The sequence below is a fragment of the Abiotrophia sp. genome, from assembly GCF_057275535.1.
In genome coordinates, this window is the sequence record NZ_DBHIRJ010000007.1 from 1 (window position 1) to 115,343 (window position 115,343).

94 protein-coding genes, 3 tRNA genes and 1 other annotated feature (1 of these 98 running past the window's edge) are annotated in these 115,343 nt (G+C 46.1%); of the genes, 21 read left to right on the forward strand and 76 right to left on the reverse strand.

Annotation, left to right across the window (positions count from 1 at the left end):
* Nucleotides 1-390: 390 nt before the first annotated feature.
* The 5 genes from lplA to ACO53F_RS06490 all read right to left on the reverse strand — a co-directional run bounded on the left by lplA (nt 391) and on the right by ACO53F_RS06490 (nt 5,256).
* Nucleotides 391-1,398 (reverse strand): lipoate--protein ligase, encoded by a 1,008-nt coding sequence (gene lplA / locus ACO53F_RS06470; RefSeq protein ID WP_485137790.1) that lies wholly within the window; start codon nt 1,396-1,398, stop codon nt 391-393.
* Nucleotides 1,399-1,413: 15 nt separating this feature from the next.
* Nucleotides 1,414-2,157 carry an MBL fold metallo-hydrolase gene (locus ACO53F_RS06475; protein ID WP_485137791.1) on the reverse strand — a complete coding sequence of 248 codons (744 nt, stop codon included), beginning with the start codon at nt 2,155-2,157 and terminating at the stop codon, nt 1,414-1,416.
* A gap of 12 nt (nt 2,158-2,169) precedes the next feature.
* Nucleotides 2,170-3,252, reverse strand: coding sequence for a M42 family metallopeptidase (locus ACO53F_RS06480; protein WP_485137792.1), 1,083 nt, complete (start codon nt 3,250-3,252; stop codon nt 2,170-2,172).
* Nucleotides 3,253-3,341: 89 nt separating this feature from the next.
* A complete protein-coding gene (locus tag ACO53F_RS06485; RefSeq protein ID WP_485137793.1) occupies nt 3,342-4,586 on the reverse strand; it encodes a sensor histidine kinase in 1,245 nt (414 codons plus the stop codon).
* A complete protein-coding gene (locus ACO53F_RS06490; RefSeq protein ID WP_485137794.1) occupies nt 4,579-5,256 on the reverse strand; it encodes a response regulator transcription factor in 678 nt (225 codons plus the stop codon). Before ACO53F_RS06490 ends, ACO53F_RS06485 begins: the two co-directional genes overlap by 8 nt.
* Nucleotides 5,257-5,416: 160 nt before the next feature.
* Between ACO53F_RS06490 and ACO53F_RS06495 the strand changes: the two genes are divergently transcribed.
* The 5 genes from ACO53F_RS06495 (at nt 5,417) to ACO53F_RS06515 (ending at nt 12,306) form a co-directional block, all read left to right on the forward strand.
* Complete coding sequence (locus ACO53F_RS06495) at nt 5,417-6,556, forward strand: acyl-CoA dehydrogenase family protein (RefSeq protein WP_485137795.1); 1,140 nt, start codon at nt 5,417-5,419, stop codon at nt 6,554-6,556.
* Nucleotides 6,557-6,628: 72 nt separating this feature from the next.
* Complete coding sequence (locus ACO53F_RS06500) at nt 6,629-7,846, forward strand: hypothetical protein (RefSeq protein WP_485137796.1); 1,218 nt, start codon at nt 6,629-6,631, stop codon at nt 7,844-7,846.
* 127 nt (nt 7,847-7,973) lie between these two features.
* A complete protein-coding gene (locus tag ACO53F_RS06505) occupies nt 7,974-9,632 on the forward strand; it encodes a response regulator transcription factor (protein ID WP_485137797.1) in 1,659 nt (552 codons plus the stop codon).
* The gene (locus tag ACO53F_RS06510) at nt 9,629-11,356 is read left to right on the forward strand and encodes a cache domain-containing sensor histidine kinase (RefSeq protein WP_485137798.1); all 1,728 of its coding nucleotides are present in this window, start codon (nt 9,629-9,631) and stop codon (nt 11,354-11,356) included. The genes ACO53F_RS06505 and ACO53F_RS06510 overlap by 4 nt, the downstream gene beginning before the upstream one ends.
* Nucleotides 11,353-12,306, forward strand: a complete 954-nt coding sequence (locus ACO53F_RS06515; RefSeq protein ID WP_485137799.1) for a substrate-binding domain-containing protein — start codon at nt 11,353-11,355, stop codon at nt 12,304-12,306. Before ACO53F_RS06510 ends, ACO53F_RS06515 begins: the two co-directional genes overlap by 4 nt.
* Nucleotides 12,307-12,424: 118 nt before the next feature.
* On the opposite strand, the gene ACO53F_RS06520 is transcribed toward ACO53F_RS06515, so the two are convergent.
* Nucleotides 12,425-13,885: a C40 family peptidase gene (locus ACO53F_RS06520; RefSeq protein ID WP_485137800.1), complete on the reverse strand. Its 1,461-nt coding sequence runs from the start codon at nt 13,883-13,885 to the stop codon at nt 12,425-12,427.
* A gap of 507 nt (nt 13,886-14,392) precedes the next feature.
* Nucleotides 14,393-15,661, reverse strand: coding sequence for a tyrosine--tRNA ligase (gene tyrS, locus ACO53F_RS06525; protein WP_485137801.1), 1,269 nt, complete (start codon nt 15,659-15,661; stop codon nt 14,393-14,395).
* A gap of 166 nt (nt 15,662-15,827) precedes the next feature.
* Between tyrS and ACO53F_RS06530 the strand changes: the two genes are divergently transcribed.
* The 4 genes from ACO53F_RS06530 to ACO53F_RS06545 all read left to right on the forward strand — a co-directional run bounded on the left by ACO53F_RS06530 (nt 15,828) and on the right by ACO53F_RS06545 (nt 19,755).
* Nucleotides 15,828-17,336, forward strand: coding sequence for an ATP-binding cassette domain-containing protein (locus ACO53F_RS06530; RefSeq protein ID WP_023392473.1), 1,509 nt, complete (start codon nt 15,828-15,830; stop codon nt 17,334-17,336).
* A 13-nt stretch (nt 17,337-17,349) separates the two neighbouring features.
* Nucleotides 17,350-18,384: a galactose/methyl galactoside ABC transporter permease MglC gene (gene mglC / locus ACO53F_RS06535; RefSeq protein ID WP_070756632.1), complete on the forward strand. Its 1,035-nt coding sequence runs from the start codon at nt 17,350-17,352 to the stop codon at nt 18,382-18,384.
* Between the two features lie 106 nt (nt 18,385-18,490).
* Nucleotides 18,491-19,510, forward strand: coding sequence for a galactose ABC transporter substrate-binding protein (locus tag ACO53F_RS06540; RefSeq protein ID WP_023392475.1), 1,020 nt, complete (start codon nt 18,491-18,493; stop codon nt 19,508-19,510).
* 77 nt (nt 19,511-19,587) lie between these two features.
* Complete coding sequence (locus ACO53F_RS06545; RefSeq protein WP_485137802.1) at nt 19,588-19,755, forward strand: hypothetical protein; 168 nt, start codon at nt 19,588-19,590, stop codon at nt 19,753-19,755.
* A gap of 60 nt (nt 19,756-19,815) precedes the next feature.
* Here ACO53F_RS06545 and dusB read toward each other — a convergent pair whose 3' ends face one another.
* From dusB to pth, 10 genes are all read right to left on the reverse strand, one after another.
* Nucleotides 19,816-20,847, reverse strand: coding sequence for a tRNA dihydrouridine synthase DusB (gene dusB, locus ACO53F_RS06550; RefSeq protein ID WP_485137803.1), 1,032 nt, complete (start codon nt 20,845-20,847; stop codon nt 19,816-19,818).
* A 1-nt stretch (nt 20,848) separates the two neighbouring features.
* Nucleotides 20,849-21,760 (reverse strand): Hsp33 family molecular chaperone HslO, encoded by a 912-nt coding sequence (gene hslO / locus ACO53F_RS06555; RefSeq protein WP_485137804.1) that lies wholly within the window; start codon nt 21,758-21,760, stop codon nt 20,849-20,851.
* A 134-nt stretch (nt 21,761-21,894) separates the two neighbouring features.
* Nucleotides 21,895-23,946, reverse strand: coding sequence for an ATP-dependent zinc metalloprotease FtsH (gene ftsH / locus ACO53F_RS06560; RefSeq protein ID WP_485137805.1), 2,052 nt, complete (start codon nt 23,944-23,946; stop codon nt 21,895-21,897).
* Nucleotides 23,947-24,114: 168 nt separating this feature from the next.
* On the reverse strand, nt 24,115-24,660 hold the full coding sequence (gene hpt, locus ACO53F_RS06565) for a hypoxanthine phosphoribosyltransferase (protein WP_485136005.1): 546 nt from the start codon (nt 24,658-24,660) through the stop codon (nt 24,115-24,117).
* A gap of 29 nt (nt 24,661-24,689) precedes the next feature.
* Nucleotides 24,690-26,153 carry a tRNA lysidine(34) synthetase TilS gene (tilS, locus tag ACO53F_RS06570; protein ID WP_485137806.1) on the reverse strand — a complete coding sequence of 488 codons (1,464 nt, stop codon included), beginning with the start codon at nt 26,151-26,153 and terminating at the stop codon, nt 24,690-24,692.
* A 99-nt stretch (nt 26,154-26,252) separates the two neighbouring features.
* The gene (locus tag ACO53F_RS06575; protein WP_070756646.1) at nt 26,253-26,753 is read right to left on the reverse strand and encodes a S1 domain-containing RNA-binding protein; all 501 of its coding nucleotides are present in this window, start codon (nt 26,751-26,753) and stop codon (nt 26,253-26,255) included.
* Between the two features lie 62 nt (nt 26,754-26,815).
* Nucleotides 26,816-27,181: an FtsB family cell division protein gene (locus ACO53F_RS06580; protein WP_485137807.1), complete on the reverse strand. Its 366-nt coding sequence runs from the start codon at nt 27,179-27,181 to the stop codon at nt 26,816-26,818.
* Between the two features lie 138 nt (nt 27,182-27,319).
* Nucleotides 27,320-27,610, reverse strand: coding sequence for an RNA-binding S4 domain-containing protein (locus ACO53F_RS06585; protein ID WP_070756651.1), 291 nt, complete (start codon nt 27,608-27,610; stop codon nt 27,320-27,322).
* 1 nt (nt 27,611) lies between these two features.
* Nucleotides 27,612-31,163 (reverse strand): transcription-repair coupling factor, encoded by a 3,552-nt coding sequence (gene mfd / locus ACO53F_RS06590; RefSeq protein WP_485137808.1) that lies wholly within the window; start codon nt 31,161-31,163, stop codon nt 27,612-27,614.
* A gap of 124 nt (nt 31,164-31,287) precedes the next feature.
* Complete coding sequence (gene pth, locus ACO53F_RS06595; RefSeq protein WP_485137809.1) at nt 31,288-31,848, reverse strand: aminoacyl-tRNA hydrolase; 561 nt, start codon at nt 31,846-31,848, stop codon at nt 31,288-31,290.
* A 181-nt stretch (nt 31,849-32,029) separates the two neighbouring features.
* Here pth and ACO53F_RS06600 point away from each other — a divergent pair, with 181 nt between their 5' ends.
* Nucleotides 32,030-32,989, forward strand: a complete 960-nt coding sequence (locus ACO53F_RS06600) for an L-lactate dehydrogenase (RefSeq protein WP_268443400.1) — start codon at nt 32,030-32,032, stop codon at nt 32,987-32,989.
* A 108-nt stretch (nt 32,990-33,097) separates the two neighbouring features.
* Here ACO53F_RS06600 and ACO53F_RS06605 read toward each other — a convergent pair whose 3' ends face one another.
* From ACO53F_RS06605 to ACO53F_RS06615, 3 genes are read right to left on the reverse strand one after another with little or no spacing between them, the layout of a single operon-like run.
* Nucleotides 33,098-35,044, reverse strand: a complete 1,947-nt coding sequence (locus tag ACO53F_RS06605; protein WP_485137810.1) for a PTS fructose transporter subunit IIABC — start codon at nt 35,042-35,044, stop codon at nt 33,098-33,100.
* A 28-nt stretch (nt 35,045-35,072) separates the two neighbouring features.
* Entirely contained in the window at nt 35,073-35,990 is a 918-nt protein-coding gene (gene pfkB, locus ACO53F_RS06610) for a 1-phosphofructokinase (protein ID WP_485137811.1), read from the reverse strand.
* 5 nt (nt 35,991-35,995) lie between these two features.
* Complete coding sequence (locus ACO53F_RS06615) at nt 35,996-36,742, reverse strand: DeoR/GlpR family DNA-binding transcription regulator (RefSeq protein ID WP_485137812.1); 747 nt, start codon at nt 36,740-36,742, stop codon at nt 35,996-35,998.
* 252 nt (nt 36,743-36,994) lie between these two features.
* Between ACO53F_RS06615 and ACO53F_RS06620 the strand changes: the two genes are divergently transcribed.
* Entirely contained in the window at nt 36,995-37,927 is a 933-nt protein-coding gene (locus ACO53F_RS06620; protein WP_485137813.1) for an ABC transporter ATP-binding protein, read from the forward strand.
* Nucleotides 37,920-38,642: a lantibiotic ABC transporter permease gene (locus tag ACO53F_RS06625; RefSeq protein WP_485137814.1), complete on the forward strand. Its 723-nt coding sequence runs from the start codon at nt 37,920-37,922 to the stop codon at nt 38,640-38,642. The genes ACO53F_RS06620 and ACO53F_RS06625 overlap by 8 nt, the downstream gene beginning before the upstream one ends.
* 113 nt (nt 38,643-38,755) lie before the next feature.
* Here the strand turns inward: ACO53F_RS06625 and tuf are convergent, their stop codons facing one another.
* The 24 genes from tuf to manA all read right to left on the reverse strand — a co-directional run bounded on the left by tuf (nt 38,756) and on the right by manA (nt 76,236).
* Nucleotides 38,756-39,943 carry an elongation factor Tu gene (gene tuf, locus ACO53F_RS06630; RefSeq protein ID WP_070756672.1) on the reverse strand — a complete coding sequence of 396 codons (1,188 nt, stop codon included), beginning with the start codon at nt 39,941-39,943 and terminating at the stop codon, nt 38,756-38,758.
* Nucleotides 39,944-40,105: 162 nt separating this feature from the next.
* The gene (gene fusA / locus ACO53F_RS06635; RefSeq protein WP_485137815.1) at nt 40,106-42,196 is read right to left on the reverse strand and encodes an elongation factor G; all 2,091 of its coding nucleotides are present in this window, start codon (nt 42,194-42,196) and stop codon (nt 40,106-40,108) included.
* A 92-nt stretch (nt 42,197-42,288) separates the two neighbouring features.
* Nucleotides 42,289-42,759, reverse strand: coding sequence for a 30S ribosomal protein S7 (gene rpsG / locus ACO53F_RS06640; RefSeq protein WP_023392495.1), 471 nt, complete (start codon nt 42,757-42,759; stop codon nt 42,289-42,291).
* A 38-nt stretch (nt 42,760-42,797) separates the two neighbouring features.
* Entirely contained in the window at nt 42,798-43,211 is a 414-nt protein-coding gene (gene rpsL, locus ACO53F_RS06645; RefSeq protein WP_298078445.1) for a 30S ribosomal protein S12, read from the reverse strand.
* A 262-nt stretch (nt 43,212-43,473) separates the two neighbouring features.
* Nucleotides 43,474-44,112 carry an MmcQ/YjbR family DNA-binding protein gene (locus tag ACO53F_RS06650; protein WP_485137816.1) on the reverse strand — a complete coding sequence of 213 codons (639 nt, stop codon included), beginning with the start codon at nt 44,110-44,112 and terminating at the stop codon, nt 43,474-43,476.
* Nucleotides 44,109-44,633: an NUDIX hydrolase gene (locus tag ACO53F_RS06655; RefSeq protein ID WP_485137817.1), complete on the reverse strand. Its 525-nt coding sequence runs from the start codon at nt 44,631-44,633 to the stop codon at nt 44,109-44,111. Before ACO53F_RS06655 ends, ACO53F_RS06650 begins: the two co-directional genes overlap by 4 nt.
* Before the next feature lie 4 nt (nt 44,634-44,637).
* Complete coding sequence (locus ACO53F_RS06660) at nt 44,638-44,922, reverse strand: GNAT family N-acetyltransferase (protein ID WP_485137818.1); 285 nt, start codon at nt 44,920-44,922, stop codon at nt 44,638-44,640.
* Between the two features lie 81 nt (nt 44,923-45,003).
* Nucleotides 45,004-45,477 (reverse strand): ASCH domain-containing protein, encoded by a 474-nt coding sequence (locus ACO53F_RS06665; protein ID WP_485137819.1) that lies wholly within the window; start codon nt 45,475-45,477, stop codon nt 45,004-45,006.
* 153 nt (nt 45,478-45,630) lie between these two features.
* Entirely contained in the window at nt 45,631-47,139 is a 1,509-nt protein-coding gene (gene lysS, locus ACO53F_RS06670) for a lysine--tRNA ligase (RefSeq protein WP_485137820.1), read from the reverse strand.
* 205 nt (nt 47,140-47,344) lie between these two features.
* Nucleotides 47,345-48,136 carry a hypothetical protein gene (locus tag ACO53F_RS06675; RefSeq protein WP_485137821.1) on the reverse strand — a complete coding sequence of 264 codons (792 nt, stop codon included), beginning with the start codon at nt 48,134-48,136 and terminating at the stop codon, nt 47,345-47,347.
* A 255-nt stretch (nt 48,137-48,391) separates the two neighbouring features.
* Entirely contained in the window at nt 48,392-52,027 is a 3,636-nt protein-coding gene (gene rpoC, locus ACO53F_RS06680) for a DNA-directed RNA polymerase subunit beta' (RefSeq protein ID WP_485137822.1), read from the reverse strand.
* Between the two features lie 87 nt (nt 52,028-52,114).
* Nucleotides 52,115-55,765, reverse strand: coding sequence for a DNA-directed RNA polymerase subunit beta (gene rpoB, locus ACO53F_RS06685; RefSeq protein ID WP_485137823.1), 3,651 nt, complete (start codon nt 55,763-55,765; stop codon nt 52,115-52,117).
* 373 nt (nt 55,766-56,138) lie between these two features.
* Entirely contained in the window at nt 56,139-58,046 is a 1,908-nt protein-coding gene (locus ACO53F_RS06690) for a GbpC/Spa domain-containing protein (RefSeq protein ID WP_485137824.1), read from the reverse strand.
* Between the two features lie 207 nt (nt 58,047-58,253).
* A complete protein-coding gene (locus tag ACO53F_RS06695) occupies nt 58,254-59,186 on the reverse strand; it encodes a dihydroorotate oxidase (protein WP_485137825.1) in 933 nt (310 codons plus the stop codon).
* A gap of 150 nt (nt 59,187-59,336) precedes the next feature.
* Nucleotides 59,337-59,633 carry an ArsR/SmtB family transcription factor gene (locus ACO53F_RS06700; protein ID WP_454919896.1) on the reverse strand — a complete coding sequence of 99 codons (297 nt, stop codon included), beginning with the start codon at nt 59,631-59,633 and terminating at the stop codon, nt 59,337-59,339.
* Nucleotides 59,633-61,546 (reverse strand): heavy metal translocating P-type ATPase, encoded by a 1,914-nt coding sequence (locus tag ACO53F_RS06705; RefSeq protein WP_485137826.1) that lies wholly within the window; start codon nt 61,544-61,546, stop codon nt 59,633-59,635. Before ACO53F_RS06705 ends, ACO53F_RS06700 begins: the two co-directional genes overlap by 1 nt.
* A gap of 198 nt (nt 61,547-61,744) precedes the next feature.
* A complete protein-coding gene (locus ACO53F_RS06710; RefSeq protein WP_485137827.1) occupies nt 61,745-62,656 on the reverse strand; it encodes a pseudouridine-5'-phosphate glycosidase in 912 nt (303 codons plus the stop codon).
* 1 nt (nt 62,657) lies between these two features.
* Nucleotides 62,658-63,758 (reverse strand): PfkB family carbohydrate kinase, encoded by a 1,101-nt coding sequence (locus ACO53F_RS06715; RefSeq protein WP_485137828.1) that lies wholly within the window; start codon nt 63,756-63,758, stop codon nt 62,658-62,660.
* An 81-nt stretch (nt 63,759-63,839) separates the two neighbouring features.
* Entirely contained in the window at nt 63,840-64,316 is a 477-nt protein-coding gene (locus ACO53F_RS06720) for a TetR-like C-terminal domain-containing protein (RefSeq protein WP_454919893.1), read from the reverse strand.
* A gap of 103 nt (nt 64,317-64,419) precedes the next feature.
* Complete coding sequence (locus ACO53F_RS06725; protein WP_485137829.1) at nt 64,420-65,127, reverse strand: MBL fold metallo-hydrolase; 708 nt, start codon at nt 65,125-65,127, stop codon at nt 64,420-64,422.
* Nucleotides 65,128-65,239: 112 nt separating this feature from the next.
* Nucleotides 65,240-72,049 carry a ZmpA/ZmpB/ZmpC family metallo-endopeptidase gene (locus tag ACO53F_RS06730; protein ID WP_485137830.1) on the reverse strand — a complete coding sequence of 2,270 codons (6,810 nt, stop codon included), beginning with the start codon at nt 72,047-72,049 and terminating at the stop codon, nt 65,240-65,242.
* A 329-nt stretch (nt 72,050-72,378) separates the two neighbouring features.
* Nucleotides 72,379-74,340 carry a YSIRK-type signal peptide-containing protein gene (locus ACO53F_RS06735; protein WP_485137831.1) on the reverse strand — a complete coding sequence of 654 codons (1,962 nt, stop codon included), beginning with the start codon at nt 74,338-74,340 and terminating at the stop codon, nt 72,379-72,381.
* A 313-nt stretch (nt 74,341-74,653) separates the two neighbouring features.
* Complete coding sequence (locus tag ACO53F_RS06740) at nt 74,654-75,262, reverse strand: class I SAM-dependent methyltransferase (protein ID WP_485137832.1); 609 nt, start codon at nt 75,260-75,262, stop codon at nt 74,654-74,656.
* A gap of 23 nt (nt 75,263-75,285) precedes the next feature.
* Entirely contained in the window at nt 75,286-76,236 is a 951-nt protein-coding gene (manA, locus tag ACO53F_RS06745) for a mannose-6-phosphate isomerase, class I (RefSeq protein ID WP_485137833.1), read from the reverse strand.
* 109 nt (nt 76,237-76,345) lie between these two features.
* Here manA and ACO53F_RS06750 point away from each other — a divergent pair, with 109 nt between their 5' ends.
* Nucleotides 76,346-77,197 (forward strand): Cof-type HAD-IIB family hydrolase, encoded by an 852-nt coding sequence (locus ACO53F_RS06750; protein WP_485137834.1) that lies wholly within the window; start codon nt 76,346-76,348, stop codon nt 77,195-77,197.
* A 107-nt stretch (nt 77,198-77,304) separates the two neighbouring features.
* Here ACO53F_RS06750 and ACO53F_RS06755 read toward each other — a convergent pair.
* The 3 genes from ACO53F_RS06755 to ACO53F_RS06765 all read right to left on the reverse strand — a co-directional run bounded on the left by ACO53F_RS06755 (nt 77,305) and on the right by ACO53F_RS06765 (nt 77,554).
* A tRNA-Gly gene (locus ACO53F_RS06755) sits at nt 77,305-77,376 on the reverse strand.
* 10 nt (nt 77,377-77,386) lie between these two features.
* Nucleotides 77,387-77,459: transfer RNA gene (locus ACO53F_RS06760), tRNA-Thr, on the reverse strand.
* Nucleotides 77,460-77,481: 22 nt separating this feature from the next.
* A tRNA-Lys gene (locus ACO53F_RS06765) sits at nt 77,482-77,554 on the reverse strand.
* 134 nt (nt 77,555-77,688) lie between these two features.
* On the opposite strand from ACO53F_RS06765, the gene ACO53F_RS06770 reads away from it, so the two are divergent.
* On the forward strand, nt 77,689-78,405 hold the full coding sequence (locus ACO53F_RS06770) for a prepilin peptidase (protein WP_485137835.1): 717 nt from the start codon (nt 77,689-77,691) through the stop codon (nt 78,403-78,405).
* A gap of 40 nt (nt 78,406-78,445) precedes the next feature.
* Here the strand turns inward: ACO53F_RS06770 and ACO53F_RS06775 are convergent, their stop codons facing one another.
* From ACO53F_RS06775 to ACO53F_RS06795, 5 genes are all read right to left on the reverse strand, one after another.
* Nucleotides 78,446-80,425: an acyltransferase family protein gene (locus ACO53F_RS06775; protein WP_485137836.1), complete on the reverse strand. Its 1,980-nt coding sequence runs from the start codon at nt 80,423-80,425 to the stop codon at nt 78,446-78,448.
* 179 nt (nt 80,426-80,604) lie between these two features.
* Nucleotides 80,605-81,462 carry a class II fructose-1,6-bisphosphate aldolase gene (fba, locus tag ACO53F_RS06780; protein WP_070756429.1) on the reverse strand — a complete coding sequence of 286 codons (858 nt, stop codon included), beginning with the start codon at nt 81,460-81,462 and terminating at the stop codon, nt 80,605-80,607.
* Nucleotides 81,463-81,659: 197 nt separating this feature from the next.
* Nucleotides 81,660-83,261, reverse strand: a complete 1,602-nt coding sequence (gene pyrG / locus ACO53F_RS06785) for a CTP synthase (protein ID WP_485137837.1) — start codon at nt 83,259-83,261, stop codon at nt 81,660-81,662.
* Between the two features lie 144 nt (nt 83,262-83,405).
* A complete protein-coding gene (gene rpoE / locus ACO53F_RS06790) occupies nt 83,406-84,083 on the reverse strand; it encodes a DNA-directed RNA polymerase subunit delta (RefSeq protein WP_291427639.1) in 678 nt (225 codons plus the stop codon).
* Nucleotides 84,084-84,126: 43 nt separating this feature from the next.
* On the reverse strand, nt 84,127-84,561 hold the full coding sequence (locus ACO53F_RS06795; protein ID WP_291427638.1) for a DUF1934 family protein: 435 nt from the start codon (nt 84,559-84,561) through the stop codon (nt 84,127-84,129).
* Between the two features lie 161 nt (nt 84,562-84,722).
* On the opposite strand from ACO53F_RS06795, the gene ACO53F_RS06800 reads away from it, so the two are divergent.
* Nucleotides 84,723-85,586: a lipoate--protein ligase family protein gene (locus ACO53F_RS06800; protein WP_485137838.1), complete on the forward strand. Its 864-nt coding sequence runs from the start codon at nt 84,723-84,725 to the stop codon at nt 85,584-85,586.
* Nucleotides 85,587-85,598: 12 nt separating this feature from the next.
* On the forward strand, nt 85,599-86,996 hold the full coding sequence (locus ACO53F_RS06805; RefSeq protein ID WP_291427636.1) for an HD domain-containing protein: 1,398 nt from the start codon (nt 85,599-85,601) through the stop codon (nt 86,994-86,996).
* Between the two features lie 192 nt (nt 86,997-87,188).
* On the opposite strand, the gene rplL is transcribed toward ACO53F_RS06805, so the two are convergent.
* The 19 genes from rplL to ACO53F_RS06900 all read right to left on the reverse strand — a co-directional run bounded on the left by rplL (nt 87,189) and on the right by ACO53F_RS06900 (nt 102,258).
* Nucleotides 87,189-87,554: a 50S ribosomal protein L7/L12 gene (rplL, locus tag ACO53F_RS06810; protein ID WP_023392535.1), complete on the reverse strand. Its 366-nt coding sequence runs from the start codon at nt 87,552-87,554 to the stop codon at nt 87,189-87,191.
* A gap of 35 nt (nt 87,555-87,589) precedes the next feature.
* The gene (gene rplJ, locus ACO53F_RS06815; protein ID WP_291430439.1) at nt 87,590-88,090 is read right to left on the reverse strand and encodes a 50S ribosomal protein L10; all 501 of its coding nucleotides are present in this window, start codon (nt 88,088-88,090) and stop codon (nt 87,590-87,592) included.
* A 36-nt stretch (nt 88,091-88,126) separates the two neighbouring features.
* Nucleotides 88,127-88,248: a sequence feature (ribosomal protein L10 leader region), on the reverse strand.
* A gap of 58 nt (nt 88,249-88,306) precedes the next feature.
* The gene (gene rplA / locus ACO53F_RS06820; protein ID WP_070756436.1) at nt 88,307-88,996 is read right to left on the reverse strand and encodes a 50S ribosomal protein L1; all 690 of its coding nucleotides are present in this window, start codon (nt 88,994-88,996) and stop codon (nt 88,307-88,309) included.
* Nucleotides 88,997-89,076: 80 nt separating this feature from the next.
* Nucleotides 89,077-89,502 carry a 50S ribosomal protein L11 gene (gene rplK / locus ACO53F_RS06825; protein WP_035364969.1) on the reverse strand — a complete coding sequence of 142 codons (426 nt, stop codon included), beginning with the start codon at nt 89,500-89,502 and terminating at the stop codon, nt 89,077-89,079.
* A gap of 222 nt (nt 89,503-89,724) precedes the next feature.
* Nucleotides 89,725-91,047, reverse strand: coding sequence for a uracil-xanthine permease family protein (locus ACO53F_RS06830; RefSeq protein WP_485137839.1), 1,323 nt, complete (start codon nt 91,045-91,047; stop codon nt 89,725-89,727).
* A 246-nt stretch (nt 91,048-91,293) separates the two neighbouring features.
* On the reverse strand, nt 91,294-91,833 hold the full coding sequence (nusG, locus tag ACO53F_RS06835) for a transcription termination/antitermination protein NusG (RefSeq protein ID WP_314063557.1): 540 nt from the start codon (nt 91,831-91,833) through the stop codon (nt 91,294-91,296).
* Between the two features lie 141 nt (nt 91,834-91,974).
* Nucleotides 91,975-92,472 carry a phosphatidylglycerophosphatase A family protein gene (locus ACO53F_RS06840; protein WP_485137840.1) on the reverse strand — a complete coding sequence of 166 codons (498 nt, stop codon included), beginning with the start codon at nt 92,470-92,472 and terminating at the stop codon, nt 91,975-91,977.
* Nucleotides 92,473-92,569: 97 nt separating this feature from the next.
* Nucleotides 92,570-92,743: a preprotein translocase subunit SecE gene (secE, locus tag ACO53F_RS06845; protein WP_023392543.1), complete on the reverse strand. Its 174-nt coding sequence runs from the start codon at nt 92,741-92,743 to the stop codon at nt 92,570-92,572.
* A gap of 14 nt (nt 92,744-92,757) precedes the next feature.
* Nucleotides 92,758-92,910, reverse strand: coding sequence for a 50S ribosomal protein L33 (gene rpmG, locus ACO53F_RS06850; RefSeq protein WP_070756439.1), 153 nt, complete (start codon nt 92,908-92,910; stop codon nt 92,758-92,760).
* Nucleotides 92,911-92,964: 54 nt separating this feature from the next.
* A complete protein-coding gene (locus ACO53F_RS06855; protein ID WP_485137841.1) occupies nt 92,965-93,591 on the reverse strand; it encodes an RNA polymerase sigma factor in 627 nt (208 codons plus the stop codon).
* 60 nt (nt 93,592-93,651) lie between these two features.
* Nucleotides 93,652-94,167 carry a YacP-like NYN domain-containing protein gene (locus ACO53F_RS06860; RefSeq protein WP_485137842.1) on the reverse strand — a complete coding sequence of 172 codons (516 nt, stop codon included), beginning with the start codon at nt 94,165-94,167 and terminating at the stop codon, nt 93,652-93,654.
* Between the two features lie 11 nt (nt 94,168-94,178).
* On the reverse strand, nt 94,179-95,024 hold the full coding sequence (gene rlmB / locus ACO53F_RS06865; protein ID WP_485137843.1) for a 23S rRNA (guanosine(2251)-2'-O)-methyltransferase RlmB: 846 nt from the start codon (nt 95,022-95,024) through the stop codon (nt 94,179-94,181).
* Nucleotide 95,025: 1 nt separating this feature from the next.
* Nucleotides 95,026-95,421, reverse strand: coding sequence for a Mini-ribonuclease 3 (locus ACO53F_RS06870; RefSeq protein WP_298078080.1), 396 nt, complete (start codon nt 95,419-95,421; stop codon nt 95,026-95,028).
* The gene (cysS, locus tag ACO53F_RS06875) at nt 95,418-96,842 is read right to left on the reverse strand and encodes a cysteine--tRNA ligase (RefSeq protein WP_485137844.1); all 1,425 of its coding nucleotides are present in this window, start codon (nt 96,840-96,842) and stop codon (nt 95,418-95,420) included. The genes ACO53F_RS06870 and cysS overlap by 4 nt, the downstream gene beginning before the upstream one ends.
* A 36-nt stretch (nt 96,843-96,878) precedes the next feature.
* Nucleotides 96,879-97,532, reverse strand: a complete 654-nt coding sequence (locus tag ACO53F_RS06880; protein WP_485137845.1) for a uracil-DNA glycosylase — start codon at nt 97,530-97,532, stop codon at nt 96,879-96,881.
* 84 nt (nt 97,533-97,616) lie between these two features.
* On the reverse strand, nt 97,617-99,089 hold the full coding sequence (gltX, locus tag ACO53F_RS06885; RefSeq protein WP_252477792.1) for a glutamate--tRNA ligase: 1,473 nt from the start codon (nt 99,087-99,089) through the stop codon (nt 97,617-97,619).
* A gap of 16 nt (nt 99,090-99,105) precedes the next feature.
* Nucleotides 99,106-100,224 (reverse strand): PIN/TRAM domain-containing protein, encoded by a 1,119-nt coding sequence (locus ACO53F_RS06890; RefSeq protein WP_485137846.1) that lies wholly within the window; start codon nt 100,222-100,224, stop codon nt 99,106-99,108.
* A 42-nt stretch (nt 100,225-100,266) separates the two neighbouring features.
* On the reverse strand, nt 100,267-101,655 hold the full coding sequence (gene radA, locus ACO53F_RS06895; RefSeq protein ID WP_070756448.1) for a DNA repair protein RadA: 1,389 nt from the start codon (nt 101,653-101,655) through the stop codon (nt 100,267-100,269).
* A gap of 36 nt (nt 101,656-101,691) precedes the next feature.
* Complete coding sequence (locus ACO53F_RS06900; protein WP_485137847.1) at nt 101,692-102,258, reverse strand: dCTP deaminase/dUTPase family protein; 567 nt, start codon at nt 102,256-102,258, stop codon at nt 101,692-101,694.
* A 234-nt stretch (nt 102,259-102,492) separates the two neighbouring features.
* On the opposite strand from ACO53F_RS06900, the gene ACO53F_RS06905 reads away from it, so the two are divergent.
* Both ACO53F_RS06905 and ACO53F_RS06910 read left to right on the forward strand, forming a co-directional pair.
* Entirely contained in the window at nt 102,493-103,605 is a 1,113-nt protein-coding gene (locus ACO53F_RS06905) for an ABC transporter ATP-binding protein (RefSeq protein WP_485137848.1), read from the forward strand.
* A 186-nt stretch (nt 103,606-103,791) separates the two neighbouring features.
* Nucleotides 103,792-105,249 carry an alpha-amylase gene (locus ACO53F_RS06910; RefSeq protein WP_485137849.1) on the forward strand — a complete coding sequence of 486 codons (1,458 nt, stop codon included), beginning with the start codon at nt 103,792-103,794 and terminating at the stop codon, nt 105,247-105,249.
* A gap of 88 nt (nt 105,250-105,337) precedes the next feature.
* On the opposite strand, the gene dnaB is transcribed toward ACO53F_RS06910, so the two are convergent.
* Entirely contained in the window at nt 105,338-106,729 is a 1,392-nt protein-coding gene (gene dnaB, locus ACO53F_RS06915; RefSeq protein WP_268443481.1) for a replicative DNA helicase, read from the reverse strand.
* Nucleotides 106,730-106,933: 204 nt separating this feature from the next.
* Here dnaB and mnmE point away from each other — a divergent pair, with 204 nt between their 5' ends.
* From mnmE to mnmG, 3 genes are read left to right on the forward strand one after another with little or no spacing between them, the layout of a single operon-like run.
* Nucleotides 106,934-108,316 carry a tRNA uridine-5-carboxymethylaminomethyl(34) synthesis GTPase MnmE gene (mnmE, locus tag ACO53F_RS06920; RefSeq protein ID WP_485137850.1) on the forward strand — a complete coding sequence of 461 codons (1,383 nt, stop codon included), beginning with the start codon at nt 106,934-106,936 and terminating at the stop codon, nt 108,314-108,316.
* Nucleotides 108,317-108,328: 12 nt separating this feature from the next.
* Nucleotides 108,329-108,805 (forward strand): NUDIX hydrolase, encoded by a 477-nt coding sequence (locus ACO53F_RS06925; protein WP_485137851.1) that lies wholly within the window; start codon nt 108,329-108,331, stop codon nt 108,803-108,805.
* Nucleotides 108,806-108,825: 20 nt separating this feature from the next.
* Nucleotides 108,826-110,742, forward strand: a complete 1,917-nt coding sequence (gene mnmG, locus ACO53F_RS06930; protein WP_485137852.1) for a tRNA uridine-5-carboxymethylaminomethyl(34) synthesis enzyme MnmG — start codon at nt 108,826-108,828, stop codon at nt 110,740-110,742.
* A gap of 79 nt (nt 110,743-110,821) precedes the next feature.
* Here mnmG and treR read toward each other — a convergent pair whose 3' ends face one another.
* The 4 genes from treR to treP form a co-directional block, all read right to left on the reverse strand.
* Entirely contained in the window at nt 110,822-111,541 is a 720-nt protein-coding gene (gene treR / locus ACO53F_RS06935; RefSeq protein ID WP_303823210.1) for a trehalose operon repressor, read from the reverse strand.
* A 75-nt stretch (nt 111,542-111,616) separates the two neighbouring features.
* Nucleotides 111,617-112,711, reverse strand: coding sequence for a GerMN domain-containing protein (locus tag ACO53F_RS06940; RefSeq protein ID WP_485137853.1), 1,095 nt, complete (start codon nt 112,709-112,711; stop codon nt 111,617-111,619).
* A 212-nt stretch (nt 112,712-112,923) separates the two neighbouring features.
* Complete coding sequence (gene treC, locus ACO53F_RS06945; RefSeq protein WP_485137854.1) at nt 112,924-114,585, reverse strand: alpha,alpha-phosphotrehalase; 1,662 nt, start codon at nt 114,583-114,585, stop codon at nt 112,924-112,926.
* A gap of 56 nt (nt 114,586-114,641) precedes the next feature.
* On the reverse strand, nt 114,642-115,343 hold the 3' portion of the coding sequence (gene treP, locus ACO53F_RS06950; RefSeq protein WP_485137855.1) for a PTS system trehalose-specific EIIBC component. It continues 810 nt past the right edge of the window; the window shows 702 of its 1,512 coding nt (coding positions 811-1,512); its start codon lies off the right edge, out of view; its stop codon occupies nt 114,642-114,644.

Sequence of the window (115,343 nt, forward strand, 5' to 3'; positions counted from 1 at the left end):
CCTCGATGACCCTCACATTCTTGGTGTGTCTTTGTTTAGTTTTCAATGTGCTCGTTGTCACCACGTGACAACTTCTATATATTAGCACAAGCCTCACTTCCTGTCAACAACTTTTCAGAAGTTTTTTCGAAGTTTTTGCTTGGGCGTTGTCTCAGCGACAACTTCTATATATTAGCACCATCTACTGACAATGTCAAAGCTTTTTCGTATGCTTTTGACGATTTTTAGAAAATGGTTCGTGTGTTCCTAAGAACATAATGTAATATACCATGACTAAGCCCACTAAGTCAACACTTTCTAGCGACTTTTCAGCCCTTTTTTTGCCCTAAAAGAAAAACACTATATATAGGTTGTATAGCCAAGTGGATTCCCCTATATATAGTGCCAATTCTAGCCGAAGATTAAGGTCAGAATTTCTTCTGCTGTTACTCGACCAAAATATTTATTGAAGTCTAAGTTCTCAAACACCTGGTTGACAGCCTCGCGCTCGAAGCGGACGCCTACTAACGCGTTTTCTACATCGCTAATGTCTCCTAGGCCAAAGAAGTCTCCATAGACTTTAACTTCCTTAATAACCCCTTGCTCCACATTGAAGCGGAAATCGACAAAGCCAAATGGGAACTTCTGACTCATTTGGATAGCAAAAGCTGGCGATTGTCCATAGTTCCATTCCCAATTGCCGAAGCGTTCAGCTTGAATCTCTCGGACTTTAGCCCAATCTGCTTCAGTCAACTTAAATTCTTTGACTTGGTCGCGACTCCCCACGCCAAATATTTCAAGCAAGAGTAAATCACGGAACTCCTCGGTAGTGAGTTTTTGATATTCCGGTGACACATAGGGTTTAATATTAGTCACGCGGCTTCGCACCGATTTAATCCCCTTGGATTCGAACTTTTCCTTGCGAGGTTTAAGAGCTTTTGTGACCTCGTCTAGGTCTGCATCAAACAAGATGGTCCCATGGGCAGTCATACGGCCATTCTTTGCATACATGGCATTACCCGAAAACTTCTTATCATTAATTAGTAGATCGTTCCGTCCTTTGAGTTCAGCGCCTTTGGCTCCCATTTTATGCAAGGCTTCAATTACCGGTTGCGTGAAGCTGGCGAAATCCCGGAAGGAGCCATCATCGTCTTTAATGAAGCAAAATGAAAAATTCCCTCGATCATGGTAGACGGCGCCTCCACCTGACATGCGACGCACGACACGAATTCCTTTTTCTTCTACATAGGCTTGATTCACTTCTTCAATGGTGTTTTGGTTTCTTCCTACTATAATAGAAGGATCATTGATGTAGAAGAGCAAGATTGGCTCATCGACCAATCGGTTTTCCACCAAATAAGTTTCTAAAGCAATATTCAGACTCGCATCATAGTTGTTGCCATTATCAACAAAATACATATTATACGCTCCCTCTTAAAGTGATATAGTCAGACCCGGCTGACAATGAATTAAATTAATATCCGGGTTCAAATCCGCCGCTATCTGTTGGAGTATGAGAGTTTGATCCGCATGTGGCGCCATGTGACTGGCCACCAGTGTTTGTACATGGGCCTGATTGGCCAACTGCGCCACTTCGCCCGCTGTCATATGAATCTCGTTCCGCCCTCGCTCGTTAGTGAAAGCCGAATCGGCAATCAGCACATGGGCGCCCTGGCTGATTTCAATCAATTCTGGACACCAGCCCGTATCAGCTGTAAAGACTAGGACTTGTCCCGTCTCCATCTCTTCCAAACGCATAGCATAGCAAGGTAGTGGATGGACCGTCTGGCAGAAACTTACGCGGAAAGGCCCACATTCTAAGACACTATCTTCCCTATAGCTCAACAATTGGCTAGTCTTGTCCTCAATGGCCAATGGCGGAAATACTGATTGGTCATGCAAATAAATAGGCACTGGCGCGTGTTTAGCTCCTGAAGGTTTCAACATTAATAAATGCTGGATAGTACCTAGGTCCGCCACATGATCGGCATGGTCATGGGAAATAATGACAGCATTAAGCTCTAGTACATCTAGATAATTTTCTAAAGCACGTGCGGCGCCACTCCCTGCATCAAGCAAAATATGATAGGACCGTTCCTGACTCGAAACCACAAAAGCCGTCGTGCCATTGTCTCCCATCGGATAGCCGCCAGCACATCCTAAGCAATGAATATGCATCTACCTTACCTCCTAGACATTGGCCACAATGTTGGCAACGGTCTGACTGTTGAGGCGTTTGAGCAAGGCGGTCATCAGCGCCACCGTATGTCTGAAGTCATCCTCATGAATAATTGACGTATGGGAGTGTAAGTAGCGAACCGGAATGGTAATAGCAATGGATGGCACGCCATCAAGACTTTGGTGCTGTGCCCCAGCATCCGTTCCGCCACCCTTAATGCTGGTGAATTGGAATGGAATCCCTTCTTCTTCCGCCACATCAATCACGAAGTCACGCAAGCCTTTGTGCGGAATCATGGACGCATCATAAATTAAAACTTGAGGCCCTTTGCCTAATTCGCTATCTGCTTCTTTAGGTGTCATACCCGGTGTATCACCCGCAGTTCCTGTATCTAAAGCAAAACTAATAGCAGGATTCAGTTTGTGGGTCGCACCCTTAGCACCACGCAAACCAACTTCCTCCTGAACGTTAGCCCCGATGAAGAGCTGGCTAGCGTGGCCTTGGCTAGCTGCATATTTTAATACTTCAATCGCAACTGCAACGCCGATGCGGTTATCCCACGCTTTCCCCAAGAGAAAAGGCCCGCCATTGAGACGACGATACTCGATATAAGGCGTAATCATGTCCCCTGGGCGAATGCCCCATTCTAGCACTTCTTCCTTAGAAGTCGCCCCTAAATCCACAAAGACATCCGCTATATCTACCGCTACCTTGCGTGCTTCCGTAGGCAGAACATGTGGAGGCATAGAGCCCGTTACACCATGGAAAGTTTTACCATCTCGTGTCGTAACGGTCACTTGCTGGGCCAAAACTACTTGGCTCCACCAACCACCGATCGGCACAAACTTTAGGAAGCCCTTATCCGTAATCTGACTAACCATAAAACCCACTTCATCAAAGTGAGCCGCCATCATAATCCGCGGACCGCTAGCGTCCCCAATATGCTCCGCAAATAAGCCACCAAGACCATCTTGAACGTAGCCTTGCGCATAAGGTGCCGTTTCTTCTTTGAAAAGTTGGCGAACCGCACCTTCATTACCCGCAATCCCATTGACTTCACTCAAGGCACGCAACAAAGTTTCATTGATTTCCATCCTATTCCTTCTTTCTACTATATAATATGTATCGCACTTCCTATTTTAGTACTCTGCCCTAGCGACTTCAAGCAGGATTGCTCGCCAAGCTAGAATCGAATGGTAAATTCTATTTCAGTCTCTGAACGCATGCCGACTTTTAAACGCCAGCCATTACCTTCTGCTACCGCTTGAGCTAAGGACAAGCCCATCCCACTGCCCCCATGGTCACGTTGGCGCCCTTGGTCTGGCCGGTAGAAACGCTCGAATAAGCGCTCTACCTGCTCTTGGCTCATTTTCTGACAATGATTGGCCACATACAAGCTCTTGTCAGCTTGTTGCCAACCAACTTCAATCTCTGTCCCTGCCAGATGATACTGAAGGGCATTTTCGAGTAGAACCTGGCTGACCTGCTGAAAAGAAGCCCTGTCGATAGTTAACGGAATGCTATCAGGCAAATTCAAGGAAACCTGCGCCTGGTTTGCTTCAAGCAATCCCCCAAGGTCATCCAGCGCTTGTTTTAACAAGGCGACTAAATCCAGAGACTCTGGATTTAGCGCGACTCGACCTTCATCATAGCGAGCTAATTGCAGCATCTGCTCCACTAAGGCATTTAAGCGTTGGATTTGCCTGCGATTACTTTGGGTCCATTCATTCTTGCAACCTGTCAATTCTAAGACATCGTTATTGGTAGATAGCACCGCCAAGGGCGTCTTAATCTCGCGACTGGCATTACTAATAAATTCCTGTTGACGTTTAATATTGTTAATCAAAGGCCGAATGGCCCTATTAGAAAAGTATCGAAGCAGACCATAGACGATGAGTAAGGTCAAAACCAAGATACCCAGCGAAATCATGGCCAAGCGAGTTACCGCCTGAAGTTGGCGACCAGCATCTACAAAGAGCCATTCCTTTTCTCCTTGCGAATTCGTCCGCTGATAGTAGCGCAGGACGCCAATCCAGCCCCGATTTTTAGAAGACTTCAAAAGTGGACTGAGCATATTCGCCAAAGTTCCCTGGTCATAATCATCCATGCGGTCTAATTGGCTAGTCACTAACTTACCATCGGCATCGGTTTTAGCGTAGATATAACGAGCCGTGTGATAATTGGGTTCCTGATAGCTCTGCCAGAGTCTAGCCCAATCAAAGCCCTGATTCTGAGGCAGAGGGGGGCTCTCCTGACTACCCTGATGCTGATTCTGACTCTGATCCATTAGATGACTCGCTTCGCCATCCAGCTCTTGAACCGTCTGCCAATAGTTTAATCCATTCAAACCTAGTAGCAGACACAAGAGCACAGCCGTAAAAGATAGCATGGCAATCTGAACAAAACGGCCTTGCATCTCTTTAATCATGCGCCACCTCCAACTGGTAACCTAAGCCACGCGCGGCCTTAATCGTCACTTTAGAACTCAGCTGTTGTAATTTTTTGCGTAAGGACGAAATATTGACCCAGACCACATTAATCTCTGCGTCGGAGTCTAAGCCCCAGATTCTTTCCATAATTAAATCGGAGGACAAAACCTGTTGTTGGTTCAATAAGAGCATCTCCATCAGTTGAAACTCTCGCTTATTTAAGGCGAGTTCAGCCGCCCCTACCGCTAGACTGGCCCGTTGCCGGTAGAGGGTTAAATCACCATAACGCAAATCATTTTCTACCAAGTTGGCCGGACGTCGCAACATCGACCGAATACGGGCTAGAAGTTCCTGCATATCAAAGGGCTTGGTTAAATAATCATCCGCCCCTAAATCAAGCCCTTGCACCTTGTCCTCAATTTGGTTTTTGGCTGTTAAAAGCAAGGTTGGCACTTGAGAACCCTCGCTCCGTAAAGCTGCTAGGACATCGAAGCCTGATTTTTTGGGCATCATGACATCTAATATCAGGCCATCATACTCCATGGAGCGTGCGTACAAGAGGGCTTCTTCTCCATCTGCTACATGATCCACATCATAATGATGATGCTTGAGAATAGCCTGGATCCCCTTGGCTAAATCTAATTCATCTTCTGCTAGTAACAATCTCATCTTTCTTGCCCTCCTTTTGCTAGTCTCATTGTATCACATTCGCCTCGTCAGCCGCTATTTGCAAGCGTTTAGCAAGGCGACACACAGCAATCATGTTATAATAAGGAAGGAAATCAAGCATCCATCTATTTTACTAACTACTTTCCAAGGAGTATCCGCTATGTTTTTATCTGATTCACTACTCGATTCTATCCATCAACGCGCAGACCATTACGACCGAAGCAACGAATTTCCTGAGCTAGACTATCAAGCTCTCAAAGAAGCTGGCTACTACAAGGCCTTTGTACCCAAAGAATTTGGCGGGCACGGCCTCACACTTCAAGAAATCGCGCAGGAACAAACCCGCCTAGCCAAGGCAGCACCTGGTACTGCCTTAGGCATTAATATGCACCAGATCATTGTGGGCTTGGGCCGTCATCTAGTAGCGCATGGCCAAGCTGCAGGCCAGCAAATCCTAAAAGACGCGGCTCAAGGTCACCTCCTAGCCTTCGGCATCTCGGAACCTTCCAATGACCGTGTCCTCTTCGGCTCTATTTGCCAGGCTCAACCCCAATCAGATGGAGGCTATCTTTTCTACGGCGACAAGGTCTTCCTGTCTATGATTAAGGCATGTAGCCGTTTCGTGACCTTTGCGACCGACTCCAGCCAAGAACAAGCCCAGTCTGTCTTTGCCTATGCCCACAAACAAGATAATCAATTAGAGATTCACGAAAACTGGGATACGCTCGGTATGCGTGCTACTCAATCACACAGCGTGACGCTCAAGGGTCTGCAAGTAAGACCTGAACAAATCTTGGCCAAACTGGCTCCTGGCCCAAGTTTAGAGCCCACCGTTTTCGGTATTTTCGCTTATTTCGAGATTCTACTTGCCGCAACCTATTTAGGCATTGGGCAACGAGCCCTCGAACTGGGTCTAGAAACGGTCAAAAAACGTTATTCCGTAAGCAACCAAACGACCTACGACCAGGACAAAAACATTCGTTGGCGTTTGGCCGAAGCCGCGATCCAACTCGATGCCATCCCACCTCAACTTAATCATTTCTGCCAGGCTTTAGATCAAGGGCAACCTTATGATTTGAGCTGGTTACCACGCCTGTCCGCCCTAAAAAACCGTTCCGTTGAAGCCTCTAAAACAGCAGTCGAAGAGGTGATTCGCGCTTGTGGAGGACAAGCCTACTTCAGCCAAAACGAACTTTCTCGCCTCTATCGCGACGTCTTGGCCGGCCTCTTCCAACCTTCCGATCAAGAATCACTCCATGAAGCTTGGGCTAGCATGCTCTTGGGCCCTATCAAGTCATAGCACTAGACAACTTTGCATGCCTATCCATTCTGTATTATAATATTACTAGGATTTACTATTGGAGGTAATGAAATGAAAAAAACTTTACGCATTTTCCTATGCAGCTTATCGTTAACCGCCCTCTTAGCAGGACCATCAATCGCTTTGGCAGAATCTTCAAGCAGCGAGTCAAGCGCTAGCAGCCAAGAAAGTACCGCTAGCTCAGAGTCTAGCACAGATTTCAAGGCGGTAGCTGAGGCCATCAAGGCTGCGGCTTCTGCTAAAGAAGCCAGCGTAACTTACACAAACTCAACCCCTATTACCTTAGGCAAGGCTCCTGTTACGGAAACCATCCATGCCTACAGCTTAATCTCCCTCAAAGATTTCTCCAAAGACTTAGAGATTCCTTTTGGCGGCGACACCAAAACTGGCGCTGTTCTTGTACTTGATGTCTCCCTTAAGAATGACTCAGATAAAGACACTTATATTACCGGCGGTTTCTCTGGCTCCATTGTAGGCTATAACAGAGCAGTGAGCCACAACAACAACCTAGTAGATGAGACTAAGGACCTAACCAAGGCTGTTGTAGACGCCAAGCAAGTACTTAAGGCTAAAACTGAGCTTCGCGGCTTCGTTGTCCTAACAATTGGTGGCGACGCCCTCAAACAATTAAACAAAAATGGCGAGTTATCATTTGATACCCTCGTTGTATTAGCTAATCAAGGGGACAAGATTACGGATGCTATTGTGCCTATGGCATCTACTATTCTGCCAACTTCTAAAGAAGGGGAAGCCAACCGCGCAGCATCTAGCAAATTCTACCCTGACAAACTGACTGCTGAAAACTGGGGAACTAAGACCCTCATTAGCTCAAGTACTGATAAGCAAAACGTTAACTTTGAAGGCTATGATGTGACTTTGAACGGCTACCAATTAGTTGACTTCAAGCCTAATGAAGATCAAGCTAGCCGTTTCGAAAAACTTAAAGGTGGTGTGGTAGTCTTAACTGCTGAAATTACCGTTAAGAACAAGGGTAAAGTTGCCTTAAACGCACGCCAGACCGCTGGTAACTTAGTTTTCAATGACCAACTAAAATTAATGCATGAAGGCATGGTTGAAGTTGAGCCGGCCAAAGATAAGGAAGTAGTAGAACCTGGCCAAGAGTATACTTACCACTTAGCATTCGTCTACAGCAAGGATGACTATGATCTCTACAAAGATCGCTCACTTACTTTGAACGTCAACCTCTATGACAAAGACTTTAAGTCCTTAACTAAATCCGGCGATATTACCTTCCAACTTAAAAAATAAGCTTAAAACTAGAAAGCCACAGGTCTGATGACTTGTGGCTTTTTATATAAGTCCCTATGATATCTTCATGAATTGTGTTAAACTTATAGAAAGCGTTACCTATTTTATGTCCTCAGGAGGGACTTGCATGACCACCCGACGAAAACTTGTATTTGTAGACGACGAGACTTTTGTGCTCCAGTCCATTGTCAACCTAATGGATTGGGCTTCTTTGGGCTACGAACTAGTAGGCACTGCTAGCAATGGGCAAGAGGCCCTAGCCATTATCGAAGAAACTTGTCCCGATGTTGTCATTACCGACATTTGCATGCCACTCATGGACGGCTTTGAATTGAGTCAAGCCATCTACGAATTTGATCCCACTATCAAGATTATCTTTATCAGCGGTCATGACAAATTCGACTATGCTCAGAATGCTATTCGTCTAAATATTCAAGAATATCTACTGAAACCTATCACTCCTACAGATATCCAAGCCGCTCTAACCCGCGTTAGCCAGAACCTAGACGCTCAGCGCCAGCGTGCTCTGGATATGCAGGAAATGACACGGGAGTATATGACAACCATCGAGGCCTCCCGTCGGAGTTTGCTTATTAGCCTTGTAACCGAGCCTTTATCCCTGGAAGATACCTCTTACTGGCAAAACCGTATTAATCTCTATCAATTAGAAATTCCCGGCCCTCATTATACCGTCATTAGCCTCTGTCCACGCCAGTCTTCTAGCCCTATCCACGCCATCAGCCCGGATATGCGAGATATTCTCTTTGCCGAAGAGCTTAGCTGGGTATCCTATCGCAAGACCGTCCTAGAAGTCTGCCATAAATATTTGCCGGCCGAAGCCTTCCCTTTTGCTGGTAAGTTAATCATCATCCTCAGCCATGATAAGCCTGATATCTCAGCAAACCTAGACCTTTTGCTGCAAGATATCCAGCAAACCTTCCTAAAAAATTATCGGCGCACCCTCTACCTGGGTATTAGTCAAGCATCCTCACACTTGATGGACTTAAAACGCCTCTACCATCAGGCCCTTCAGGCTTATGATTACTGCCAATCGGCACCAAATACTGCCCTATGTTACTATGGCGATTTCAGCGTCGAGATGGAATCAAACCTAGACTACGATGCGACCCCTGATCAACGACTCTTGTCTTTGATTAAGATTGCTTCCTACCCTGAGTTTGAGGATTACATTGTGAGCTTAATTAACCAAAGCCATCGCCAATCCTCTACGCCTTCGGCCGACTATCTTTTTTTCCTTGAATTAACTTCACGGGTTATTCGCATCAGTCAAAACCTCACCGGCATCCAAAACTCGCCGCTGATTGAGTCCTTTATGTCTCAAATGGTAGTAGCTAACCAAGCCCCAGTAGCGGATTTAATGCAGACCTTCCTGGCTCACAGCAAAAAGTTACTACTCTTAATCCAAAGCGAACGCCAGACTCTCAAAGAATCTTTAACCCAACAAGGCTTGCGTTTAATGCAACAACATTATCAAGACCCACTTTTTACAGGCAAACGCTTGGCTCAGTTAATGCATGTCAGCCCTAACTATCTCAGCTCTCTATTCACTCGCGAGACAGGACAATCCTTCAAGGAACACTTGATTCAAATTCGCATGAATAAGGCAAAAGAGCTCTTACTTACTAGCTCAGCCAAGGTTCAAGAAGTAGCCTTAGCAGTCGGCTATACCGACACTCACTACTTCTCCTATAGTACTAAGCGCTACTTCGGCCTATCTCCGCGCCAAATTCGTGAGGCCACCCAAGAAGGGAGCCCCTCACTATGACCCCTACCAAGCGCCAACCCTTGCACCGAGTGATTTATTTGACTTGCTTCCTCTTGTCGACTTCTATTCTGGGCATTAGTCTCTGGGGCCATTATCAGATTGCACGCGATCTCCTAATTAAGCAGACCATGACCCTAACCGAACAGCATGTAGCTCGCTCGACAGAAGCCTTAGAAACTATGATTGCGACAATGGATGTTGCCAACGAGGCAATCATCCGCCGCATCACACTCGAAAGCCTAACACCTCAAGCTTTGCATGATTTGCTTGATTCTAGCGTCACCCTTAACCGAGATATCCAATCTATCGCGGTGCTGGATGAACAGGGCCAAGTACTAGACTTTGCGCCTAGCCGTTTTCAACTTAAAACAAATAGCCAACATCCGGTTTTATCTTCCGATTGGTATCAAAAAGAAGCACAACACGATCAGACGCTCTATTCTAAACCTCATATTCAACACCTTTTCCAAGGAGAGTTTCCTTGGGTTATCTCTAATACTATCCCCTTCAACCATCAAGGCAAGCGATGCCTTCTACTTATCGACTATAAAATCAAAACCTTCCAGCGTTTCTTTGAGACCGGAGGGATTGGCAAGCAAGGCTACACTTACTTGATAGATGACCAACAAGAACTCATCTACCATCCCCACCAAGCCCTGATGACCGCTGAACTCAAGCGGGAAACTATTCCAGATTTAGGAACTGAGCCCACAAAGGTCCAATTAGATAAGGATAACCATGTCGTATTAGCCAGTCAGGTTATGGCCGGTACCCATTGGCGCGTTGTCGGAAAGACCTACCTACAAGAAGTGTTAGCTAGTGGTCTGTCACGAATTCTACAGACCTCGCTTATTCTCTTCTTAGCCTTGACCTTCTTAATTAATGTTCTGGCCTACTTACTAGCTCGTTTTATTGCCCGTCCTATTCGTCGCCTGGCGCGCCATATGCAAGACTTTCAGGATCTTCCGACTGGTCACTATGAGACTTCTGGTTACGATGAAGCCAATGAGCTCTATCACGCCTACCACCAACTGCTCAACCAAGTGGACCAACTCATGGAGCAAATTAAACTTGAAGAAGCCGCTTTACGCAAAAGTGAGCGAAATGTCTTAGAAGCCCAAATCCAACCTCATTTTCTTTATAATACTTTGGAGTCTATCCTATGGATGATAGAAAGTCAAAATACCAGAGATGCTTCGCATATGGTGACTGCCTTAGGTCGGCTACTCCGTATTACCTTAAGTAAGGGCAAAGAGTACATCCCCTTGGAACGTGAATTTGAGCATGTCACGAACTATCTAGAAATTCAGCAAATTCGCTATAATCAGCAATTCACTTATCAGCTCAAGCTGCCAGAGCAAGTTCGCTCATACCCTACTATCAAACTAATCCTACAACCTATTGTAGAGAATGCCATTATACATGGCTTGGCCAACCTCTATGAACCTGGCCTGCTGATAATTGAAGCTAGCCAGTCAGAAAAAGGAATTCTAATCCAAATCAAGGACAACGGCCAAGGCATGAGTGTGGAGCGTTTAGAAGAACTCCGCCAAGAACTAAAACAACCATCTGATGTAGCGGGGATTGGCTTACGCAACGTCCATGAGCGCTTGCAAATCTATTTTGGGCCAGAATATGGGCTAACAATTGATAGCCAAGAAGACCAAGGAACCTGCGTCAGCCTCTTGATTCCTTGCTTAGATTGGGAGGACTTGCCAGTATGAGAAAACTTTCTACTATATTATTAGGACTTATCCTAGTCAGTTTAGCTAGCCTTTTAGCATTGAGCCTTTGGATTGGTCAACCTGCTCAGACCATTACACATCGCATCTTGTTTGCTAGCAGTAAAGCCTTGAGCCAGCCCTACAACCAACAACTTTTGGCAGGACTCAAAGCCTCAATCAATCCATCTGACGACATAGAGATTCAGACCCTAGCTTTACCAGAAAATGTTGATGAACAAGCGGCCCTCTTAAGTCAGCAAAAACTCCTAACAGGCGATCAGGTGATACTTCACTCTACCTATAGCCTTGAGTTAACATCTCAATTGGAAAACTGGCTTAAGCAAGGAGTTAAAGTGTCCTTAATCGATAGCCCAAAAGTCCAACTATCCCAAGCAAGCCAACTTGGTTGGACGCCACTGGAGCAAGGACAGGCCTTAGCACAAGCATTGAAAGCTAACAGCGGGACAGATACCCCTCTCATTTTAGCCTATCAGGCACACAACCAAGAAAGCATTGAGCGCCTAAAAGGAACTCAGGACGTCCTAGATCAGTCTGACCAAGCCTACCAGACACTTGCTTTAGAAGGCGACAAACTCGAAAATCAACAGGCTATGCTTCGTGCCGTTAAAGCATTAGCTTCCAAACCGGCTGTCGTCTTACTCGATCAAGTCTCTATACAAGAGCTGGCCCGTTACTTGCATCAAAGTTTAGCTATTCCTGACATCTACAGCATCGGCTATCAACCTCAGGTATTTAGCGCTATCGAAGCAGGAGACATCCGCCGTAATCTCACGCCCAACCCCTATGCTTTAGGCTATGCAGCAGGGCAAACTGGTCAAAATCAACCTGATAAGGCTAGTGATGTAACCACTAAGCTTACCTATCAATGGATTGAGGCACAGGACCTCTTCAATCCCCAATTTGCCAGTTGGCTCTTTCCTTTGGAATAAAATACTGCTTGCAGTAAGCAACATATACAAAAGAGAGTTGGTCCTTGCCAACTCTCTTCTATTATATATAGTAACAAAAAAGCTGGGGTACAAATCCCAGCTTTTAATATACTTCTTATTAACGTACACGCACTGCAAATTGTGGTGTGAAGTTTTGGATATTGTTGTAGCCTAATGGAGTACCTGGTTGAGAAGCATGAATGAAGTTCCCGCCACCAGTTGCAATCGCTACGTGGTAAGTTGAACCTGCGTCACCCCAGAAGTAGAGGTCACCCGCTTGTGCTTCTGATACAGAGATACGAGTCCCTGCAGATTCTTGTGGTACTGTCCAGCTACCTACATCGATACCATATGCTTCTTTGAAGACATATTGTACGAAACCTGAGCAGTCAAAACCACTTGGGCTCTTACCGCCCCATACATAAGGAGTCCCTACGTATTTAGCAGCTGTTGATAAAACATCGCCGTAAGTTGAAGCTGCTGGAGCTTCTGCGGCTGGTTCTTCTTCAGTAGTAGCTGCTGGAGCTTCTGGTTCTTCCTCAGCTGCTGGTGCTTCTTGAGCAGGTTGTGGAGCTGGTGTTGTTGACTCTTCTTCTTGAGCTGAAGGAGTTTCTGTAGCAGTTGATTCTTCAGCTACTGGAGCTTCAGATGCTTGACTTTCAGTTCCTTCTGCTTGGCTAGTTGCTTCAGCTCCTGTAGTTGGTGCAGCTGGTGTTGCTTCTTCTGCAGCTGGAGCTGGTTGCTCAGCTAATTGAGATTCACGCGCTACCTGCTCTTGAGCCGCTTGTTCTTGGGCTGCTGCTTCTGCTTGTGCTTGTTGTTGCGCTAAAGCCTGTGCTTGAGCTTCTGCGGCAGCTTGTTCAGCCGCTGCTTGTTGTGCTGCTGCAATCTCTGCTTGACGTTGTTGGTAAGCAGCTTTCTCAGCAATCAAAGCTTCACGAGCATTTTGTGCTAATGATAAATCAGAAGTCAATTGGTTGTATACTGCTTCGTTGTTAGCTTGTTCTTCGGACAAAGCACCTTTGAGGGCTTCTAATTGAACATGCTTAGCAACGTTATCTGCCTTAGTGGTTTCTACTGCAGATTTTTTAGTTTCAACAGCTTCTTTATCAGCCTTTTGTTGACCTAAAAGAGTTTTGTTAGCTGAAACCATCTTCTTCACAACGTCTACACGACCAACGAAGTCGCTAACAGATTTAGAAGAAGCTACAACGTTAACGTAGTTTTCTGCCCCACCTGTTGCTTGAACAGCACGAGCTTGATCTGCCAAGAGGCTTTCGCGTTTGCCAATTGCTACTTCTAAGTCTTTGATTTCTGCTTGTAAGCTTGCAATTGCTGCGTCATTTTCTTGGATGTTACCTTGAAGGGTAGTTGCTTGCGCTTGAACTTCTTGCAACTTAGCGTAAGAGCTAGCTAATTGTGCGTAAAGCTGTGCTTGCGCAGCAGATAAGTTTTCGATTTGGCTTTCACTTTGCCCGATTAATGAATCGTAGTCTTGTGCGAAAGCAGCCACAGGTGCAGCTACGCTCCCTAATACGACGGCTGAAGTTAATAACGTTTTGAATAATCTCTTGTTCATAAGCGATTTGACTCCTTTTAGTCTCGTAATTTGTATATCACGCTTGTGTTGGACACAGGCTTTGGTTTATCTTTTTATGACATGCTTACATGATACCACAAGTTTTGGCTAAGGTGCGTTTTTTCGACGATTCGTATAGCATCTGTAACACAGCTGTAATTTTACATGAGTTTTCACTGTTTTTTGACTCTTTTTTGCCACAATAGACTGACGAATAGGCCAAGTCTTCTGTATTCTACAGATGACGAAAATGTCTTGCCAGGCCTATTTTCGCTTTTGTCTAGACCTTTGAACCGGATTAACTATCCCAAAAGATAGTCTTGCAGATGGTGCCATAAAGATTATTCCCATATAAGTTACTATGTTGATTCAATATTTGCACTATACCTTGAGGCCCCTAGCGCCGTTTTCGACCTCTAAAAAATCATGAGGAGAACCCAACTACATAGCCCACAAACCACACTCACTCACACAAAAAAAGCAGGCCAAAGGCCTGCTTCTCACATCTTAATCTTGATAGGTAACAAGTGTGTAATTTTTCTTGCCCCGGCGTACGACTACGTACTTACCACCAATGGCATCTTGAGGCGTAATCACAGCTTCCACATCGGTTACCTTAGTGCCATTCAAGGTTATCGCACCATTCGAAATAAATTCTCTGGCTTCACGACGTGATTTAACAATACCGGTATCTACTAACCAAATAGCTAGGTTAGCTTCCTCTCTTACGGCGCTAGCTTGCGGCATATTTCTAAAGCCTTGCTCGATTTCATGAACCGTGAGCGAACCCACTTCGCCCGTAAATAACGCTTCTGTAATCCGAATCGCTTCATCCAAAGCCTCTTGTCCATGAACAAAACGCGTCACTTCTTCAGCCAAACGCTTGTGGGCAACCCGCAAGTGAGGTTGGGTCTCAATTTCTACGGCTAGAGCATCAATCTCTTCATGAGATAGGAAGGTAAAGTACTTAAGGAATTTAACCACATCACCATCTTGTTGATTGAGCCAGAATTGGTAGAACTCAAATGGCGTTGTTTTTTCTGGATCCAACCAAACTGCCCCACCTGCTGATTTACCAAACTTAGTTCCGTCAGACTTGAGCATAAGCGGAATAGTCAGCCCATAGACCTCACTTTCATGCCCCTCAGTCCGACGAATATAATCCAACCCTGCCGTGATGTTGCCCCATTGATCGGCGCCCCCAATTTGTAATTGGACATCGTATTCTTTATATAGATAGGCAAAGTCAATGGATTGCAGAATTTGATAGCTGAACTCAGTAAAGGAAATCCCTACTTCTAGACGAGACGCGACAACATCCTTAGACAACATATTATTAATGTTGAAGTGTTTGCCGTAATCACGTAAGAAATCTAAGAGCGAAATCTGGTTAAGCCAGTCGTAGTTATTTACAATGCGGAAACCACTTGCTTGGACATCTCCTTTTAAGAAGAGACGGTTCATTTGGTCTGCTAGCTTACGCGCGTTTTCCTTTACCACATCCATGGTTTGCAAGGTCCGCTCGCTATTACGCCCACTCGGATCCCCAATTGAGCCCGTGCCGCCCCCGATCAGCACTACTGGTTTATGCCCAGCCAGCTGGAATCGTTTAAGAATCATAAAGGGAATTAAATGTCCAATGTGCATGGAATCCCCTGTTGGGTCGACGCCACAATATAAGCCAATCGCCTTCTTATTTACTAGTTCTTCTAAGCCTAGAGCGTTAGTCTGTTGATTGATGGCACCACGCCATGTTAAATCATCTAAAATTGACATCTTCTTTCCTCCTTATGTATTTTCTATCTTCCTATTATAACGCGATTACAAGTCTGAATCAATCTAGCAATAGCGTAAATTTTCGAACCTTATGCGTAAATTATTCTATGTAAGCGTTTCGCTGTTAGAGGTAGAATAGACTCAAATCCTATAAGGTGGTGACATTATGACACAAATCGCAGAGTACCTATTGGATATTGAAGATATCGTCAAGGAGTTTCCAGGGGTCAAAGCCTTGGACGGTGCACGACTTAAAGTTCGCCCTGGTACCATTCACGCCCTCATGGGTGAGAACGGTGCTGGTAAATCAACTATGATGAAATGTCTCTTCGGTATCTATATCGAGGACTCCGGTAGTATCAAACTCAATGGCCAACCCGTACGCTTTAACAACCCAAAACAAGCATTGGAACAAGGCGTCTCCATGGTCCATCAGGAACTGAATCAGGTTCTTAAACGTAGCGTCATGGAAAATATCTGGTTGGGCCGCTTCCCCAAAACCAAACTTGGCCTGATTGACGAGCACAAGATGTACCAAGATACCAAGGCCATCTTCCAGCAACTCAACTTGGATATTGATCCACGGACTATCATTGGTAAACTCTCCGTCTCCCAACGTCAGATGATTGAGATTGCTAAGGCAGTCAGCTACGATGCTAAGGTAATTATCCTAGACGAGCCAACTTCCTCTCTAACGGAGCAAGAAGTTCAGCATCTCTTCCGCATTATGAACCAACTCAAGGATCAAGGTTGTGGCTTGGTTTATATCTCCCATAAGATGGAAGAAATTTTAGCCATTTCGGATGAAGTAACTATTATGCGAGACGGCCAATGGATTGCGACAGAAGCAGCTAAAGACTTAACCATGGAACGCATCATTCAACTCATGGTAGGGCGGGATATCGGCCATCGCTTCCCACCTCGCAACAATCATCCTGGCCAGGTAACCTTAGAGGTGCGCAATTTGACCGCTAAATATCAACCAAGCATTCAAGACGTATCCTTAACTGTTCACGAAGGCGAAGTTTTGGGGATTGCCGGTTTAGTGGGTTCTCGTCGGACTGAACTAATTGAATGTATCTTCGGGATTGCAACCCTAGCCAGTGGCGAGATTTACAAGAATGGTAAGTTAATTCATAATAACAACTCCCGCGACGCTATCAAAAATGGCTTTGCCTTAGTGACAGAAGAACGCCGGGCAACTGGGATTTTCCCAATCGCGGACATTCGTTTTAATACGGTTATCTCTAACATGCGCCACTATCGCGGTAAGTTAGGTCTGATTCGCAATGCTTCCATGGGTAGCGATACCCAACGCATGATTGATGCCATGGCCATCAAGACACCAAGTCAACGAACACAAATCCGATCCTTATCAGGTGGTAACCAGCAGAAGGTAATTATTGGCCGTTGGCTACTAACCGATGCGGATATCTATCTCTTCGACGAACCAACGCGGGGGATTGACGTCGGAGCCAAGTACGAAATCTACCAAATCATTTTAGACTTGGCTAAGAAGGGCAAGACCGTTATCGTTGTCTCCAGTGAAATGACCGAATTGCTCGGTATCACTGACCGCATTGCAGTCATGTCTAATGGTCGCTTGGCTGGCGTCGAAAAGACCGAATCACTCACCCAAGAAGAAATTCTTCGCTTGAGTGCACTCTATCTCTAAGGAGGATGTCTCTATGGAACTAAGTAAAAAACTACGCTTCACCAATAAAACACCACGCGAGCTATTATTAGACTTTTCTCTTTATATTGTGCTTGCTGCTTTAATCGCCATCATTATTTCGATGGATACTTCTTTCGTTTCACCAAAAAACTTCATTAACATCTTGGCTCAAGCTTCCACGCGGATTATTATGGCCTGCGGGGCTGCCGGGCTTATCATCTTAGGCGGGACAGACTTGTCTGCCGGCCGCGTCTTGGGTTTAACTTCCTTGATCGCTGCCTCCCTCCTTCAATCAACTACCTACGCTTCGCGTATGTATCCCGATTTACCTCAATTACCACTCTGGTTGCCACTCATTATCGTTATTGTAGTCGGCGGGATCTTCGGTTTGATTAACGGTTTTGGGGTAGCCGTTCTTAAAGTCCACGCCTTCATTATTACCTTAGGGACTCAATTAGTAGCTTACGGGATTGCCTTGATTTATCAACAACAACAAGCAGGGGGCGCACAACCGATTGCTAACTTTGACGACCGCTACCGTAATTTAGTTAACGGCACTGTCAACTTTACCAAAGATATTCAAATCCCTTATGTAGTCTTCTACGCTATTGTCGTCTGCGTCATTATGTGGATTATTTGGAATAAGACCCAACTTGGTAAGAACATGTATGCTATCGGGGGCAACATCGAAGCGGCCGAAGTTTCCGGGGTTAATATCGTTAAGAACATCCTCATCATTTTCCTGATTTCAGGGATTCTCTATGGCTTAGCTGGCTATCTGGAAGCTGCTCGGGTAGGGTCTACTACCTCTAACACTGGTCTTAACTACGACCTCGATGCCATCTCTGCTTCCGTTATCGGGGGTGTTTCCTTCTCTGGTGGGATTGGGACTATTCCTGGGGTTATTATTGGGGCCATCATTCTCCAATTTATTAACTATGGTTTGGCTTATGTAGGTGTCAACCCTAACTACCAATACATCATCAAGGGCTTGATCATTATCTTGGCGGTAGCAATCGACGTACGTAAATACATCAAGCGCAAATAAGACCGTAAATTTTCTAACCTGGAGTGTAAAAAAATCAATGTAATCGTTTTACATGCCGTGTTATACTCAATTCAACAAAATAAAATCCTTAAAGGAGTCGATCTTTATGAAAAAAGTCATTACATGGTGCGCCATCTTCTGCCTATTCTGCTTAGCGCTAGTTCCTAGTCTCAGCCCTAAAGTTCAAGCCGAAGATAAGAACATCAAAATTGGGGTAGCTTTCTACAAATACGATGACGCTTATATGTCTTCCGTACGTGTAGCGCTTGAAAAAATTGCCAAAGAGCATTCTAACGTTGAACTCATCGTCAATGACTCTCAAAACGACCAAGCTAAACAAAACGACCAAATCGATGTCATGATTCAAAAGGGCGTTGATGTCCTCTTGATTAACGTGGTGGACACCGGGGCAGCAGAAGCAGTCGTTCAAAAAGCTAAAGACGCGAATATTCCGCTTGTGCTCTTCAACCGTGAACCAGCGACTGACGTTGTTAAAGCTTACGACAAGGCTCGTTTCGTTGGGACAACCGCTAAAGAAGCTGGGATTATCCAAGGTAAGATGATTGCGGAACTCTGGAAATCTGACAAGAAATATGACCGCAATGGCAACGGCAAATTAGATTACGTTATGTTAATCGGTGACCCAGAAAACCCAGAAGCAATCGCTCGTACAAAATACGCTGTTGATACTTTAACCGAAGCTAAGATTGAAGTGAACAAATTAGGTGACCAAGTTGCTAACTGGGACCCAGACAAAGCAAAAACTGCAACTGACGCTTGGTTAGCTAAAGACGCTGACAATATCGACGTCATCATCTCTAATAACGACTCAATGGCTTCTGGTGCTATTGCTGCTCTCCAAGGCGCCGGCTTCAACACCGATGCTAAAGCTGACAAGAAGATTCCTGTATTTGGGGTAGATGCGACAGAGGAAGCAGTAGACCTCATTGCTCGTGGCATTATGACTGGTACTGTAAAACAAGATGCTGAAGGGATGGCAAAAGCTGTCTTCGCACTCTCTTACAATGCAGGTCAAGGCAAAGACTTCTTAGATGGCACTGACTACAAGTACGACGACACTCAAGTTGCTGTACGTATTCCTTACCAAGCCTTCAACGGCCAATAGGCTATTATCGAAGGGTATCTCCTTTAGGCAAGTTCCTTTGGAACTTGCCTTGCTTTATCAAAACTAGGAGGCACATGATGACCACCCAAGAATCCACCGAAAACAAATCTGAGGTAAGTAAAACTTCACCTAGACGAAGCAATCTATACGAGGGCATTCATCTATCAGAGCGCACCCTCAACATCATCATCGGCATGATTATCGGGTTGTTGGCTCTAACCCTCTACTTCGCCTTACCGCGTTAAGGCAGACAAAAATAGGCTGAGACAAAAGTCTCAGCCTATTTTTTTATCTGCTTACAAGAACTAAGCTTCCACTACAGACTCTTGGCTAGCCTTGCGCGCTAATTCCTTAGCTTCACGTTCTTCCACCTGATCTACAAAATCACGCAGAAGCTGCTTCACAACAGTTGGATCTTCAGTCTCATTGGCCGCCACCTTAACCTTAGAAGAACGCGGAATACCTTTAAGATAGTAATGGGCTTGGGTCCGAAATTCTCGCGTTGCAGTCCGATCACCCTTGAGGTCTACCAAGCGTTCTAGATGGTCGATGGCTGTGTCAATTTTCTGTCTCGCCGTCATTGCCGGCAAGAGTTCACCGGTCTCAACATAGTGGACCATCTGCTGAATAACCCATGGATTGCCCAGGGCTGCACGCCCCACCATGACACCATCTACGCCCGTCGTATCAAGCAAGTATTTGAGTTCTTCAGGCGTTCTAACATCCCCATTGCCAACAAAAGGAATGGTTTTGAGTTCTTTCTTAACTTGCGCCAAAATATCCCAGTTGGCCTTGCCTTCATACATCTGTACCCGGGTCCGGCCGTGCATGGCCACCATTGAAGCACCTGCGCGTTCAGCTGCTAAGGCATTTTCGATGGCGTAAAGATGTTCATCATCCCAACCAGTCCGCATTTTTACTGTGACCGGCTTCTGAACGGCATCAACTACTGCGGCCACCATTTCATAAACCTTGTTCGGATCTAAGAGCCAACGTGCCCCTGCTTCTGCCTTAATGACCTTGTTAACAGGACAACCCATATTAATATCAATAATGGCACATTCAGTGTTTTCAGCAACATATTTAGCCGCCTCTACCAAAGTTTCTTTGTTGCCTCCCATAATTTGAATGCTGAGAGGATACTCATTTGGTTCAATGTGTAGCATGCTTAGGGTCTTGTCATTACGGAACTGAATCCCCTTGTCACTAATCATCTCACAAACAACTAGGCCCGCACCAAATTGTTTTACAATAGTCCGAAAGGCCGCATTTGATACTCCCGCCATGGGTGCTACCACGACCGGGTTTGGAATCTCAATTTCTCTAATTTTGAACAAGCTATACCTCCTCTGCGTCTGCTTCTTGACCTGCCGCTTCACCTGCTGCGATGATGGCTTCTAAATCTTGAACACTATAGTCATAGTGGTTCTCACAATAATGGCAGACTACTTCAGCGCCCCCATCTTCATCAATCATGGCTTGGATTTCCTTACGACCTAAGGACTGAATACCGTGTCCATAGGCTTCCTTAGAGCAACCGCAATAGAAAGAAACATCTTTTTTAGACAGGACTTCAGAATTACCATGCCCAACCAAGAGATCCAATAGAGCCTCTAAGCTTGGTTGTGTCTCCAAGAGATCGGAGAAACGGCCTAAATCCGCAATGCGTTTTTCAATGAAGTCAATGGTTTCATCGGTGGCTCCAGGCATGACTTGAATCATAAAACCACCAGATTTAGCCACTGACTCATCCGGATTAACCAAAACAGAGAGCCCGATGCAAGAAGCCGTTTGTTCAGACACAGCCATATAATAGGTGAAATCTTCTGCCAATTCCCCACTCACCAATGGCACTTGGCCAGAGAAGAGTTCCTTATTGCCTAAGAGTTTACGTACAGCCATATTGCCCGGCATGCCCACTGCCCCAGCAACGTCTAACTTGCCAATTGCATTGAGTTCTAAGGCCACCTGCGGATTAGATACAAAGCCACGTACATGACCGTAGGCATCTCCTTCCGCAATAATCCGGCCTACCGGTCCGGTTCCGAGAATTTCTACTCGCACACGTTCGTCTCCCTTAGAATTAGCTGCTAATAAAAGGGTCCCTACCAGGGTCCGCCCCAAGACAGCCGTTGCGGTATGCCAGGTTTTGTGGCGATTGACTGCTTCCTGGACAACACCAGTAGCATCCAAAACCAAAACTCGTAATTGTCCATCGAATGCCAAGGCTGTTAATAATTGATCTGACATGATTGCTTCCTCCATCTCCCAATGGGAGTCATTATATTCCGTTTCTAAGTATAGCAGACCCCACCAGTTTAGCAAGTCTTTGGCCTAGCACTAGTAGGCAAAAAAATCAGACCTCAAGGGTCTGATTTCTCTTTTTAGGCTTGATGATGGTCAGACGACACTTGGTCATCTGCAATGACACGGTCGCCAGCTTCTAACGCTTCTTCCACACGTGAAGGAGCCACTTCTTGGTCTTGGCTTTCTGCCGGAGCAGGAGCATCTGTTTCTTCAGGTTTCGCTACTTGCTCAGGCATCTTCCCTGTCTTGAAGAGAGACTCGATTTGCGCTGCTTCTAAGGTCTCAACTTCAAGCAGTTTCTCTGCAATCAGGTTGAGTTGCTCACGGTGCTCATTGATAATGCGGTGTGCCTCTTCGTGAGCTTGGTTCAATAATTGACGCACTTCGTTGTCAATCTCATAAGCTACCTGATCAGAATAAGCAGGTTTCTGGCCATAGTCACGGCCTACGAAGACGGTATGGTTGCCTTCGTATTGAACTGGCCCTAAGCGGTCTGACATCCCATATTCAGTGACCATGCTACGCGCAATCTTAGTCGCTTGCTGGAAGTCATTGCTGGCCCCAGTAGATTGCGTGTTGAAGACAATCTCTTCGGCAGCACGACCACCCAGGAGCCCTACCATTTGATCATAGAGTTCCTTACGGGTCACAATATAAGCATCTTCACGAGGTAACATGACCGCATAACCACCTGCGCGTCCGCGTGGCACGATGGTCACCTTATGAACGACACGTGCGTCACTTAAGACCATACCAATGATGGTATGCCCCGCCTCGTGGTAAGCCACGGTACGGCGTTGTTGTTCAGAAATCACACGATCCTTCTTAGCTGGCCCCGCAATCACCCGGTCATGGGCTTCTGCGATGTCCGCTTGAGTAATAGCCTTATGATTAAAACGTGCTGCTACTAAAGCCGCTTCGTTCAGTAAGTTTTCCAACTCAGCACCTGAGAAGCCAGGCGTTTGTTGTGCCACAACCTTGAGGTCAACTTCTGTTTCTAATTTCTTGTTACGGGCATGGACTTGAAGGATCTGTTCCCGCCCCTTAACATCTGGGTTACCCACTAGAATCTGACGGTCAAAACGACCTGGACGCAAGAGGGCTGGGTCTAGGACATCCGAGCGGTTAGTCGCCGCAATGACGATGACCCCTTCGTTCCCTTCGAAACCATCCATCTCAACCAGCAATTGGTTAAGGGTTTGTTCACGTTCATCATGCCCGCCCCCGAGGCCTGCACCCCGTTGACGACCTACGGCATCAATTTCGTCGATAAAGATAATAGCTGGGGCATTCTTCTTGGCATTCTCGAAGAGATCCCGTACCCGGCTAGCCCCGACCCCGACGAACATCTCGACGAATTCAGAACCTGACATGGTGAAGAATGGCACACCCGCTTCGCCGGCCACTGCCTTGGCTAAGAGGGTTTTACCCGTCCCTGGAGGCCCCTCCAGTAAGACACCAGCTGGGATACGCGCCCCCAACTTGGTGAAACGTTTAGGATCCTTAAGGAATTCCACTACTTCTACCAGTTCTTGCTTTTCTTCTTCAGCACCCGCTACATCACTGAAGCGGACTTTGACTTTCTGCTTGGAAATATCCTTGGAGCGTGACTTACCAAAGTTCATGGCCCCTCGCATACCGCCACCACCAGCGCCACTTTGGAACATGTTGTAGAGGAAGAAGCCCATCATACCCATTAAGAGTAGCATTGGCAGGATATTGGCCCACAGCACCATATTGGATTCGGCCAAGGTCTTCATCTTGACCCCTTGTTGGGTCGCTGTTTCCGTCAATAACTTTAGCGTGCTGTCGTTGCCTAGCACTCGGCTGGTGAATTGAGTGGCAGTCTCACTTCCGCCTTGGAAGAGGGCCACAAAGTTGGTTTGTTCTGAGCGTGTTGTCCCAGTCTTGTATTTACCTTTGACATTATAAACACCGGAACCAATCTGGACATCCATCTCGGCAATCTTGCCGTCAGCAATCTCTGTCATCAACTCACTCTGGGTGAGTTCCTTGACTTGGCCACCCCCTAGAGCCCCTGATAGGGCATGGAAGAGCATAAAGAGCATGGCTAATGCCATCATAGATGTCAGAATGTTCCGCGTCGAATTACGATTTGGGTTTTGCATAGATGCTGTTCGACTCCTTTGTCTTGATCATTCTGTTCATTCTTGTATTTTATCATATTTTGCCATTAGGTCCTAATGGAAGGCCCCTGTAAGGCTGGGCTTTACCAATATTTAAGGTTTATTTTCGACAAAAGACCCTAGATCACAGTCTAGGGTCTGGCACATGGCCTATTTGCTTTCGTAAACAGCAGGTGATAAGACACCGATATAAGGAAGGTTACGGTACTCTTGTTTATAGTCTAAACCATATCCCACCACAAACTCATTGGGGATATCTAAGCCCACATAGTCTGCCTCCATATTGTTTACACGGCGCTCTTTCTTATCCAAGAGGGTACATACTTTAACGGAATTAGCCTTACGGTAGTGGAGTAAGTCTACAAGATACTTAAGGGTTTGGCCGGTATCGATAATATCTTCCACAATCAGGATATCCTTACCTTCAACGCGAGTGTCTAAGTCCTTGACAATCTTGACTTCACCCGATGATTGGAAGGCTTCGCCATAACTCGATACATCCATGAAATCAATCGTTAAGTAGCAGTCCATAGCACGAATAATGTCGGCCATAAAGATTGCTGCCCCTCGCAGAATCCCAACGACAACTACTTCTTTATCTTTGTAGTCCTCCGTTAAGGTTTTGCCCAGACGTGCCACTGCTTCTGCAATTTCTTCTTGCGTTACCAATACTTTTAAAATATCTTTCTCTAACATTGCACTTTTTCTCCTTTTTGACTAGTGTCTTACTGCCGTGTCTTCCGATAAAGGAATATATGAGTTATTTTATCAGTTTGTGGCCCGCGAGACAATGGGGAATTACCAACTGGTCCCAACCAAACAATCTCGCCTGTATCGTCTACTAGAACTTTGATTTGATCCCGCTCATCGCTAGGCAACTTCAAATCCATCAAAATCCGCCCCACCTTCTTGTGGTAGACTTGCCCTAATTCATCGGTCAGAGCTACTTGATCGCCGTCTTGACGCTGCCTTAGCTGGAAATTCAGGGGCGTCGTCTCTTGGGCTTGGCTCAGGTGCAGACCTGTCCAACCAGCAGCCGCTTCACGCATTTCCGGCGATACCTGATGAGCTGCAAAAATCCCAGCTTCTGCGCCACCATCTAGAGCATACCAGTGATTAAGTCGACTTAAAACTAAACGTTGGCCAAAATAGGCTTTAGGGTCCGCCTCTTCTGGTAGTATTTGGACATAATCATAACGTTTGACCGCCACCCAACCATGTCCTAACTGCAAACGTTGATTGGGGTCACGACGGTTACGCATCATCTGCTGCAATTGACCTACTAAATCACGATTATAAGCGGGTACATCTTCGATTAGGCGTTCCTCAAAGAAAATTCGCAGGTACATATTGAATTTTGCCTCGGGCAAAGCCAGAAAGGCTGGAATATAGAGCAACCAGTAATGATTAGTTGAATACATGAGCAGCTGAGGCTCAAGATTCAGATAATCCGCATATTGAACGGTGTAGGAATCTTGAATCTGTTGCTGAATGGTCAAGAGATTTTGTAGTAACTGAGGATTCTCCTGCATCAGTTGTGGGATATAGGTATGACGGAATCGATTGCGTACAAAGTGATCCATGTAGTTAGAAGCATCTTCAAAATAAGTCACATTAAACTTCTCAGCATAAGCCTCTAGTTCCGCCTTGGTCACCCCAATAAAGGGCCTCATTATGGTTGGCATGACAGTATGACCACTTGGGTCACTCATCAGGCGCTGATAACATCCCCGAATCCCTTGTAAGCCCCGAATGGAAGTGCCTCGTGTCATCCGCATCAAGAAGGTCTCGGCCACATCATTAAGATGGTGTGCGGTCATCAAAATATCCGCTTCAGTTGTTCGAATGACCTCTGCGAAAAACTGATAACGGGCCTCGCGCGCCTGAGCTTCCACATTAGTGGTAGCCGGTTGGCCCCACTCTGTCGCAAAATAAACACAGCCATACTCTGCCACAATTTCCTTGATAGCGACAGCCTCATTGTCTGATTCTGGTCGTAGTTTGTGATTAAAGTGGGCAACTACCAACTGCAGATGAGCATATTGACGTAACTGATTCAATTCATGCATCAATCTAAGCATGACCATGGAATCAACCCCGCCGGATACAGCTAAGACCACTGTCTTAGCCTCTAGCCAAGCTGGCCATGACTCTAGTTGAGCCTTGACTTCCCGCATTAATTTTTCCATCTAGATTCTCCTTTAGATACAAAAAGCAGCCTAAAAGGCTGCTCTTATATCCTGTATTAGCGCACTACAAGAAAGCCATCGCGCGTAAGCAAGACATCCCTAGCTACGTCGGCCGCCACGACCGCCGCGTTTGCCTTCGGTGTTACGTCTTAATGAGGACAGACGATCTTCACTGTCCTTTAGGAAGTTACTCATTAATTGGTCAAAATCATCCAACTTACGGCTGTTATTATTTCCCGCATTGTTGAAGTTAGGGCGATTCCCACCCTCATCTTGACGACTCTTGAAGCGTGGGGCACGTTGATTATGTGGTGCAGCGCCTTCTTGACGTTCACGTTTAGGTCGTGCAGGTGCCTCTGCAGGTCGATCACTGGCTTGACGAATAGACAGGCTAATCTTACCGTCGTCAGCGATGGACAAGACCTTCACTGCAACTTCTTGGCCGACTGTTAAGACGGAGCTAATCTCCTTGACATAACCGTCTGAAACCTCACTAATGTGAACTAAACCTGTTTTATTATCTGGCAAGCTAATAAAAGCCCCAAAGTGTGTAATCCCTGTGACTTTCCCTGTGATTTTTTGCCCTACTTCGATTGACATATGATGTCTTATCCTCCCTTAAGTTCTTTCATCCTTATATTCTATTCAGTAACTCTCATCCCTTAAGGATGCTTGGTGTCTTCCTGATGCGAAGATCCTAACTCGAAAATAATCTCACCTGGCTTGGTGTAGTAATAATCACGTCGCGCCACATCCTCTAGATAGGCTGGATCCTTCATTTGCTGAGTTGCTTGGAAAACTTCACGGTTCTCTTTAACGGCTTGCTCCTGGTCCGCCTTGGCCTCTTGATGGGCTTGCTCGGCTGCCACTTGGTCTTGATAGGCCCGCCATAATGGAATCCCTGCGAAAGCAAGGGCTCCAATCAGAATGACATGAAATATCAGGCGTCGTCCGTGAGAGTGCGGTTGCTTTGTCTGTCGGGGTGAGGAAGTCTGAACAGATTCCTGTGGATCTAATCTATAATTCATTCTTTTCACCTCCATGATAAACCTAGTTTGAGTATATCAATATTCGCGCCTAATTTCCATTCAAACTTGTCGTTTTTCCAAGTTTTTTTGCGAGCTTGGCTTGAGTCAGCATAGCTGAGGCCCTAGCCAAGCCCTATTTTAAGCTAGAAACTCGTCTACTTGACGAACTTCATTATTAAGACGTTCTTCGCCCAAAATTTCGTAGAGATTACTTGCTTCTTCTTTCTTGGTGTTTTCTTTGAGGTCGGTCACTCGTACAGTTAATAGTCGGTTACCAAAGCGAATCACCAACTCATCGCCTACCTTCACAGCAGAGCTAGATTTAGCTACTTGGCCATTGAGCGTAATACGACCTTGGTCCGCCACTTCTTTGGCAATGGTCCGACGCTTAATCAAACGGGAAACCTTTAAATACTTATCTAATCTCATCTTACTTCTCCTTATTCTTACTAGTGTCGTCTGACAAGAGGCTGGCTACCTGACGAGCTAATTGCTTAAGGGCTCCTAACCAAACATAGGATGGCTGTTCTAGGATATCCAAGCTAATCACCTGCCGCGAACCCTCTTGAGACACGGTGGATTTCTGGGAAATACCAGCCAAGGCTTCAAAAAGCTTAGCGCCTCGTAATTGTTCTGAGGCCACCTGATTGAAGCTGATCTTGACATGACGTGGAGTCTGCTGAATTTTAACAATGCCAGCTTCGAGCCCATAATGTTTAATCAAGGCAATTTCCAATAAATCCGCCACTTCATCCGGAAATTCACCATAGCGGTCAATCAACTGATCTTGCAGATTGCGATAGGCCTCTTCTGAATCAATTTGTTGAATTTGCTTATAGACCGAAATTTTTTGCCGTTCATCGGCAATATAGCTGGCTGGAATATAGGCGTCGATTAAGAGATGCCATTCAATCTGGTTGCTAGCTTGACTTGCTATCTGTCCAACCTTCTTGCCCCGCTTAATGTCAACAGCTTCTTTGAGCATTTGGGAATAAAGGTCGAAACCGACAGAATCAATAAAGCCAGATTGTTGCTTACCTAGCAGATTACCTGCTCCTCGAATCGATAGGTCGCGCATGGCAATCTTAAAGCCTGATCCCAACTCTGTAAATTCACGGACGGCCTGCAATCGTTTCTCACTGACCTCACTGAGTGACTTAAATGGCTCATACATCAAATAAGCATAGGCCACGCGATTGGTTCGCCCTACCCGACCACGTAATTGGTAGAGCGTGGATAAGCCCATATGGTCGGCATCTTCGACAAAAAGGGTATTAACATTAGGAATGTCGACCCCCGTCTCAATAATGGTGGTAGTCACCAAGACATCATAAGCCCCTTGGATAAAGTCCACCAGCACCGTCTCTAGTTCCACCTCCGACATCTGACCGTGGGCATAAGCTACCCTAGCCTCTGGTACCAAAGCCTGGATCTCCATGGCCCGGCGCTCAATAGTCGCCACCCGATTATAGAGATAGAAGACCTGACCTTCTCGCGCTAGTTCGCGCTCAATACCTGACTTAATCGCTCCATCATTGCGCTCCATGACATAGGTCTGAACAGGGAACCGGTTGTTGGGTGGCGTCTCAATCAAGGACAAGTCGCGAACACCAATCATCGACATATGCAAGGTACGGGGAATTGGAGTCGCCGTCAAAGTCAAGACATCAACCTGTGACTTGAGTTGCTTGAGCCGCTCCTTGTGTTTGACCCCAAAACGTTGCTCCTCATCGACAATCAATAGGCCTAGGTCTTGGAACTGGACATCTTTTGAGACTAAGCGATGAGTTCCTACCACAATATTCACGGCCCCCGTAAGCAAGTCATCAATGGTCTGGTCTTGTTGCTTTTTAGATACAAAGCGACTCATCAGCCGAATTTCAAAAGGATAATCAGCAAAACGCTGAACCAAAGAATTATAGTGTTGCTGAGCTAAAATCGTAGTAGGGACCAGGAAGGCCACTTGCTTGCCGTCCATGACTGCCTTGAAAATGGCCCGCATGGCTACTTCGGTCTTGCCGTAACCTACGTCACCGACTAGCAAGCGGTCCATTGGCTTGCTTTTTTCCATATCTGCCTTGATTTCCATTGCGGACCGGAGTTGGTCTTCTGTTTCTACATAAGCAAAAGCCGACTCGAACTCACTCTGCTCTGGTGTATCAGGCCCAAAAGCATACCCAACTTCTCGCTCTCGCTTAGCGTAGAGGGCGATTAATTCATCCGCAATGTCTTCTATTTTAGCCGCTACCTTGCGCTTAGTCTTAGCCCACTCAGTGCCCCCTAGCTTGTTAAGCTTAGGGGTCTTGGCTTCTGAGGCGACGTACTTTTGTAACAGATGAATTTGGTCGACTGGAATCAGAATGCGTGAGTCATCTTGATATACAACCGACAAGAGATCCTTGTGGATGCCATTCATTTCGATGGTGTCCATACCACGGAATTGCCCTATCCCATGGTGAACATGAACCACATAGTCACCGACTTCTAATTCTGAGTAACTCTTAATCCGTTCAGCATTGGTTAGCTTAGTGCGAGATTGGCGTGCCTGACGCTTTTTCAATTTATTGAAGAGTTCTTTTTCAGTTACCACTACCCACTTTAAGACAGGTAGTTCAAAACCATTTGATAGAGCTCCTACTCCGATATTGATAACCTTGGCTTGGGCTTGGTCTTCTGTCACTACGCTAGGACCGATTTGAAATTCCTCGAAAAGCGCTTCAACCTTCCGCGCTTGTTCCAAACTCCCTACAGCTACTTGAATGGTATAGCCTTGTTTCAGCCAGTGATCCATCTCCGTTTTGACGAGAGGCATTTGGTTAAAGAAAGGGTTGAGGGTGCGATACTGGAAGGAATGCACAGCTCCTAAAGACTGATGTCCCAACCCTCGATGCATGACCGACAGATAGAGCAAGGCACCTGAGTAAGCTCGCACACAGGATTGAAAATCTGCTTTAACTGCCAATCCAGGTAGCAGCAGACCTTTCTGAGTCTCCTGTTCAATCCAAAACTGATCTTCCTCAACTAGGTGGAGGGCCTGTTGTTGTAGCTTATCAAATTCAGTCAGAACTAAAAGCCCTTGCTCTCCTAAATAATCAAGGAGCGTCACCACTTGGTCATCCTGAGCCAAGCTCAGATAGGCATGCGGATACTTGAGAGGCTCGCCATGGCGCAACTGATCAAACTGATTGCTGAGACCCGCTTCCATGGCCTCTCTTAATTCTTGATCCTTCACTTTCTTCAGGGCGCGCGCCTTCATATCCTCTAAACGTGGCAAGAGAGCTTGTTGTGCTTCTAGACCAAATAAGACATCTTGAGCTGGCAGGATTTGGACAGAGTCTAGATTTTCAATCGAGGACTGGGTCTCAGCATTAAAGGCCCGAATAGAATCCAGCTCGGTATCAAAGAAATCCAAACGAATCGGATATTCGGCAGATACTGGGAAGAAGTCAATGATACTCCCGCGTACGCTAAACTCACCCGGTTGTTCTACCAAGCTAGCCCGATGATAACCCCAAGCGGTCAAGACACTTTCTAGCTGGCGTCGTTCCCAGTTATCTCCAAGTTCAAGAGTATGTTGAGCTTGACGCCATTGATTAGGGTGAGTCAATTGTTTTCGTAAACCGGCTACATTAGTAACTACAATACAGGGCTCGCCGTGAGCTAGTTGGTTAAGGATCTGAATCCGGTCCCGCATCTGATCCTCCGAAGCAAAGGCAAATTCAATGGCCAGAGCCTCCTCCACTACAAAAGCCTGTACGGACACCTGGGGCAGAAGCTGTGTTAAATCATCTACTAACTGTCCCAACTTGCTAGCAATGGGCTCCACAATCAAGAGTGGCCGAGGGCGAGCTTGGAAAAGCTGAGCCAGCATGACGGCACGAGCACTATCATCAATTCCAGTTACCAACTGGGGTAAGCTACCCGGCCCTGTCTGATTAATGGCCTTTATTGCCGACTGAAAAGCTTCTTGCGCAAATTCCATATTTTTCCTACTTTCTCTCTAGTAAAACTGGCTCAGAGATTTGAGTCAGCTAACGCCACAAGAGGCTGCAACGTCTACCCACCCCTGGGAGAGTCGCAACCTATCTTAAGGTTTATCGTGTCTTTTAGTTATATTGGTTCATTAATTGAACGAAAGTTTCGCCCTTAGCCCAGGCCCTCAACAAGTCGGTTGTCTGGTCAATTTTCTGTTCTATTAAGGGACGGTCATCTGTATCGAAACGTTGTAGAACATGGTCCACAACCTTGCGTCCATATTGAGGGCGGCCAATGCCAATCTTGACCCGCTTAAAATCTTGGGTCCCTAGCATTTCGATAATGCTCTTCACCCCATTGTGGCCACCCGCACTACCTGACTGGCGTAGACGCAACTTGCCAGGCTCCAAATCCAAGTCATCATAAACCACCACAAGCTCGTCAGGGCTAATATTATAATAGGACATAAGAGGCAAGACAGCTTCACCCGATAGGTTCATAAAGGTATAGGGCTTGACCAAGAGCACCTTTTCGTCTCCCACTCGCCAAATAGTATAATCGGCACGAAATTTTTGGTCGGTCAATTTCAAACCTTCTTGACGCGCCAAAGCATCAATGACATCAAAACCCACATTATGGCGCGTCCCTTGATACTTATCGCCAGGGTTCCCTAATCCAACGATTAACTTCATCCTGCTCCCTCCTCTGCATTTTCTATTATAACACATGTTTGGAGCATGTCACTAACAGAAAGATTCACGAAGCAGTCTGTATTACTTTTAACAATAAACTGTACTACTCAAAAAATTTCCTCTTCACATTTTTAAAAAGAGTGGTATAATATAGCCAAGTGATAGAAAGGAGATATTCACTATGAAACAACCAAAGAACAAGATTATTTTAGTCGGTGATGGCGCAGTCGGATCTAGCTTTGCTTTCTCTCTCGTTAACCAAAACATCGGCCGTGAACTCGGCATCATTGATATCAACAAGGACAAAACAGTCGGGGACGCCTTAGACCTCTCTCACGCCTTGGCCTTCACTTCACCTAAGAAGATTTACTCTGCTGAATACAGCGACTGCGGTGACGCAGATATCGTCGTATTAACAGCTGGCGCAGCACAAAAACCAGGTGAAACCCGCTTGGATCTCGTTCACAAAAACTTAAGCATCTACAAATCAGTTATTAAACAAATCGTAGACTCTGGTTTTAACGGTATTTTCTTGGTTGCTGCCAACCCAGTGGATATCTTAACTTATGCAACTTGGAAGTTCTCTGGCTTCCCTAAAGAACGCGTTATTGGTTCTGGGACTACCTTAGACACCGCTCGTTTCCGTCAAGAAATCGCACAACTTATTGGTGTCGATGCGCGTAACGTTCACGGTTATATCTTAGGTGAACACGGGGATACTGAGTTCCCTGTTTGGTCTCACGCTAACGTGGGTGGCTTGACTATCTATGAATGGGTCAAAAATCACCCAGACACTGACGAACAAGCCTTAGTTGAAATGTTCTTCAAAGTTCGTGACGCAGCTTACGAAATCATCTCTAAAAAAGGCGCAACCTACTACGGGATTGCAGTTACCTTAGCTCGTATCTGTCGTGCTATCTTAGACGATGAAAAGGCAATCTTCCCTCTCTCTGTTTACTTAGACGGTGAGTATGGTCAATCAGACCTCTACATCGGGGCTCCAGCTATCTTGGGTCGCGAAGGGGTTGTTTCTGTCATTGAAATCCCACTTAACGACTCTGAGTTGGACAAGATGAATGCTTCTGCAAGCACCCTTAAAGCAGTTACTGCCGATGGTTTTGCTCGCTTAGAAGAAAACTAATCTCCTTATCAAATCGATTATCCGCACCTGGCTCCTTGCCAGGTGCTTTTTTAGGCTTAATGAAACCATAAAAAAGAAGCCAAGACCGCAGTCTTGGCTTCTTTTGGTTTATTTTTTATTATTGTTGCGTAAGGTCAAGCTTAAGAGGAAGGCCCCTAAGAAGCTGGCACCCACCCAAATCGCTAAATAGAGCAATGGATTCGTTACACCACCCGCTAACATAGCGAAGACCCCGCCGTGTGGCACCTTGCTGACGATACCAAAGAGCATGCTTAAGGCACCCGCTACACCGGCAGAAACTGCCAATGGTGGAATAACCTTCAATGGGTTGGCTGCAGCAAATGGAATAGCCCCTTCCGTGATGAAGGCTGCACCCATGACATAGTTAACTAGGGCTGAGTTACGTTCTTCTTCTGGCCAGAGGTTTTTGTTGAGGGTTGCTGCCAAGGCAATCGCCAATGGCGGCACCATCCCACCAACCATAACGGCTGCCATAACGTTTGAACCTGCGCCTGCTGATTGTGTCACTAAGGCAGTCCCTGTAACGTAAGCGGCCTTGTTAATTGGACCACCCATATCAATTGACATCATGGCACCGACTAAGAAACCTAAGACTAAGGCTGAACCTGTGCTCATACCGTTGAGGTAGTCTTTCAAGCCTTGCATGACAGCCCCCATTGGGCCATTCACAACGAAGAGCATGAGGAAGGACATAATCAGAACCCCAAAAACTGGGAAGAGGAAGATTGGTTTCAACCCTTCAAGTGATTTTGGTAACCAAGCAAAGGCTAGGCGGAGGACATAGATAATCCCACCAGCCAAGAAGCCGGCTACTAAGGCGCCTAAGAAACCTGACGGAATGCTTTTCTCAAAGAGACCTACCGCTCCAAAGTCAGACAAGACAGATGGATTAGCTAAAATCCCACCCATAAAACCAACAACTAAACCAGGACGGTCAGCAATAGAATGACCAATAAAACCAGCCAACATTGGTAACATCATGGCGAAGGCTAATTTACCTGTTACAAAAAGGAATTGTGCTACTTGGTTATAGCTAGCATCTTCAGGGTTGAAGGAATTAATCCCCCAGAAGAAGGACAAGGCGATTAAAATCCCACCAGATACCACAAACGGTAACATATGAGAAACCCCGTTCATTAAGTGCTTGTAGAATTGACGACCAATGGATTCTTTACCGACTTCAAGATCTGCTGCACCAGCGCCTTCTGCTGCGTGGTAGATTGGCGCCTCTGCTTTTGCCGCTTTAGCTACTAATTCATCAGCCTTGTGGATACCATCTGCTACTTTAGTGACAATTACTGGTTTGCCATCAAAGCGGGCCATCTCCACTTGCTTATCCGCTGCCACGATAATGGCTGTCGCCTTTTTGATGTCGTCAGCAGTCAAACGGTTGCCAACACCGGCCTGCCCGTTAGTTTCGACTTTAATCTTGATACCTGCGGCTTTCCCAGCTTGTTTGAGCTTTTCTTCTGCCATAAAAGTATGGGCAATCCCAGTTGGGCAAGCTGTTACGGCCAAGACATAGACATCTTCTTGGACAGGACTTGCTGGCTCAGTCGCAGTAGCTTGGGCTGTTTCTTCTGCTTCAGCTGCGGTAAAAACTGCCACTACTTCTTCAGGGGTTTTTGCTGCTGCTAAAGCTGCTTTAGTTGCTGGTTGCATGAGGACAGAAGATAATTTAGCTAAGGCTTGCAAGTGCTCGCCACCACCACCTGCAGGGGCTGCAATCATGAAGACAAATTTGGCAGCTTGGCCATCAAAGCTCTCCCAGTCAATCCCTGCGTCACTACGCCCAAAGACGATAGCTGCTGATTTGATTGATTCATGTTGGGCATGAGGAATGGCAATCTCATCGCCGACACCTGTTGTTGATTGGGCTTCGCGGGCTTCTAAAGCAGCTACGTAAGCCTCAACGTCGGAGACACCGCCTGCTTGGTGGAAGCGCTCTGCCAAATACTTAAGCGTTGACGGCTTATCTGTTGTACTCAATTGGAGGTCCATAGCCTCTTTAACAAATAATTCTGATAATTTCACTTTCTATTTCTCCTTTGAATTTCCTAGGCTAATGCGCAACAACGTGAATCTGGTCTACTAGCTCATCAATTAACTGACGTTCAGCTATCCAGACAGAATAGGCCGTCGCACTCCCGGTTGCAGCACCGCGTTTTAAGGACCATGCAAAATCGCCTGTCTCCAAGTAAGTGGCCACAAAACCTGCCAACATAGAATCGCCTGCCCCGACTGAGTTAACCACTGTCCCCTTAGGGATATCTGAGCTAAAGACTTGGCCATCCTCCGTTAGAAGTATGGCTCCCTCACCACCGCGAGATACAATAATATGACGTGCTCCTAATTCCTGAAGTTTCTTGGCATAATGGATTATTTCTGCCTCATCCTTCAAGCTAACCCCAAAAATCTCACCTAATTCATGATGATTAGGCTTGATAACAAAAGGCCGATAAGGCAAACACTCAGTTAAGAGTTGCTTGTTGGTATCCAGCACAAATTTTGCGCCCCGCTCTTGGCAGAGTTTGGCGATCGCAATATAGGCCTTGACGTCAAGCCCAGGGGCCGCATTCCCTGCTAAGAAGACCACATCCTCTGCGCTTAAGTCTCGCTCAAAAATTGCCAATAATTCTGCAAATTTTTCTGGACTCACTTGGGGGCCTGCAGCATTGATTTCTGTCTCTTCTTGAGACTTGACTTTGACATTAACCCGCGTAATGCCATCCACTTCAACAAAAAGTGGTTTGACACCTTCTTGAATGAGGGTGTCTTTGATATATTGACCGGTAAATCCACCTACGAATCCGGCCGCGTAGTTGACATGCCCTAAGCGCTGTAAGACAAGGGACACGTTGATTCCCTTACCTCCGGCAACATAGGCCTCTCCCTTGGATCGATTCAACTCTCCTAGCTGACATTGGTCAACCTGAATGACGAGATCGACGGCAGGGTTAAAGGTAATCGTATAAATCACGAAATTTAACACTCCTTCACTGTCGTGACTTGCACAAGAGGTGCCCGTTGCCCCTCTGTTAAGGCATGAGTGATAAGAACCGCCTCTTCCATATTGGCCACGTGACAGAAACTAACCCGTCCCATCTTGGAAGTATCCGCCAAAACATAGACTTGGTTAGCCTGCTGCATGGCTTGTTGCTTAAGGGCCGCCTCCTCCTGGTCTGGCGTCGTATAGCCCCATTCAGCATCCACCCCGTTCATACCCATAAAAACATGGTCAAAACGATAACGTGCTAATTGAGCCTGAGCTTGCGCTCCAATAATGGCCCGCGTCTTGGGCTTAACTTGGCCACCTAACAAGATGACGGACTCGCCATAGTCACACAGCAAGTCGGCTTGACTTAGACCATTGGTAACCACCGTCACGCCCTGGCCCACCAAATGCGGTATCATAGCCAAGGTCGTGGTTCCTGCATCCAGATAAATCACCTGTCCTGCCGACACCTGTGTGGCTGCCGCCTCAGCAATAAGGGCCTTGTCACCACTGTTCCGCCCCAGCTTTTCCTTGTAGCTAGATTCGCGATCCAAATGATAGACGCGTTTGGCACCGCCGCGAACTCGCACTAGGCGACCTGCTTCTTCTAGCTGAGATAAATCCCGCCGTATAGTGGACTCTGACACTGACAGCTTGGCCATCAAATCTTGTAGGCTGACAACATGCGCTTGCTCTAGTTCTGATAAAATTAGTTGATGTCGCGTTTGAGTTAACACTCTTATCACCTCACACCCAGATTATACACCGCTTTCGGTCATCTTTCAATCGTTTTCGGTCATTTTCATTCATAAATCGGTCATTTTCATTCAAACTTTAATTTGTCGGGACTTTAATAATGTATAAATTTACGCTTTCAGAAAACGAGCTCGTTCCCAACAAAAACTTTAGAAAGATTTGAGATTTGCTTGAGAGATATTTGAAATTCACTTGATAAGCTATAGATAAGAAATAAGCAAAGGAGTAAGACCATGGAAGATATCTTAGTCATTCAAAATCTTAGTAAGCATTATGGCGACCAAGTTGCTTTAGACTCGCTCAGCCTCAAGCTAAAGAAAGGAGAAATCTATGGCCTAATCGGTCAAAACGGAGCGGGTAAAAGCACCTTAATCAAGTTGATTACCCAAATAATCGCACCAAGTCAAGGCACCATCTCCATTTTGGGCTCCCGCACCCCTAAAGAGTGGACCAGTTCCCTCCACCACGTGGGTTCTGTCATTGAAACACCTGTGGCCCACCAACATCTATCAGCCTACGACAATCTCCGTTTTTACTGCCTGGATCGTGGTATCAAAAAACCAGATAATCTGATTAGGGAAACCTTGGACTATGTCGGCTTAAGCCAAACTGGCGCCAAAAAATTTCGGGACTTCTCTCTGGGAATGAAACAACGTCTGGGTATTGCCATCGCTATCCTGTCTCGTCCTGATTTACTCATCTTAGACGAACCAATAAATGGTCTGGACCCTGTCGGTATTCAAGAATTTCGTGACATGGTCCTCCGACTGAACCGTGAACTAGGCATGACCCTGATTATTTCTAGCCATATCTTGTCAGAATTATATTTGGTGGCTAGCCGCTTTGGCTTCATTCATCAAGGTCGGCTAATCCAAGAGCTTTCCAAGGAGGACTTCGACCGCGAAAGTGGCGATTATATTATCCTCCAGTCCCAAAAGGCTCAAATAGCTAAGGACTTTGTCCAAAAACGACTAGGTTTTAGACTTAAACCGAGCCATCAGACCGACCAATTACAGTTAATCGGCAAAGCTGAGGAGATACCAGAACTTGCTAAGGCCTTGGTTTTAGCAGACATTCCAATCAGTGCAATTTACTACGCTCATAAAGATTTGGAGCGATACTTTACCGATTTAATTCAAGTTCAAGGAGGAAATCCCCGTGTTTAACAGTATCAAAGCCGATTATTACCGTCTAGTCCGCTCCGTCGGATTTTGGGGCATTCAAGCCTTCTGTGTCCTGGGCATTCTGCTAGCCATTTTTACTTCGCGAGTTACTACTTCTAATTCCGGCTTCTTCTTCGCCATGGATGCCGTGTCTTATAACATAGGCCTACTTTTTATCGCCTGTAATGTGGTGACAACTCTACTCTTAGGAGTCGACCTTAACAACAAACTCTATCATAATAATCTGACTACCGGCAAAACCCGTGGCCAGTATTACCTAGCTAAATCCCTGACGATCGCTAGTCTTATTCTCTTACAATTTTTCCTTCTCTACGCAGCAGGTTACGTCATTGAATTCTTACGGTCAGGGGGCCAGATGGGGACTCTACCAGCAGATTTTTGGCCTAAGTTTCTGATTACCTTCTTTATTCAGTGTCTTTGTACCTATGCTTGGTTCTGCATTACCAGCTTTGTCCTCTTCCTGACCCGCAACTACAGTATGGTCTTTATTATCTACTTTACCGTTTTTATCTTCTTGAAAATTCCTGGCGAATTGATTGACCCAAACAATGACTGGTTTAAGGCCATTGTCATGGAATTTGTCTATGAGAGTACAGCCAACTTTAGTATGACTAGCAAGACTGCTATTTTCGCTTTGGCTCTAAGTCTCATCTTTACTGTCGCCGGAATCTATACCTTCAAGCGTCGCGACCTCTAAATCTTATCTCCATATAAAAATCCCCCTATGTCATCAGACATAGGGGGATTATTTTGGATATAAAAAAAGGGCCTCCGAAGAGACCCTTTTGGAAAGGCATATTAAGCTTAGAATTAAGCTAAGACTTTAGATACCACACCGGCACCTACAGTACGGCCACCTTCACGAATAGAGAACTTAGTCCCTTCTTCGATCGCGATTGGGTGGATCAATTCAACAACCATTTGTACGTTGTCGCCTGGCATAACCATTTCAGTACCTTCTGGTAAAGTAACAACACCAGTTACGTCAGTTGTACGGAAGTAGAATTGTGGACGGTAGTTAGAGAAGAATGGAGTGTGACGACCACCTTCTTCTTTAGACAATACGTACACTTCAGCTTCGAACTTAGTGTGTGGAGTGATTGAACCTGGTTTAGATAATACTTGACCACGTTGGATTTGGTCACGAGTTACACCACGTAACAAGGTACCAACGTTGTCCCCAGCTTCAGCGTAATCCAATAACTTACGGAACATTTCAACACCGGTAACGGTAGTCTTAGAAGTTTCTTCTTCGATACCAACGATTTCAACTTCGTCACCAACGCGAACTTGACCACGTTCAACACGACCAGTTGCAACGGTACCACGACCAGTGATAGAGAATACGTCTTCGACTGGCATCATGAATGGTTTGTCAGTGTCACGTTCTGGTTCTGGAATGTAAGCATCAACTTGTTCCATCAATTCTAAAACTTTAGCTTCGTAGTTAGCGTCGCCTTCTAAAGCTTTCAAAGCTGAACCAGCGATAACTGGAGTGTCATCACCTGGGAAGTCATATTCAGACAAGAGGTCACGAACTTCCATTTCAACTAATTCGAGCAATTCTTCGTCGTCAACCATGTCAACTTTGTTCAAGAATACTACGATGTAAGGAACACCAACTTGACGAGACAAGAGGATGTGTTCACGAGTTTGTGGCATTGGGCCGTCAGCAGCAGATACAACGAGGATCGCGCCGTCCATTTGAGCAGCACCAGTGATCATGTTTTTAACGTAGTCCGCGTGACCTGGGCAGTCAACGTGAGCGTAGTGACGGTTAGCTGTTTCGTACTCGATGTGAGAAGTGTTGATTGTGATCCCACGTTCTTTTTCTTCTGGAGCGTTATCGATTTGGTCGTATGAACGAGCTTCACCGAAACCTTGTTTAGCTAATACAGTTGCGATTGCAGCTGATAAGGTAGTTTTACCATGGTCAACGTGACCAATTGTACCAATGTTTACGTGTGGTTTAGAACGGTCAAATTTTTGTTTTGCCATTTTAATTTCTGCCTCCTAAAAATAGTTGAGTTTGTTTTATAGATTTCAATTAAATCTATCAGTAGTATTATACCTAGAAATGGGGCAAAATTCAAGATTTTGCACCATTTTCTAGGCTTTGGGAATAACGCTTATTCGTTACTCCAAGCAAGTCCTGTCAGATTACTCTTCTGACTTGCCGCCGTATTTCTTGATGATTTCTTCTGCGATTGACTTCGGCACATCTTCATAGTGGTCGAAGGTCATAGAGAAGGTACCACGCCCTTGAGTTGCAGAACGCAAGGTAGTTGCGTAACCGAACATTTCAGACAATGGAATCATACCTTTAACGATTTGAGCGTTACCGCGCACTTCAGAACCTTCAACGCGACCGCGACGAGAGTTCACGTGACCCATAACGTCCCCGAAGTATTCTTCAGGTACAGTAATTTCAACTGCCATCATAGGTTCCAAGATGCTTGGGTTAGCTTTCTTAGCAGCTGCACGGAGTGCTAAGGACGCCGCTACCTTAAAGGCAGTTTCAGAAGAGTCGACATCGTGGTAAGAACCATCGTAAAGCTTAGCTTTGATGTCTACCATTGGGAAGCCTGCGAGAACACCATTTTCCATAGCGTCTTTCAAACCAGCTTCAACCGCTGGGATGTATTCACGAGGAACCACACCACCGACGATTGCGTTTTCGAATTCGAAACCAGCACCTTCTTCGTTTGGTGTGAATTCGATCCATACGTGACCGTATTGACCTTTACCACCAGACTGACGAACGAACTTACCTTCTGCTTGAGTTGCAGAACGGAAGGTTTCGCGGTAAGAAACTTGTGGTGCACCCACGTTAGCTTCTACCTTGAATTCACGACGCATACGGTCAACGATGATATCCAAGTGTAACTCACCCATACCTGCGATAACTGTTTCGCCAGTTTCTTGGTTAGTGTAAGCACGGAAGGTTGGGTCTTCTTCAGCCAATTTTTGTAAGGCTACACCCATCTTATCTTGGTCAGCTTTTGATTTAGGCTCAATCGCTACTTCGATAACTGGTTCTGGGAATTCCATTGACTCGAGGATTACTTCGTGCTTCTCGTCACAGAGAGTGTCCCCAGTAGTAGTGTCTTTCAAACCAACAGCTGCAGCGATATCCCCAGAGAATACTTCAGGAATTTCTTGACGGTGGTTGGCGTGCATTTGTAAGATACGACCGACACGTTCACGTTTGCCTTTAGTAGCGTTTTGAACGTAAGAACCGGATTGTAAAGTACCAGAGTAGACACGGAAGAAGGTCAAACGACCTACGAATGGGTCAGTCATAACTTTGAAGGCCAAAGCAGAGAATGGCTCTTCATCGCTTGCGTGACGTTCTACTTCAGCTTCAGTATCAGGGTCAATCCCTTTAATAGCTGGGACATCTAATGGAGATGGAAGGTAGTCGATAACCCCATCCAACATTAATTGAACCCCTTTGTTCTTGAAGGCAGAACCACAGAATACTGGGTAGAAGTCCGCTGCAACTGTAGCTTTACGGATTGCTGCTTTCAAGGTAGGTACGTCGATTTCTTCGCCTTCCAAGTAAGCCATCATGAGTTCTTCGTCAGTTTCAGCAACTGCTTCAACTAACTTAGTACGCCATTCTTCAGCTAAATCTTGTAAGTCACCTGGGATTTCGATTTCTTCAATGTCAGTCCCTAAGTCGTTAGTGTAGTTGTAGGCTTTCATTTCCACTAAGTCAATGATACCTGAGAACTCATCTTCAGCACCAATTGGTAATTGAACTGGATGAGCGTTTGCTTGTAAGCGTTCGTGCAAGGTTCTTACAGAGTATAAGAAGTCCGCACCGATTTTGTCCATCTTGTTGATGAAGACCAAACGAGGAACACCGTAAGTGGTAGCTTGACGCCATACGGTTTCAGTTTGAGGTTCTACCCCAGACTGAGCATCCAATAAGGCAACGGCACCATCAAGAACCCGGAGAGAACGTTCTACTTCGACAGTGAAGTCCACGTGTCCTGGTGTGTCGATGATGTTGATCCGGTGGTTAGCCCATTGCGCAGTAGTTGCGGCAGAGGTGATGGTAATCCCACGTTCTTGTTCTTGCTCCATCCAGTCCATTTGGGAAGCCCCTTCGTGGGTTTCACCAATTTTGTGGATACGGCCGGTATAGTACAAGACACGTTCAGTCGTGGTGGTTTTACCAGCATCGATGTGGGCCATGATACCAATATTACGAGTTTTCTCTAGCGAAAATTCTCTTTTTGCCATCTTTTTGTTTTACCCCTTTTCAGTTGTTTTGAGAGTGTGCATAGTAGTCAAAAACCACTAGCTTATAACAGCTAGTGATATGACTGGAAATCTTACCAACGGTAATGAGCGAATGCTTTGTTGGCTTCTGCCATTTTATGCATGTCTTCGCGTTTCTTAACTGATGCACCAGTGTTGTTAGCTGCATCCATGATTTCACGCGCTAAACGTAATTCCATGGTCTTTTCACCACGTAAGCGAGAGTAGCTTACTAACCAACGGATGGCTAAGGTGTAACGACGTTCTGGACGTACTTCAACTGGTACTTGGTAGTTAGAACCCCCCACACGGCGAGCTTTAACTTCTAATAATGGCATGATGTTTTCGATTGCTTGTTCGAAAACTTCCATTGGGTCTTGACCGGTTTGTTCGCGCACGATATCGAAAGCAGCATATAAGATAGTAGCAGCTTTACCGCGTTTACCATCGAGCATTAAACGGTTAATTGTGCGAGTAACTAATTTTGAATTGTAGAGTGGATCTGGCAAAACTTCGCGTTTTGCGATTGCACCTTTACGAGGCATTCAAAATCCTCCTTTCTGAATGTTTAATGATGAGGCTCTTAGCCTTTAGGACGTTTGGTACCGTATTTAGAACGGCCTTGTTTACGATTGTTAACACCAGCAGTGTCAAGCGCACCACGAACGATGTGGTAACGTACCCCTGGTAAGTCTTTTACACGACCACCACGGATTAAAACAACGCTGTGTTCTTGTAAGTTGTGACCAATCCCTGGGATGTAAGCTGTCACTTCCATCAGGTTAGACAAACGTACACGGGCATATTTACGTAAAGCTGAGTTAGGTTTCTTCGGTGTCATGGTACCCACACGAGTACATACCCCACGTTTTTGTGGAGAGTTGTTGTCCGTTTGGGTCTTCTTGAAACTGTTGTACCCTTTGTTTAATGCAGGTGAGTTTGACTTAACGACTTTGGTTTTACGAGGTTTATTAACTAATTGGTTAATAGTTGGCATCCAAGCTCCTCCTCCCTTTGCTTTAATCTAGTCCACACATCCAAGTGTGCCATTTTTATGGAAAAATAATAATGTTGCTTCTATACCAGTCAGCACGACTGAATTTCAGGAATCTCGTATAAAAACACCTCTACTAATGTACCAATAAAATCCTCTTTCGTCAAGGGGTTATGGCGACTTTTTTTTGCGTCTTGCTCGATTTTTTTGAGTAGTCCTGTTAAAAGCAAAAGGCCCTACTAGCATGCAGGGCCTTCTTATGTCCTTATTTCTTAACTAAGCGATAGCTTTCTGCTAGCAAACTGGTCAGTTGATCCCAATCAGTCTGTGCATCCAGAAGTAGGCTAAACCAGTGTTTCTTGTTCATATGATAGGCAGGGAAAAAACGGTCATTATCGATGCGCTCTACAATATGCTCGGGCTTGCCCTTGAGATTGAGAACCAGCACCTGGTCAGTTCGCGAACTCGACTTATCTATTTGGCAATAGTCGACCGGCAAAATGATACCGAATAGCTTATCGACCTCCGGCACCTTAAAGCCTATTATCTCCGGGTGGCGCTTAAAGGGATGAGCTGGTGCCACCTCATAAGTCGTCGCCACATACTCCACCAAAGCTTCTACCAGAGGATTGTCTTGAATCTGCTGGCCTAAAATCCGATTGAGAATATCATCCACCTGCTGGCGTAGGGCTGTTACCAGCGCACCACTGGCACTAGCTACCTCAAACAAGGTGTAGGGTTCCTCCATGGCCAAATCATAGACCACCAGTTCTAGCTCCTGGTCTGACATAGTCATTCGAAGCTCAAATTCCCCTTCGGCCAAGACATGGCGTGCCTGGCCATTTTCAAAACCCCATTCTGCTAGCGTAGCCTGGCTCAAAGGCTGACCTAGTTTAATCTTCATTTGTCAGTCTCCTCTCTTAGTTCTAGCAGTTTGCTAGCAACCGCCTGCCAACGTTCCCAGTCGCCCGGCACAAGTTTGGCCTGCCATTGATCCAATTGGTCCGGCGCTAGCCAAAGCCAGTCCTGATTTTCCTCTGGGTCCAAAACAAGAGCGGGCGCCAAATCCGCTAAAACAATTCCGTAGATATCTAGCCACCAATTGTCATAGCGATAGTCCTCCAACCAGACTAAGTCGTGAGGTGACACCTTAATCCCTGTCTCCTCCCACAACTCGCGACAAGCAGCAAGTTCCGAGCTTTCGCCTGCCAAAACTGAGCCATTGGCACCAAATTCCCAATCATTAGGATAATGGGTCTTACCATGACTACGCTGGGTCAGTAGGATCTGGCCCTTTGCATCCATTACCAAAACGCGCGCCACCAGGTGATAATGACCTGGTGGGATGAGGGCTTCTTGCCCCCTCAAATGTCTGATGCCAGTCAATTGCTTATTGACATCGACTAGTTCCCATACTTCTGGCATCCGACTAGTCCTTATCAGCATTGACCGCATCATACTGCGAGTCACGTTGGAACTTAGCTACTACATAAGAGCATTCTGCCTTAATCTTCTTGCCTTCAGCCTTCATAGCTGCAACTAAGGTGTCCAAGAGTTCTTGGGCAACACCCTGGCCACGCAAACTATCGTCCACAAATGTATGGTCGGCAATGACCACCTTGGGATCCTCTGTCGGCCGATAAGTAATCTCAGCTACGACTTCTCCTGCTGCATTATAGCCTTCAAAGCCTCTTTCTGTTCTTGTAAATTCCATTCTGACATCCTCCTTATTTTTCCCAATATATCATATATGATATATTGGTCTTTTTTTGTCTTGATTTTTGAGCCAACAAAATTAGCCTAAAATCTCCTCTGGCAAGCGATAGACTACCTGGAACTCTTCGAAAACCAATTCCTGTTCAGGGGTAAAAACTTGACCGACCAAGCGAAACTCTGCTTCAAAGAAAGACCAGTGAGCCTGGCGCCAATATTCTAGACTAAGGTCGCCCTCTCCTTCTTTTCTAGCCCAGGCTTCGGTCACTTCTTCATAGGGCATGGTGACCACCCCCGTGGTCTGAATGACACATTGAGCCTGGTTACGGCTATCCAGAATGACGCTATAGCTTCCAACTTCCGGCAGAGGCTCATCCTCTACCTCATAGAGCAATTTGGCTGAGCAGGTGGCCGTCTTCTTGCCCGCCAAGACCAGCTGAGCCAAAGGGTCCGCAATGGCACTGCCCGGTCCACCGAAACTAAAAGCCTCATAGGAAGTACCCTTCGCCAGCCCCTGACGCCTACAAAAATCCTGCCACATGACTTCACTGCGCATCTCGCTCGCCTCCTGATTCTTTTCTCTTATTATAGCATGTTTTACCTGATTCGCCTCTCACAAAAACTGAAGTCTCTCCATTTAGTGCTGATTTCTACACTCTTTGCCCTCACATAAAAAAGACTGGAAGGTCAATTCCAGTCTCCTTGATTCTTATGAATGGTGGCGCATAGTTGGGAAGAGGAGGACGTCACGGATAGCAGTAGCGCCCGTGAAGAGCATTACCAGACGGTCAATCCCTAAGCCCCAACCACCGGTTGGTGGCATCCCATATTCCAGAGCTTCAATGAACTCATCATCCATTGGTTGAGCTTCATCGTTCCCTTTGTTCTTTTCTTCCATTTGCGCTTCAAAACGCTGACGTTGATCAATTGGATCGCTGAGCTCGGTGAAGGCATTGGCGTATTCCTTACCTACAATGAAGAGCTCAAAACGATCAGTGAAGCGTGGGTCTTCTTCGTTCTTACGTGCCAATGGCGATACTTCCACTGGGTGACCGTAAACAAAGGTAGGTTGGATACACTTGTCTTCACAGTGCTCTTCGAAGAAGGCGTTGATGACGTGACCCACAGTGGTATCGTGGTCGTTGAGTTCCACGCCATGTTCTTTGGCCAAAGCCTTAGCTTGGTCGAAGTCCATAGCCTGCCAGAAGTCCACACCCGTAACTTCTTTAATCAAGTCTACCATGTGGCGACGAGCCCAAGGTTGACCTAACTCAATGGTGTGGCCGTGATACTCCAAGCTAGTCTTGTTGAGGACACGCTCAGCCACTTTCTTCAACATGTCTTCAATTAAGTCCATGACATCCGTGTAAACTTGGTAAGCCGTATAACATTCGATGGTAGTAAATTCTGGGTTGTGGGTAGTGTCAATCCCTTCATTACGGAAGATTCGGCCTAACTCATAAACCTTCTCAATCCCACCGACTACCAAGCGTTTGAGGTGCAACTCAGTCGCAATGCGGAGATAGAGCTCCATATCCAAGGCATTGTGGTGGGTTACGAATGGACGAGCGGTTGCCCCACCCGCGATGGTGTGCAGAACTGGCGTTTCAACTTCCAAGTAACCTTGGTCGTCTAAGAAACGGCGGATTTCGCGCACAATCTTAGAACGCAAGATAAAGCGTTCGCGGCTTTCTTCGTTACTAATAAGGTCCAAGTAGCGTTGGCGGTAACGTTGCTCTACATTGGTTAAGCCATGATATTTGTCTGGTAGGGGGCGTAAAGCCTTGGTTAGGGGATGGAATTCTTGGGCGAAGACCGAAAGCTCACCTGTATTGGTCTTGAAGACATAGCCGACAACGCCGACAATGTCGCCCAAGTCTGCTGCCTTAAACCATTGGTAGCTATCTTCACCTACTGAATCTTGGCGGACGTAGATTTGAATCTTGCCATCCATGTCTAAGAGATGGGCAAAACCAGCCTTACCCTTACCACGTTTGGAGACCATACGGCCTGCCACACGAACAGGGATTTTCTTTTCTTCTAAGGCTTCTTTATCAATCTCACTGTAGTCGTGCAAGATTTGGGCAGATAAATGGTCCCGGCTAAAGCCCGCCGCAAAAGGGTTTACGCCCGCTTCTGCCATTTGGGCCATTTTCTCACGACGAACCAAAAGCTGGTCGTTAAGTTCAGCCTGGACATCTTGATGTTGTTCAGTCATTTAATTTCCTCCTAATGCTGTCTTGACGGCTCTTATCAAAAAAGCCCATACGTCTTTATTGTACCTGAAAAAAGCCTAAATGTCATGACTTTTTCACCTAAGCAGACAAAAATAGCGGGAGACAAGTAAACCACCTAGCTGGCGGACCAATACGGGGGCATCCGATTGGCCTAGCAAGCTAGGTGGGCGTAAGAGAATAAGCCAATTAGTGAGTCTCTTCCAAGACATGGAGGGTCAGCCGGTCAAACTGGTGGGTATCATAACCAAATCGTACCAAGACCTGCTTGATTTGTTGATTAGCATCCAGGCAGAAATGACGGACCGACTGCTTGTCTAGCGAAATCACCTTCTGCATCCATTGCTGTTGGGATTGGCTGAGAACTGAGCGGGCGCCTTCATAGCGAGACCAGTCGCCAATATCGTTGGGCAAGTGGCCTTTTTCTAGGCACCAGAGGGCCGACAAAATATTGCGCATCATCAAGATGCATTGCATGCAGTAGTTAATCTCGCCTCGCATCATACCTCTGCATAAGGTATGGAGGTGGGCGTAGTACTTGGTCAAATAGTGGTCAATCATGGCCTGATTGACGGACAACTCTAGTGCTAAGGAAGATTGTCGCATAGGTTCAATCATGCCTTCCGGGTCCCAAATGACTTGAATTTGTTTGAACCAGATACTTGGCTCAAGTTCTGAAGCATAATAAGCCAGCACTTCCAACTTGATAAAATGTTCAAAGTAAAAGGAGGCATTGACATCATTTAGCTCTTCAATAAAGAGCAAATCAGGTGACCAGGTCGCCAACCATTCATAGACCTGGCGCTTTGCTTTTTTGTCGATGACAATTAAGCGAAGATCAATATCCGAGTAGGGATCATCCTGACCTTGAAGCGCATGGCCAGCCAGAAAAACACCTCTCACCCAGGACTCCTGCTCCAAATCTCGACAAAGGGCACTTAGGAAAACGGCGCGTTGTTGAATCAGCTCTTTTGTTACCATATGAGCACCTCCCTTTGCCTCTATTATAGCATATCACCAGCAAAATATCACTGACACAATCGAAAATTAGGCGGTTTTTACGTCAGATTATTCGCATTATATTGGGTATTTTTGGAACTTTTAGAGAATCGGTTCCACTATCTTTCGGACAATATCCTGTCTCTAAAACTCGATCTCCTAGGGAAAATTCATGCCCTTTCCAATACAAAAATAGGCTGGGAATCTTCCCAGCCTATTGGCTTAGCGCTTGAAGGTCTAGGCCTTAGCAGGTGCTTGATTTTCTAATTCAATGTCTTCGTCTTCCGCTTCGACAACAGGTGGTTGAATGTTGGTTTCCAACTTACGGTAACGGGTCATCCCGGTCCCGGCTGGAATCAACTTACCAATTGTAACGTTCTCCTTAAGACCAAGGAGCGCATCTTTCTTACCGCGGATAGCAGCATCCGTCAAGACACGAGTTGTCTCTTGGAAGGATGCGGCAGAGATGAAGGACTTAGTTTCCAAGGCAGCCTTGGTAATTCCCATGAGGACTGGACGAGCTGTCGCTGGCACTTCACCGGCTTGAATAGCGTTGGTGTTGGCCTTGGCGAAGTCTGAGATATCCAGTAAGGCACCTGGCAAGATGTCAGTTGAAGCAGGGTCCATAACGCGAACCTTACGCAACATTTGACGAACCATTACTTCGACGTGTTTGTCGCCGATTTCTACCCCTTGACCACGGTAAACTGCTTGAACCTCGCGGAGCAAGTAGTTTTCTACGGTCAAGACATCGGTTACGCGGAGTAATTCCTTAGGGTCGATTGAACCTTCAGTTAAGGCTTGACCACGTTCTACGCTGTCGCCTTCCGCAACCTTGAGACGGGAAGTGTAAGGTACATTGTAAGTACGGGTATCCGTCACGCCCTTAACCGTGATGTCACGGCTACGGTCGGATTCTTTCTCAACAATTGATTCAATAATCCCGGCCACTTCAGTAATCGTTGCTTGCCCTTTTGGATGACGAGCTTCGAAGATTTCTTGGATACGTGGCAAACCTTGGGTGATATCGCCACCACCCGCAACCCCACCGGTGTGGAAGGTACGCATGGTCAGCTGGGTACCAGGTTCCCCGATGGATTGAGCGGCAATGGTACCCACTGCTTCGCCGACTTCCACTTCAGAACCAGTCGCTAAGTTGCGACCATAACACTTCTTACATACCCCGTGGTTGGTATCACAGGTGAAGACTGAACGAATGGTTACTTCTTCAATCCCTGCTGCCACGATGGCATCTGCCATGTCTTCCGTAATAATGTGGTTAGCTTCTACTAATACTTGGCCTGTCTCTGGGTGACGAACTGTTTTACGTGCGTAACGCCCAATCAAACGTTCCTCCAGAGATTCAATGACGGAGTTACCATCCATAATGGCACGAACGGTCATACCACGGTCAGTCCCACAGTCATCTTCACGGATAATGACATCTTGCGCCACGTCAACCAAACGACGAGTTAAGTAACCAGAGTCGGCGGTCTTCAAGGCCGTATCGGTCATCCCTTTACGGGCCCCGTGGGTCGAGATAAACATTTCCAAGACAGACAAACCTTCACGGAAGTTAGAAGTGATAGGCAATTCAATGATTCGACCTGATGGCGCCGCCATGTTACCCCGCATCCCAGCCAACTGGGTAAAGTTAGAGATGTTACCACGGGCCCCGGAGTCCGACATCATCGCGATTGGGTTCAAGCGTGGCAAGGACTTACGCAATTCTTCTTGAATTTGGTCCTTAGCTTGTTCCCAAGTCCGAATAACGGATTCGTAACGTTCGTCGTCTGTAATCAAACCACGACGGTATTGCTTGGTGATGTTATCAACACGGCTGTGGGCTTTTTCTAAGATCTCACCCTTAGATTCCAGACGTAATACGTCGGCCGCCCCTACAGTAATCCCGGCACGAGTTGAGAACTTGTAACCCAAGTTCTTCATGCGGTCCAACATAACAGAGGTTTCGGTAATCTTGAAACGTTTGAAGACTTGCGCGATAATGCGACCTAAGTCTTTCTTCTTAAATGGTGGAACTAAGTCCATGGCCGCAATCGCTTCTGGTACATTTACCCCAGCTTCTAAGAAGTACTTATCTGGTGTCTTCTCAGTTAAGTTCTCGTGTGAAGGCTCATTGAGGTAAGGGAACTCTGGTGGCATGATTTCGTTGAAGAGCAATTTCCCAACGGTCGTTACCATAAGACGTTCCTTTTGCCAATCAGTGAATGGCTTACCAACTAAAGCCTTAGCAGGAATCGCAATCCGGGTGTGAAGGTGAACGTAGCCGTTCTGGTAAGCAATCTCTGCTTCAGAGACATCACTTACAACCATTCCTTCACCAATACGACCAGCCTCTTCCAAGGTCAAGTAGTAGTTCCCCAAGACCATGTCCTGAGATGGGGTAACAACTGGCTTACCATCTTTAGGGTTCAAGATGTTTTGTGCCGCTAACATGAGCAAGCGCGCTTCAGCTTGAGCTTCTTCAGACAATGGGACGTGAACGGCCATTTGGTCACCGTCAAAGTCGGCGTTGTAGGCTTCACAGACCAGTGGGTGCAAGCGAATTGCCCGACCTTCAACCAAAGTTGGTTCGAAGGCCTGGATCCCCAAACGGTGGAGCGTAGGTGCCCGGTTGAGGAGAACTGGGTGTTCCTTGATGACTTCTTCAATTACTGGCCAGATGGCAGTGTCTTGAGTTTCAATCATGCGCTTAGCATTCTTAATGTTGCCAGCAATGCCACGTTCCACCAATTCTTTCATCACGAAAGGCTTGAAGAGTTCGATGGCCATTTCTTTTGGCAAACCACATTGGTACATCTTAAGGTTTGGCCCCACGACAATTACCGAACGACCAGAGTAGTCGACACGTTTCCCTAAGAGGTTTTGACGGAAACGACCTTGCTTCCCTTTCAACATGTGAGAGAGGGACTTGAGGGCGCGGTTACCTGGACCTGTTACGGCACGGCCACGACGACCGTTATCGATTAAGGCATCGACCGCTTCTTGCAACATACGTTTTTCGTTTTGAACGATAATGTTTGGTGCGCCCAAGTCCAAGAGACGTTTGAGACGGTTGTTACGGTTGATTACTCGACGATAGAGATCGTTCAAGTCACTTGTCGCAAACCGGCCACCTTCTAATTGGACCATAGGGCGAATATCTGGTGGAATAACTGGTAGGACATCCAAGACCATCCAAGATGGCTTGTTACCTGATAAACGGAAGGCATCTAAGATGTCCAAGCGACGAATCGCCCGCATCCGTTTTTGACCTGTAGCGGTCTTGAGCACTTCCTTCAATTCCGCACATTCTGCTTCTAAATCAACGGCATCCAACAATTCCTTGATGGCTTCTGCCCCCATTTTGGCATAGAAACGATCACCGTATTCACGTTTTTTCTCACGGTATTCCATTTCAGTCAGGAGAGACTTGCGTTCTAATGGGGTGTCGCCGCTGTCGATTACAACATATGAAGCGAAGTAGATAACTTCTTCCAAGAGTCGTGGACTCATGTCCAAGACCAAGCCCATCCGGCTTGGGATTCCTTTGAAGTACCATACGTGAGTGACAGGCGCTGCCAACTCAATATGCCCCATCCGTTCACGACGGACTTTGGCACGCGTTACTTCGACGCCACAACGGTCGCAGACCCGACCCTTATAGCGAATTCGTTTGAGCTTCCCACAGCTACATTCCCAGTCCTTAGTTGGACCAAAGATGCGCTCGCAGAATAAGCCGTCTTTTTCTGGTTTTAGCGTCCGGTAGTTGATAGTTTCTGGTTTTTTAACCTCACCATAGGACCAACTCCGAATTTTTTCTGGAGACGCTAGGCCAATTTGCATCGCTTCAAAATTATTTACATCGATCAAAGGGCTGACCTCCTCTTTCTTTTGTATTGTTCTGTTAGGATTGCCTGCCTAGCCTACCTAAAGAGCTAGGCTAGGGGCTCCTAAAACTTAGTCTAATGAATCGAGTTCGTCTTCAACCGCTGAATCGATGAAGTCTTCCGCGATTGCCTGTTCGTCAAGGTTAATCTCAGTCTTTGGTTCTTCACCTTCATCTTCGGCTTCTGCTGCATGATGGTGGGCCATTTGATCAGCCTTATAGCGGTCGAGGGCATTGAAGTTGATTACTTCATCCTCATCATCGTCATCGCGTAATTCGATTTCTTGATCATGTTCATCTAAAACTTTTAGATCTAAACCTAAGGCTTGCAATTCCTTAACAAGGACGCGGAAGGATTCCGGTACACCAGGACGTGGAATTGGTTGACCTTTGACGATGGCTTCGTAGGTTTTCACCCGACCGACTACGTCGTCAGACTTGTAGGTTAAGATTTCTTGCAGGGTATAAGCGGCACCATAAGCTTCCAAGGCCCAAACTTCCATCTCCCCGAAACGTTGCCCACCAAATTGAGCTTTACCACCCAATGGTTGTTGGGTAACCAGAGAGTATGGACCTGTTGAACGAGCATGCAACTTGTCGTCGACCATGTGGGCCAACTTAATCATGTACATAACCCCAACAGAGACTTTACGGTCAAATGGTTCACCGGTTCGACCATCATATAAGATAGTCTTAGCGTCAGCTTCTAAACCAGCTTCCTTAACAGTTTCCCAGACATCTTCTTCGCTAGCACCATCAAAGACAGGTGTTGCAATCTTGATGCCCATTTCGCGAGCAGCCATCCCCAAGTGTAACTCTAGGACTTGCCCGATGTTCATACGGGATGGAACCCCTAATGGGTTCAACATGATATCAACCGGGGTACCATCTGGTAAGAATGGCATATCTTCTTCCGGCATGATAAGGGAGACAACCCCTTTGTTACCGTGACGACCGGCCATCTTATCCCCTTCATTGATTTTACGTTTTTGTACGATGTAGACGCGGACTAGCTTGTTGACACCTGGTGCCAATTCGTCGCCAGCTTCGCGGGTAAAGATTTTAACGTCATGGACAATCCCGCCCCCGCCGTGTGGCACACGCAAGGAAGTATCACGTACTTCACGCGCCTTCTCACCGAAGATAGCGTGGAGCAAGCGTTCTTCTGCAGACAACTCGGTCACACCTTTTGGTGTTACCTTACCAACTAAGATATCGCCGTCTTTTACTTCCGCACCGATACAGATAATCCCATCTTTGTCTAAGTACTTGAGGGCATCTTCGGACACGTTTGGAATTTCGCGAGTAATTTCTTCAGGCCCTAACTTGGTGTCACGGGACTCTGATTCGTATTCTTCAATGTGGATAGAGGTATATACATCGTCTTTGACTAGACGCTCAGACATGATAACCGCGTCCTCATAGTTATACCCTTCCCAAGTCATGAAGGCTACCAATGGGTTCTGACCGAGGGCCATTTCCCCATTTTGCATTGATGGACCATCTGCTAAGATTTCCAAAGCATCAACTTGGTCGCCTAATTCTACGATTGGACGTTGGTTGTAACAGGTCCCAGCGTTAGAACGTGCAAACTTGGTTAAACGGTATTCGTCAACTTCACCTTCTGGAGTGCGTACGCGCACCTTATTAGCATCGACATAAACCACTTCACCGGCGCGTTTACATAAGAGCGCAGCCCCTGAGTCGTGCGCTGCCTTATATTCCATCCCAGTCCCAATCAGTGGGGATTGCGGATTAATAAGTGGCACAGCTTGACGTTGCATGTTGGCACCCATCAAGGCCCGGTTGGAGTCGTCGTTTTCCAAGAACGGAATGCTAGCAGTCGCGACAGCGACAACTTGTTTTGGTGATACGTCCATGTAGTCTACTTGGTCAACGTTAACCTCAATGTTTTGAGAACGGAAACGCGCCATAACTAGGTCATTGGCAAAGGTCCCGTCTTCGTTGAGTTTAGAGTTGGCTTGGGCTACTACGTACAAGTCTTCCTCGTCCGCTGCTAGGTAGTCAATTTCAGTCGTGACACGGTGCGGCGTAACTGATTTGTCCACTTTACGGTAAGGCGTCTCAATAAAACCATACTTGTTAATCTTAGCATAAGAAGACAAGCTGTTAATCAACCCAATGTTAGGACCTTCTGGCGTCTCGATTGGACACATACGGCCGTAGTGAGAGTAGTGAACGTCCCGCACTTCATAGCCGGCACGGTCCCGCGTCAAACCACCAGGCCCTAAGGCTGACAGACGACGTTTGTGGGTCAATTCCCCGAGTGGGTTAACTTGGTCCATGAATTGTGACAACTGGGAGGAACCGAAGAATTCCTTAATAGCCGCTACTACTGGACGAATGTTAATCAATTGTTGTGGCGTGATGGTCGCAACGTCTTGGAGCGACATACGCTCACGCACTACCCGTTCCATCCGGGATAGCCCGATACGGAATTGGTTTTGCAATAATTCACCGACTGAACGGATACGACGGTTAGCCAAGTGGTCGATATCGTCTGTAACACCAATTCCTTGGTCTAAGTAGAGATAGTAGTTCATTGACGCAATAATGTCAGCTGGCGTCAAGCACTTAATCTTCTCAATATTCCCGTTGCCGATTAAGTTAATCACTTGCTCTGGGTTCTTAGGTGAATAAACTTTGATGATTTGTAAATCGATTGGTTGAGCGACCACACTATCTTCAGAAGGATAGAGAGTTACCTTATTCAAACCAGCCTCTAAATGAGGAATCAAAGCTTGAACGCGTTCTTGATCCAAGAGCGTTCCTTCTTCAAAGAGCACTTCGCCTGTTTCTGGGTTAACCAAGGTTTCAGCCAAGGTCAAACCAACCAAACGGTTCTTGAGGTGGAGCTTTTTATTGATTTTGTAGCGACCTACAGGTGCTAAATCATAGCGACGTGGGTCGAAGAAGCGCGCAACCAAGAGGTTACGTGAGCTTTCCGCGGTCTTAGGTTCACCTGGACGGAGACGCTCGTAAATGTCCTTCAAGGCTTCTTCAGTACGAGAGTCTTGAATATTTTTGTGAACATCCTTCTCGATAGTTAAGTCTAAGAGCTCAGATTGGCCGAAGATATCATAAATCTCGTCATCTGAACCAAAACCTAAGGCACGCATCAAGACAGTCAATGGAATCTTCCGGGTCCGGTCAATGCGGACGTAGGCAATCCCCTTAGCATCTGATTCAAATTCCAACCAAGCCCCACGGTTAGGAATAACCGTAGAAGTATAGCTGTGGCGGCCTTTCTTGTCCATACGGTCGTGGAAATAGACACCTGGAGAACGTACCAACTGAGAAACGATAACCCGTTCCGCCCCGTTGATAATGAAGGTCCCCATTTCGGTCATGATTGGGAAGTCCCCGAAGAAGACTTCTTGTTCTTTGACTTCACCTGTCTCTTTGTTGAACAGACGCAAGGTTACATAGATTGGTTTTGAGTAGTTAGCGTCATGGCTACGAGCTTCTTCTAAGCTATACTTAGCTTCCTTGAACTCATAGTCTACAAAATGAAGTTCCAAGTTCTCCGAATGATCGACAATCGGCGAAATGTCCTCGAACATCACTTTTAGCCCTTCATCCAAGAACCATTTGTAGGAATCCGTTTGGATTTCAATCAAGTTCGGCAACTCTAAGACTTCGTCGATACGCGCATAGCTTCGACGCTCAGCTTTTTTACCGTATTTCACGATATGACTCAAGCGATTCACCCCTATAATATAATCTAAGAACACCACTTTACATTAAGGTTACAATTATTAATAATTGTTAACAAATGACATTTTTCGGTCTTTAAAGCGCAAAAAAAAGACAACAGAACCAACTCATCGGAGTGACGTTACATGTTGTTTAGGCCTCAAACACCGGCTTGGACAAGATTTCAAGCCGCATTTACTTTCTAAAGTGCATACTCTTGCATCTGAATATTATACGGATTTCAGAGGGTTTTGTCAAGCTCTTCTCCCCCCTCTACCCACATAACTTAAGGATCAAAGATGAACTTCACTCTAAATCATTACCTGCTAAATACTAAAAAACCCTTTACGAGCTACTTAAACTCGTAAAGGGTAAATTTTAGCAATCAGTTTTTGGACGTTTTCTAATTAACCAAGCAGCCAAAGCCAAGCTACCCGTCCCTAACAAGGTCAGAGGAAAGGCAGATTCACCCGTTTCTGGCAATTTGCTTTGCGGATCCTCAGGAGTCTTAGGTGGCAACTCCGATGACGGAGGTGTAACCGGCTGACTCACAGGCTGTGGTGCAATTGGTGGTTCTGGTTTTTCAGGTGCCAGAGGCGCGTTTGGAGCAAGAGGCTCAGTTGGCGCTACTGGTGCAGTTGGCGCTTGTGGCGCTACCGGCGCAACTGGAGCAGTTGGTTGAGTAGGCGCAATCGGTTGAGTAGGTGCAACTGGCGCTACTGGTTTAGTAGGGACCCCTTTGGCTGCAATCTTAGAATTGAATGCGAACCAAATCGAGCCCGAATTGTAAGCACCGATATCAAAAGTGATGTCACTCGCCTGCGCTTGTCCTACAATGGCCCCGTACCAAGACAATGGGCCATCGGCCTTATCCCAAACACCGTAATCCCAACGTGACCCTTCACTCGCAAAATTGATAGAACGATCTGCTTTAGCCGTTGTATCAGCGTGAGGGACAATTGCTGATCCAGTAATCGGGATATAACGTCCGTTAAATCCACGTACATATTCAGCGGAATTATTAGAAGCATTCAGAGAGGAGAAACTAACAAGAGCCCCATTCATATCGAGTTTTTGATCATCTTCTCCGTAAAAATCAACTTGAACTCCAATTCGAGTTTCTCCATGGAAATCCAAATACCAGACTGTTTCAGTTGGATCTTTAATAAGGAAGAGCGGCATCAAATTACCTGACTTAGTCGATTCCTTCAAAGTATAGGTGTAAACAACTTTCTTAATTGCTTTTCCATTGATGCTCGAATTTTGAAGATTGCTATAAGTTGCTGTCACAGGCTTGCCTTTTTCCAGAACAATCTTTGTTAGATTGCTCTTCCAGTACATTAAATTGGCCCAGTCAGACATCGCTGTACCATCTAAATTCCAAGAGGCAACTAAAGCATTAATCTCATCCTTGTCATAGACCTTCACACCATCTTGAACGGTCAGTACCGCATTAGGTTCTGATTGAAAATTTAGACTTTGACTCATTGGTTGAGAGAGATAACCCTCTTCATTTTTTTTAGCTTCTGCTTCAGCTAGCCCAGCTTCATACGCAGCCTGATCCTTATCAAACTGCGCTTTAGCTTGATCATAGGCTGCTTTATCGGTGACATACTTGCTTTGAGCTTGGTCATAGTTAGCCTTGGCTTCTTGATAGGCCTTCAAGTCCTTCTGGTATTGAGCCTCTTGCTCGCGATACTTACTTAAATCTTGGTCATATTGTGTCTTGGCCTTAAGATAAGCCGCTTGATCCATGTCATACTGTGCTTTAGCTTGCCGATAGCGTACTGAGTCCTGCTTGTACTGCTCTAAGGCTTGATCATAGGCTGCTTTGGCCACTTGATAAGCCGCCATGGCTTCCTCATAAACAGAAACTTTACTGTCGTATTCCGACTTAGCCAACTCATAGGCGGCCTGAACACTTTGGAAGGCACGCTCTACTGACTGAAAATCACTAGGATTTTGATCGTATGCCTCCTTTTGTACATCATAGTTTGCTTTGAGGGCTTTATAGTCTGCTAGGGCATCAACTGACTGAGCTGAGTTAGTCGATTCTGCCGTCTTTTCCTCAACGCTCTCAGTTTCTGCTTCCCCGCTAGCTTGGCTAGTGCTTGACTCACTACTTACTGGCTCAGCCGGCATTGCCTGTGATGATGCTACCTCATTGGAAGCTGCTTCACTCGCAACTACCGGTGCTTCCTCCGCAGTCACTACCTGACTAGTCCACGCAGTTAAGGCAAAAGCGCTCCCCATAAGCCCCAGTGCCATTACTTTGGATTTATTCATTTCTTTCTCTCCTTTTCCCCTCTGAGGATAAAATTACCTCTGATATAATATAAAAAATACCGCTGACTGTCAATATGTTTTTTGGCCAGGCAACGATATTTTTTCTGCTCAATAACTCTTGTTAATAAGTGATAATATTATATCCTGAACAAAAATATAACATCTCATAATCTCTATCGAATTATAAAATCGTTTTTTAATATATCCTTAATCGATTTCACGCAATTTGCCTTGGAAATCCTCTAAACAAGTATAGCCTTTAGCTTCCATAATAGCTTCCAATTCAGCGACTAGGCGCTCAAAGATGCCTACCCCTTCCTGGTGGAGGGCCGTCCCCACTTGAACTAAGCTAGCACCACAAAGAATATGTTCGAAGACATCCTGTCCGGTCCTAACACCCCCTGTGCCAATAATCTTAATAGATGGCTTGAGCCGTTGATGGAAGGCCCGCACGTTAGCCAAGGCGGTTGGTTTGATATAGTCTCCACCTAGACCGCCAAATCCTCCCTTAGGTTTGATGACCACTTGCTCCTTGTCTACATCAATATAGAGACCATTCCCAATTGAGTTGACGCAGTTAACATAGGTCAGCGGGAAACGATTAAGAATCGCTGCCATCTGGTCAAAATGGGCAATGTCGAAGTAAGGCGGCAACTTAAGCCCTAGCGGTTTAGTGAAGAAAGAAAAGACTTCTGTTAAGAGTCGCTCTGTCAATTCAAAGTCATAGGCGATTTGAGGCTTACCCGGGACATTAGGACATGACAAGTTGAATTCTGTCACCCCTTGATAAGCACTAGCCTCTATGGTACGCAGATTCTCAACAATTTCGCCGTAACTTAGGCCCACCACTGACAAGAATTGTAGAGGTTGTTGATCTTGTCGCGCCAAGCAATAGTCTAGGTAATAAGCTAACCCTTCATTAGGCAAACCCATGGAGTTGATACTACCTAGTGGCACATCCACATATCGAGGTTGGGGATTGCCCGCTCGATAATCCCGAGTGGCTGTCTTGGTTACGAAGGCTCCAGCCGCACTCTGAGCTAACTCGTCCATCTCTTCTACCGTCATACAGTGGACCCCTGATGCATTCATGAGGGGATTTGCTAATGTTTTCCCTAAGAAGCTTGTCTTGACAGTCATTTGGTCACCATCTCTTTCTAAAATTTTACCTATTATAGCATAAGTCCAAGGCTAACAGAATGCCTAAGACGAAAATTGTTTACTTTTCTCAACAGAACGTTCGCATCTCTTGTCGCTACGAAAAAACAGGCAGTCAAAGCCGCCTGTTCGCTATTCAGAACGCTCCTCAGACAAATGCATCAGAGAATCGTTAATAATGTGTTTAACATGATGGTCATCTAGACTATAGTAGACATACTTGCCCTGTTTACTGGACTTAACCAGCTTCATTAACTTCAATAGTTTAAGCTGGTGAGAGACTCCCGAAAGAGTTAAGCCAGTCGCTTCGGCCAATTCATTCACATTGGCTTCTTGCTTCATTAAATGTAGCAAGAGTTTAAGCCTAGAAGCATCTGCTACCGCCTTAAAAAATTGTGCTAGCTCTTCTATTACTTGTTCGTCATACATTATGATTCACCTCGTGATGATAAGGGGACTAGAAGTCGTAACCCATTCAATATCACTAGAAGGGTTGATCCTTCGTGTCCCACTACACTCAGGGCGATATTGGAAATTTGGCTGACATTCATTATTACTAAGGCTAACACAACTAACATGGAAAAGCCAATATTCTGCCAGATAATCCGGTCATGCTTTTTGGCCAGGCGATGTAAATAAGACAGAGACTGAAGTTGATCTCGAACGAGAATCACATCCGCCGTTTCCATGGCTACATCCGTCCCTTGCCCCATCGCAATCCCCAGACTAGCACTAGCTAAGGCAGGCGCATCATTGACGCCATCCCCCACCATAGCTACCATCTCGTGTTTATCCATTAACTTACGGATTTCTTCTGCCTTCTGGTCAGGCATAACTTGGGCCTGAACAGATTGGATCCCTAGTTGCTGGCCAATAGCCTGCCCCGTTAACTCGGAGTCCCCTGTTAACATGACGGTTTTAACACCGACTTGCTTGAAGTAGTCCAAGGTTTGGCGGGCGTCATCTTTGGCAGTGTCCATTAGGGCCATCGCCCCTATGACTTCTTTGTTTTGAGCCAAATAGACCACCGTCTTGCCCTGTCCTTCCCATTCACGTCTTTGCTTGTCATAGGAATCCTCTACTCTTCCAAAGACTGAAGGCTTAGCCACCTGGTAGCTATTACCTTGATAGTCGGCATAGAGGCCCTGACCCATCTTATTGATAACCTCTAAATCCAGAAGAGGCTGGCTAGCAAAATGGGCTACAATCGCCTGCGCCAGAGGATGATTAGCTTGACGCTCCATGGACACCCAGACAGCCAATAGTTTCTCAGCTTCAGCCGATAAGATGGTGTCCGTCACCTGAGGCCGCCCCTGAGTTAATGTCCCCGTCTTATCAAAAGCAATAGTACTAAGGCCTGACACTTGATGTAGATGGCTCCCGCCCTTGACTAGTACCCCTTGCTTAGCCAGATTCGATAAAGCTGATAAGGTAGCCGGAATGGCACTGGCTGCTAAGGCACAAGGCGAAAGGGCAATGAGCATAATCAATGTTCGATAGGCTACTTCATGTAATGAAAGCGAAGTCTCTAACGCCATCACAAGCGCATATAAAGCCGTGAAGAGGAGTGCCCCCTTAACATAGAGCGGCTCCAAACGCTGAATTCGGGTCGCAACCGGACTTTGTTTGGCCTGCGCCTCCCTGACTAAACCAAGGATTTTGGCAAAAGTAGTTTGATCTGCCGACCTTGTTACTTGCATGACAAAGCTACTGTTACCATTGAGGGTAGCCGCATAGACTGCGTCCCCTACGCTTTTTTCTTGCGGCATACTCTCACCATTAATCATGGCTTCATTAACGACCGCCTGACCACTCACAATTTTGCCATCAATGGGGATTTGGTCGCCATTCAATACTTGCACTCGATTACCAACCATTAAGTCTTGCACTGCCACAATCGTCACGCTTCCATCTTGCGCCAAAAGGCGCGCTTCTTGCGGCTGCATAGCCAAGAGACTGGTCATTTCCTTCTTAGATTTAGCTTCTGCATAGTCCTCCAGAAAATGAGCACCAGCAAATATCAAAATTAGCAAGGCTGCTTCTTGGAATTGCCCAATTAGCATAGCACCTATAGCCGCCAGCCCCATTAGCAAGTGAGTATTAGGACTGAAACGGTGATGCTTGTAGCTAGCCTGCCAAGTCTCTAACAAGCCTTCACTTAGGACATGATAGCCAGACAGGATTACCGTCAAGCTATAGAGCACATTCACTAGTAAAGATGCTTGCCCTGGAATAAGCCCTAGAAGAAAAGCAAGAAGCCCAATTACATAAGCAAAGATAGCTGATGTAACTGTATGTCCGTGGTCGTGGTGCTGATGAGAATTGTGGTTATGAGAACACATCTCATCCACCCTCCTTTCTTTCGATTGAACAATTATTCAAGCGTATATACTTTTATTATATGATGTCTAGTAGAAAAGTCAAGCCCTTCTGGCTAACCGTCGACCCATCAACATAAAATAATGCAGACTGTCACCAGCTTCCCACTAACGAGACATACAAAAAGCCGGGACATTTAGTCCCGGCCACTATAAACAAACTTAACGTTCTTGATAGGCTTTAGCGATTTTTGCCCCTAACTTGGCGTTATTATAAACCAATTGAATATTAGTATTTAAGCTAGCCCCATCTGTTAATTCGACAATCTTAGCTAATAGGAATGGCGTGCTATCTTTGCCTCGAATCCCCTTTTCATCTGCTTCTTTAACCGCCGCATCGATAATAGCATCAATTTTTTCATGTGGAATTTCATGTTCAGCAGGAATTGGATTCGTCACCAAAATCCCACCCTTAAGGCCAAGCGCTTCAGAGTAGTCCATCATGGCTGCAATCTCCTCTGGCTTGTCTGCACGACTATTGAGCTTGTATTCTGAAGTTCGTGTGTAAAAAGCAGGTAGGTAATCCGTTTGGTAGCCAACAACAGGCACCCCTTTGGTTTCCAAATATTCCAAAGTTCTTGGCAAATCCAAAATAGCTTTGGCGCCCGCGCAAACAACCGTCACTGGTGTTTGACCTAATTCGTCTAAGTCCGCAGAAATATCCATAGTTTCTTCTACGCCACGGTGTACACCACCAATTCCGCCAGTAACGAAGACCTTGATACCCGCTAAATGTGCTCCAATCATGGTCGTTGCCACTGTCGTCGCCCCTAAGATACCTTCGGCGAAGACTTCTGCCAAGTCACGACGAGATACCTTAGCAACTGGCTTCTCGCTAGCCAAACGTTCTAAATCAGCTTCTTCTAAACCAATCTTAAACTGACCATCCATGATGGCGATTGTTGCTGGTACAGCCCCATTATCACGGATAATCTGCTCTACTGTTTTAGCCATTTCAACGTTTTGTGGATAGGGCATCCCGTGAGAAATGATGGTAGATTCTAAAGCGACAACAGGTAAGTTATGATCTAAAGCGTGTTGTACTTCTTTACTAATAGATAATAAGTTTTTCATCTTAGGCTAAACCTCTTTCTTTTAATGTCTGATAGTCACTCTCCAACTGGCTAGCAGAGAGATTGAGTCGAACGGTTTGCTTGACTTGAACCGTATGATAGGAATTGGCCATCCCATAATAAATAGATGTCTTAGCATCATGCCCTGTCAACTGTCCATAGAGAAGGCCAGCAGAGAAGGCATCACCTGCCCCTGTTACATCTACTACATTTTGCGCTAGGAGAGGCTGGACTTCCTGGCGGCTGCCATCCTGATGCCCATAAAAACTACTTCGAGTCCCTCTGGTCATGACCACTTGCAAGACACCAGTCGACAACCAGGCATCTACTAAGTCTGAAGCAAGCAAATTGCCAAAGCGGCTGATGGATTCATCCTCATTGACAACAATCCAACTAACACCACTCAAATCTTCTGGCAAATGGCTCATCTTGGGCCCACTGACCGGGATAATGGCAAGCGGAATTGATTCGGCTTTTGCAAGTTGAATCAAATAAGTCACGGTTTCTAATGGCAAGTTCAAATCCAGAATCAGGTAATCTGCTAGTTTAAGCCGTGGAGCAAATTGACTAATCCAATCTAAATCCATCTGGTCGGCAATCGCCATATCGGCTAGCGCCAATTGCATATCCCCGGACTCATCCAAAATAGCACTGTAGGTTGACGTTGCTGCCTCTGGAATCTGAGTTATTTGGCTCATATCCACATAGGCCTGAGTTTGCTGCTTAATCCAGTCGTAATCCTGATCCACTCCCGCCACTGACAGCAATTGAACTGATTGACCTAATCGTCCTAAATTCTCAGCTACGTTGCGGACTACGCCGCCCACACTGAGAGTTGAGGTGACAGGGTTACTAGTACCGAGCTGCATTGCGCCGGTTAGACGAAATTTACGGTCGATATTCATCCCACCGATGCAATAAATTCGCCGCGCCTCATTCAAAATATAAGCTCGTCCGCGTAGCTGATGTTTCTGCATCAGAGAGGAAATTAAACTAGCCACCGTTGACCGACTAATTCCCATCAATGTCGCCAATTCTTGCTGGGTGCGGAAAGGGTCTTCCTCAATCAAGGCAAGCACCTTGGCTTCATTAGGCGTTAACATAGGAACCGCCTTTCTAGACTATTGTCCTTGAAATAACTTTTGTCTATATGATACTCCTTTTATTCTATCGATGCAAGGATATTAGCGACTGATACTATCCTGTTTCGCCAAATAATCCTGCCATCCCGCTAAGAGTAGGTCCAAACCAAACTGAGCACTCGATTCCAAGGCTTGAGGTCGCCGAAAGCCCTGTTGTCGTCCTATATCGGCATAACCATGCAAATAACTGCGTAGACTCCGATAAAAATGCGTCTCAACTTCCGGAGCTAATCTCCAATCCCCAGTAAGTTGACGCACTAACTCGAAGATTGACTCAAAGACTGGTTCTGCCGAACTCTTGCACCAAAAGATAGGCGCCTGCATCAATTCATACTCTCCCGGGTAGTCCCAAGCAAAGTTCAAATATGCCTCGGCTACCTGACGTATCTTTTCGGTGCCATCTCCTTCTTGGGATGCTGTTGACAATAGCTGATAAAAACGCTTTGCCGTATCTTCTGCGATAAGCATCAGCAAGTGTTCCCGACTCTCGATATAGTTATACAGAGAAGGCAGACGCATTCCTACCTCGTGTGCAACGTCTTTGAGGGCAAATTCCGTAAGTCCCTTTCGATTTAGTAAAGAAGAACCTATTTTGACGAGCTGTTCTAGGCTTATAGAGGGTCTACGCATGCTCCAAACGCTCCTTCATTCGCTTAATTACGGGTGGCAACTCTAAGGCCGGATTTAAAACTAGCGGCCCGTGACCTAAAGCCAGACAGCTTGGGTTTGATTTTAAGACTGCCTCAGCACTAGCCAAAGCCTGTTTGCGGCTCCACGTTGCCCAGGCAGGAAATGGAAAGGCAACACGCAGATCGCCTGCTACCGCCAAGCCCCCGCGTGTTTGGAAGGCATCGCCCGCAATCATAGTCCCATCAGGAGCTAAGTAGGCAACCGAACCTGGTGTATGTCCTGGAACCCCCACTACTTGAAAACCAGCCACTTGATCCCCAGGGATTACTTCTCGATGAATGTCAAAATCTAGCTCTGGCCATCCCCCCGAGATAGGACTTTGATCTTCTGTATCATCTAAGCTTAGGTCCCCGCGCAAGATTCTAGCTTCTCGAGCAGATACTACAATCTCCGCATCGGGATAAGCCTTTGCAAAGACCGAGATTCCGCTAACATGGTCACTATGTCCGTGAGTTATTAACAAATGGGTCACTGGCTTAGCCGTCTTAGCTTCAAGGGCCTTAACGCCTTTAACAAAGTTCCTCTGTCCCATATCCAGAACGATTAGAGCATCAGCCGTCTCATACACATAAGTATTAATGGGGAAAAGCCAAGGCAAAAAGGTTAATTGATAAAGATTTCCGTGATGCTTGATTCTCATCGAGATCATCCTTTCTTTTTAAACTAATCGGATTAGTTTATATTCTACTCCATCTACTCCCTACTTGCAAGTACGACCAAAAACAGCAGCCTTAGCTGCTGTTTTCTGCTTTCTATTCGTTGGCAAAAATAGATTGACGGAAATCATCAGAGGCCTTGAAGAGTTGAAGGTAAATTTCACGCTTCAAGTTATAGACATCATTCCGCATATTACCTGTTTGACGAGCTGATAGCACTCTGTCAACTGCTTCCTTCATCAGCGCTTCAATATCCGCTAAGGTGCTTACTTGGCGGTCACGGACTGTAATTGGACGCAATGTGGCCCCATTGGCAACCTTATCCAGACGTTCCTTGAACATAGCCTTCTTAAAGGCATTAAGATCTTGGAATTCACCGTTAGAAATCTTCTGGATAATATAGTTATCATTTAGGGTCTGTCCATCCGTTCTAGCTTGACGTTCTAATTGGTTGGAAGCATAAGGGATGAAGCCATCTTTATAACCCTTATAACCCATCAATTCCCAAGCCATTCGTTTGAACCACCAACCGCCTGGTGAGCCCTTATCATTTTGACCTGTCCCGTACATAGGATGGAACATATTGATTCGCTCATAAGAGTTACGATCCGTCTCAAAACCATTACGGAAGTAGCGTTTTGGCGCTAAGCTACGATCAATGAAGTCATCAATCGACTGGATATTAAAGTTTGTCCACTCTTCATCACTAATCTCCACTACCTTATTATTGACATGGTTAGGCCCATTCGGCACATTAATGAAGCGGTTGAACCATTGCTTCATAGCATCTGGCCCCTTTTCTAGGACTGCTTTGGCTTCAGCATAGTCTAGCAAGTAGAGAATATCGAAGAGTCGGTGGACATATTGACCCCAGTCATCTGCAGACTGGAAGCGTGATGGTGTCGCGTTATAGAGACGGTTTGCCTTATCACTCCAGTCAAAGGAGGTATTAAGCCCAATATGATCAAACTCAGGTCCCTCAGGTGACTGCAAGAGCCCTTGCGCATACTCTTCCCAGACTTCTTCCGGACGCCAGCCGTTCCCACCAAGATAGACTGAACGTTCCATATTGTGGACCACTTCATGAGTATAGTGAGAGGTCCCAATATAGTCTTCCAGAATGTCCGTGAAGACAAAGTAAATACCATTGTTAGTATCGGCATAAGCACCGGCTCCGTTATTGCCGTAAACTCGGCCGATTCGCCCAAAGAATTCCTTAATCCCCATTGAAGGGTATTTAACCGGCTTATTGGATGTATCGTTACCTAGTCCATCATACCAACCGCCATTCTTGCCGTTAGCATAGCCATCCCAAATCAGCATAGCATTCTTGCGGGCCATGCGGTCTTTAACTGCCGGCAAGGCTACACGATACCAGGTATCGACGTGCATTTGTTGGCGATCTGCTAAGGCCTTAACGCGTCTATCGAACTCTTCTGGCGTTAGGTTAGGACGGCGGTCAGTAGACCCCAAGGTTAGCGATAGAACGTTGGATACAAGGAAAATCCGACTCTTCTTCAGGTTGAGTAAAGGCAAGATGTAATCACGATAATCCGGCACAGATAGACGATCGTAGACCTTATAAGGAGATTTGTTAAGTCCTTCTTCAAGAGATGGACGCTCCTCCATGGTGACATTAGCCTTAGTCGCATCACGGAACCATTCGTATTGATCAAACTTGGTCCACAGCTCACGGAAATAAGAGAGGTAATCGAGGACTGTCGGCAGTTTAGAGTCCGCACTTAATACTCGATTGTAAGTTTTAGCGCTATTGACTGAGCGAAGAGGTTGAATCCCCTGACTCCCAATGTGGATCAATTTATCAATAATACTCTTCTGATTACCGAAGAAGTCTGTCTGATAGGTCGCGATTTCTCCTAAATTAAGGTCCCCAAAGTTTACACGGTAGTGGTCTTGGAGATAAGCCAGACCTAAAAGCAGGGCACCACGATTATCCTTGAGTTTCTGGATCAAAGCAGCACGCGCCTGTTTATTATCTCCTAGGTAGTTGGCCTCCTGGCGAATAATCTTCACCAAGTCATTGGCTAACGTATCTTGGAAGGCACCAAAGGTCGCATTGAAGAAGAGCGTCTCAATCTGATATGCACGTTGTTCACGACGATAGACTTCTAAATCTTCTGCAATTTCGTCCTCAGTCGCTTGTCGGCCAAGTTTGTTCTCTAAGGCCGTGCGACGATCATTCTTGACTCTGTCACTTACATCTGTGTAGAGATTATTGACACCTGCGGCTTGCCAAACAGCATCAGATGATAAACCTGTCTCTTTCATGATATCTAGAACTGCATTCATGACATCATCCACTGATTTCAGCACTTGGTTAGGTGTATAGATAAGACCGGAATCCTCTAATTGATACTCAACTACGCCTGTTTGTTTGAACTCAGATTTAGCACCTAAGGCCAAGTATTGCACTGATTTATCAGCAAAGTGCAACATAATCCGGTCCATTGCTTGGTTGTAGTCCGTCACAAAAGTATTTCCTTGCATTGGCGTAACAGCCAAGAGCACTTGGGTCGCCAACTTGCTGTCTGGCGCAACCAAATTCCCATACTTAACGATTTGCTCCTTATTGTAAAATGGAAGGAGTTTCTCCATGTTGGCATAGGCCTGAGCACGACTAGCTTGATAATTAGCCAAACGACTATAATCGCTTGCTTGTTGGTTGATCAGATCGACATAGGAGCTCGCAGGAGTATCTGTCAGGACTCCACCGGACGCTTCTAGTTGACTAGCTAATTTGTCCACATCGGCTGGACTAGCCTTAGCAGGTTTAAAGCTTGGTTCTTCCACACCCGTTACGCGTTCGGTCATCTTCCAGGCCACTTGATCATTACGGATATAGCCCTCTGAAATAGCGCCATTATCCCCATAGACACGGTAGCCGTTCGTGACTGCCACGTCTGAGATGATGTTTTCTAAACGTCCATTCATCCAGGTAGAGCCAACAACCCCACCTACTTGGCCACCACTTCGACCTTGAACGGTAGAACCTGTATTATTAAGACTTCCTTTGACAAGAACATTCTTGACTACTGCCTTACCTTGGCTGGACACAACTCGACCAAAGGCTACACCTGCGCGAGCACTTTGAGCGTTTAGATTCACGTTCAGTTTGGCATCGACGTAAGCGTTGGTAACGCTGGATTGTTCGAGCAAACCTACTAACCCGCCCACTTCTTGGGCCTGGTTGGGCTGGCCACTCTGGCTAATCTCACCTTGGAATCGAACATTCTCAAGCCTGCTGCCACCCACTACGGTATGAACGATACCTGCTACATTGGTCGTCCCTGACACGCGCCCAGAAACTGCCACATCACTGATTGTCGAATTAGTCGCCCGCTTGGCTAGCGCAGCCATAGAATTACCTGATTCAATGGCTACTTGTTTGAGGTCTAAATGCTTGATGGTCGCGTTGTTTAACTGATCAAAGAGTGGTGCCACCAAATTATAGATGGCATGTTGCGTGCCGTCTGCAGTCTGGCCGGACAAGGTCCCGGTGAAGGTTCCCACAAAATAGGCGGTCGCGTTGGCTGCTAAGCTGACCTCGGACGCTGATAGGTTGGCACCCAGGATGTAGTCTCCAGCTGGGTTTTGGCGAATTGCCTCTAACAAGCTCTTAAAGCTATAATGCACGTTCCCATCCGCTGGACGTTCTTGACCAACTAGGAATTGATAGCCTTGGTGATAGTCACTTGAGCCACCTTGATTTTGTACTAGCTCAGGCGCCTGGGTAGTCACTTGATAATAAGACTGACCCTCGTGACTAACTGTCTCAATAGAAGCAACTGGCAGATAGACATCCTTGAAGCGGTCAGACTGTACTTTAACATAATAATTATTTAAATCAGATGGAACCTGACTCAAACTAGCCACCAACTGATGACTACCGTCAGCTTGTCGATGGAAGAGCTGCACACCCTTGATTTGTTTGAGCTCAATCTTCTTCAAATCTAACTCTATTGCTTGGTCCTCTAACTGATCTTTCGACTGAGCACCTTGCTGGTTCTCATAATCCATAACTGTATGGAGACGATAAGGCACATGATAATCCAACCCATCAATATTTGCGGTCAAATCTTGGATTGGGACTGTCTTAACTAGGCGATCCCCCTGGAAAACTTGCACCTTACCTCCTCGGTAAAGTTGGTTAGGGTCTTCTAATTGATATCGCAGGGTGACGCCCCGAGATAAATCAGATGTAGGTGCTTCAACGTTAACAACTGTATATTCAGGTTCTACCTGCTCCAATTGTGCTAAGGCCTCTCGAAGGGCTTGAGTCGCTTGGTCAACCGCCTCTTGGTTGCTATCGCCATCTTCTAAAACGGCCTGAGCAGCTTTGAGCTGGTCAGCAACTTTCTGGAAGCTAGCTGGCGTATAACGATTCGCGACAACTTCTTGTGCCGCCTCAACCTGTTGGCCAAGTGCCTCTTTATTTGCACGATCCATCAAGAGAGCTTGCGCTTGATCTTTCAGCACTTGAGCGGCTTTCACCGCCTCGATTGCGGAGGCCACTTCTTCAGGTGTGGCATCTTGATTAGCTATCAAAGCTTGTGCATTAGCTTTTGCTTCATCAATAGTAGCTTGATGCCCTGCAAGCGCCTGGCTAAAATCATTCATACTGCGCGGTGTTTTACCTGTCGTGTCAACTGGTAGATTCAACTGAGTCAGAGCTCGTTGTAAGTCTGCCTTGTCCACAATATCCAAAATACCCGCTTCCGCTAATTCTAACTGTTGGAAAGCCTTGTTGAGTTTTTCCGTACTTGCCAAAACCGCTTCCGGACTCGCGTTAAGATCTTTTAATAGTTGAGCGGCTTCTTGGCTCAATTGCAAGGCTAGGTCTTTCGCTGCTTGGTATGTTTGAACGGTCTTTGGTCGTTTCTGATCTGTCGCAACTGGTTTTTGAATCGCTTGGTCCAGATTATTTTTGGCTTTCTCTAAGGCGGACTTATCCGCTTGTTGTCGTAGCAAAGCTTTAGCTTGATCAAGTTTAGCCTGCACTTCATTTACTGCTACCAAAGCCTTATCCACTTGTTCCTGCTTAGCCTCTGGATCAGCTAAGATAGCTTGCGCTTGAGCACGAGCAGCTTCTAGACTGTCTCTCAATAAATCTAGTGCTTGTTGGTAATCCGCAATACTTTGCGGTGTCTTCTGGTCTGTATCAACAGGCGCATCTAGTAAAGCCAAAGCTGCTGCTAGCGCCTGTGTATCCGCCTTAGCTTGGAGAGCTTTGACGACAGCTTCCAAGGATTTGGCTTGGTTCTCTACTGACCGAGTCATCGCTTCTACATCAGCATCTGTTGCTTCAGGATCCTTCACTACTGACTGAGCATTCTGGAGTGTTGCTTGTATTTTGCGAATTTCATCAGCCAAGGCCTGCTGGCTACTTGGCGTCTTATCACTTAAGTCAAGAGCTTTGGCTGTTTTTACTTGCTCTGCTAAAGCTGCCATAGCAGTTTCTAATGGCGACTTGTCTGCTTGGTCTACTAAGATATCGACCAAATTAGTCGAAAGATTGACTAAGTCTTGCACTTGCTGAGCCAAAGCATCGATTGTTGCTTGTTCTGTCGTATCAGGTTGCTCTTTTAGTTCTTGCGCCTGACTATTTAGAGTTTTTAGATTTTCCTTGGCTTGAGCAACTCTCTCTTCAAATAATTTGATTGTGCTAGGTTTCTTGCCTACCAAGGCCATCCCTGATAAAGCACCCAATTGATTATTCGCCGTCTTTAGAGCCATCTCAAGCTTTGTATAATCTAATTTTTTAGGGGGCTCTGGAGTCGGTTCAGGTTGCGGGCTTGGAGTTGGCCCTGCGTTCGAACTCGATTCTTCCGGTTGGGGGGTCGGAGTCGGCGCTGCACTTGAGCTTGTCTCTTCTGGTTGTGGGCTTGGAGTTGGCCCTGCGCTCGAACTCGATTCCTCTGGTTGTGGAGTCGGGGTCGGCGCTACACTTGAACTTGTCTCTTCTGGTTGTGGGCTTGGAGTTGACCCTGCGCCCGAACTCGATTCCTCTGGTTGCGGAGCCGGAGTCGGCGCTGCGTTCGAACTCGATTCTTCTGATTGTGGGGCTGGAGTCACCACTGTACTTGATTCCGATGGTTGCTGGCTTGATTCTGCTGAATTTCTTGACTCAGATTCTTGAGATTGCACTGATGACAAAGCTGAACTGCTTTCACTCGACTCTTCAACAGATGAGCTCACTTCTGAGGAAACTGAAGATTCACTGCTTCCCGACTCACTCGACATGCTAGCTACTGAACTACTAGCCACTGATTGATTCAACTCATGCGTGGTCAGATAACCAAGATATTCATAACCTTCTATCTCTATCTTCGGATTTGGAAGTGTCTGTCCTACTGGTAGCTGAAAGCTCTGGTTGAATTCTTGCAGTAAACGAGCCTCAATTGCCTGTATACTTGGAGAGAGTAGAACTTGCCCTGCCATGGTCACTACCATGAGGCTAGTCATCGCCTTCTTCTTGTCGCGAACTAAGCCAACAGCAAAGATAATTAGTGTTGCACTTGCTGCTAGGCCTAACAAGGCTGATGATTCACCTGTAACCGGCAACTGACGCGTGCCTGGACTTGGTTGATAAACAAAATAGTAAACTTGATCTGCTTGTGCGATTTGACTAGGAGTGCCTGACTTAATGGCCTGACGTTGCGCCCAAGTTAATTCTTCGATGGACACATATCGATATTCTGTTGTAACAGATTTTGGGGTTGATGGAGCATTCGTGACAGGCGTGGGGGCCTGGGCATTAACGGTAGGACCGGTCAATGCCGATACAAAAAAACTCCCAATGACAACAGAAGCAATCCCAACAGAAAATTTCCGGACAGAAAAACGTTGGACTGTATTAAGGCTACTAGAGCTCTTAGATTTCTTCATTGAGTTTTTCCCTTTCTTGGTAAATTATTATTCGCTAGTGTATTTTACCACAAAAAAATTAATAAATATATGGTTAAACTAGATTTTCTCATATTTTATTGATAAATCAATGTATTCCATCGTTTCCAAGAATAACTAAACAGTTTAATTAAAGCCCCACATGGCATAATCAACTAATAACATCGAGGTTTCATCATTTTATAATTTCTTAATATCTCGATTCATAGCTTCATCAAACAACCTGATTGCGCAAAAAGAGTGTTGATAGCCAGAACTATCAACACTCTTTTTTATGCTACTATCTCAAACAATTAGCTTATCTATCGAGATTATGGCTGTGCTTCTTTAGACTCTAAGTTATCCAAAATATACTGTAAGCCTTGAGAACGGGTTTCAACTGACTGAGTCATTGCTTCAACATCTTTCTCGGTTGCTTCCGAGTCCTGAATCACTGATTGCGCATTTTGTAAAGTTGCTTGAGTCTTAATCACTTCATCTATTAAGCCCAAATTTCTCGCTATGTTAAGTTTTGCGGTTAAGGACGACATCGCTGCTTGTAAAGCCGATTTGTCCACTTGAGCTACTAAAAGACTAGCCAGATTCTCAGAATTGTTGATTAATTCCTGAACTTGTTGGTTGAGAGCATCAATATCTGCTTGCTCTGCCGCATCAGCTTTCCCCTTGAGGACTTGAGCTTTATTAGTGAGTGCTGTCAAACTTTCCTTAGTTTTAGCAAGTTCACTCTCAAAAGTTGCAATAGAACTAGAGGTCTTACCATTCTTAGGTGTTGCTTCTATGTTAGCAACCTTAGCCTGAGCAGCCTGCAATGAGGCATCTAAAGCTTTATAATCTAGCGTTTTTGATGGAGCTGGGGCTGGTTGCTGAGCCTTTAACTTATACGTTAAATCTTCTATTAGGGCTTCAACTGATTTCACCATTGCCGCTACATCTTTCTCGGTAGCATCTTGATCTTTAACCACTGAACGCGCATTTTGCAAAGCCGCTTGGGACTTGATTACTTCATCAATTAAACCTACGTTTTTAGCTTCTTTAACCAATTCTGCTAAAGCCGTCATCACCGTTTGTAATGGCGTCTTGTCTGCTTGAACAATTAGGTTTTCGGATAATTTATATGCCTTATCAGCTAAGTTCTGAACTTGCTTAGTTAAATCGTTAATCGCCACTTGCTCAGTATTTTTAGGATTACCTTTGAGCTCTTGCGCTCTGCTAACCAGTGTGTCTAAATCCTTCTTAGCATTTGCTAATTCTTCCTCAAAAACTTTCACGGACTTCGGAGTCTTATCGCTAAGTTTAACAGCCTCTAGATTAGCCACTTGCTTATTCACTGCCTGTAAAGCAGCGTCTAAGTCTTTGAAATCTAACGTTTTAGGTGGCTCTGGTGTTGGTGTTACACTTGAATTAGATTCTTCAGTAGATGCTTTTGATTCAGAGGTTTCGCTTGCACTTGATTCTTTTGAAGACTCTTTTGATTCAGAGGTTTCGCTTGCGCTTGATTCCTTTGAAGACTCTTTTGATTCAGAGGTTTCGCTTGCGCTTGATTCCTTTGAAGACTCTTTTGATTCAGAGGTTTCGCTTGCGCTTGATTCCTCTGAAGAGGACTTGGATTCAACCAATCCGCTAATCGCACCATCTACAGAAGGATTAGCTGCTACTTGCGCCAGTTCCTGACTGGCAAAGTACCCTACATATTCATACCCTTCTATCTGAACTTGAGGGTTTGGTAATGTTTGTCCCACTGGCGTTTGGAAACTTTGATTGAACTGTTCTAGCAATCGCGCTTGAGCTGCTTGCGAATTTGGCACCAATACTACCTGTCCTGCTAAGGTCACAAGCATTAAACTGGTTAGTGCTTTCTTCTTATCACGAACCAAGCCAACTGCAAATACAATCAATGTCGCACCTGCTGCAAGTCCTGACAAGGCGGATCCTTCGCCAGTAACTGGTAATTGACGAGCACCTTGTTTTGCTTGATAGACAAAATAATAAACTTGATCCGTTTGGGCAATTTGACTAGGAGTGCCTGCTTTAATAGCTTGTCGTTGCGCCCAAGTTAACTCTTCAATCGCAAGGTATTGATATTGTGTTGTTACTTGTTTTGTCTGTGAATGAGTGTTAGATGCTGGTGTAGTGGCCTGTGCATTCACAGCGGGACTAATCAATGCTGATGCAAAGAAACTCCCCACTACAACAGATGCAATACCCGCCGAAAATTTCCGGATGGAAAAGCGTTGAATTTGTTTAAGGCTGCTGGAATCCTTAAGTTTTTTCATTGTGTATTCCCTCTCTTTGATTATAATTTGTCGGTCATTTATGTATTTTACCACACTATTTAGCAGAAAGATATACTAAAATTTGTTTTCCCTATTATTCTCAAATCAGAAAGTAAAAGACTAGTTATAAAGAGCGTTCGACTAATCTTTAAGGCTCTAACTATAGTGTCATGCTCCATTAAGAATTAACACTATACCTATGTCATTATTTTGTAATAATAGTGGTTTTGATGCTCGATTTTTATTCATAGATACAAATCACAAAAAAGCCATTTTGATGAATTTATCAAAATGACTTCTGTATAATTTACTACTATGCTTTTTGACTTTTCAAAATCCAATAACCCTTATCTCGGGTCACTAACTCAACATTCCCAAAGACTTCTTCCATAAAAGTTTCCATAGAAGGAGCGCCTTGTTTTTTCTGAATTACGAGCCATAATTCACCGCTAGGTCTTAAATTAGCCTGAGCTGAGCGTACAAATTGTTGGATGACCTGCTTACCGGCCCGAATAGGTGGGTTGGTCACCACAAAATCCGGTGCTTGACTAGCTTGCCATTGGCCTGCGTCAGCCAGTTGGTAGGCTGTATTCTCTACTCGATTGAGCTGGCTGTTGGCCTGCGCCAACTGGTAGGCACGTTCATTAATCTCGACACCTGTCACTTGAGCTTGAGGATATAATTTTGCTAAAGCAATTGTGACCGGACCGTAGCCACTCCCCAGTTCTACTATTTGATAAGTCCCTGCAGGAACTGAATCTGCGAAAGCTTCCACTAACACCTTGGAACCATAGTCCATGCGCTGTTTAGAAAAGACGCCATTATCGGTCTGAAAGCTCAAAGTTAGACCTGCCACACCATCTTGAATCTGGTGCAAAGAATGCTGACTGGTGGGACTAGATTTAAAGTATTGTTCACTCATTATCTGCTGACACACTCCCCTATTTAAGCTGGATGGGAACTAATTAAGGTCAGGTTCCCTTCCAGACGAATTTCAGAAACGCCATGAGGTAAAATAAAGGAACTTGCTAAATCCAAGTCGTAAGATACACCATCCAGCCATAGTCGGCCTTGCCCTGCAATAACGGTTGCCAAGGTATAAGCATTATCCAGACTTAAAGTAAGGCTATCCACGACTTCCCACTTGGTCACCGTGAAGAATTCATTTTCTAGGTACTGGATAACTTGGCTATGACCAACTTGCTGGGTCTGAACCTGCAACTGACGCTCTGGATCGGGATAGAAAGTGACATCCGCAGCCTGCTTAAGATGTAAATCTCGTGGATTGCCTTGGGCATCACGACGATCATAGTCGTAGACACGATAAGTGGTATCTGAGCTCTGTTGTGTTTCCAGAATGACTACCCCGGCACCAATCGCATGGATAGTCCCCGCCGGCACATCAAAGAAGTCGCCCGCCTTAACCGGCACCTCCACCAAGAGATCTGACCAACGGCCGGCCGCTACCAATTCTTCGAATTCTTGCCGTGATTGAGCCTTATGCCCATAAACAATCTTAGCCCCTGGCTCTGCAGAAATCACATACCAACACTCAGTCTTTCCTAGTTCTCCTTCGTGTTCAAGACCATAGGCATCATCAGGGTGGACCTGGACAGAGAGTTCGGCCGCTGCATCTAGGATTTTAATCAAGAGAGGAAACACTTCTTGATCAGGATTGCCAAATAACTCTGGATGTTCTTGATAGAGCTGATCTAGGCCCAGGCCTGCATATTCAGCAGGACTAGTGACGGTCGACACCCCATTAGGGTGGGCACTAATACACCAAGCTTCCCCTACCGTGTCGCTAGGACCTTTGAGGCCAAATTCTAGTTCAAGTTTACGGCCACCCCATATCTTATCTTGTAACACAGGCTTTAAGAAAATCGGTTGTGTCATCTCTATCATCCTTTCTAAGCTAAATTTTCTCACTTCTATCATACCATTTTTTAACGATTTCGTGGTACACTATTTATACGAGAATTATGACGAATTATGGAGGTTGCCGATGATTAAACTTTTTGCATCCGATATGGATGGGACTCTATTAAACCCAAACCATGTCATTAGCGACACCACTGCCCAAGCCATTCGAGACTTACAATCGCAATCTGATATCGAGTTTATGATTGCTACTGGACGAGATTATCGATCTGCTAAGTGGCTTTTAGATCAACACCAACTAACCGCTCGCATTATTGCCGTCAATGGCGCTGCAACTTATGACGTTAAAGGAAATTTGGAGGATGTCTTTGCCCTGGATTTAGCTGATACCCAGACCATTATCGAACGGTTTGCGGTGCCCGGAACTCAGACTTTGGTGTCACTCAAGTCTCTGAACGGTTATTATGTTAATGACCTTGCCCTCTATCGGCAGCGCATGGAAGCTTTTATAGATCATGCCAAACAAGCTACTAGTGATGATAGTCTAGCCCAGCTTGAGCTCCACTTCAAAGAGCTTCTACCGCTTAAGGACTATCAACCGGATTTAGATCCTCCACTTAAGATTATGCTGATTGACCGTCGCCCTGAAATCTTAGAGTCTGCCCGCCATTTCCTCAAGGATTTTGCCATTGACCTGACTTCTTCTGGCCCAGATAATTTAGAAATTACCAGTCTCAAGGCCCAAAAAGGCTTAGCGATTGAAGCCTACTGCCAGCACCATGGGTTCACTAAGCATCAAGTCCTAACCATTGGCGATTCGGCCAATGATCGTTCCATGCTAGCCATGTTCCCTAATAGCTATGCCATGGCTAATGCCAGTCAAGCCATTAAAGACTTAGCAAGCTATGAGGCTCCAAGCAACGCAGAAGATGGGGTAGCCCATATCATCTATCAGCTTTTGAAGCAAATGAAGTAAATTCTTTGAAGACGGGATGGCGCCCCGTCTTTTTTTGTTGATCCAATCGCTAGCTACGCATAAAAAAGAGGCCAGGAAATCCTAGCCTCTTCTATATAATAATAATAAGCGGAAAACGGGATTCGAACCCGCGACCCCCACCTTGGCAAGGTGATGTTCTACCTCTGAACTATTTCCGCAAGTTGGCGATGCCGGCTAAAGGATTTGAACCCTCGACCCTCTGATTACGATTCAGATGCTCTACCAACTGAGCTAAGCCGGCTACAGCTTGCTAAAAGCAAGAATGAGTCATACAGGGCTCGAACCTGTGACCCTCTGATTAAAAGTCAGATGCTCTACCAACTGAGCTAATGACTCTTGTAACGACTCATATATCATAGCTTAGATTTACTTTTTAGTCAAGTCATAGCCTAAATTTTTTCAGAATTTTTGCTGAGTTTTAGTGTTTCATTCCATTTTCAGTCTATATAGTATATAAGGAGGTGCTCTATATGCGCTTTATCTTAGCCTTTTGTTTGGGGGCTTGCCTAGGTTCTTTTGTGCCTTGTTTGGCCCACCAACTGGTTTTTGACCATTTTAATTGGCGGGCTCGTTCCTCTTGCGATTATTGCCATCATCCTCTCTCCTGGAAAGAGCTCATTCCCCTGTTTTCCCAAGCCCGCCTCCATTCCCGTTGCCCTTACTGTCACCAAGTCATCTCATCGATTTACTGGCAAAGCGAGCTGGTGGGGGGCAGCTTAGCTATCGGCGTGTCCTTGATGGCATCTTATCAGGTCTGGTCTCCCACTCGAATCTGCTTATATAGTATCTTACTCGTCTTGCTTGCTGTGATGGCTGCTTGCGACCTCTGGGCTTACTGGGTGCCGGATATCTTACAACTTACTTGCCTGCCTTTTAGTTTCTTTCTTGCCTTTCATCAAAATTGGGATGTTTGGAAGATGCTAGTGATTGCTCTTGCCCTAAGCTTTCTCATCTTACTCCAAATTTTTCATCCCCATTGGCTTGGCGGAGCTGATATCAAATTACTGGGTCTGCTCTGGCTATCTCTTCCACTCAGGGCGCTGGCTTGGCTCTTGGGACTGGCAGCCGGGCTTGGTCTTTTGATGGTTGGCAGTCGGCCTAGGTGCTGGCACCAACCTATTCCCTTTGTGCCAGCCATTGCTCTCGCCTACTATCTAGTCTTAGCCCTCTTACCCTGGCTCACATAAAAAACCAAGCTGTACTGAAGACAGCTTGGTTAGATGAGTCTTAACGTTGTTGATAGAGACTACGAGCGATAAAGGCCACATAGTGCAGGGTGCCTACTTCGTTGTGGTGGACACCATCCGACACATACCATTCCGGATGTCCCACTTGATAGGCTTGCCAATCAATTACATGGGCATTTGGATAGCGACGGGCAGTGTCTTTAATATAGCTATTCACTTCCGTGTCCTCACCATCCGCATTATGGACGGTTACAAAGTAGACTTCTCTACCTTGTAAAATTGCCATAAGCTGATCCATGGAATCAGTATCTAAGCCACCATTGACACCCAGTTGGATGACCACTTTAGGTTTAACTAGACCCGACCAGACACGGTCCTGTAGAATTTCTTGCGCTCCGTTATAGACTGACAGGCTGACCTTACCGTAGGTATTGCCTTGCCAGAAGATATCAGAGAAAGTCGATGAGTTAAGCAAGGCCACCGAGTCACCAAATAGCGATACTTCTTGAGTGGTCGCATAGATGACTTCAACTGGTGACAGCATAGCCACAAGTTCTGGGTTAAGGGCAGCAGCTTGCTCTAAGACTTCCTTGTTCTCTTCGAAAAAGGCTTGCATTTCGGCATTGACCTGACTGGCTTTAATGGCCTTATCAAGGATGGTTTGGTGAGACTGTGGCGTTACATAGTCGGTTTTAAAGGTCGTGTCCACTGCCTTGAGATCGGTCTGTAGGGCATCCATAGCTTCAGTCCCAGGATAAATGGCTTTTTGAACATGGGTCTTGTTAGTAAAGGCCAAGTACTCCAATTCAAACAAGGCAAAGCGTTGATAGTCAGCTGCTAGCAAGAGGCCGACTACTAAAACAATGGCTCCCACTAGCCCTAGGCTAGCCTTACGCCAGTCTGGCCAACGCCACGCCCCTTGTCTTAAGCGCGTCCAGGCGGTCTTAAAACGATGACCCCAAGTCCAGACAGGATGAGGCGCGCGGCCTTCAACTAGCCAGTAAAAGATTTCGCTAGCCAGTAGGATGACCAATAAGACCAGGATAGCTGTCCAGGCGGTATGAGGTAGCGCCTTGAGCAGGCCGGTCAAGAGCGGATAGTACCAGAGGTAGAAGGAATAGGAGCGACGACCAAAATGGGTCAAAAAGCCCCAATCAAAGACTAAACGGCCTAGGGTTGCCCCTCCTACTAAGGCCAGCACTAGTAACATGGTCAGGATGTTGAAGGCTGGTAACCAGAGATAGTAGGTAATACCTGCCTGGTCTGATGCAGTAAAACTTAGGACTAGCATGAGCGCGACTGACACCAGGGCCAGAATGTTAAGCATGGCTTGCTTGTGCTGATAGCGATAGCAGGCGTTAAGGAAAATTGGCAATAAGTAAGCCAGGGCAATCCCGCCCGCTACACTAGCAAAGCGGGTCACCAAACCATAATAAACTAGAGAGGGGTCCCCTGATGGTTGGTAGAGATAGAAGGTCAATGTGTGACTGAGACTCATCAGAGCCAGCCAAAAGGCCGCCTTATAGTAGGCCGAAAAGTAGGCTTTCTGGGTCACCCAGATACCAGCCACTCCGACTAGGAAAGACTGGACATAAAGCGAATTATACCATAGGTGGGTAAATGGCGAGGTCCCAGCCATCTGAATAAAGTAGGACCGACCAGCGCTAATCTGGAAGTAATTATTGAAGAAGAAGAGACTAGATAGTATGTCGCTTCGGTCATAACTCAGCTCCCGCCGATCAAAGGCTAGGAGATAGGCCAACATAATTAAGATAAAGACTAAAAGTGGCCACCAAAGCCGTTGGACCGTTTTTAAGACATAGTTTCTTAAGGCATGTGGCCGATTGCCTTCTTGGATTTTCTCCATGCTTCGCGCAAGGAAGAAGCCCCCTAGGACAAAGAAACTATTGACCCAGAGAAAGCCACCGCTGGTCACGCTCGGAAAGAGGTGATAGCTAATGACCATCAGAATAGCCAAACCCTTTATGCCATTCAGGCCTCGTATATGTTGTCCTTTCATCTTGCCACCTACTTGTACTTGTTATTTTATTATTATAAGGGAAATCTTAGCCCTATACCGTAACAATCAGATTACGTTCTCAGGGCTTTCCGGCAACAAACGAACTCTTGTCTCCATGCCCTATCAGCAAAAAAGAGACTGGAATCGAAATCCCAGTCCCTGCATGATACTTACTGGTCTTAGGCTTTGCCTGTTGAACCAAACATGTCCATGATTTCTTTAGTTGTCTTCACAATGGCTTCTTTACCAGGTGCGATGACTTTACGTGGGTCATAGACTTCTGAGTCAGCTGCTAATTTAGCACGAACAGCTGCTGTCCATTGTTGTTGCAATTCAGTGTTCACGTTGATTTTAGCATGACCACGTTCGATTGCTTTCTTGATTTGGAATTCTGGAATCCCTGAACCACCATGAAGTACAAGTGGAGCACCAGTTGCTTCAGAGATTGCAAGCATTTCGTCAAAACCTAATACAGGTTCGCCAGCGTAAGTCCCGTGAACTGAACCTAAAGCAGCAGCTAAAGCGTCGATTTGACCTTCAGAAACCATGCGTTTGCATTCTTCTAAATCAGCGTATTTAATCCCGCCGGTTACGCCATCTTCAGTACCACCAACTGTACCAACTTCTGCTTCTACAGAAACATTCTTAGGATGAGCATAAGCTACTACTTCTTTGGTTAAAGCGATGTTTTCATCGATTGGGTAGTGAGAGTGGTCGAACATTACGGAAGAGAAACCTGCATCGATGTATTGTTTACATACATCAACAGATGAACCGTGGTCTAAGTGCAAAGCAACTGGTACTTTTACATCCATTGCTTCCAACAAACCATTTACCATGCCGACAACAGCAACAGGGCCACCCATGTACTTACCAGCACCTTCAGAAACCCCTAAGATAATTGGTGAATTGTTTTCTACAGCAGCTTGTAATACCGCTTGGGTCCATTCTAAGTTGTTGATGTTGAATTGACCAACAGCGTAATGACCTTCTTTTGCTTTCTTCAACATTTCCGTCATACTTACTAAACGACTCATGTTTATGCCTCCTTGAATTGGATTATTTTATGTTTTTATTATACTCCATTTTCACTGCCTTGGCTAGTCTTTCCCACTCGCCCTGACCAGAAACTGCGCCATAGCGTTTTATTCACAAGCTCGCCTCTTGTCTAGTCAGGCACCGCGCATCTTCAGACAAAAACCGCACAAGCTCTGAAAACTTATGCGGTCCTTGACTATGCTTGTTGCGCTTGGCAGGCTGCCACGAAACCATCAAAAATAGCTTGTGGCCGGTTAGGACGAGAAATAAATTCCGGATGGAATTGCGCCGCAATAAAGAATGGATGGTCTTTAATTTCGACAATTTCCACCAAACGACCATCTGGGCTCAGGCCTGAGAAGGTCAAGCCCGCTGCTGCTAAACGCTCACGGTAGGCATTATTAAACTCATAACGGTGACGGTGGCGTTCTTGAACCACCTCTTGGCCATAAAGTTGATGAGCCAAGGTCCCTTCTACTAAGCGGCAAGGGTAGAGTCCTAGACGCAAGGTGCCACCCAAGTCACCCTCTGCCTCTTGGTCAGGCAGGAGATCGATAATTTTGTGTGGGCAAGCTGGATTTTCTTCACCTGTATCCGCATCATGGATGCCTACCACATTACGGGCAAACTCGATGCAGGCCAATTGCATACCCAAGCAAATCCCAAAGAATGGCAATTTGTGTTCGCGAGCATAGCGAATGGCTGCGATTTTTCCGATTAGGCCTCGGCTACCGAAGCCACCTGGTACTAAGACACCATCGACATCAGCCAAGTAGTTAGCGACATTCTGATCATCCACTTCTTCGGCATCAATCCAACGAATGTCAATCTCAGTATCGTGTGCATAACCTGCATGCTTGAGTGCTTCAACAATGGATAGGTAAGCATCTGGCAAGGACACGTATTTACCGACTAAACCGACCCTTACCTTGCCCTTAAGATTAAGCACCTTGTTTTCTAGCGCCCGCCACTCGGTCATATCTGCTTCCGGACGTTGGATACCAAAGTGGTCCAGCACCAAATCATCCATGCCTTGAGCTTGGAGGTTGAGCGGAATCGTATAGAGGGTCTCGACGTCGCGAGACTCAATCACAGCATTAGGTTTAACGTCACAGAAGAGGGCTAGCTTGTCCTTAATACCACTTGGCAACTCTTCTTCGGTACGGACTACCAAGATATTAGGCTGAATCCCCAAGCTCCGCAGTTCCTTGACGCTGTGTTGAGTTGGCTTGGTCTTGAGCTCGCCCGCTGCCTTGAGGTAAGGAATGAGGGTGGTGTGAATATAGAGCACATTGTTGGTACCCATGTCGGCCTTCATTTGACGTAAGGCTTCAAGGAATGGGAGGGACTCAATATCCCCTACTGTCCCCCCTACTTCAGTGATGACAATATCGGCATCGGTTAATTCACCTGCACGACGGATTTTATCTTTGATTTCGTTGGTGATGTGCGGAATCACCTGAACCGTTGCCCCGAGATAGTCACCCCGACGTTCTTTCTTGAGCACTTCGGAATAGACCTTACCGGTAGTGACATTGGAATATTGGTTCAAGTTAATGTCGATGAAACGCTCATAGTGACCTAAGTCCAAGTCTGTCTCAGTCCCGTCATCGGTGACAAAGACTTCCCCGTGTTGGTAAGGACTCATGGTGCCGGGGTCCACATTGATATAAGGATCGAATTTTTGGATGGCTACTTTGAGGCCACGATTCTTGAGCAGACGCCCTAAGGAAGCTGCTACAATCCCTTTACCAATAGAGGAAACTACCCCGCCTGTTACAAAAATATACTTTGTCATGTCACTACTCCTTTTCCTTGTCTATTTACTAAATGAAAATCGCTCCCCGTTCTAGGAACAGGGAGCGCTCACTCGGTCAGTTGCCCTAAAAAGCTTTAGGGGGCCCACATAAAATATTACGCTAAAGCTCTGACCGCGTCAAGTTTATTCTTCTTCGTCTTGTAACTCTTCTTCGTATTCTTCGTCTTCTGATTCGAAGTCATCGGCTTCATCATCTTCAGCCTCGAAGGAAGCATCACCGTCTAAATCTAAGTCATCGTCGCCGAAATCAGAGAGGTCAGAAGCGTATTCGCCCAACTCTTGACTTTCGTCGTCGTCTAAGTCAACGGCATCGTCTTCAATGAGGGTTAGACCACGAGTATCGTCGTCATCTTCATCTTCCTCATCTACATCGCCGTAATCGTCTAAATCGGTGTCGTAGATATCATCTGCATCTTCTGGATCATCATCGTTGTAGTCGATCATGTCGTCTCCTTCAGAGAAGGCATTGTATTTACGTTTCTTACGACGGCTAACTGGACGATCATCTTCAGCTTCAGCGCTAGAGATAATTTCTTCATCGATTGCATCGATTGGGTACCAGCCACGCAAGCCCCAACGATTCTCCCCTAAGGAGATAAAACGACCGTCGATATTCAAATCTGTATAGAAGCGGACCATACGGCTTTCCAACTCTAACTCTGATAACTCCAAGTAGTTTTGGATTTCAATCAGTAATTCCGTAAAGTCTACCACATCACCTTTTTGTTCTAAAATTGCGTGAGCAACTTCAATCATGGATAAATCTTTGCGGTCTTGTCCTTCAAATTGTTTCAAAATCATGGTTTGACACACCCTCCCTAGTATACTCTTATATATTACCTATTTAAGCGACATAAATCAATCGAAAACGATAGTTTCCTAGCAATTCTTGGTCATTTTTTAATTGATAGTCGACGGTCAAGGCATAGCGGATTTTTCCTGCTTGATCCGCCGGCTCAAAATGCCAGTGCAAGTGCTGGGTATGGACACTCAAAGGCCAGCTGCCCTGAGGAGTCTGGTAGCTGGTCATGGTTTCTTGGTCTGGCACAAAGAGCAGTACCCCCTGGGCCTGACTGACTTGAATCTGGGTGCTCCCATCAGCTTGGGGTAGCCATTTGACTTCAACAGGTTCTTGATTGAGATTTTGATAGGTCAGCTTAGTAAAAGATTCTAGCTCTAAGAGGACCGCCTGGGTCTTGTGGTCATAACGTTCTACCTGCTGGCTATCTGGATAAATAATTTGTTGTTCGACCTGAAGGTCAATGCTTACACGTCTCATGAAGTTCCTTTCTGGCCACTTGTTCACTTTCTGTCACAAGTTGGGCCTCTCGAATGGTTCTATATAGTTATTATACCGCAAATCGTGCTATAATAACACCATAGCAATCGCTCTCATCTGCATTTAGGAGGGCAACTTTGACGAGAAAGGGGGAGGTCAGAATGGCATTGCCGCAATTTCCGTATTTATCAAAGCATGAATGGCGTTACTTCGACGATGCTAGCCATGTTCCGGCGCTAGCGGCAAGCGATAGTTTGGCCTATCAAGACAGCTTCATTCGTTGGCTCCCTCATTTACAAGGGGACCAGCCTCAGGGCCTCGTTCACTTCTATTCCATTGATCGTCCCACTGTCCTCTTGGGCGCCAAAGATAGCCGTCTGCCTAACTTAGCAGCTGGCTTGGCTTACCTAGAAGACCAGGGTTTCGACTATGCCCTCCGGCCCCATGGTGGTTTGGGCGTGGTCTGTGATCCAGGCATCCTGAATATTGGTCTGGCCAGTGATCTGACCCACTTCCCTCTATCCATTGATGCCGCCTATGAACAGATGGTGGCCCTGATTGGACTGTCCCTGATGTCTTATGGCCTTGAGCTTGAAGCCTATGAAATCGCCCAATCCTACTGCCCTGGTACCTATGACTTGGTCGTGGGGGGCCAGAAAATCGGGGGCATTGCCCAACGTCGCTTTAAGACCGGTCTGACAACTGCAGCTTATATCAGCGTAGCGGGCGACCAAGCTGCTCGCGCCCAACTCATGGCGGACTTTTACCAGGCAGCTGGAGCGGACGACAGCTATCCCAAGGTAGACCCAGCGGTCATGACGACCCTGGCTCATGCTTGTGGCCGACCACTTGACCGCCAGACCTACCAAGAAGAGCTGATCCAGCTGATTAGCCACTATCAAAAACTAGTCCCAGGCGACTATCAAGACCCTGACCTAGTTCCTATCTTTACCAAAATGCGCCAAGTATCCTTGGCCCGCACCCAATCACTAAAACCAGAAGTCAATAGCAAGCGAGATAGCTAAGGAGGTTATGCCATGTTTAACTTTGATGGGGCCGTTGCGGCCCAAAAACTCAGCCGTGAGAAGGTCTTCCGCGACCCGGTACATGGCTATATCCATATCCAAGATCAGATTATCTTAGATCTGATCAACACGCGAGAGTTTCAACGCCTGCGCCGTATTAAGCAATTGGGCGGTTCTGTCTACACCTTCCATGGGGCAGAACATTCGCGCTTCGGTCATTCTCTAGGTGTCTATGAAATCACACGTCTCATTGTCGACAAATTCGAACGTCAATATCTGTCCCAAATGCCGGGGGACGGCCTCTGGCAGGCCTCTGAGCGCCTGGTCGCCCTCTGCGCCGCCTTACTCCATGACATCGGGCATGGTCCCTTCTCCCATGCCTTTGAAGGGATCTTCCATACCAACCACGAAGAAATTACTCAACGCATTATCACCTCGCCTGAAACTGAAATCCATCAGGTCCTGCTACAACTTGGCCCAGAATTTCCGGCTAAGGTTGCCAGTGTCATCAATAAGACCTACCCTAACCAACAGGTGGTCCAACTGATTAGTAGTCAGATTGATGCCGACCGCATGGATTATCTGCTTCGCGATGCCTATTATGCTGGCGTCTCCTACGGCACTTTCGATTTGACACGGATTTTGCGGGTGATTCGCCCCTTCAAAAACGGCATTGTTTTCGACTTTTCGGGTATGCACGCCATTGAAGACTATATCGTCAGTCGCTATCAAATGTATATGCAGGTCTACTTCCACTCCGTCTCCCGTGGCATGGAAATGGTCCTCCACAGCCTACTGACCCGCGCTAAGACCTGTTATCTGGAAAAAGCGGACCAGATGAAGACCCAAATCAGCTTCCTAGAGCCCTTCCTGCGAGGGGATTGGCTCCTATCTGATTACTTACGCTTGGACGACCACATCCTCAGTAGCTACTTCAACCACTGGCTAGACGAAGAGGATGTCTTGCTGGCAGACCTAGCTAATCGCTTCCTGACCCGCAAACCATTCAAATCCGTTCTGACCAGTCCTGAAGAGAAGACCGAGCTGACTATTGCCATCGACCAAGAACTGGTCCGACTGGGCTATGACCCTTACTATTATTTCGCGGAGAATTCTAGTTTTGACCTGCCTTATGACTATTATCGTGTAGGTCAGATTAGCAAACGCACCCAGATTGAGCTGATTACTAAGATGGGACAGATTGTTGAGCTATCTCAAGTTAGTCCCCTAGTCAATTCCCTAGCCGGCAAACAGCGCGGCGATTTGCGTCTCTACTTCCCTAAAGAAATTTTGACCACTGCTGAGGATACGGCGGCCGACCAGGTCAATGAGAATCAAACCACCTTGCTGGCGGCTTATTACAATGAGCGCAACGACGTTACCCAGAATATTCAACAACGACTGTTCTAAGGATTAGAAACAGATACTAGCACTTCAAATGGTGAATAACTTCAAGGATAAAAGCTATCCTCTCACCGTACAAAAAATAATCCATACACAAAAATCCCATTATATCATATATGATATAATGGGATTTTTCTTTTAAGTAAGAAAAAGGCGGAGACAAAGTCTCCGCCTTTGGCATTCGATAACCGAAATCAATTACTTCAAGGTTACAGTTGCGCCAACTTCTTCCAAGGCAGCTTTCAAAGCTTCTGCGTCTTCTTTAGAAGCGCCTTCCTTGACTACAGATGGTGCGCCGTCAACTAATTCTTTAGCTTCTTTCAAGCCTAAGCCAGTTGCTTCACGGACAACCTTAATAACTTTGATCTTACCTGCACCTGCGTTAGTTAATTCAACGTCAAATTCAGTTTTCTCTTCAGCTGCTGCTGCTGGACCTGCTGCTACTGCTACAGGAGCTGCTGCAGTTACGCCAAATTCTTCTTCGATTGCTTTTACTAAATCGTTTAATTCGATGATTGTTGCTTCTTTGATTTCAGCAATAATGTTTTCAATGTTTAATGCCATGATTAATTTCCTCCATTAAGTTTAGTATTGTGTAATTAAGCTGCACTTTCTTTTGCTTCTGCAACAGCTTTAATAGCCAATGCAGTGTTGCGTACTGGGGCTTGCAGTACAGAAAGGAGCATAGAGAGCATGCCGTCGCGGTCTGGAAGAGCTGCGAGAGCCTTCACGTCTTCTGCTGAAGCTGCTTTCCCTTCGATTAAGCCACCTTTGATTTCAAGCTTTTCAGCTTTTTTCGCGAATTCTGCGATAACTTTCGCTGGCGCTACAACTTCTGATTCGCTGAACACGATAGCAGTTGGGCCTACAAAGTGGGCATCCAAACCTTCGATTTCAGCTTGAGCAGCAGCACGACGTAAGATGGTGTTTTTCACAACCTTCATTTGCACGCCGTTATCACGTAACTCTTTACGTAAGTTAGTCACTTCTTCAACGGTTAAGCCTAAGTAGTCAACAACGACTACAGATGCTGCAGATTTGAGTTCTTCAGCAACTTTTGAAACTTCTTCTTGCTTTTTCAAGAGAATTGCTTTTGTCATAATTTCACCTCCGCTAGTTTGATATAGAGATTTTTATGTTGCCATAAAAAATCTCTATGTCACCTTAGACATAGAGATAGCTTCCATTCGTGGAACTTCCTCGGTAAGAAATTAAGGCCTGCGCCACTTACTGTCTTCGGTCGTTATATTAACGTATGTTATTGTAGCGAAGAAGGGCCATCATGTCAAGCCTCTTCGCGGATTTCTCGCTAAAAATTAGAGAGAAGTAACATCCAACTTGATCCCAGGACCAAAAGTAGTGCTCAAAGTCAAGTTGTTGATGTAAGTACCTTTAGCAGCGGCTGGTTTCACACGCAAGATTTGCTCGTGAAGCGCCTTGAGGTTTTCAACCAATTTGTTGTCTTCAAAAGATACTTTACCGATTGGCACGTTCACGATACCCGCTTTGTCAGCACGGTAAGTTACTTGACCAGCTTTGATGTCGTTAACTGCTTTGGTTACATCCATAGTAACAGTCCCGGTTTTAGGGTTTGGCATCAAGCCTTTTGGCCCTAAGACACGACCAAGGCGACCCACTTGACCCATCATGTCAGGGGTAGCGACCATCACGTCGAATTCTAACCAACCGTCAGAAATCTTTTGGATTAAGTCTGCTTCACCAACGAAATCAGCACCTGCTGCTTCCGCTTCTTTAGCTTTTTCGCCACGCGCGATAACAACTACACGGCTGGTTTTACCAGTCCCGTGTGGCAATACCATTGCGCCACGGATTTGTTGGTCAGCTTTCTTAACGTCGATGTTTAAGTTGTAAGAAACTTCAACGGTAGCGTCGAACTTAGCGAAGTCGATTTCTTTTGCTAAGGTAACAGCTTCGTTAGCTTCATATTTTTTGTTGCGGTCTACTTTTGCAAGAGCCGCTTGTAAGTTTTTGCTCTTTTTAGCCATTTTTCTTCCTCCTATGTTGTGGTTATAACGGTTTGACCTCCCACACCCGATAGAATTCGGGTTGAGAAGCTACATTGTGCTTAGTCTTGGACTGTAATCCCCATTGAGCGAGCAGTACCTTCAACCATGCGCATTGCAGCTTCAACATTGGCTGCATTTAAGTCTGGCATTTTAGTTTCTGCGATTTCTCGTACTTGATCTTTGGTTACAGTGGCAACCTTAGTTTTGTTAGGTACACCTGAACCTTTGTCAACTTTAGCAGCTTTCAGTAACAATACTGGAGCTGGTGGAGTTTTGGTGATGAAAGTAAATGAACGGTCTTCGTATACAGAGATAACAACAGGAATAATCAAGCCTGCTTGATCTTGTGTACGAGCGTTGAACTCTTTACAGAACCCCATGATGTTTACTTGTGCTTGACCGAGCGCTGGACCTACTGGTGGAGCAGGGCTTGCTTTGCCGGCTGGGATTTGTAATTTAACTTGTTTTACGACTTTTTTAGCCACGAAACATTCCTCCTTAATTTTTGGTTCGTGATGTGGTTCATGGAAGCCTAAGCCTCCTCCCACTCAGTGTGCGTACTTTGCGCACCGTACTATTATAGCATACTCCAGCAAATATGCAATGCCTTAAGGCCTGATTTTCAGAGATTTTTTTGCTCTGCAAGATTCTGCCCATGCTTGACTTTTTCCATACAAGAAAAGCCCCCTGGAAAGGGCGCTCCTTATTTACGCTTCACCAAGTAATTCTTCAACCTTCTGGTCTTGGAATTTTTCTTCGTGTGGCAAGATTAAGTTGAGCAGGACGCCAGCCAAGGCGCAGAGGGCAGTCCCAGATAAGGTCACCGGCCCCAATTTGAGAACCGCGCCGCCCAAGCCTAGCACCAACATAGAACTGGCGATAATCAAGTTGCGGACTTGGTGGAAGTCGACTTGCTTCTCAATCAGAACCTTCAAACCGTTAGAAGCAATGACCCCGTAGAGTAGGATGGCCATACCGCCTAAGACGGGTTTCGGAATGGTGGAGATGATAGCAGTGAATTTGCCCATAAAGCTAAGCCCGATAGCAAAGAGAGCGGCATTGCGAATGACAGAAACGGAAGCGATACGGGTCATCCCTACCACCCCAGTATTCTCGCCATAAGTAGTATTGGCCGGGCCACCGATAAAGGCTGACACAGCAGTCGCCACCCCATCCCCAATCAAGGTCCGATGGAGGCCTGGTTTTTCCAAGAACTTACGGCCACAGATTTGCCCCAACACTGTATGGTCCCCAATATGTTCTGCAATGGTCACGACCGCTACCGGCAAAATCGCCCAAGTCTCTGGCCCGAAGTAGAGTTGATAGTGACTAAAGAAGCCACCGGTTTCGAATGGCAGATAGAGATGTGGCACTTCAAACCAAGCTGCCTCTAGGACTGGCTGAAAGTCTACCAAACCAAAGACAACGGCCACCAAGTAGCCCCCAATAATCCCGAAGAGGAAGGGAATGATTTTGAGAAAACCCTTGGCTTTGGTATTAATAAAGGCCGTAATTAAGAAGGTAACAATGGCGACCAGAATGTGCTTGATGTCGCCCCCCTCAATAAAACCGGCATTCTTAACCGCCGAGTTGGCTAAGCCCAAACCAATCACCATAATCATGGGCCCAATCACAATAGGCGGCAGCAAGCGATCAATCCAGGTGGTTCCAATTGCCCGAATCAAGAGTGCTATTCCAACATAGACCAGCCCAACTAGCACCACCCCGGTTTGGGCAGCAGAGACATCGCCATTCATCTGACTATTAGCGAAGGCCATGGCCTGGATAAAGGCGAAGGACGACCCTAGGTAGACCGGCACCTTGAACTGGGTCGAGACCATGTAGATGAGGGTCCCAATCCCCGAGGCAAAGAGCGCCACCGAAACCGGCATCCCCAGAATCAGGGGCACCAGAATGGTCGCCCCAAACATGGCAAAGACGTGCTGGGCACTCAACAAGAGCCCTTGTAGGAAAGGCGGCTTCTGCTCGACATCAAGCAGCATGCGGACTTTGGACGTTTGTAGTTCCATCATAACCTCTTTTCCGGGCTCCAAGACATGACAAAGAGCCCTCTGAATTTATTCCAAGGGCTCGGTAAAGTGATTTAGCCTTCTCCACCTCACGGGATGGAATTAAAAGCCCTTATTGGGAGATAGTATAGCACAAGTGAAGCCCTTTGACGAGTCTAAGCTGGACATGAGCCAATTTTGTTAAGACTTCATCACTCGCCCCACAAAAAAGAGACTAGGGAGCCTATGCCCTAGTCTCTATCTAGATTAAATATCTTCTTTTTTAACTTGCGTGAAGTCTAATTCCGCCACTGTCTCACGGCCAAACATCTCAATCACTACTTTGAGTTTGTCATGATCACGGTCGATTTCCTCGATTTGACCAGATAGGCCAGAGAAGGCCCCATCGATAATGGACACATAGTCGCCTTCTTCTACATTGAGTTCTACACGTTGACTTGGCATTGGCGCATCACCCAAGATAGCCGCAATTTCTTCTGGCAAGAGTGGGGATGGTTTTGAGCCGGCCCCATGAGAGCCAACAAAACCAGTCACACCTGGCGTATTCCGGACGATAAACCAAGCCTCATCAGACATTTCCATCTCTACTAGGACATAGCCAGGGAAGGTCTTTTCGACTTTTTTCTTCTCTACGCCATCTGTTTTCTCAACCACTTCTTCTTCAGGCACCGCAATGCGGAAGATGTGGTCTTGCATATTCATGCTTTCCGTCCGCATCTCGATATTTTCTTTGACCTTGTTTTCGTACCCTGAGTACGTGTGTAATACATACCATTCTTTACTCATCTGTCTACTCCTTTTATTTGAACCGGCAAAATAAAAAACCTACATTGGGTAGGTCGCTATCGTTAGCCTTAGTATAACATAAGGGCGGCCACTGAGACAAGACCCGGCCCAAGGAATTTCCCTGGGCATTTGGCCTAGTGGCTAGTCTTGATTTCTCTCTAAACCTGCATGGGCAATCCGGGCAGCTGCTGCCGCGGCAATGGCACCTACCAAGTCATCAATGAAAGTATTGACACGGCCAGGTGTCTTGGAATCCAACTCTTTGACGATGCCGGTCTTCATTTTGTCTACATAGCCAAAGTTGGTCAGGCCAATCGATCCGTAGACGTTGACAATGGACAGGGCAAGAATCTCATCAATGCCATAAAGCCCCGCATCGCGGGCAATAATGTCTCGCAAAATAGGCGAGAAGTGGCCCGCTTCAACTGCCATATCCAACTCAATGCCGGTGACCACCGCGTGTTGAACCTCACGTTTCTTGAGGACTTCTTGAACGTGAGACTGACACTGCTCAATCGTAATATGGGGCACATAATCCACTTGTAAGTCGTAGACAATGTGGGCAATATCCTTAACGGCCACGCCTCGTTGGCTTAAGAGATTATACATATGCTGTTCTAAGTGTTCATCGTGTGTCATGAAGCCACCATCCTTTTCCCTAAAGTAAATCAATCCGCCTAGAGAGATTCTCCAAGCGGATTGAGGTTTTCTATCTAAGTGCCTACCTCTCGCTCGCTTAGAGGGCGTAGAAGTAGTTGAGTAAGTTGGACAAGCCAAAGTCGATGCCACCGAAGTAGAGGCCTAATAAAACGACCATAATGATGACTGTCCATGTGTATTTGTTGACTTCGCCTAAGCTTGGCCAAGTCACGCGTTTCATTTCTTTTCCGACGTTCTTAATGTATCCCATGCTCTAATACCCTTCTATTTAGTTTCTTTATGCAAGGTATGCTTGTTGCAATACTTGCAGAATTTCTTGATTTCTAAGCGTTGCGACTGTCCCATCTGCGTGGGTGTCATGTGGTAATTACGTTGACCACATTCACTACAGGCTAAGGCACCTTTCTTTTGAGCCAAGGCAACTACCTCCTTTTGATGCTATATCATCTTTTAATGATAGGCAGTTCCCGGCTATTTGTCAAGCCTCTTGCAGAAATCTTCTAGTTTTTTACGACAGCGGCTTAGGGCACTTTGACAAGAACGTTGGGACTTGCCCTTGACTTGAGACATCTCCTCGACACTCATGCCATCTAGGCAAGCTAAGAGAACCTCTTTTTCCCAATCAGACAAACTTGAAAAATAACCATCGGAGGCTTCACGTGCCAGACACCAGTCTTCTGGTGCCATATCGTGACCTTGAGCTAGGGGACTCAGAGGATCGAAATGTGCCTCTAGTTGTTCTCTCACATAGTCATCCACATCCAGAGAAATACAATCGGATGCCTGAACGCGTTTATGCGCAGATTCATAACGATATAAATGGCTAAAATGTCGGATAAGGACAATTTTAAAGTAACTCTTGAAAGGAATTCCACCATTATAAGTGAAGATGGCCTTCCACAAAGTAACTCTAGCTTCTTGTTGGAAGTCTGCATAATCAAGATAGGCAGACTTACTCATCAAATAACAACTTCTAATCAAAGGACTGAACTGGCGCAACAATTGTTCAAATTGTTGACCATCAAAATCTGCCTTGAGTGCTGCAACTGCTTGATCGAGTGCTGGCATCTCTGTGTCTTCGTACTGATGAAAATCCATGGGGTTTCCTCCTCTATAAAGGTTAATATAGGGGAGAAGGAAAAGGTTTATCCCATATGTTTAAAGTGTTTTGCGCAATTGATCGAGTTTCGCCAATTGTCTTGCGCTCCACGGGCTGTGCCGGCGGAGCCGTCTACTATAGTAACGTTCGACATCTGCAGTCATTTCTTCCTTGGCTAACTTCAAATCATGCCATAATTCTTGAGCCGACATACGAAGGGCTCCCTGTTGAAAAATAGTCCATTGCTCAGCCATATCACTCGTTGCCACCGTCACGCGGTTCAACGGATGAATATAGGCTCCTACTCCCCTCTCAATATACGAGTCTGCCGTTTCGTTCTCCTCGGTAAAAACCACTTGCACTCCAGACTGCTCAAGCCTTGTCGCTCGTCCAGGCACTAATTGGGCATCAAAGACCACAATCACCTGAACCTGTCTCACCCTGGCATAACTGGCCAGTTCAGCTATTAGTCGATCCCGCGCTTCTTGGATATTAACCACTTGAAGACGCGACAGGTGTGGCCACGCACCAATCATATTGTAGCCATCCACCAAAAGGTAGGCCTGTCTTTTCATCAGTGATTCCCCTAATTCATCCGATGCCGGGCAACTTCATAAACCAATACGCCTGCTGCCACGCTAGCATTAAGACTTTGTACATGTCCCACCATTGGAATGGTAACAATGCCGTCTGCTTTTTGCTTCACAAGAGGAGAGACCCCTTGACCTTCATTCCCAATGACAATCGCTAAAGGCCCTTGACTATTCCACTGGCGCACATCTTCTCCCGCCATATCCGTGGCGAAGACCCAGATCCCTTGATTTTGTAGCAGTTCAATGGTCTGAGCGATATTCGCAACACGAACAACGGGCACATGTTCGATAGCCCCTGTGGATGTCTTGGCAACAATGCCTGTTAAACCGACTGCGCGACGCTTAGGAATGATGATTCCGTGGACACCAAAAGCATCCGCCGTGCGTAGAATGGACCCCAAATTATGAGGATCTTCAATCCCATCAAGAATCAGTAGGAAAGGAGGCTGACCTTTGCTTTCGGCCAAGGCAAGACAGTCTTCTATGGTCTGATAATCAAAAGGAGGCACGGTGAGAACCAACCCTTGGTGATTAGCACCTTGGGTCAATTCATCCAGTTTACTTTTCGGAACTTCTTGAAAAATTCCGCCGTGGTTTTTTACTAATTCTATTATACTACTTATTTTAGAATCTGCCAGCCCTTTTTGATAAAAAAGTTTGTTTATCCCCTTATTTTTTTTAAGGGTTTCCATTACCGCGTGTTTACCAAAGATAATTTCCTCTTGGGCAGATACTTCTGGGTTATTTTCTATTTTCTTGTCTGTTGTTTCATCATATTTCTTTTTATGAGTTTGTCGCTTGCTAGTTGATTTACGCGACCTACTTGTATCATATTTCATTCTATTGTCCTCTCTGATCGATTAGGGCGAGAGACTGGGCAATCAACTCCTCCAAACGCTGACTTTGTCCGGAGAGATGAAGCCAGCCAAGTAGGGCTTCAAAGCCTGTTGCCTGGCGGTAATCGCCAATGCTAGCATTCTTAGCCTTAGTATTAGCCTTATGATTACGCCCCCGTTTATAGATGGTTAATTCCTCTTCATTTAAGGTCTCTTGGTCCCGCAGACACTGCATGGCATAGGCCTGGCCCTTGGCCTCTACATAGCGGGTCGCTGCCCGATGCAGACGATTAGGCTGGGTCAAGCCAGAGGCAATGACATGCTGTCTGACATAAAGCTCATAGATTGCATCCCCAATATAGGCCAGGGCAGCCCCATTTAATTGATCTACTTGATTCATTGATTCACTCGCTTCCAAACCGTACCTTGAGGCGTGTCATCTAAGAGGATGCCTTGCTCTTTGAGTTGATCACGAATCGCGTCGCTACGGGCAAAATCCTTGTTGGCCCGAGCTTGACGCCGTTCTTCAATCAGCGCCTCAATTTCCTGATCAATACTATTGCTTTTATCTTCTAAATCCAAGCCAAATACTGCTAATAAATCATGTAGGACTTTGTCATAAAGTGACAGAACAGCTTGGCTGACTAATTCTAGGTCCAAGTAACGATTCAGGGACTTGACCAAATCAAAGAGAGCCGTAATCCCATTAGAAGCATTGAAGTCATCATCCATTGCAGTCACAAATTGCTCTTGAATGCCATTAATCTCTGTTAACCAAGTCTCATGATCTTCAAGGTCTGCGCTAGCCTGCTCCTGACGGTGCTTGAGTCGACGGAGCGCCTCCCGTAATTTGCTGACATTGGCTTGTGCTTCGGTAATCACTGCCTCATCATAGCGCAAAGGACGACGGTAGTGGGTTGTCGCCAACATGTAGCGAATGACCATAGGGTCGTAGGCTTCTAACAAGTCGCGCAGGAGGACGAAGTTCCCCAAGGACTTACTCATTTTCTCATCTTGCTTACCGATGGTCACAAACCCATTGTGGAGCCAGTAATGGGCAAAAGTATGACCAGTGCAGGCTTCAGACTGGGCAATCTCATTCTCATGGTGAGGGAAAGTAAGGTCTTGTCCGCCCCCATGAATATCAATCGTATCACCTAGGTACTTAGTGGCCATAACTGAACATTCAATATGCCAGCCAGGACGGCCCGCCCCCCACGGCGAATCCCAGGCGATCTCCCCAGGCTTGGCAGTCTTCCAGAGGGCAAAGTCCAGAGGATTGGCCTTGCGCTCTGCAACTACCTGATCCAAACGGTCGCTAGCACCTACCAATAGATCTTCTAGCGATTGGTCAGATAAATGGCCATAGTCCTTGAAGGATTCCGTCTTGAAGTAAACATCGCCTTCTGATTCATAGGCATGGCCCTTTTCAATCAAAGTCTGGACGAAAGCAATAATTTCCTCAATATTTTCCATAACTCGTGGATGAACGGTCGCCGGTTGAATATTGAGTTGCCCGGTATCTTCCTTGAAAGCCGCGATATATTTATCAGCAATGGCTTCGGGAGTTGAACCTTCGGCAATCGCTGCCTTGATAATTTTGTCATCGACGTCAGTAAAGTTGCTGACATAATTAACTTGATAACCTCGGTACTGGAAGTAACGCCGAATAGTGTCAAAGGCTACCGCGCTACGGGCGTTACCGATATGGATATAGTTATAGACGGTCGGACCGCAGACATAGAAAGCTACTTGCCCCTCTTTAATAGGACGGAAGACTTCCTTCTGCCGTGTCAAGGTATTATAGACTTGTATTACCATAGTATTGCTCCTTTGCATTAAAATAAGTAAATAGCTCTAAGCAAGCCAATCAATTGGGGTCTGCCCCTGAGCCTTTAAAAAGGCATTAGCTCGTGAAAAAGGCCGACTGCCAAAGAACCCACGATAGGCAGATAGGGGACTAGGGTGCGCCGATTCAATTACCAAGTGCTGGCTAGCGGTAATCAAAGCCTTCTTCTTGCGAGCATAGGCGCCCCACAGGATGAAGACAACCGGCTGCTCCTGTTGATTGACGACCCGAATAACCGCGTCCGTAAATGGCTCCCAAATCTGTCCCGCATGACCGTTAGCCATACCTGCTGGTACGGTCAGACAGGCATTGAGCAATAAGACGCCTTGCTGGGCCCAAGCTGTTAGGTCATGGTTGGGTTTGATACCAATGTCATCCGCTAATTCTTTGAGAATATTCTGGAGGGAAGGGGGGGCAGGCAAATCATTGGGCACAGAAAAACTGAGGCCTTGTGCCTGGCCTGGTCCGTGGTAGGGATCTTGCCCCAGAATAACCACCTTGACATCCTCTAAGGCGGTCGTTTGGATAGCATTAAAGACCCGATCACGCGGCGGATAGATTCTTCCTTGGCCGTAAACTTGGTCCATGAAATGATTAATTTGGCTGAAATAACCTAGGGGTAGTTCTTCCTTAATGGCTTGATGCCAGGCAGAATGTGACATATAGGGAGCCTCCTTAGATAGCAGATGCCTAAAAACAAAAGAGGTTGAGGCAAGTGCCCCAGCCTCTTATAGTCATCTTGAATTTTATGCCAAGAGCGCTGCTACTTGGTCAATGTGGGCTAAGGCTTTTTCTTTGCCTAAGACTTCGATTAATGCTGGTAATTCTGGTCCATGCATTTGGCCACTCACCGCAATCCGGATTGGCATGAAGAGGCCACGCCCTTTGGCGCCTGTTTCCTTCTGCACTTCCTTGATGCAAGCTTTAATATTTGCAGCCTCAAAGTCCTCTAAGTTCGCTAACTTCTCGCGAACCGCCGCCAAGACAGCCGGCACTTGCTCGCCTGCTAAAACCTCACGACTTTCTTCGTCAATCGTCAAACTATCGTTGAAGAAGAGGCTAGACAGAGAGACGATTTCTGCCCCGTAAGACATTTGCTCGTGGAAGAGTGAGACGACCTTAGTCACCCAAGCTAACTCTTCTTCCGATGGATTAGCTGATACACGGCCTGCCTCAATCAGATGTGGCAAGGCTAGCGCCGTCACTTCTTCAAGACTCGCTTGCTTCATATAGGTATTGTTAATCCATTCCAATTTCTTGGTGTCGAAGGAAGCAGGTGAAGTAGACAAACGTTCATAGTCGAAGAGTTCAATCAACTGGTCACGACCAAAAATTTCCTCTTCCCCGACTGGAGACCAACCCAAAAGGGCGATAAAGTTGAAGATAGCTTCTGGTAAATAGCCCAGGTTGCGGTATTGTTCGATAAATTGCAAGATAGCACCGTCACGCTTGCTGAGTTTCTTATGAGTCTCAGCATTAACGATTAAGGTCATATGACCAAAACGTGGGTAGTCCCAACCGAAAGCATCATAAATCATCATTTGCTTAGGTGTATTAGCGATGTGGTCATCCCCCCGCAGTACGTGGGTAATGCCCATAAGGTGGTCGTCGACCGTTACCGCAAAGTTATAAGTTGGCATGCCGTCACGTTTGCGAATAACCCAGTCACCAGAGACACTGCGTGATTCGAAGGTAATCGGACCCTTGACCAAATCTTCAAATTCATAGGTCACATCTTCTGGCACGCGGAAACGAATAACCGGTACACGACCTTCTGCTTCAAAGGCAGCTTCTTCTTCAGGCGTTAGATGAGCGTGTTGGCCACCATAGTGTGGCATTTCGCCACGGGCTTGTTGGGCTTCACGTTCTGCCTCTAATTCTTCTTCCGTCATGTAGCACTTGTAGGCCTTGCCTTCTGCCAATAGTTGGTCAATCAGTGGGTTGTAAATATGCAGACGCTCTGACTGACGGTATGGACCCACTTGGCCTGGTTTATTAGGCGCTTCATCCCAGTCCATCCCCAACCAAGTTAAGTTATCTAGCTGGCTCTTCTCGCCATGCTCAAGATTACGTTTTAAGTCGGTATCTTCAATCCGAATGACGAAGTCCCCGCCATAGTGGCGCGCGAAAAGATAGTTGAAGAGCGCTGTCCGCGCATTCCCGATGTGTAATTCTCCTGTTGGGCTTGGTGCATAACGCACACGTACTTTTGAAGTCATGTAGTTTCCTCTTTCCTTAGTAATGTGACTGCTTGGTTTCGATTTTATCTTGCGAGTGAGCGGGCTTAGCGAAAATCATACGTCCAGCGCTAGTTTGCAGGGCACTGGTGACAATGACTTTCAGTCGCTCATTCATATAATGTTGCCCGTCTTCGACCACAATCATGGTCCCGTCATCTAAATAGGCAACCCCTTGTTTGCGCTCGGTCCCGGACTTAACTACCGTGACTTCCATGATTTCGCCAGGAATCACGACCGGTTTGACCGCTAGGGCCAAGGCATTAATGTTAAAGACGGTGACATTTTGAAATTCACAGACCTTATTTAAATTATAATCGTTTGTGACGACGGCTGCATCAATTAATTTTGCCAAACGAATCAACTTGCTGTCAACCTCTGGCACATCGTCAAAATCCCCATCATAAAATTCGATTGGGATGAGCGATTCTTTTTGTAAACTGTTGAGAATGTCCAGCCCTCGCCGACCACGAGCACGCTTGAGCGAATCCGCTGAATCCGCGATGAATTGCAATTCCTTAAGCACAAAATTAGGAATCACGAGTACCCCTTCTAAGAAGTGAGTCTTGGCAATGTCGGCAATCCGACCATCAATGATAACGCTAGTATCTAAGAGTTTGTAGCGGTGGAAATTCTCGCCAGCCTTGCGCTCCAAGATACGGCTTTCCTGCTTTTCCCGCTTGCTAGCAGAGCGACTAAAAATCGTTCGCCATTCATCCTGCCGACTGGTTGCAGTTTGGTAGCCAACAATGGATAGGATGACCGACAAAACCAAGGGCAGGGCGTTAGAGATAAAGGGAATTTGCAAATTAGAGAAGGGAAGTGAGATGAGATAGCCGATAATCAAACCGACAACCCCACCAATAGTCCCGAAGAAGATGGTTGAGGTGGTTTGTTTGTTTAAGATTTCTTGTGTCTTGCGAATCCAACGAGCCAACAAAGGTGAGGCGAGATTTCCCAAGAGGGCGAAAATAATTGCGAATAATAAACCGTTAAAGTAGGTGTTCTGCAAGAAAACTTGCGTTAAATGTAACCACGGCCAAATAGAAACCCCAAAGGACACGCCAAAACTCAGTCCGATAATGGCTGAAACCATTAAGACAATACGTTTAAACATAAACCTTCCTCCTTTCCTGTTTTTTATAATGATGGCCTCCCCCTATTGGCGGGGGAAGACCTTATGAATGGCTTCCTGGATGGTGGCCACTGGCACAATTTCAATCGCTAGTGTCTGATCCAGGCCTGCTAGATTATTCTTTGGAATATAGGCTCGCTTAAAGCCCAGTTTGGCGGCTTCCTTGAGGCGCTCCTTGATTTGGCTAACCCGTCGGATTTCCCCCGTCAGACCAATTTCGCCGATGAAGCAATCTTCGATCTTAGTGGCCTGATTCCAATAACTAGACGCGATGCTGACTGCAATGGCCAAATCAATTGCCGGCTCGTCTAATTTAACGCCGCCTGTAATCTTGAAGAAGGCATCCTGATTTTGTACCAGCAGACCGCAGTGCTTTTCCATAACTGCCAAGAGCAGTGACACGCGTTGATAGTCAATCCCTGACGAGGTACGTTTGGCTGTCCCATAGACCGTTGGCGTCATCAGGGACTGGATTTCCGCCAAAATCGGTCGCGTCCCTTCAATGGAGGCCACGACAGTCGAACCCGTCGCGCCAGCCAAACGCTCTTCCAAGAAGAGCTCCGAAGGGTTGGTTACTTCTTCCAAGCCTGCTTCCAGCATTTCAAAGACCCCTAACTCATGCGTGGAGCCAAAGCGGTTTTTTACGGCTCGCAAGACCCGGAAACGATTATGGCGCTCGCCCTCAAAGTAGAGCACCGTATCCACCATGTGCTCCAACATCCGAGGCCCCGCAATATTACCCTCCTTGGTCACGTGACCGACAATAAAGGTCGCAATATTATTATCCTTGGCAATCCGCATTAAGATAGCGGTGGCTTCCCGCAATTGGGAAACACTTCCCGCCACCCCAGTATGATCTGCCAGTTGCATGGTCTGGATAGAGTCAATAATCAAAATGTCTGGAGCAATACGCTGAACTTCGCCAGCAATAACTGCTAGGTCCGTCTCCGATAAGAGATAGAAATGACTGTCCTTAAGCGATAGGCGTTCCGCCCGCATTTTAATTTGGGAGAGACTCTCTTCCCCAGAAACATAGAGGACGGTCTGACCTAGATTAGCCAGTTGAATCGAGACCTGGAGCAAGAGGGTAGACTTACCAATCCCAGGGTCGCCCCCAATCAGAACCAAGCTGCCAGCTACCACCCCGCCACCCAATACCCGGTCGAACTCTTGGAAATTGGTATGGGTCCGCGTTTCAGCCTTGTAGGTGATTTCTTCTAGACGTTGAGCCCGGTTGGCGCCTTCGCCACGCTGGGTCAAAACCTTAAACTGGCTTTTCTCGGTCTTAATAGTCGATTGGACAATTTGCTCTTCCATCTGATTCCAAGCGCCACAGTTAGGGCACTTTCCCAGATACTTGGCCGATTCGTAGCCGCAGGCCATACATTCGTAGCTTACTTTTTTCTTGGCCATAGCTTTCCTTCTTTCTTTGGCTCTAGTCCTTAGAGCCTATTGTTGGTGATGACCAGAGGAGCCGAAGCCTCCTTCGCGGGCAGCCTGCCCACCATGGTCGCCATCTGCCTTCAAGAAAGGCAAGAAGATGGCTTGGGCAATGCGCTCACCTTTTTGGATGGTTTGGTCAAAGAGCCCAAAGTTGCTAAGTTGAACGAAGACATGCCCTTCATTGCTAGGATTATTATAGTAGTCTGCATCAATGACGCCCACCCCGTTAGGCACTTGTAAGAAACGCTTGAGCGGGTTACTAGAGCGGTTAACGATTTGTAAGTATTCGTCTTCCTGCATATAAACCTTAAGCCCAGTAGGCACAAGGGTTGGTTTCAACAAACGCTGAGGATCCTCTGCTGGCTCCTTTTGGGTTGGTTTGGCATGAATCCATTGTTTCATTTCCATCGCTAAATAGCGGAAGACTTGTCGCCAGTAGGACGGAACTACAATGGTTTCTGCTGCTTCCAAATCATAACCAGCGGCATGATGGGTCGCTCGCTGCGGCAGTTGGATGGCTTTATCTCGGTAGCTAGTGATGACTTCGAAGCCACGTTTTCTTTCCTGGGTCATAGGACACCCCTTTTCTACTGAATCATCTCTATTTTACCAAATTTCCCGGCCAATAGGGTAATAAAAGCAATAAAAGTGCTTGAAAAATCACACTTTCTTACAGATTGAAAGAAACCCCTTACTTTTTGTACAATCTGCCGAAGAAATTTGTGCAGTTTGTCAATGGAATTGTAAACCGTTTTCATTTACACTATAGATGTCAATAAAATCAATCAATAAGGAGCGAATTTTCCTATGGTAGAAATGAAATTAAAAGGCATCCACAAAAAATACGATAATGCCGACTTCTATTCCGTTACTGACTTTAACTTAGACATCGCAGACCGCGAATTTATCGTCTTCGTTGGTCCTTCTGGTTGTGGTAAGTCCACTACATTACGTATGATTGCCGGTTTGGAAGATATTTCTGAAGGGGAATTATGGATTGGCGACCGCCTCATGAACGACGTAGCGCCTAAAGACCGCGACATCGCCATGGTATTCCAAAACTACGCCCTCTACCCACACATGACTGTCTTCGACAACATGGCTTTCGGGTTGAAACTCCGTAAATATCCAAAAGAAGAAATCAAACAACGTGTAGAGAACGCAGCTGAAATCTTAGGCTTGTCTCAATACTTAGACCGCAAACCAGCTGCTTTGTCTGGTGGTCAACGTCAACGTGTTGCCTTGGGTCGTGCCATCGTCCGCGATGCTAAAGTCTTCCTCATGGACGAACCGCTCTCTAACTTGGATGCTAAACTCCGTGTACAAATGCGTGCTGAAATTGCAAAATTACACCAACGCTTGAACACTACTACCATTTACGTAACCCACGACCAAACCGAAGCTATGACCATGGCTAGCCGGATTGTCATCATGAAAGATGGGATTATCCAACAAATCGGTAGCCCACAAGAAGTTTACGATACTCCAAACAACGTCTTCGTTGCTGGCTTTATCGGCTCTCCTGCCATGAACTTCTTCAAAGTTAAATTCGAAAATGGCATGATTAGCAATGGCCGCGACTTAACCTTAGAAGTAACAGATCCACAACGTCGCTACTTAGTAGAACGTGGTTACGAAGGCAAGGAAGTCATCTTCGGTATTCGTCCAGAAGACATTCAATCTGAACAAATCTTCTTAGACTCCTATCCAAAATCAGTAGTTCGTTCAGAAGTTGTCGTATCTGAATTATTAGGGGCAGAAACTATGCTTTACTCTAAAGTTGGGGATACTGAATTCATCGCGCGTGTCGATGCACGTGACTACCACAACCCAGGTGAAACCGTAGAACTCGGCTTCAACATGAACAAAGCTCACTTCTTCGACCCAGAAACTGAATTAGTCATTCGCGACCAAGCTTAAGCTTAACTCGTCTACCACTCCGGCCCTCCTCATCTGAGGAGGGTTTTTGGCGTCTATCTGACGACAATTTCACCTCAAATCTGTGACAAGTCCCTAACATCCGTCATTTAGGGACCGGTATCAGTTGCTTTTTGCCTGCCATCGTCCTAGAATAGAGCCATAGAATTGTAAAAGGAGGCTCGCACCATGCAAAACCAGACTTTAATGCAAGCTTTTGAATGGTATCTGCCGAGTGACCACCAGCACTGGAATCGACTTGCCCAACTTGCTCCAGAATTGGCTGCTAAGGGCATTCGCAAAATCTGGCTCCCGCCTGCTTTCAAAGGCACCAACAAAGACGACGTCGGCTATGGCGTCTATGACTTATTTGACTTGGGAGAATTCGACCAGAAGGGGACCATTCCTACTAAATACGGAACAAAAGACGACTATCTCAATCTGATTGAAACCTTGAAAGCCAACGGGATTGCTCCCATCGCTGATATCGTCCTCAACCACAAGGCCGGCGCCGACCACAAGGAACGCTTTACGGTCATTGAGATGAATCCTAACAATCGTCAAGAAGCAATCTCTGAACCCTTCGAAATTGAAGGTTGGACTTGCTTCACCTTTGATGGTCGCCAGAAAGCCTACAATGATTTCACCTGGCACTGGTATCACTTTACAGGGACCGACTATGACGCTGGCCGTAACCGATCCGGTATTTACCTGATTCAAGGGGATAATAAGGGTTGGGCTGACGACACGCTCGTTGACGACGAGAACGGTAACTATGACTATCTTATGTATGATGACATCGACTTCAAGCATCCGGAAGTGGTCCAACATCTCTATGAATGGGCCCATTGGTTTATTGAAACAACCGGAGTTCGCGGCTTCCGCCTAGATGCCGTTAAACACATCGACTCCTTCTTCATGAAAAACTTTATCCGGGACTTAACCGAACACTATGGCGATGATTTCTATGTCTTCGGTGAATTCTGGAATGGCGACGAAGAAGCCAATAGCCAATATTTGGAGAAAACCGACTTCCACTATGACTTGGTAGACGTCAAGCTCCACCAGAACTTCTTTGATGCCGGTCAAGCCGGGGCAGATTACGACTTGAGTAAGATCTTCGACCAAACTCTCATGCAAAACTACCCAGAATCGGCGGTTACCTTCGTTGATAATCACGATACCCAACGGGGTCAAGCCCTTGAATCGACCGTAGCAGAATGGTTCAAACCTCTGGCTTATGCCATGATTCTCTTGCGCCAATCCGGTTTACCTTGTGTCTTCTATGGCGACTACATGGGTATCCAAGGGGACTTTGCCCAAGAATCCTTCCAGGAAGTCATCGATAAATTGCTCAACCTACGGCTTTACCATGCCTATGGTCAAGAAACTGACTATCTCGATGATCCTAACTGTATTGCTTGGACTCGAGCTGGTAATGAAGAAAATGATGGTCGCCCATTGGCAGTCATTCTTTCCAACAAAGACGATGCTAGCAAGCGTCTCTTCTTAGGCCCTGAATGGGCTGGCCGTACTTTCCGTGATGGCTTAGAACACCATGAAGCCAGCATCACCATCGAAGAAGACGGTTGGGCTGATTTTCCTGTTCACGGGGGATCTGTCTCTGCTTGGATTTTAGCAGATTAAGCAATGAATAGTAGATAAATTTCCCATTATATCATATATGATATAATGGGAAAGCAAAAGGCTGAGACTTGAGTCTCAGCCTTATTTTTTATTGATAATTTACTTGATCTTCCGGGCGATAGGACAAGTTAGAAAACTTGTTATACTCTTTCTTAAAGAGTAAGTTGACGGTGTCCCGGGCCCCTGACCGGTTCTTGGCCAGAATCACTTCAATCGTGTTATCTGGCAAGGAATCGTCATGGTCTGGCTCGTCGCCCGGCTCGTCATGGCGGTGATAATCGTGACGATAGAGGAAGGCCACGATATCCGCATCTTGCTCGATAGACCCGGATTCCCGGATGTCACTTAAAATTGGTCGCTTGTTTTGGCGCTGTTCCAAGCCCCGTGAGAGCTGAGACAAGGCAATAACTGGCACATGCAATTCCTTGGCTAATTTTTTGAGTTGGCGTGAAATCTCAGAAACTTCTTGTTGGCGGTTTTCACGACCATTGCCTTCAATCAATTGCAGGTAGTCGATGACAATCAAGCCCAAGTCAGGATTTTCCTGCTTGAGTCGGCGACATTTGGCCCGAATTTCGGAGACCTTAATCCCCGCTGAATCATCGATGAAAATCTTGGCATTTTTAAGGGTATCGGTCGCAATAGTGAAGCTAGACCACTCATCTTCGGTTAGTTGACCCGTCTTCATGTTGGATGCAAAGATATTTCCCTCTGCGCAGACCATCCGATAGACTAAGTCAATCGCCCCCATTTCTAGGGAGAAGATGGCAACCGGCACCTTGGATTTAGTGGCCACGTTCTGGGCAATATTGAGGGCAAAGGCCGTCTTACCTACGGAAGGACGGGCGGCAATAATTATTAACTGATCTCCTTGAAAGCCTGAGGTCATCTTATCCAAATCATGATAGCCTGTAGCTAGTCCCGTAATGTCGCGTTTTTCCTCAGAAAGCTTAACCACACGGTCATAGGCTTCCACTACTAGGTGGCGCATTTCTTTTGGCTTATTGACTTGGCTACCTTCCCCGATTGAGAGAATCAGCTTTTCACTACGGTCTACGATATTTTCTACACTATCGGACTCATCATAGGCTTCTGAACTAATGGTTGTAGTGGCCGCAATCAGACGTCGCAAGGTCGATTTTTGTTTGACGATATTGGCATAATACTCCACGTGTTCTGCCGTTGGCGTCGCTTCGATTAATTCTGCCAGATAGCTAGCGCCTCCCGCATTTTCTAAGGCATCATAGGCTTCTAGTTGATTGACCACCATAACGAAGTCCAAAGCTCCGTTGCGGTCAAAGACCACATCAATGGCATTAAAAATCAATTGGTGGGATCGTTTATAGAAGTCATCTTCACTGATAATGGCCTGGACGGTCCCGATTTTACGTGGATCTAGGAATAAAGCACCTAGCACCGCACGTTCAGCTTCAATATTATGAGGCATTATTCGTTGCTCATTAAGATTTAATTCTGTCACTAGGTTCCCTTCTTTCTACTCATATGTAGTTTACTAAATGTCTTAGCCCTTTTCAAGTAGGGTGATATGCCCTTGCCAAATCCCCTTAAATTCTATATAATACAGATGAATTGATAGTAGCAGTCAAAGTGCTTACTACCCAACTGGCCATATCCAAGGGGGTAGTCTAGGCACTTTTTTTGTGACAAGAGAAAGGAGCCCGCCATGTACACCCAAGATACCATTGTTGCCATCTCAACTGCCCTAGGCGAGGGTGCTATCGGCCTAGTCCGCCTGTCTGGACCAGAAGCCATCGCCATCGCCAACCGGCTCTTTCCAGAAAAGGACCTCAGCCAAGTGGCTAGTCATACCATTCACTATGGACATATCCAAGATCCCCAGTCAGGCCAAATCTTGGATGAAGTCATGACCAGCGTCATGAAAGCCCCACGTTCTTATACGACAGAAGATGTCGTCGAAATCAACGGCCACGGCGGGATTGTTGCTATCCAATCCATTCTCAATGCTTGCTTAGCCCAAGGAGCTCGCCTGGCTGAAGCTGGGGAATTTACCCAGCGCGCCTTCCTCAATGGCCGGATTGACCTGTCTCAAGCTGAAGCCATCATGGATTTAATCAGCGCCAAGACTAGTCGTGCCAAAGATGCGGCTATGAGCCAGCTTCAAGGTAGCCTCAAACACAAAATTCGTCAGCTACGCGACACCATGCTTAACACCCTGGCACAGGTCGAAGTCACCATCGATTATCCAGAATACGATGATGTTGAGGAACTGTCTCTCCAACAACTGGCCTCCACAGCAGAATTGGTGCAAAGCGAAGTCCGCGCCATTTTACGTCAGGCCACCCAAGGCAAGCTTTTCCGTGAAGGGATTAAAACGGCTATTATTGGCCGCCCTAATGTTGGTAAATCCAGTCTTCTTAATTACTTAATTGGCGAAGACAAGGCCATTGTCACCGATATTGCAGGCACCACTCGGGATACCATTGAAGAATACATTTCCATCAAAGGGGTCCCCCTCCATATTATCGATACGGCCGGCATTCGCCATACGGATGAAGTAGTCGAGCAAATCGGGGTAGAAAAGAGCCGTGCCATGATTGAATCGGCAGATCTGATTCTCCTTATCTTGAATCAAGCCCAAGCCCTGGATCCTATGGATTTGGAACTTTTAGAACTGACACAAAATAAGGCCCGCATCATCCTCTTAAATAAGCAAGATTTACCTAACCAATGGTCCATTGAAGACTTAGCAAGTTATCTGCAAGATGATTCGGACATTATTAAAACTTCTGTCCTAACTGAGGACGGCTTAACTGCCCTTGAAGATGCTATTTCGGCACGCTTCTTATCCGGTAACCTCCAGTCTACCGACCTCAACTATCTCTTGAACAGTCGCCACACCCATCTGCTCAACCAAGCCCTAGCCAGTTTAGATGAAGTCATCCAGTCTTGTGACATGAGCCTACCAGTGGATCTCATTCAGATAGACTATACCCGTGCCTGGGATGCCCTGGGCGAAATCACAGGTGACAGTGTTCAAGATGAGCTCTTAACCAAGCTCTTCAGCCAATTCTGCTTAGGTAAATAAGGAGGATACATCATGCCAAAACTCGCCACTATCTGTTATATCGACAATGGCCACTCTCTGCTCTTGCTCCACCGCAACAAGAAGCCAAATGACGTCCATGAAGGCAAATGGATTGGCGTCGGCGGCAAATTAGAAGCAGGCGAAAGCCCAGAGGAATGTGTCATTCGCGAAGCCAAAGAAGAAACCGGCCTGACCCTGCACCAGCCGCAATTGGTGGGCATTATCGTCTTTCCGGAATTTACTCCCGACAATGACTGGTACACCTATGTCTTTCGGGCCCGCCATTTTGAAGGTCAAGTCATTGATTGCAATGAAGGTACCCTAGAGTGGGTACCCTATGACCAAGTCCTTAGCCGGCCTAGTTGGGAAGGGGATCATATCTTCTTAACTTGGATTTTAGAGCAGAAACCCTTCTTTTCAGCCAAATTCAGCTATTCTTCTGATAATCGCCTACTTAATCATGAAGTTATTTTTTACACTCATCCATAAATCACAAAGGAGTCAAAACCATGCAAGAATTCTCTGCTGGCCACTATGAAGTCATTGTTGTCGGCGCTGGCCATGCCGGTTCAGAAGCCGCATTGGCGGCAGCTCGTATGGGCTGTCGCACCTTGCTCTTAACCATTAGCTTAGAAATGGTAGCCTTTATGCCCTGCAACCCTTCTGTAGGGGGGCCTGCCAAGGGTGTTGTCGTTCGAGAAATCGATGCCCTCGGTGGCGAAATGGGCCGCAATATTGATAAGACCTACATCCAAATGCGCATGCTCAACACTGGGAAGGGACCAGCTGTCCAAGCCCTACGCGCCCAGGCAGACAAACATGCTTATGCGACCGCTATGAAACAAACCATTGAAGCCTGTCCTAACCTAGACCTTAAACAAGGCCTAGTTGACCGACTAGTAGTAGAAGAAGGACAAGTCCGTGGCGTTGTCACTTCGACTGGCGCCCGCTATAGTGCTGAGGCCGTTGTCTTAACTGCTGGTACCTCTTCACGCGGTCAAATCATCATTGGTGAGCTCAAGTATTCCTCTGGTCCCAACAATACCCTGCCATCTCAGAAACTGTCTGAACACCTTTTGGACTTGGGCTTTGAATTAGCTCGTTTCAAAACTGGAACACCTATGCGTATCCATAAGTCTAGCATTAACTATGACGCCATGGAAATTCAACCTGGTGATAGCCAACCCAACCATTTTTCCTTCTTAACACCAGATGCTGACTACCGACCTGACTTTGTCCCATGTTGGCTGACCCATACTAGCCAAAATACGCATGAGGTCATCAAGGCTAACCTCCATCGCGCCCCTATGTTTACCGGCATCGTGGAGGGGGTAGGGGCACGTTATTGTCCTTCTATCGAAGACAAAATCGTACGTTTCAGCGATAAGCCTCGCCATCAGATTTTTGTGGAGCCAGAAGGACTCACAACCGATGAAATGTATATTCAGGGTTTATCCACCTCCATGCCAGAAGATGTCCAGCTTCAGATGCTACATTCTGTAGCGGGTCTGGAAAATGCCAAACTCATGCGACCAGGCTACGCCATTGAATACGACGTGGTTATCCCGCATCAATTGCGTGCCAGCTTAGAAACCAAATTAGTACGTGGCCTCTATACAGCTGGCCAAATGAACGGGACTAGTGGCTACGAAGAAGCGGCTGGCCAAGGCCTTATTGCTGGCATTAACGCAGCTCGTCAAGTCCAAGGGCAAGACCCACTTATCATCAAACGGAGTGACGGCTATATTGGCGTCATGATTGACGACTTAGTTACCAAAGGGACCACAGAGCCTTATCGTCTCTTAACTTCCCGGGCAGAGTATCGTCTCTTGCTACGCCACGATAATGCTGATTTGCGTCTGACTGAAATTGGCCACCAAATTGGCTTGGTCGATGACCAACGCTATGCAACCTATCTAGCTAAGAAAGCCCTAGTTGACGCTGAAATCAAACGATTGAAGAAAATTACCTTGACGCCTAAGACGCCCGGCCTTCAGGAACTCTTTGAACGTGTCGGCTCTTCATCCCTCTTAGACGGTATCAGCGCCTTCAATCTGCTCAAGCGACCAGAGATTCGCTACTTAGATTTAGTGACTATCATTCCTCGACCAGAAGGGCCACTGGAACGCCAGGAAGCTGAACAAGTTGAAATCCAGATTAAGTATGAAGGTTATATCCAAAAAGCCATCGAAAAAGTCGAAAAAGTCAAAGCCATGGAAGAAAAACGCATTCCTGAAGATATTGACTACGACGCTATCTTGAATTTGGCTAACGAAGCACGTGACCGACTGAAATTAATTCAGCCGACTACCTTAGCACAAGCTAGCCGGGTCAGCGGCGTTAATCCTGCTGACATTGCCATCTTGTCAGTCTACATCCAACAAGGCAAGATTGCCCGCCTACAAGATCGTCAGTCCCAAGACTAAACGAAAAGCCCCTGAAAGGGGCTTTTCTTCTATATAATAGAGTAAAGAGACAGGGCATCAACCCTGTCTCATTTTTTCATTATTTAATTGAGTGTCTACGACGTGCGAATTCTTGGAAGTGGAACTTCTCCAGTCGCGTGTGGGAAATACTGTATTGGAAGAAGGTAGTATCTTCTAAGTAAACAAAGCTGTCTGTCTTAATGACATAGTCCATAGGTGTTAACTTCATGAGTTCCAAGCCTAGCTCAGACACAATCTCAGCCCGCATATCCTTGGTAGCATAGCTAATATCTAAGTCTAACTGACCTTCTAAGTACTCATAGACGGAGTTTTTAGCCACACGGCTCGGGATAGATGGCACCACGCTACAACGGAACCAGTCTTCATCAATAATCATGACTTCGCCCGCGATAATTCGCGTACGCAATAAGTAAATAAAGCGTTCATTTTCAGTGACGCCTTCTTTACCAATGAGAAAGTCTGGTGCCTTCACGATTTCATTGCGAATTACTCGGGTTTCAGCTTTCATATTTTGATCAGCTTGCAATTCTTTGAAGCTGACAAGACCTGAGATAGGGAATGCAAAACGATTAAAATCTAAAACAGTAGAGCCACGACCTTGTTTCTTATGAATAAAGCCATTTTCTAACAAGAGTTTTTGTGCCTTACGGATGGTTTCACGGGATACATCATAGATTTCAGCTAGTTCATGTTCAGTTGGAATTAATTCACCAATTGGGTAAGTCCCATTTTCAATTTTATGCTTAATGTCTAGATAGACTCTCTCAAATTTATTCATTTTTACACCTCGATACGTATTCTAGCATAATCTGTGATTTTGTGAAAGAGTTTATTCAGATTTTTTTCGATTTTTTTACGGATTAGACCCTAACCAGCTTGGATTTACTTCCCAAATACCATTAGCCGGAATTGGTAAGGTATCTGGTGATAGAATTAAGCCTCCAACTGTCAGCTTCACTTGGCTAACACCATAGTAATCAGCAATTGTTTGAACGATGGCTGGCAAGACAGCTGTCTCACGAGCAGTGTGTTGATTCATAGCAGCTACCACACCTGGTGTAAAATCTACAGTAGCTATTTGAGAATCAATTTTTATATCTTTGACTTCAACAGATGCATTAATCCATCCTTCTTTACGGAACAATTCTGTAAAAGTCTTACCAGGATTCTGATTAGTCTGCCAAGTTAATTTTCCGGTCCCCTTGGTTAAAATAGGATTCATTTGATTGCTTGGCTTCGCTATATTGATGGACTGAGTAATGCTAACTTGATGTTGGTTTGACTTAAGCGTGAGCGCGATATTCTCACCACCGCTATTAATGGCTTTCTGGCTAGACATAACTAGGCCCTGGTCCTTGGCATAGTAAGTATGGACCTCTTGATCTGAGCGGAAAGTTGTCACTTCAATAACATCCTCATAAGTCGCATCTCCAATTTTTGCGGACTGATAGAGATTTGTTATAGTAGACCGGCTCCCCTGACTATCCTGCCACATGGTTCCGACTTGGATAGGCGCCATGAGATAAGGAATACGGTTCGTGTGACTCACTTGATCTAGGTGGCTAGTGGTATCTAAACTGTCAAGCGCCTGCCAAGAAATTTGCCAGCCTTCCTTAGTTAGTTGATAGATTGAGACATTAGCACGTCCATTCGGTAGAAGGGTTCGGATTTGCCATAATTGGCGGTTATTATCAGTATAATCTGTGTAAACCAACTGGGTCCCTTCACTCGTCTCGAATTCTTTCAGTTGATTAATACCATTAGGTGTATAGTGACTGATATCATATTGTGTTGCCTCTGGCGCCTTTTGCCACGCTGAAGTATCTACTTCACCTGAAATTTCTGTCATGCTAGCACTTGTCTCTGCCGTGGAATTATTGGTAGTCCCTTGTCGGTCAGCAGCCTTCTTGTCTATTGATGCCTGAACATCTGGACTAATGTGAATCATGGGTTCCTGCTTGCAAGCACTTAATAGCAATACAAACCCAACAAGAAGAATCCCTCTTTTCATGTCGCTGCCCCTTTCTTTCCTATTTTTCTCTAGCATATTCGTCTTATTTTACCATGCTAGAAAGGATTTTACCATTCTTCATTTCTATCTAGTCCCACCTGGCAGATAAAAAGGACAAATCCCTGGGAATTTGTCCTTTAACACTGAGCTTATTCTGTTTCAAATAAGAAAGCAACGGCTTCATAAGCCCCTAGAGTCAATCTATCAGCATATTGGACTGGCCCATTGCCAATCAACTTAGTCGCCGTCCGACCACGAAAGGCCTGAGGTAATTCAATTTCTACAATTCCGTCATAAAAATGTCCTAGAACTAGTAATTGTTGCCCTTCATATTCTCTTACAAAGGCCATGATGCTAGGATGATCCAAGAATAAACCACGGTAAGTTCCATCCGAAATCACATCATAGTCCTTTCGCAAGCGAATGAGCTCTTGATAATAGCTATAAATCTTACCTTCTGCTAATTCCTTCTCAACATTAATAGTAGGATAGTTAGCTGCAACTTCTAGCCATGGCGTGGCCTTGGTAAAGCCTGCATGAGCGGTCCCATCCCATTGCATAGGTGTACGGCTGTTGTCGCGGGATTTGGCCTGAATAATGTCCATAGCTTTTTCGTGGGAATAACCCTTTTCTCTCATAATTCGGTAGTTATTATGTGTCTCCACATCATTGTATTGGGCCAATTCTTGGTAGCCTGGGTTAGTCATGCCGATTTCTTCACCTTGGTAGATATAAGGCGTCCCACGCAATAAATGGGTAACTGTTGCAAGCAAGGTTTGGGTTTGATAAGGATAATTTACCACATCTCCAAAACGGTTGTTAGATCGAGGTTGATCGTGATTGTTGAAGAAGAGGGCATTCCATCCTTGTCCGTCAGACATGCCTGTTTGCCACTCATCTAAAATCCGCTTAAGCTCTAAGAAATCAAAAGCTGGATTGGACCATTTTTCCCCATCTTCGTAATCCACCTTGAGATGATGGAAGGAGAAAATCATAGACAATTCTTGATCTTTAGGATTGGTGTAGCTAATCCCATTTTCAATTGTAGTGGATGACATCTCCCCCACTGTAACGATTTCTTGGTCTTGCCCAAAAGTAGCTTGGTTCAATTCCCGAATCCAAGTATGTACAATGGGCGTATCTGTATAGAGGGACTTCTCCTGACTAGAGCCGGGAGCTTGGCTATCAACTAATTCTTCTGACTTGCCGATGACATTCAAAACATCGAAGCGGAAGCCTTTGACCCCTTTTTGACGCCAGAAATTCACCACTTGGTGGAGTTCTTGCCGAACCTGAGGATTGTGCCAATCTAAATCTGCCTGCGTCACATCATAAAGATGTAAATAATATAAGTCGGTCTGGCCAAATCGTTCCCAGGCAGGTCCGCCAAACTTAGACTCCCAGTTGGTTGGCAAACTACCGTCAGCCTTAGCAGGTCTTAAATAGAAGTAGGCTTGATACTTAGGGTCCCCTGCCAAGGCATTTTTGAACCATTCATGTTCCGTCGAAACATGGTTCAAGACCATGTCTAGCATGAGCCCAATACCGCGTTTGTCAGCTTCCGCCACTAATTCTTCAAAATCTGCCATAGTCCCAAAAGCTGGGTCAATGGCACAATAATCCGAAATATCATAGCCATTATCATGTTGTGGGGAAGGGTAAAAAGGATTCAACCATATTAAATCAATACCTAAACCCGCTAAATAGTCTAGTTTTTCGATAATACCACGTAAGTCTCCCATCCCATTCCCTGTCGTGTCTTTGAAAGATTTAGGATAGAGTTGATAGACAACCTTTTTCGATAAGCGCATAAGAACCTCCTTTCAAAAGGGCTAAGATGATTATCCTAGCCCCATAGCCTCTACTTTTACTTGTTAAAGAATGGAATATCAAAGTCAAGGGCCTTGTTATCCAAGAACTTGAATTGACGATTAAAGAAGAGTGTTACAACAAATGGCACCACTAAAGCGACTGCCATGCAGACAAAGAACATTGCCATCGAACCCGGTTGAATTGCGAGGAATCCTGGCAGACCCCCAACCCCAATAGCGTTAGAAGTCACCTTATAAGTCGTCGCAATCAAACCCGCAATACTTGAGCCAATCATGCCGGCAAGAAATGGATAGAGATACTTCAGGTTAACCCCAAAGAGGGCTGGCTCAGTAACCCCTAGGTAACATGAAATAGTAGACGGCACTGTAATTTGGTTTTGCTCTTCGTCCTTACGTGTCAACCACCAGACAGCCAAAACAGCGGAACCTTGGGCAATGTTTGAGAGGGCAATCATTGGCCAGAGGCCTGTCCCATTGAAACGAGCAATGAGTTCTGAGTCAATCGCGTTAGTCATGTGATGAAGACCGGTGATAACTAGCGGTGCATAGAAGGCACCAAAAATAGCACCAAAGAGCCAAGAGAAAGTACCAGTCAACCCTGCTCTAACAATCTGTGAAATCCAGTCACCAATTGTCCAACCAATTGGACCTAAAACTGTGTGAGCTAAGATTACTGCAGGAACTAGGGCTAAGAATGGCACTAGAATCATGGACAGAACTTCAGGCACCACTTTACG

Excerpts from the sequence above, each read along its gene's own strand:
- lplA (WP_485137790.1), bottom strand. The coding sequence starts at position 1,398 with ATGTATTTTGTTGATAATGGCAACAACTATGATGCGAGTCTGAATATT.
- ACO53F_RS06475 (WP_485137791.1), bottom strand. The coding sequence starts at position 2,157 with ATGCATATTCATTGCTTAGGATGTGCTGGCGGCTATCCGATGGGAGAC.
- ACO53F_RS06480 (WP_485137792.1), bottom strand. The coding sequence starts at position 3,252 with ATGGAAATCAATGAAACTTTGTTGCGTGCCTTGAGTGAAGTCAATGGG.
- ACO53F_RS06485 (WP_485137793.1), bottom strand. The coding sequence starts at position 4,586 with ATGATTAAAGAGATGCAAGGCCGTTTTGTTCAGATTGCCATGCTATCT.
- ACO53F_RS06490 (WP_485137794.1), bottom strand. The coding sequence starts at position 5,256 with ATGAGATTGTTACTAGCAGAAGATGAATTAGATTTAGCCAAGGGGATC.
- ACO53F_RS06495 (WP_485137795.1), top strand. The coding sequence starts at position 5,417 with ATGTTTTTATCTGATTCACTACTCGATTCTATCCATCAACGCGCAGAC.
- ACO53F_RS06500 (WP_485137796.1), top strand. The coding sequence starts at position 6,629 with ATGAAAAAAACTTTACGCATTTTCCTATGCAGCTTATCGTTAACCGCC.
- ACO53F_RS06505 (WP_485137797.1), top strand. The coding sequence starts at position 7,974 with ATGACCACCCGACGAAAACTTGTATTTGTAGACGACGAGACTTTTGTG.
- ACO53F_RS06510 (WP_485137798.1), top strand. The coding sequence starts at position 9,629 with ATGACCCCTACCAAGCGCCAACCCTTGCACCGAGTGATTTATTTGACT.
- ACO53F_RS06515 (WP_485137799.1), top strand. The coding sequence starts at position 11,353 with ATGAGAAAACTTTCTACTATATTATTAGGACTTATCCTAGTCAGTTTA.
- ACO53F_RS06520 (WP_485137800.1), bottom strand. The coding sequence starts at position 13,885 with ATGAACAAGAGATTATTCAAAACGTTATTAACTTCAGCCGTCGTATTA.
- tyrS (WP_485137801.1), bottom strand. The coding sequence starts at position 15,661 with ATGTCAATTTTAGATGATTTAACATGGCGTGGTGCCATCAATCAACAG.
- ACO53F_RS06530 (WP_023392473.1), top strand. The coding sequence starts at position 15,828 with ATGACACAAATCGCAGAGTACCTATTGGATATTGAAGATATCGTCAAG.
- mglC (WP_070756632.1), top strand. The coding sequence starts at position 17,350 with ATGGAACTAAGTAAAAAACTACGCTTCACCAATAAAACACCACGCGAG.
- ACO53F_RS06540 (WP_023392475.1), top strand. The coding sequence starts at position 18,491 with ATGAAAAAAGTCATTACATGGTGCGCCATCTTCTGCCTATTCTGCTTA.
- ACO53F_RS06545 (WP_485137802.1), top strand. The coding sequence starts at position 19,588 with ATGACCACCCAAGAATCCACCGAAAACAAATCTGAGGTAAGTAAAACT.
- hslO (WP_485137804.1), bottom strand. The coding sequence starts at position 21,760 with ATGTCAGATCAATTATTAACAGCCTTGGCATTCGATGGACAATTACGA.
- ftsH (WP_485137805.1), bottom strand. The coding sequence starts at position 23,946 with ATGCAAAACCCAAATCGTAATTCGACGCGGAACATTCTGACATCTATG.
- hpt (WP_485136005.1), bottom strand. The coding sequence starts at position 24,660 with ATGTTAGAGAAAGATATTTTAAAAGTATTGGTAACGCAAGAAGAAATT.
- tilS (WP_485137806.1), bottom strand. The coding sequence starts at position 26,153 with ATGGAAAAATTAATGCGGGAAGTCAAGGCTCAACTAGAGTCATGGCCA.
- ACO53F_RS06575 (WP_070756646.1), bottom strand. The coding sequence starts at position 26,753 with ATGTCAATCGAAGTAGGGCAAAAAATCACAGGGAAAGTCACAGGGATT.
- ACO53F_RS06580 (WP_485137807.1), bottom strand. The coding sequence starts at position 27,181 with ATGAATTATAGATTAGATCCACAGGAATCTGTTCAGACTTCCTCACCC.
- ACO53F_RS06585 (WP_070756651.1), bottom strand. The coding sequence starts at position 27,610 with ATGAGATTAGATAAGTATTTAAAGGTTTCCCGTTTGATTAAGCGTCGG.
- mfd (WP_485137808.1), bottom strand. The coding sequence starts at position 31,163 with ATGGAATTTGCGCAAGAAGCTTTTCAGTCGGCAATAAAGGCCATTAAT.
- pth (WP_485137809.1), bottom strand. The coding sequence starts at position 31,848 with ATGAAGTTAATCGTTGGATTAGGGAACCCTGGCGATAAGTATCAAGGG.
- ACO53F_RS06600 (WP_268443400.1), top strand. The coding sequence starts at position 32,030 with ATGAAACAACCAAAGAACAAGATTATTTTAGTCGGTGATGGCGCAGTC.
- ACO53F_RS06620 (WP_485137813.1), top strand. The coding sequence starts at position 36,995 with ATGGAAGATATCTTAGTCATTCAAAATCTTAGTAAGCATTATGGCGAC.
- tuf (WP_070756672.1), bottom strand. The coding sequence starts at position 39,943 with ATGGCAAAACAAAAATTTGACCGTTCTAAACCACACGTAAACATTGGT.
- fusA (WP_485137815.1), bottom strand. The coding sequence starts at position 42,196 with ATGGCAAAAAGAGAATTTTCGCTAGAGAAAACTCGTAATATTGGTATC.
- rpsG (WP_023392495.1), bottom strand. The coding sequence starts at position 42,759 with ATGCCTCGTAAAGGTGCAATCGCAAAACGCGAAGTTTTGCCAGATCCA.
- rpsL (WP_298078445.1), bottom strand. The coding sequence starts at position 43,211 with ATGCCAACTATTAACCAATTAGTTAATAAACCTCGTAAAACCAAAGTC.
- ACO53F_RS06650 (WP_485137816.1), bottom strand. The coding sequence starts at position 44,112 with ATGAAGATTAAACTAGGTCAGCCTTTGAGCCAGGCTACGCTAGCAGAA.
- ACO53F_RS06655 (WP_485137817.1), bottom strand. The coding sequence starts at position 44,633 with ATGCCAGAAGTATGGGAACTAGTCGATGTCAATAAGCAATTGACTGGC.
- ACO53F_RS06660 (WP_485137818.1), bottom strand. The coding sequence starts at position 44,922 with ATGGAATTTACAAGAACAGAAAGAGGCTTTGAAGGCTATAATGCAGCA.
- ACO53F_RS06665 (WP_485137819.1), bottom strand. The coding sequence starts at position 45,477 with ATGCGCAGTGAAGTCATGTGGCAGGATTTTTGTAGGCGTCAGGGGCTG.
- lysS (WP_485137820.1), bottom strand. The coding sequence starts at position 47,139 with ATGACTGAACAACATCAAGATGTCCAGGCTGAACTTAACGACCAGCTT.
- ACO53F_RS06675 (WP_485137821.1), bottom strand. The coding sequence starts at position 48,136 with ATGGTAACAAAAGAGCTGATTCAACAACGCGCCGTTTTCCTAAGTGCC.
- ACO53F_RS06690 (WP_485137824.1), bottom strand. The coding sequence starts at position 58,046 with ATGAATAAATCCAAAGTAATGGCACTGGGGCTTATGGGGAGCGCTTTT.
- ACO53F_RS06695 (WP_485137825.1), bottom strand. The coding sequence starts at position 59,186 with ATGACTGTCAAGACAAGCTTCTTAGGGAAAACATTAGCAAATCCCCTC.
- ACO53F_RS06700 (WP_454919896.1), bottom strand. The coding sequence starts at position 59,633 with ATGTATGACGAACAAGTAATAGAAGAGCTAGCACAATTTTTTAAGGCG.
- ACO53F_RS06705 (WP_485137826.1), bottom strand. The coding sequence starts at position 61,546 with ATGTGTTCTCATAACCACAATTCTCATCAGCACCACGACCACGGACAT.
- ACO53F_RS06710 (WP_485137827.1), bottom strand. The coding sequence starts at position 62,656 with ATGAAAAACTTATTATCTATTAGTAAAGAAGTACAACACGCTTTAGAT.
- ACO53F_RS06715 (WP_485137828.1), bottom strand. The coding sequence starts at position 63,758 with ATGTTAACGCCTAATGAAGCCAAGGTGCTTGCCTTGATTGAGGAAGAC.
- ACO53F_RS06720 (WP_454919893.1), bottom strand. The coding sequence starts at position 64,316 with ATGCGTCTGCCTTCTCTGTATAACTATATCGAGAGTCGGGAACACTTG.
- ACO53F_RS06725 (WP_485137829.1), bottom strand. The coding sequence starts at position 65,127 with ATGAGAATCAAGCATCACGGAAATCTTTATCAATTAACCTTTTTGCCT.
- ACO53F_RS06730 (WP_485137830.1), bottom strand. The coding sequence starts at position 72,049 with ATGAAGAAATCTAAGAGCTCTAGTAGCCTTAATACAGTCCAACGTTTT.
- ACO53F_RS06735 (WP_485137831.1), bottom strand. The coding sequence starts at position 74,340 with ATGAAAAAACTTAAGGATTCCAGCAGCCTTAAACAAATTCAACGCTTT.
- ACO53F_RS06740 (WP_485137832.1), bottom strand. The coding sequence starts at position 75,262 with ATGAGTGAACAATACTTTAAATCTAGTCCCACCAGTCAGCATTCTTTG.
- manA (WP_485137833.1), bottom strand. The coding sequence starts at position 76,236 with ATGACACAACCGATTTTCTTAAAGCCTGTGTTACAAGATAAGATATGG.
- ACO53F_RS06750 (WP_485137834.1), top strand. The coding sequence starts at position 76,346 with ATGATTAAACTTTTTGCATCCGATATGGATGGGACTCTATTAAACCCA.
- ACO53F_RS06770 (WP_485137835.1), top strand. The coding sequence starts at position 77,689 with ATGCGCTTTATCTTAGCCTTTTGTTTGGGGGCTTGCCTAGGTTCTTTT.
- ACO53F_RS06775 (WP_485137836.1), bottom strand. The coding sequence starts at position 80,425 with ATGAAAGGACAACATATACGAGGCCTGAATGGCATAAAGGGTTTGGCT.
- fba (WP_070756429.1), bottom strand. The coding sequence starts at position 81,462 with ATGAGTCGTTTAGTAAGTATGACGGAAATGTTGAAGAAAGCAAAAGAA.
- pyrG (WP_485137837.1), bottom strand. The coding sequence starts at position 83,261 with ATGACAAAGTATATTTTTGTAACAGGCGGGGTAGTTTCCTCTATTGGT.
- rpoE (WP_291427639.1), bottom strand. The coding sequence starts at position 84,083 with ATGATTTTGAAACAATTTGAAGGACAAGACCGCAAAGATTTATCCATG.
- ACO53F_RS06795 (WP_291427638.1), bottom strand. The coding sequence starts at position 84,561 with ATGAGACGTGTAAGCATTGACCTTCAGGTCGAACAACAAATTATTTAT.
- ACO53F_RS06800 (WP_485137838.1), top strand. The coding sequence starts at position 84,723 with ATGGCATTGCCGCAATTTCCGTATTTATCAAAGCATGAATGGCGTTAC.
- ACO53F_RS06805 (WP_291427636.1), top strand. The coding sequence starts at position 85,599 with ATGTTTAACTTTGATGGGGCCGTTGCGGCCCAAAAACTCAGCCGTGAG.
- rplL (WP_023392535.1), bottom strand. The coding sequence starts at position 87,554 with ATGGCATTAAACATTGAAAACATTATTGCTGAAATCAAAGAAGCAACA.
- rplJ (WP_291430439.1), bottom strand. The coding sequence starts at position 88,090 with ATGACAAAAGCAATTCTCTTGAAAAAGCAAGAAGAAGTTTCAAAAGTT.
- rplA (WP_070756436.1), bottom strand. The coding sequence starts at position 88,996 with ATGGCTAAAAAGAGCAAAAACTTACAAGCGGCTCTTGCAAAAGTAGAC.
- ACO53F_RS06830 (WP_485137839.1), bottom strand. The coding sequence starts at position 91,047 with ATGGAACTACAAACGTCCAAAGTCCGCATGCTGCTTGATGTCGAGCAG.
- nusG (WP_314063557.1), bottom strand. The coding sequence starts at position 91,833 with ATGAGTAAAGAATGGTATGTATTACACACGTACTCAGGGTACGAAAAC.
- ACO53F_RS06840 (WP_485137840.1), bottom strand. The coding sequence starts at position 92,472 with ATGACACACGATGAACACTTAGAACAGCATATGTATAATCTCTTAAGC.
- secE (WP_023392543.1), bottom strand. The coding sequence starts at position 92,743 with ATGGGATACATTAAGAACGTCGGAAAAGAAATGAAACGCGTGACTTGG.
- ACO53F_RS06855 (WP_485137841.1), bottom strand. The coding sequence starts at position 93,591 with ATGGATTTTCATCAGTACGAAGACACAGAGATGCCAGCACTCGATCAA.
- ACO53F_RS06860 (WP_485137842.1), bottom strand. The coding sequence starts at position 94,167 with ATGAAAAGACAGGCCTACCTTTTGGTGGATGGCTACAATATGATTGGT.
- rlmB (WP_485137843.1), bottom strand. The coding sequence starts at position 95,024 with ATGAAATATGATACAAGTAGGTCGCGTAAATCAACTAGCAAGCGACAA.
- ACO53F_RS06870 (WP_298078080.1), bottom strand. The coding sequence starts at position 95,421 with ATGAATCAAGTAGATCAATTAAATGGGGCTGCCCTGGCCTATATTGGG.
- cysS (WP_485137844.1), bottom strand. The coding sequence starts at position 96,842 with ATGGTAATACAAGTCTATAATACCTTGACACGGCAGAAGGAAGTCTTC.
- ACO53F_RS06880 (WP_485137845.1), bottom strand. The coding sequence starts at position 97,532 with ATGTCACATTCTGCCTGGCATCAAGCCATTAAGGAAGAACTACCCCTA.
- gltX (WP_252477792.1), bottom strand. The coding sequence starts at position 99,089 with ATGACTTCAAAAGTACGTGTGCGTTATGCACCAAGCCCAACAGGAGAA.
- ACO53F_RS06890 (WP_485137846.1), bottom strand. The coding sequence starts at position 100,224 with ATGTTTAAACGTATTGTCTTAATGGTTTCAGCCATTATCGGACTGAGT.
- radA (WP_070756448.1), bottom strand. The coding sequence starts at position 101,655 with ATGGCCAAGAAAAAAGTAAGCTACGAATGTATGGCCTGCGGCTACGAA.
- ACO53F_RS06900 (WP_485137847.1), bottom strand. The coding sequence starts at position 102,258 with ATGACCCAGGAAAGAAAACGTGGCTTCGAAGTCATCACTAGCTACCGA.
- ACO53F_RS06905 (WP_485137848.1), top strand. The coding sequence starts at position 102,493 with ATGGTAGAAATGAAATTAAAAGGCATCCACAAAAAATACGATAATGCC.
- ACO53F_RS06910 (WP_485137849.1), top strand. The coding sequence starts at position 103,792 with ATGCAAAACCAGACTTTAATGCAAGCTTTTGAATGGTATCTGCCGAGT.
- mnmE (WP_485137850.1), top strand. The coding sequence starts at position 106,934 with ATGTACACCCAAGATACCATTGTTGCCATCTCAACTGCCCTAGGCGAG.
- ACO53F_RS06925 (WP_485137851.1), top strand. The coding sequence starts at position 108,329 with ATGCCAAAACTCGCCACTATCTGTTATATCGACAATGGCCACTCTCTG.
- mnmG (WP_485137852.1), top strand. The coding sequence starts at position 108,826 with ATGCAAGAATTCTCTGCTGGCCACTATGAAGTCATTGTTGTCGGCGCT.
- treR (WP_303823210.1), bottom strand. The coding sequence starts at position 111,541 with ATGAATAAATTTGAGAGAGTCTATCTAGACATTAAGCATAAAATTGAA.
- ACO53F_RS06940 (WP_485137853.1), bottom strand. The coding sequence starts at position 112,711 with ATGATTCACATTAGTCCAGATGTTCAGGCATCAATAGACAAGAAGGCT.
- treC (WP_485137854.1), bottom strand. The coding sequence starts at position 114,585 with ATGCGCTTATCGAAAAAGGTTGTCTATCAACTCTATCCTAAATCTTTC.